General features: G+C 64.5%; 78 protein-coding genes and 3 pseudogenes (1 of these 81 only partly in view). 31 read left to right on the top strand and 50 right to left on the bottom strand.

The window, feature by feature from the left end:
- Nucleotides 1–139, top strand: a pseudogene (locus tag ACIPK7_RS11685) (IS110 family transposase); the annotation flags it as partial.
- Between the two features lie 334 nt (nt 140–473).
- Here the strand turns inward: ACIPK7_RS11685 and ACIPK7_RS11680 are convergent.
- Nucleotides 474–1181 carry a DUF3142 domain-containing protein gene (locus ACIPK7_RS11680; protein ID WP_401087803.1) on the bottom strand — a complete coding sequence of 236 codons (708 nt, stop codon included), beginning with the start codon at nt 1179–1181 and terminating at the stop codon, nt 474–476.
- A 5-nt stretch (nt 1182–1186) separates the two neighbouring features.
- Entirely contained in the window at nt 1187–3364 is a 2178-nt protein-coding gene (locus ACIPK7_RS11675; protein WP_401087801.1) for an outer membrane assembly lipoprotein YfiO, read from the bottom strand.
- Nucleotides 3365–3667: 303 nt separating this feature from the next.
- Here ACIPK7_RS11675 and nirK point away from each other — a divergent pair, with 303 nt between their 5' ends.
- From nirK to ACIPK7_RS11645, 6 genes are all read left to right on the top strand, one after another.
- The gene (gene nirK, locus ACIPK7_RS11670) at nt 3668–4759 is read left to right on the top strand and encodes a copper-containing nitrite reductase (RefSeq protein ID WP_401087823.1); all 1092 of its coding nucleotides are present in this window, start codon (nt 3668–3670) and stop codon (nt 4757–4759) included.
- Nucleotides 4760–4825: 66 nt separating this feature from the next.
- On the top strand, nt 4826–5638 hold the full coding sequence (locus ACIPK7_RS11665) for an SUMF1/EgtB/PvdO family nonheme iron enzyme (RefSeq protein WP_192435461.1): 813 nt from the start codon (nt 4826–4828) through the stop codon (nt 5636–5638).
- A gap of 65 nt (nt 5639–5703) precedes the next feature.
- Nucleotides 5704–6432 (top strand): Crp/Fnr family transcriptional regulator, encoded by a 729-nt coding sequence (locus ACIPK7_RS11660; RefSeq protein ID WP_401087799.1) that lies wholly within the window; start codon nt 5704–5706, stop codon nt 6430–6432.
- Between the two features lie 96 nt (nt 6433–6528).
- On the top strand, nt 6529–7200 hold the full coding sequence (ytfE, locus tag ACIPK7_RS11655) for an iron-sulfur cluster repair protein YtfE (RefSeq protein WP_401087797.1): 672 nt from the start codon (nt 6529–6531) through the stop codon (nt 7198–7200).
- Nucleotides 7201–7308: 108 nt separating this feature from the next.
- Nucleotides 7309–7992: a Crp/Fnr family transcriptional regulator gene (locus tag ACIPK7_RS11650; RefSeq protein ID WP_192435521.1), complete on the top strand. Its 684-nt coding sequence runs from the start codon at nt 7309–7311 to the stop codon at nt 7990–7992.
- Nucleotides 7993–7995: 3 nt separating this feature from the next.
- Nucleotides 7996–8178, top strand: a complete 183-nt coding sequence (locus ACIPK7_RS11645) for a protein DnrP (protein ID WP_401087795.1) — start codon at nt 7996–7998, stop codon at nt 8176–8178.
- 121 nt (nt 8179–8299) lie between these two features.
- Here ACIPK7_RS11645 and ACIPK7_RS11640 read toward each other — a convergent pair whose 3' ends face one another.
- The 6 genes from ACIPK7_RS11640 to ACIPK7_RS11615 all read right to left on the bottom strand — a co-directional run bounded on the left by ACIPK7_RS11640 (nt 8300) and on the right by ACIPK7_RS11615 (nt 13980).
- On the bottom strand, nt 8300–10147 hold the full coding sequence (locus ACIPK7_RS11640; RefSeq protein ID WP_401087794.1) for a nitric oxide reductase activation protein NorD: 1848 nt from the start codon (nt 10145–10147) through the stop codon (nt 8300–8302).
- Nucleotides 10148–10379: 232 nt separating this feature from the next.
- Nucleotides 10380–11804 carry a cbb3-type cytochrome c oxidase subunit I gene (locus tag ACIPK7_RS11635; protein ID WP_081519088.1) on the bottom strand — a complete coding sequence of 475 codons (1425 nt, stop codon included), beginning with the start codon at nt 11802–11804 and terminating at the stop codon, nt 10380–10382.
- Nucleotides 11805–11806: 2 nt separating this feature from the next.
- A complete protein-coding gene (locus tag ACIPK7_RS11630; RefSeq protein WP_045213987.1) occupies nt 11807–12247 on the bottom strand; it encodes a cytochrome c in 441 nt (146 codons plus the stop codon).
- 113 nt (nt 12248–12360) lie between these two features.
- Nucleotides 12361–12609 carry a cytochrome C oxidase subunit IV family protein gene (locus tag ACIPK7_RS11625; protein WP_192435465.1) on the bottom strand — a complete coding sequence of 83 codons (249 nt, stop codon included), beginning with the start codon at nt 12607–12609 and terminating at the stop codon, nt 12361–12363.
- The gene (locus ACIPK7_RS11620; protein WP_192435466.1) at nt 12606–13199 is read right to left on the bottom strand and encodes a cytochrome c oxidase subunit 3; all 594 of its coding nucleotides are present in this window, start codon (nt 13197–13199) and stop codon (nt 12606–12608) included. Before ACIPK7_RS11620 ends, ACIPK7_RS11625 begins: the two co-directional genes overlap by 4 nt.
- The gene (locus tag ACIPK7_RS11615; RefSeq protein WP_192435467.1) at nt 13183–13980 is read right to left on the bottom strand and encodes a CbbQ/NirQ/NorQ/GpvN family protein; all 798 of its coding nucleotides are present in this window, start codon (nt 13978–13980) and stop codon (nt 13183–13185) included. Before ACIPK7_RS11615 ends, ACIPK7_RS11620 begins: the two co-directional genes overlap by 17 nt.
- A gap of 197 nt (nt 13981–14177) precedes the next feature.
- Here ACIPK7_RS11615 and ACIPK7_RS11610 point away from each other — a divergent pair, with 197 nt between their 5' ends.
- Nucleotides 14178–14483, top strand: coding sequence for a c-type cytochrome (locus ACIPK7_RS11610; RefSeq protein WP_192435468.1), 306 nt, complete (start codon nt 14178–14180; stop codon nt 14481–14483).
- Nucleotides 14484–14522: 39 nt separating this feature from the next.
- Here the strand turns inward: ACIPK7_RS11610 and ACIPK7_RS11605 are convergent, their stop codons facing one another.
- The gene (locus ACIPK7_RS11605; protein WP_401087790.1) at nt 14523–17366 is read right to left on the bottom strand and encodes an EAL domain-containing protein; all 2844 of its coding nucleotides are present in this window, start codon (nt 17364–17366) and stop codon (nt 14523–14525) included.
- A gap of 176 nt (nt 17367–17542) precedes the next feature.
- Between ACIPK7_RS11605 and uvrD the strand changes: the two genes are divergently transcribed.
- Nucleotides 17543–19723 (top strand): DNA helicase II, encoded by a 2181-nt coding sequence (gene uvrD, locus ACIPK7_RS11600; protein WP_081519077.1) that lies wholly within the window; start codon nt 17543–17545, stop codon nt 19721–19723.
- A gap of 136 nt (nt 19724–19859) precedes the next feature.
- Here the strand turns inward: uvrD and ACIPK7_RS11595 are convergent, their stop codons facing one another.
- A complete protein-coding gene (locus ACIPK7_RS11595) occupies nt 19860–21752 on the bottom strand; it encodes a sulfatase (RefSeq protein ID WP_192435470.1) in 1893 nt (630 codons plus the stop codon).
- A gap of 18 nt (nt 21753–21770) precedes the next feature.
- Here ACIPK7_RS11595 and ACIPK7_RS11590 point away from each other — a divergent pair, with 18 nt between their 5' ends.
- Complete coding sequence (locus tag ACIPK7_RS11590) at nt 21771–22562, top strand: 2OG-Fe(II) oxygenase (protein WP_225615010.1); 792 nt, start codon at nt 21771–21773, stop codon at nt 22560–22562.
- 6 nt (nt 22563–22568) lie between these two features.
- Here the strand turns inward: ACIPK7_RS11590 and ACIPK7_RS11585 are convergent, their stop codons facing one another.
- Genes ACIPK7_RS11585 through ACIPK7_RS11560 form a run of 6 tightly spaced genes read right to left on the bottom strand, consistent with a single transcriptional unit; the run spans nt 22569 to nt 28241 of the window.
- Nucleotides 22569–23726 carry an acyltransferase family protein gene (locus ACIPK7_RS11585; RefSeq protein WP_401087787.1) on the bottom strand — a complete coding sequence of 386 codons (1158 nt, stop codon included), beginning with the start codon at nt 23724–23726 and terminating at the stop codon, nt 22569–22571.
- A 3-nt stretch (nt 23727–23729) separates the two neighbouring features.
- On the bottom strand, nt 23730–24485 hold the full coding sequence (locus ACIPK7_RS11580; protein ID WP_192435472.1) for a class I SAM-dependent methyltransferase: 756 nt from the start codon (nt 24483–24485) through the stop codon (nt 23730–23732).
- Complete coding sequence (locus tag ACIPK7_RS11575; RefSeq protein ID WP_401087785.1) at nt 24482–25567, bottom strand: acyltransferase family protein; 1086 nt, start codon at nt 25565–25567, stop codon at nt 24482–24484. The genes ACIPK7_RS11580 and ACIPK7_RS11575 overlap by 4 nt, the downstream gene beginning before the upstream one ends.
- A 5-nt stretch (nt 25568–25572) precedes the next feature.
- Nucleotides 25573–26568 (bottom strand): glycosyltransferase, encoded by a 996-nt coding sequence (locus tag ACIPK7_RS11570; protein ID WP_192435474.1) that lies wholly within the window; start codon nt 26566–26568, stop codon nt 25573–25575.
- Entirely contained in the window at nt 26565–27488 is a 924-nt protein-coding gene (locus tag ACIPK7_RS11565) for a glycosyltransferase (protein ID WP_401087783.1), read from the bottom strand. Before ACIPK7_RS11565 ends, ACIPK7_RS11570 begins: the two co-directional genes overlap by 4 nt.
- A 15-nt stretch (nt 27489–27503) precedes the next feature.
- On the bottom strand, nt 27504–28241 hold the full coding sequence (locus ACIPK7_RS11560; protein ID WP_225615011.1) for a sulfotransferase: 738 nt from the start codon (nt 28239–28241) through the stop codon (nt 27504–27506).
- Nucleotides 28242–28363: 122 nt separating this feature from the next.
- Between ACIPK7_RS11560 and ACIPK7_RS11555 the strand changes: the two genes are divergently transcribed.
- On the top strand, nt 28364–29119 hold the full coding sequence (locus ACIPK7_RS11555; RefSeq protein WP_192435476.1) for an ABC transporter permease: 756 nt from the start codon (nt 28364–28366) through the stop codon (nt 29117–29119).
- Nucleotides 29120–29127: 8 nt separating this feature from the next.
- A complete protein-coding gene (locus tag ACIPK7_RS11550) occupies nt 29128–29898 on the top strand; it encodes an ABC transporter ATP-binding protein (protein ID WP_192435477.1) in 771 nt (256 codons plus the stop codon).
- 12 nt (nt 29899–29910) lie between these two features.
- On the opposite strand, the gene ACIPK7_RS11545 is transcribed toward ACIPK7_RS11550, so the two are convergent.
- A complete protein-coding gene (locus ACIPK7_RS11545) occupies nt 29911–31671 on the bottom strand; it encodes a cation:proton antiporter (RefSeq protein WP_192435478.1) in 1761 nt (586 codons plus the stop codon).
- Between the two features lie 259 nt (nt 31672–31930).
- On the opposite strand from ACIPK7_RS11545, the gene ACIPK7_RS11540 reads away from it, so the two are divergent.
- The 3 genes from ACIPK7_RS11540 to ACIPK7_RS11530 all read left to right on the top strand — a co-directional run bounded on the left by ACIPK7_RS11540 (nt 31931) and on the right by ACIPK7_RS11530 (nt 33727).
- A complete protein-coding gene (locus ACIPK7_RS11540) occupies nt 31931–32815 on the top strand; it encodes a Tim44 domain-containing protein (protein ID WP_401087780.1) in 885 nt (294 codons plus the stop codon).
- Nucleotides 32816–33009: 194 nt separating this feature from the next.
- Complete coding sequence (locus tag ACIPK7_RS11535; protein ID WP_017521499.1) at nt 33010–33411, top strand: SMI1/KNR4 family protein; 402 nt, start codon at nt 33010–33012, stop codon at nt 33409–33411.
- Nucleotides 33412–33514: 103 nt separating this feature from the next.
- The gene (locus ACIPK7_RS11530; RefSeq protein WP_401087778.1) at nt 33515–33727 is read left to right on the top strand and encodes a YgdI/YgdR family lipoprotein; all 213 of its coding nucleotides are present in this window, start codon (nt 33515–33517) and stop codon (nt 33725–33727) included.
- 7 nt (nt 33728–33734) lie between these two features.
- On the opposite strand, the gene ACIPK7_RS11525 is transcribed toward ACIPK7_RS11530, so the two are convergent.
- Entirely contained in the window at nt 33735–34400 is a 666-nt protein-coding gene (locus ACIPK7_RS11525) for a GntR family transcriptional regulator (protein ID WP_192435479.1), read from the bottom strand.
- A gap of 74 nt (nt 34401–34474) precedes the next feature.
- Entirely contained in the window at nt 34475–35263 is a 789-nt protein-coding gene (locus tag ACIPK7_RS11520) for an SDR family NAD(P)-dependent oxidoreductase (protein WP_192435480.1), read from the bottom strand.
- Between the two features lie 127 nt (nt 35264–35390).
- On the opposite strand from ACIPK7_RS11520, the gene ACIPK7_RS11515 reads away from it, so the two are divergent.
- From ACIPK7_RS11515 to ACIPK7_RS11490, 6 genes are all read left to right on the top strand, one after another.
- Nucleotides 35391–36785: an aspartate aminotransferase family protein gene (locus ACIPK7_RS11515; protein WP_401087775.1), complete on the top strand. Its 1395-nt coding sequence runs from the start codon at nt 35391–35393 to the stop codon at nt 36783–36785.
- Between the two features lie 137 nt (nt 36786–36922).
- On the top strand, nt 36923–38290 hold the full coding sequence (locus ACIPK7_RS11510) for a glutamine synthetase family protein (RefSeq protein WP_401087773.1): 1368 nt from the start codon (nt 36923–36925) through the stop codon (nt 38288–38290).
- Nucleotides 38291–38582: 292 nt separating this feature from the next.
- Nucleotides 38583–39341 (top strand): SDR family NAD(P)-dependent oxidoreductase, encoded by a 759-nt coding sequence (locus ACIPK7_RS11505; protein ID WP_401087772.1) that lies wholly within the window; start codon nt 38583–38585, stop codon nt 39339–39341.
- A 202-nt stretch (nt 39342–39543) separates the two neighbouring features.
- Entirely contained in the window at nt 39544–40023 is a 480-nt protein-coding gene (locus tag ACIPK7_RS11500; protein WP_192435484.1) for an acyl-CoA thioesterase, read from the top strand.
- A 209-nt stretch (nt 40024–40232) separates the two neighbouring features.
- The gene (gene ybaL / locus ACIPK7_RS11495; RefSeq protein WP_401087771.1) at nt 40233–41936 is read left to right on the top strand and encodes a YbaL family putative K(+) efflux transporter; all 1704 of its coding nucleotides are present in this window, start codon (nt 40233–40235) and stop codon (nt 41934–41936) included.
- A 4-nt stretch (nt 41937–41940) separates the two neighbouring features.
- Nucleotides 41941–42525: a YqaA family protein gene (locus ACIPK7_RS11490; RefSeq protein ID WP_192435486.1), complete on the top strand. Its 585-nt coding sequence runs from the start codon at nt 41941–41943 to the stop codon at nt 42523–42525.
- Nucleotides 42526–42632: 107 nt separating this feature from the next.
- On the opposite strand, the gene pdxY is transcribed toward ACIPK7_RS11490, so the two are convergent.
- Nucleotides 42633–43502, bottom strand: coding sequence for a pyridoxal kinase PdxY (gene pdxY / locus ACIPK7_RS11485; protein WP_401087770.1), 870 nt, complete (start codon nt 43500–43502; stop codon nt 42633–42635).
- Between the two features lie 120 nt (nt 43503–43622).
- On the opposite strand from pdxY, the gene ACIPK7_RS11480 reads away from it, so the two are divergent.
- A complete protein-coding gene (locus ACIPK7_RS11480) occupies nt 43623–44111 on the top strand; it encodes a DUF3301 domain-containing protein (protein WP_192435488.1) in 489 nt (162 codons plus the stop codon).
- A gap of 6 nt (nt 44112–44117) precedes the next feature.
- On the opposite strand, the gene ACIPK7_RS11475 is transcribed toward ACIPK7_RS11480, so the two are convergent.
- Together ACIPK7_RS11475 and ACIPK7_RS11470 are read right to left on the bottom strand one after the other, a co-directional pair.
- Entirely contained in the window at nt 44118–44507 is a 390-nt protein-coding gene (locus ACIPK7_RS11475) for a hypothetical protein (protein ID WP_401087769.1), read from the bottom strand.
- On the bottom strand, nt 44504–45382 hold the full coding sequence (locus ACIPK7_RS11470) for an alpha/beta fold hydrolase (protein WP_401087768.1): 879 nt from the start codon (nt 45380–45382) through the stop codon (nt 44504–44506). The genes ACIPK7_RS11475 and ACIPK7_RS11470 overlap by 4 nt, the downstream gene beginning before the upstream one ends.
- A gap of 104 nt (nt 45383–45486) precedes the next feature.
- On the opposite strand from ACIPK7_RS11470, the gene ACIPK7_RS11465 reads away from it, so the two are divergent.
- Nucleotides 45487–47250, top strand: coding sequence for an ATP-binding protein (locus tag ACIPK7_RS11465; protein ID WP_081519063.1), 1764 nt, complete (start codon nt 45487–45489; stop codon nt 47248–47250).
- Nucleotides 47247–48581 carry a sigma-54-dependent transcriptional regulator gene (locus ACIPK7_RS11460; RefSeq protein WP_401087766.1) on the top strand — a complete coding sequence of 445 codons (1335 nt, stop codon included), beginning with the start codon at nt 47247–47249 and terminating at the stop codon, nt 48579–48581. Before ACIPK7_RS11465 ends, ACIPK7_RS11460 begins: the two co-directional genes overlap by 4 nt.
- Here ACIPK7_RS11460 and ACIPK7_RS11455 read toward each other — a convergent pair.
- The 15 genes from ACIPK7_RS11455 to ACIPK7_RS11385 form a co-directional block, all read right to left on the bottom strand.
- The gene (locus tag ACIPK7_RS11455; protein ID WP_192435493.1) at nt 48563–49567 is read right to left on the bottom strand and encodes a hypothetical protein; all 1005 of its coding nucleotides are present in this window, start codon (nt 49565–49567) and stop codon (nt 48563–48565) included. The two genes, ACIPK7_RS11460 and ACIPK7_RS11455, sit on opposite strands and share 19 nt — an antisense overlap.
- Nucleotides 49568–49951: 384 nt before the next feature.
- The gene (locus ACIPK7_RS11450) at nt 49952–50146 is read right to left on the bottom strand and encodes a hypothetical protein (RefSeq protein WP_045213909.1); all 195 of its coding nucleotides are present in this window, start codon (nt 50144–50146) and stop codon (nt 49952–49954) included.
- Between the two features lie 181 nt (nt 50147–50327).
- Entirely contained in the window at nt 50328–51263 is a 936-nt protein-coding gene (locus tag ACIPK7_RS11445; RefSeq protein ID WP_401087763.1) for a LysR family transcriptional regulator, read from the bottom strand.
- 456 nt (nt 51264–51719) lie between these two features.
- A complete protein-coding gene (locus ACIPK7_RS11440) occupies nt 51720–52424 on the bottom strand; it encodes an NAD(P)H-dependent oxidoreductase (protein WP_151188793.1) in 705 nt (234 codons plus the stop codon).
- 75 nt (nt 52425–52499) lie between these two features.
- Nucleotides 52500–53918 carry an aldehyde dehydrogenase family protein gene (locus ACIPK7_RS11435; RefSeq protein ID WP_401087761.1) on the bottom strand — a complete coding sequence of 473 codons (1419 nt, stop codon included), beginning with the start codon at nt 53916–53918 and terminating at the stop codon, nt 52500–52502.
- Nucleotides 53911–55101, bottom strand: coding sequence for a pyridoxal phosphate-dependent aminotransferase (locus ACIPK7_RS11430; RefSeq protein ID WP_401087759.1), 1191 nt, complete (start codon nt 55099–55101; stop codon nt 53911–53913). The genes ACIPK7_RS11435 and ACIPK7_RS11430 overlap by 8 nt, the downstream gene beginning before the upstream one ends.
- Before the next feature lie 55 nt (nt 55102–55156).
- Nucleotides 55157–56767, bottom strand: a complete 1611-nt coding sequence (locus ACIPK7_RS11425; protein ID WP_401087757.1) for a 5-guanidino-2-oxopentanoate decarboxylase — start codon at nt 56765–56767, stop codon at nt 55157–55159.
- Between the two features lie 243 nt (nt 56768–57010).
- On the bottom strand, nt 57011–59098 hold the full coding sequence (locus ACIPK7_RS11420) for an acetate--CoA ligase family protein (protein WP_401087755.1): 2088 nt from the start codon (nt 59096–59098) through the stop codon (nt 57011–57013).
- 10 nt (nt 59099–59108) lie between these two features.
- Nucleotides 59109–60269 carry an acyl-CoA dehydrogenase family protein gene (locus ACIPK7_RS11415; RefSeq protein ID WP_192435499.1) on the bottom strand — a complete coding sequence of 387 codons (1161 nt, stop codon included), beginning with the start codon at nt 60267–60269 and terminating at the stop codon, nt 59109–59111.
- A gap of 17 nt (nt 60270–60286) precedes the next feature.
- On the bottom strand, nt 60287–61075 hold the full coding sequence (locus ACIPK7_RS11410; RefSeq protein WP_192435500.1) for an enoyl-CoA hydratase/isomerase family protein: 789 nt from the start codon (nt 61073–61075) through the stop codon (nt 60287–60289).
- Nucleotides 61076–61553: 478 nt separating this feature from the next.
- Nucleotides 61554–62981: an amino acid permease gene (locus ACIPK7_RS11405; protein WP_192435501.1), complete on the bottom strand. Its 1428-nt coding sequence runs from the start codon at nt 62979–62981 to the stop codon at nt 61554–61556.
- Nucleotides 62982–63295: 314 nt separating this feature from the next.
- The gene (locus ACIPK7_RS11400) at nt 63296–65539 is read right to left on the bottom strand and encodes an ATP-binding protein (protein WP_192435502.1); all 2244 of its coding nucleotides are present in this window, start codon (nt 65537–65539) and stop codon (nt 63296–63298) included.
- Nucleotides 65536–66309, bottom strand: coding sequence for a substrate-binding periplasmic protein (locus ACIPK7_RS11395; RefSeq protein WP_401087752.1), 774 nt, complete (start codon nt 66307–66309; stop codon nt 65536–65538). Before ACIPK7_RS11395 ends, ACIPK7_RS11400 begins: the two co-directional genes overlap by 4 nt.
- 3 nt (nt 66310–66312) lie before the next feature.
- Nucleotides 66313–67062: a response regulator gene (locus ACIPK7_RS11390; RefSeq protein ID WP_401087821.1), complete on the bottom strand. Its 750-nt coding sequence runs from the start codon at nt 67060–67062 to the stop codon at nt 66313–66315.
- A gap of 110 nt (nt 67063–67172) precedes the next feature.
- On the bottom strand, nt 67173–67820 hold the full coding sequence (locus ACIPK7_RS11385) for a TetR family transcriptional regulator C-terminal domain-containing protein (protein ID WP_192435504.1): 648 nt from the start codon (nt 67818–67820) through the stop codon (nt 67173–67175).
- 157 nt (nt 67821–67977) lie between these two features.
- On the opposite strand from ACIPK7_RS11385, the gene ACIPK7_RS11380 reads away from it, so the two are divergent.
- The 4 genes from ACIPK7_RS11380 (at nt 67978) to ACIPK7_RS11365 (ending at nt 72660) form a co-directional block, all read left to right on the top strand.
- Nucleotides 67978–69081 (top strand): polyamine ABC transporter substrate-binding protein, encoded by a 1104-nt coding sequence (locus tag ACIPK7_RS11380; RefSeq protein ID WP_192435505.1) that lies wholly within the window; start codon nt 67978–67980, stop codon nt 69079–69081.
- Nucleotides 69082–69173: 92 nt separating this feature from the next.
- Nucleotides 69174–70592, top strand: coding sequence for an aminotransferase (locus ACIPK7_RS11375; RefSeq protein ID WP_192435506.1), 1419 nt, complete (start codon nt 69174–69176; stop codon nt 70590–70592).
- A 53-nt stretch (nt 70593–70645) separates the two neighbouring features.
- The gene (locus ACIPK7_RS11370; protein WP_192435507.1) at nt 70646–71515 is read left to right on the top strand and encodes a helix-turn-helix transcriptional regulator; all 870 of its coding nucleotides are present in this window, start codon (nt 70646–70648) and stop codon (nt 71513–71515) included.
- Between the two features lie 134 nt (nt 71516–71649).
- A complete protein-coding gene (locus ACIPK7_RS11365) occupies nt 71650–72660 on the top strand; it encodes an alpha/beta fold hydrolase (RefSeq protein ID WP_401087749.1) in 1011 nt (336 codons plus the stop codon).
- A 326-nt stretch (nt 72661–72986) separates the two neighbouring features.
- On the opposite strand, the gene choV is transcribed toward ACIPK7_RS11365, so the two are convergent.
- The 4 genes from choV to ACIPK7_RS11345 all read right to left on the bottom strand — a co-directional run bounded on the left by choV (nt 72987) and on the right by ACIPK7_RS11345 (nt 77186).
- Complete coding sequence (choV, locus tag ACIPK7_RS11360; RefSeq protein ID WP_045213877.1) at nt 72987–74165, bottom strand: choline ABC transporter ATP-binding protein; 1179 nt, start codon at nt 74163–74165, stop codon at nt 72987–72989.
- Nucleotides 74166–74170: 5 nt separating this feature from the next.
- The gene (gene choW, locus ACIPK7_RS11355; RefSeq protein ID WP_401087747.1) at nt 74171–75010 is read right to left on the bottom strand and encodes a choline ABC transporter permease subunit; all 840 of its coding nucleotides are present in this window, start codon (nt 75008–75010) and stop codon (nt 74171–74173) included.
- Nucleotides 75011–75052: 42 nt separating this feature from the next.
- Nucleotides 75053–75994 (bottom strand): choline ABC transporter substrate-binding protein, encoded by a 942-nt coding sequence (locus ACIPK7_RS11350; RefSeq protein WP_138213546.1) that lies wholly within the window; start codon nt 75992–75994, stop codon nt 75053–75055.
- Between the two features lie 241 nt (nt 75995–76235).
- Nucleotides 76236–77186 carry a choline ABC transporter substrate-binding protein gene (locus ACIPK7_RS11345; RefSeq protein WP_401087745.1) on the bottom strand — a complete coding sequence of 317 codons (951 nt, stop codon included), beginning with the start codon at nt 77184–77186 and terminating at the stop codon, nt 76236–76238.
- A gap of 332 nt (nt 77187–77518) precedes the next feature.
- Between ACIPK7_RS11345 and ACIPK7_RS11340 the strand changes: the two genes are divergently transcribed.
- From ACIPK7_RS11340 to ACIPK7_RS11330, 3 genes are all read left to right on the top strand, one after another.
- The gene (locus tag ACIPK7_RS11340; protein WP_192435510.1) at nt 77519–78895 is read left to right on the top strand and encodes an L-serine ammonia-lyase; all 1377 of its coding nucleotides are present in this window, start codon (nt 77519–77521) and stop codon (nt 78893–78895) included.
- A gap of 383 nt (nt 78896–79278) precedes the next feature.
- The gene (locus tag ACIPK7_RS11335; RefSeq protein ID WP_024766695.1) at nt 79279–80385 is read left to right on the top strand and encodes a GlxA family transcriptional regulator; all 1107 of its coding nucleotides are present in this window, start codon (nt 79279–79281) and stop codon (nt 80383–80385) included.
- A 165-nt stretch (nt 80386–80550) separates the two neighbouring features.
- Nucleotides 80551–82011, top strand: a complete 1461-nt coding sequence (locus ACIPK7_RS11330) for a hypothetical protein (RefSeq protein ID WP_401087743.1) — start codon at nt 80551–80553, stop codon at nt 82009–82011.
- Between the two features lie 148 nt (nt 82012–82159).
- Here ACIPK7_RS11330 and ACIPK7_RS11325 read toward each other — a convergent pair.
- From ACIPK7_RS11325 to ACIPK7_RS11285, 9 genes and pseudogenes are all read right to left on the bottom strand, one after another.
- Nucleotides 82160–82567, bottom strand: a pseudogene (locus ACIPK7_RS11325) (hypothetical protein); the annotation flags it as partial.
- A 214-nt stretch (nt 82568–82781) separates the two neighbouring features.
- Nucleotides 82782–83931: pseudogene (locus tag ACIPK7_RS11320) on the bottom strand (IS30 family transposase).
- A 575-nt stretch (nt 83932–84506) separates the two neighbouring features.
- Nucleotides 84507–84857, bottom strand: coding sequence for a hypothetical protein (locus ACIPK7_RS11315; protein ID WP_401087741.1), 351 nt, complete (start codon nt 84855–84857; stop codon nt 84507–84509).
- Nucleotides 84854–89323 carry a hemagglutinin repeat-containing protein gene (locus ACIPK7_RS11310; protein ID WP_401087739.1) on the bottom strand — a complete coding sequence of 1490 codons (4470 nt, stop codon included), beginning with the start codon at nt 89321–89323 and terminating at the stop codon, nt 84854–84856. The genes ACIPK7_RS11315 and ACIPK7_RS11310 overlap by 4 nt, the downstream gene beginning before the upstream one ends.
- Nucleotides 89324–89326: 3 nt before the next feature.
- On the bottom strand, nt 89327–89674 hold the full coding sequence (locus tag ACIPK7_RS11305) for a barstar family protein (protein ID WP_401087737.1): 348 nt from the start codon (nt 89672–89674) through the stop codon (nt 89327–89329).
- A 35-nt stretch (nt 89675–89709) separates the two neighbouring features.
- Entirely contained in the window at nt 89710–90138 is a 429-nt protein-coding gene (locus ACIPK7_RS11300; protein ID WP_401087735.1) for a ribonuclease domain-containing protein, read from the bottom strand.
- A 148-nt stretch (nt 90139–90286) separates the two neighbouring features.
- Nucleotides 90287–90799, bottom strand: a complete 513-nt coding sequence (locus ACIPK7_RS11295; RefSeq protein WP_401087733.1) for a hypothetical protein — start codon at nt 90797–90799, stop codon at nt 90287–90289.
- A 478-nt stretch (nt 90800–91277) separates the two neighbouring features.
- Nucleotides 91278–91592 carry a hypothetical protein gene (locus ACIPK7_RS11290; protein WP_401087731.1) on the bottom strand — a complete coding sequence of 105 codons (315 nt, stop codon included), beginning with the start codon at nt 91590–91592 and terminating at the stop codon, nt 91278–91280.
- A gap of 1 nt (nt 91593) precedes the next feature.
- Nucleotides 91594–94828, bottom strand: the end of a protein-coding gene (locus ACIPK7_RS11285) for a hemagglutinin repeat-containing protein (RefSeq protein WP_401087729.1). It continues 6227 nt past the right edge of the window; only the last 3235 of its 9462 coding nucleotides appear in the window; its start codon lies off the right edge, out of view; it ends in the stop codon at nt 91594–91596.

The raw sequence follows: 94828 nt of genomic DNA, 5'->3' as shown, positions 1-94828 counted from the left end.
GTTTGCTGATCGCTACCAAAAACTACGGGACAAGGGGCGGTGCCCGAAGGTCGCATTAGTGGCATGCATGCGCGTACTGATCGTGCGGATCAACGTGATGGTGAGAGACGGCACCAGTTGGAGGACAGGTGCCGTGTGAAGACAGTTGCTCCTACCGGATAGATCTGTGCTCGGATCGGCCCTCACCCTAACCCTCTCCCAGGGGGAGAGGGGACCGTTCGGTGCCGGATGAACCCACAGCGTCAGCCGGCACGATTTGCTCCCTCTCCCTGAGGGAGGGCTGGGGTGAGGGAGAAAGCACAAACACGGAACTACCAGTGAAAGACAGTTGCTCCTACCCAAAGCCCAACACCGCGTAGGAGCGGGCTCCGTTCGCGATCGGCCACGCGCGCATCCATATCACCGAATCTGCCGACCGTAGGGCGCATAACCCGGAACGGGTTATCCGCCCTGCCCAATTCCGACCTGCGCTGCTAAGGGTTCTGCAGGAACACCACATACCCCCTGAACCACCGGCTCTTCGCCAGGTAGGCCGGTGCCTGCCATTCCCCGTACTGCGCCAGCCCGATGCGGAAAGGCAGCTGCAGCCGCGCCACGCGCGGCAGGTAAGCCTGGTAGTTGGGGATGGTCTGGCGCCCCTGGTAGGTCTGCACCACCACTTCGTCCACCACGCCGGCCAGACGGTTGATGGTTTCAGGCGCAGCGTTGCTGCCCCAGTCCATGAGCCCGGTGATGCTCAGTTTGCAGTCCTTGGGGAGACGCGTGCGCAGGTCCTGCAGGAAGTCGACGTACTCGTGCAGATAGCGCGTGCGCGCATCGAAATCGATCTGCACGCCGACCACTGGATTGCCCGCAGCGCGCCAGCGGCGCAGTTGCGAGAGGAGGGTGCGGTAGATGTCTTCGCTCCAGCGCAAGGTATGGGCGCGGTAGACCACCCAGACCTCGCCCTGCTTCAGGCGCGGGATGGCGATGCCCTGGGCGATCAGTCGCGCGCGGCCATCGCTGTAGCGCGGCGCGCTGACCTGCCCCTGCAGCACATAGAGGGTGCGCGCATGGGCCAGCACGGGCTGGGGCGCAACACCGCTCCAGAGCCAGAAGGCATCGTGGTTCGCGGCGTCCACTCCGGCCGCCGGGGCGTTGCTCGCGAGCAACGCCAGCGCCAGGGCCAACACGCGCCGCACGGCGCTTACCAGTAGTACTTCAGCGATTTCGCCCAGGGCGTGGCGGAGTACTGGCCCTTGAGGGTGCGGAACCACTGCTTGCGCTGCGACGGGGCGATGTCCTGGCTTCCGCAGCCGTTGTAGCCACTGGGGGCGAAACAGTTGATGGCGCGGAACAGCGCGTAAGCGCGGTCCTCCTCCACGGCCTGCTTGTCGGCGATGACCTTGAGGTAGCCGTCCATGCGCGAGTAGGGCGTACCGGCGAACAGCGATTCGCCGCCGCCCAGCTCGCGCTCGCTGGGCTGGGTATCCAGCGGGAAGCCGTCCAGGCCGTTGCGCAGGATGAATTCCCCGAGGCAGTTCAGCGCCTTGGGCGGCTGCGGGTTCTGCAGCAGGTCACGGGCAACGTCGACGATCGCCGGGCATTCGTAGCCGCTGTCGTTCTTGCCGCCCGGCCACTGGAACAGCGACAGCGGCATGCTGCCGTAGAGGTAGCCGATGCTGGCGCCTAGCGGCTTGCCGCTGCCGTCAGTGGGCAATAGCGCGAGATCGTCGATATAGGCCTGGTACTGGCCGTGCAGCAGGTCCTTGTAGAGCAGCGCGAACAGCGCGGTATCGCGCTCCTCCACCGAGATGCTGGTGGATTTGGCTTGCTGGCGCAGCAGGTCAGGGCCGGCGACGTGGCGCAGGAGAATCTCGCGAATGATCGGCGTATGCACCGGCGAGCCTTCGGCGAAGACCTTCACCAGGCGGTCGCTGCGCTCGTAGTTGAAAGCCAGCGCCAGCTCCAGTTGATCGCGCTGCAGCGGCTGCTCGGCCAGCGGCAGCAGGCGCAGCCAGAGTTTCTCCGCGGCGATCCAGTCGTTGCCGGCCTCTAGGGCAAAACCGCGCAGGGTCTGCTGGCTGAAGGCGAGGTAGTCGAGCTTGGCCGGCAGTTCCTCGGGCAGGAATTTCAGCGCTTCGGCAGGCTTTTCCTCGACGTACAGCAGGTAGGCGGCTGTCAGGTAGTCGTGCAGGCCAGGGTACTTCGCGAACAGGTCCTTCTGCGCCGCCAGGCCGGCGGCGTCGAGGGCGCGAGGCTCGTTGGGTTCGTGGTGGCGCATCTGCATCAGGTCGAGCACCGCCAGCAGGCGTGCGTCGCGCACATCGGCCGGGTGGGCGGTGACCAGCAGCTTGTTGTCGACTTCCTGCACCAGTTGGGCGAGATCGTCGGCGTCCTCGCGGGCAAACAGCTCGGAGTACTCACCGGCCAGCCGGCTCTCATCGCTCATCAGCCAGTAAACGCGGCGCGTCAGGCCCTGGGCCGAAGCACTGTACCGACCCTGTGGATAAGCCTTGAGGTAGTCGCCCAGGGCGGTTTCGGCCTGGGCGAGGATCTTCTTGTCCACCTTGCGCAGGTCCGGGTAGCCCATCTCGTCGAAGGCGTTCTGCTGCGCCTGATTGAGCAGGGCGCGGGCGACCATGTAGCGCGAGGTTTCCTTCAACCAGGGCTGGTCGCTGTCCTGCAGGGCGCGGAAGGATTTCAGCGCGTCGCCGAAGCGCCCGCTGTAGAAGTCCGCGGCGCCCTTGAGATAGCTGCGGTAGGCCTTGGCCTGCGCGTTCTGCAGGTCACCCGGCAGCAGCACGCTGAGCTGGGTTTCGTCCCACTGGCAGGCGCCCAGCAGGGTCAGGCGCGCACGGGCCAGGCCCTGGCGTTCGCCGGCGGAAAGGCTGTCGACCAGCAGCAGCTGGCTGAGGAAGTCCTGGGCGGTGCCGGCGTTGTTGCTGCGGCAGCGGCTGCCTTCACCGCTGGCGAAGCTGTCGGCGGAGGACTGCACGGCATCCGCCGGCAGGCCGATGCGCGCGGCGAGGTCGGCCAGCGGCGCGGTGCTGGCTCCGCTGGCGCTGTCGGTCGAATCACCGGGCGCGGCGCCTTCCAGCCAGCGCGCCAGCGGGAACGGCACCTGGCCGTAGCCCAGTTGCTGCTCATCGTCGGTCAGCGCGCGGTTGGGAATGCTGGCCTGGCCCGCGTCGGCCAGCAGCAGCTGCAGGTTGACCCGGCTGTCGTTGCCCGGGCTCAGGAACGGCAGGCTGTTGCACACGTCCAGAGAATCACGCTTGAGGTTCCAGCTCGGGTAGCAGGAGTCGTCGCTGCTCGCGCGCGCTTCCTGCACGCCAAGGCAGCCGGTGATCAGGGCCAGCAGGGTCAGTCCGTACAGACGCATGAATGATCCTTGTCCGTTGGAGCCCGCACGCCGGGCCGGAAATCAGAGCAGGGAGAATCTTACCTCGCCGCGTCCACTCTTGCCCGCCCGCATGGGTACAAGACTGTAAACGCGATCTACCGCACAGCAGAGCCTGCGACACGTTGTCCAGCTGATTCCTTCTTTGTTCCGGCTCAAAGAAGGAATTTGCCGACCGGGTATTTCTGTAGCCAACGACAGTTCATCGATTACGGAGAGTTACCCATGTTTGATCAGGAAGAGATTTCGCTTTCCCGCCGCACCCTGCTGGCCGGCGCCGTAGTACTGGGCGTTACCGGCAGCATGCTCGGCAGCGGCAAGGCCTTGGCTGACGGGGAGGCCGCGCCGAAGAACATGGGTGCGGCCGCGGACCTCTCGAAGCTGGAGCACGTCCAGATCGAGCTGGTCGCTCCGCCCTTCGTCCACGCCCACGAACAGCGTGCCAAGGGCAAGCCCAAGGTCGTGCAGTTCCGCATGGTGATCGAGGAGAAGAAGCTGGTCATCGACGACGATGGCACCGAGATCCACGCCATGACCTTCAACGGCTCGGTGCCCGGCCCGATGATGGTGGTACACCAGGACGACTACCTGGAGCTCACCCTGGTCAACCCGGCGACCAACACCCTGACCCACAACATCGACTTCCATGCCTCCACCGGCGCCCTGGGCGGCGGCGCGCTGACCCTCATCCAGCCCGGCGAGGAAGTGAAGCTGCGCTTCAAGGCCACCCGTCCCGGCGTGTTCGTCTACCACTGCGCGCCGGGCGGCGCGATGATCCCCTGGCACGTGGTCTCGGGCATGAACGGCGCGATCATGGTGCTGCCGCGCGACGGCCTGAAGGACCGCGAAGGCAAGTCCCTGAAGTACGACAAGGTGGTCTACATCGGCGAGCAGGACTACTACGTCCCGCGCGACAAGGACGGCAAGTTCAAGCGCTACGGCACGCCGATGGAAAGCTACAACGACATGCAGGAAGTCATGAAGGGACTGATCCCCAGTCACATCGTGTTCAACGGCAAGGTCGGCGCCCTCACCGGCAAGAACGCGCTCAAGGCCAACGTCGGCGAGACCGTGCTGATCGTCCACTCCCAGGCCAACCGCGATACCCGCCCGCACCTCATCGGCGGCCATGGCGACCACGTCTGGGCCACCGGCAAGTTCCACAACCCGCCGGAGGAAGACCTGGAAACCTGGTTCATCCCAGGCGGCGCGGCCGGCGCTGCGCTGTACACCTTCCTGCAGCCGGGCCTGTACACCTACCTCAACCACAACCTCATCGAGGCTGTGCTGCTGGGCGCCGCGGCGCACATCCAGGTCGAAGGCCAATGGAACAACGACCTGATGAGCCAGATCCAGCCGCCGACTGCGATCAAGTAAGCCCCGAGGCCGGCCCCTCCCGGGCCGGCCCTTACCCAGTAAACGATACGGGCGACCGGGCCAACCATGCGCAAGACCCTCCTGATCGGCGTCCCCGTCGCACTGCTGCTGGGCGGGGCCTTCCTCCTGCTACGGCCGCAGTACGCACCGGAACTCGCGCCGCAAACCGTGCGGCTCGAACCCCGCGACTTCGACTTCCGCCCGGCGGGCGACTACTGGCTGGAGAAACAGGCAGTGGATGCGCCGTCGCAGCGTGAACACCTCGCCCCGCGCTTTGAAGTCATGAAATTCCAGGTCAGCCAGGGCGAATACGCCCGCTGCGTAGCCGAGGGCGATTGCCTGGCACTGGACAACAGCGCTCCCCGCGACGACCTGCCGCTGACCGGTGCCAGCCTGCTGGACGCGCAGCTGTACGCCGACTGGCTGTCGCGGCGCACCGGCCAGCAGTGGCGGCTGCCCACCGACCGCGAGTGGGCCTTCTTCGCCGGCACGCGCTGGGCCGACGATGCCCTGCGCATCGAAGACGACGATGGCAGCAACCCCGCCCGGCGCTGGCTGGCGCGCTATCGTCTGGAAGCGGAAACCCGCACCAGCGCCTCGGCGCTACCCCAAGCGCGTGGCAACCACGGGCTCAACGAGTACGGCGTGGCTGACCTGGGCGGCAACGTCTGGGAATGGACCCAGAGCTGCCACCAGCGGGTCAACCTCGACGCCCAGGGCGCCCAGACTCACCGCGCCGAGTACTGCTCGATCCGCATTGCCGAAGGGCGTCACCGCGCGGCGATCAACGATTTCGTCCGCGATGCCCGCGGCGGCGGCTGCAGCGCCGGCCAGCCACCGGATAACCTCGGCTTCCGCCTGGTCAGAGACATCCCTTGATTCCCCTCAAGTTTCGCCGCAGCGCTTAACCGTTATGCTGCGGCGAACCGACGGGAATCACTGCCGTGACCGCTGATATCTCGCTGAACCGCGCCTGGCTGGGTAGCTTGCCGCCATTTGCCAACAGCAGCCGCGAGGAACAGGACGACATCCTCCGCCAGGCCAGCATCCTGCGCCTGAGCAGTGGTGTGGCCGTGTTCGAGCAAGGCTCGCCAGCGACCAGCTTCTACCTGCTGGTGCACGGCCGGCTGAAAGCCACCCAGCTCACCGGCGACGGCCAGCGCGTGCTGGTGCGCGTGGTCAATCCGGGCGATCTGTTCGGCTTCGTCCGCGCCCTCGGCCGGCGCGACTACCCCGCGACCGCCACGGCCAGCCAGGACAGCCTGGTCCTGGCCTGGCCCACCGGCCAGTGGGAACCCCTGCTCGCCCGCCACCCCGGCTTCGCCCTGAACACCGTGCAGGCCATCGGCGAGCGCCTGCAGGAAGCCCACGTGCGCTTCTGCGAATTGGCTACCGAAGAGGTCGAACGGCGCGTCGCCCACACCGTGCTGCGCCTGGTGCAGCAGTCCGGCCGACCGGAGGCCGACGGCATCCGTATCGATTTCCCGGTCACCCGCCAGGACATCGCCGAGATGACCGGCACCACCCTGCACACCGTCTCGCGCATCCTCAGCGCCTGGGAAGACCGCGGCCTGGTGGTCGGTGGCCGGCAGAAGCTGCTGGTGTGCGACCCGCAGCAACTGATGCGGGTGGCCGGTGGCGACGAGCGGGAAGTGGCGCACGACGGCGCTTGACTGCAATCAAGGAGAGCGGCGCGCCCATTTCCCTAGACTCACCACCACCGCCACGACGACTGCGGCCGCCGTGCCCCACTCCACCCGAGGCCCGCCATGACCGACAACCTCACCGAGCGCACCCTGAGCGACCTGGCCTTCAGCCTGCCGGGCAGCTCCGCGCTGTTCCACGACTACAAGCTCGACTTCTGCTGCGCCGGCCAGCGCAGCCTGGCCGAAGCCGCCAGCGAACAGGGCCTCGACGCCCAGCGCATCGCCGCCGAACTACAGTCGCTGCCCCCCGCCAACGATCAGACCGACTGGCGCCTGAGCAGCAACGACCAGCTGATCGACCACATCCTCGAGCGCTATCACAAGGTCCACCGCGAGCAATTACCGGCGCTGATCCCGCTGGCTGAGCGGGTCGAGAAGACCCACGCCGCGCATCCGCAATGCCCCGCCGGGCTGACCGCGCACCTGAAGCAGATGCAGGAAGAACTGGAATGGCACATGTGCAAGGAGGAAAGCGTGCTGTTCCCCTGGCTGCGCCAGGGCATCCCGCTGACCCACGTGCAGGGCCCGATCGGCGTGATGCGCCATGAGCACGACGAACACTCGCAGTCCCTTGCCGCGCTGGCCGACCTGACCGACGACCTCACCGTGCCGGCGGACGGCTGCAACAGCTGGCGCCGCCTCTACATTGGCCTGGAAGAACTGCGCCGCGACCTGATGCAGCACATCCACCTGGAGAACAACCTGCTGTTCCTGGGCGCCAACCACCCGGCCTGAGTGCCGGACCGGGAGCCAGGAGGGCGACCAGTGACAGCTTGTCTCACCACGCCACCCAGCGGCATCGCGCATACTGGCGGGATCGTCCCCGCCCAGGAGCGCTCCGCCATGCTCGCGCATCGCGTCCACCACCAGATTCTGTGCGGCCACCATCTGTTCAACGTGCTCAACGAAGAACAGCTGGAACAACTGCTCGCTACCAGCACGCTGCTCAACCTGGAAAAAGGCGACAAGCTGTTCCTTCAGGGGGAGCCCGCGCATTGCTTCTACTTCGTGATTTCCGGGGCGGTGAAGATCTACCGTTTGACACCGGAGGGACAGGAAAAGGTGCTGGAGGTCGTCGGCAGCCGGCAGACCTTCGCCGAAGCCATGATGCTGATGGACACCTCCGACTACGTGGCCTCGGCCCAGGCGCTGGAACCCACGCAGGTTTACCGCTTCGCCAACCGCACCTACATGGAGTTGCTGCACAGCAACCCGCAGTTGCCCTTCTCCCTGCTCGCCACCCTCTGCGTACGCCTGCACCGGCGGATCAACGAGATCGAGACGCTGTCGCTGAAGAACTCCACCCACCGCGTGGTGCGCTACCTGATCACCCAGCTCAACCGCCATGGCAACCAGGACAGCCGCTTCGAGCTGCCGATGGCCAAGCAACTGGTGGCCGGGCACCTGTCGATCCAGCCGGAGACTTTCTCCCGCGTGCTGCGGCGTCTGATCGACGAGAAGATCATCGACCTCAATGGCCGCACGGTGCAGGTGCTCGACGTCGCGCGGCTGGAACAGTTCGAGTAAGCCATGCGCCAGTGCCTGTACTGCCAGCAAGAGAGCCCCGAGGACGCTGCGGAATGCCCGCAATGCGGGATGCCCCTGCCGGTGGATCAGGAACTGGCGAAGCAGCGCCGGCTGCGGCGCTTCGCCTGGTATTGCGCCATTCTCGCGGTGTTCTGCGGGGTGATGATGGTCTGGTTGCCGCGCTGAACTCCCTCCAATCCGCTTTTGCTTTTCGTAGGACCGACGGGAACGCCCAGTCCTCGCTCGCGAAGCAGGCCCGCTGCGGGGTTCGGTTCGCGAGCAAGCTCGCTCCTACACAAAAACGTCGTTACCCCTGCCGGCGGGTGAGCTGCCGGTAGAGCTGCGGCAACTGCACCGGCAGCTGCGCCGGATTGTTGATCAGCAGATAGCCCTGACTACCGAACAGGTGCGGCAGGTAGTCCGCGGCCTCGCGGTCGATGGTGATGCAGAACGGCACCAGCCCCGCGCGACGGGCTTCGAGCACGGCCTGGCGCGTGTCCTCGATGCCGTAGCGCCCCTCATACAGGTCCAGGTCATTGGGCTTGCCGTCGGTGAGGATCAGCAGCACCCGCTGGCGCTCCTTACGCTCCAGCAAAAGCTGCGTGGCTTGGCGGATCGCCGCGCCCATGCGCGTGTAGTAGCCCGGCCGCAGGGCGCGGATGCGCCCGCGCACCACATCGTTGTGGCGCTCGTCGAAGGTCTTCAGCTGGGTCAGGCGCACCTGCTGGCGACGCAGCGAGGAGAACCCGTACAGCGCGAAACGATCCCCCACCGCCTGCAGCGCCTCGCCGAACAGCAGCAGGCTGTCGCTGATCAGATCGATCACCCGGTGGTCATCGTCGATGTGCGCGTCGGTGGACATCGACAGGTCCGCCAGCAGCAGGCACGCGAGGTCGCGGCGGGTCTGCCGGCGCTCGAGGAACAGCCCGGGCTCACTGCAGGCGCCGAGGCGCCGCTCGACGCTGAAGTCCAGCCAGGCTTCCAGGTCCAGCTCCGCGCCCTGGGGTTGCCGGCGCAGCCACTGTGGTTGCTGGCGCAGGCTCTCGAACTGACGGCGCAAGCGCCGCGCTATCGGCGCCAGGGAGTCGGGCAGCGGCGCAGGTTCCGCGTCGCGCGGCAGCATCAACTGCAGGCAGACGTGCTCGTCGATCAGTTGCTGGCGGCGGTAGTCCCATTCCGGCAGGCGAATACCCTCGCCCAGCGGCACGTCGTCGTAGTCGGCGGCCGGCAAGTCGAGGTCAAGCTTCAGCCCTCCGCCCTTCTTCTGCCGTTGTCGGGACATGCTCAGGTGATCGAGGTCGTCGGCAACCTTCGCTGCGTCCAGGTCCTCGCTGTCGTCGCCGGCGCGATCCAGTTCGATGTGCTCGGACCAGCTGAACAGGTTTTCCAGGCGGAACAGCAGCAGACCTCCGCGGCCGGGGTCCTGCTCGACCCGCTCGGCGCGCTTGCGTGCCAGGCCCTTGGCTTCGCTGTGGGCGGAGCGGGCGTGCTCGTCGCCATCGATCAGGTCGGTGTGCTGCGGCGCCGCCAGGCGTTGCGGCGGGTAGAGCCACAGCGGCACTGGCCAGGGTGCTTTTTCACTGCGTGGCAGGCGCTCGACGCTGCCCGGATCGCGCAGCGCTCGTTGCAGCGCCCGCTCCAGCTGCGCCTCGGCAGGCGGCAGGTCACCGGTATCGGGCCGCAGGCTCAGCAGCGCTTCCACCAGTCGACGGTAGCGCGGGCGCAGCAGCGGGTAGCGCTCCAGCACGGCGCAGGTCCAGGCCTGGTTGTCGCGCGCCCAGTGGCACATCGGCTGGCTATGGGCCGCGAGCAGCGCCAGCCAGCGGTAGAGTTCGCGGTTCAGTTCGGCGTCGGGGTACACCGTCAGTTGCGCGGGCAGGCGCAGGGAATCGGCGTCGAACCAGGCCACCGGCAATTGCTGGCAAGTGCCGGCCACCTGCTGCAGCAGGCTGCGGCGCACCAGCAGTTCGCGGGCGCTGGCCGCTTCCACGCCGACCCCGGCCTCGCCGCCGGTGCCGCGGAACAGCAGCAGCAGACTGCGCCGCACGTCCTCCAGGCTGACGGCTGCCTCTTCGAACTCCGGGCTGGCGCGGCGCGTGATGAAGCGGTGCCAGACGCGACCGAAGCTTTCTTCGATTTCGAGGTGGATGGTCATGGCTGGGCTCCGCGATTGAGATATGCCGTAGCACGGACGGTCCCCTCTCCCTGTGGGAGAGGGTTAGGGTGAGGGTGCTACCGGCCTCTCCAGCGCTGGGCGCTACCCTCACCCCCGCCCTCTCCCAAAGGGAGAGGGAGTAGATCGTGCCAATGGACGATCAAGAGTCATCCTGAAACTTGCGCAAAAAAGGCCCGCCGCAAAGCGGACGGGCCCGGGTGGACGGTATCGATCAGCTCACCTGAGCCGCGCCGGAAGCAACGGCCACGCGGCCGCGCTGGCGGAAGCTCAGCAGGTAGCAGATCAGCCCGATGAAGAAACCAACACCGGAGTACAGGCGCAGCCAGAAGAAGATCTTCAGCTGGTCGACAGTGGCCATGAACGGCATCGCGGCGCCATCGGCGGGCATGCGCTGCAGCCAGACCTGGACGATGCCGGCGGCGGTGAGCATCAGGGTGATCAGCAGCATGGAGATGGTCATCAGCCAGAAGCCCCAGATCTCCAGGCTCTGTGCACGGGCGTCAGGCGCTTCGCCGATGCCCCGCAGGCGCGGCATGGCGTAGCTGATCATGGTCATGACGATCATCGCGTAGGCGCCGTAGAAGGCCAGGTGGCCGTGGGCGGCGGTGAGCTGCGAGCCGTGGGTGTAGTAGTTCACCGGAGCCAGGGTGTGCAGGAAGCCCCACACGCCGGCGCCAAGGAAGGCGGTCACGGTGGTGCCCAGCGCCCACAGCGCGGCGGCCTTGTTCGGGTGCTCGCGGCGACGACGGTTCACCATGTTGAAGGCGAACAGCACCATGGCGAAGAACGGCAGCGGCTCCAGCGCGGAGAAGATCGAACCCAGCCACAGCCAGACCTGCGGCGCGCCGATCCAGAAGAAGTGGTGGCCGGTGCCGATGATGCCGGTGATCAGGGCCATGGCGATGATCACGTAGAGCCATTTCTCCACGACCTCGCGGTCGACGCCGGTGATCTTGATCAGCACGAAGGCCAGCATCGCGCCCATGATCAGTTCCCACACGCCTTCCACCCACAGGTGCACGACCCACCACCAGTAGTACTTGTCGCGGGACAGGTTTTCCGGGTTGTAGAAGGAGAACAGGAAGAACACCGCCAGGCCTACAAGGCCGGTCATCATCACCACGCTGACGGCGGTCTTGCGGCCTTTCAACATGGTCATGCCGATGTTGAAGAGGAAGCCCAGCGCCACCACCACGATGCCCATCTTGGTGATCGTCGGCTGCTCGAGGAACTCCCGGCCCATGGTCGGCAGCAGCTCGTTGTGGGTCAGCTTCGCCAGGCCCGCGTAGGGCACCAACAGGTAGCCCAGGATGGTCAGCACGCCGGCGATGGCGAACACCCAGAACAGCACGATGGCCAGTTTCGGGCTGTACAGCTCGCGGTCGGCCTCTTCGGGGATCAGGTAGTAGGCCGCGCCCATGAAGGCGAACAGCAGCCAGACGATCAGCAGGTTGGTGTGCACCATCCGCGCGACGTTGAAGGGGATCGCCGGGAACAGGAAGTCACCGACCACGTACTGCATGCCCATGATCAGCCCGAAGACGATCTGTCCGACGAAGAGCATCAGGGCGAACACGAAGTACGGCTTGGCCACCGACTGCGAGGCGAATTTCAGATAGGGATTGCCCGGGTTCATGTTCAACCCTCCTTGTTCGGCGGCCATTTGTTGGTGTCGATCTTCGATGTCCACAGCAGGAACGCCGCGAGGTCAGTGACCTCCTGGTCGCTCAGGTGGAACTGCGGCATCTGCCGGCGACCGGGCACGCCCAGCGGCTGCATCTTCATCCAGGCCGCGAGGAAGCTGCCGAAGGCCGCGTCACCGCCACGGCGGACCGCTACGTTGCCCAGCTCCGGCGCGAAGTAGGCACCTTCGCCGAGGATCGAATGGCAACCCACACAGTTGTTCTGCTCCCACACCAGCTTGCCGCGAACCACCGATTCGGTGAGCTCACTCTGGTTGGTGCGCTTGGGGAAGGTGGTTTCGGTGTGATAGGTCAGCGCGAGGAACACCAGGAAGAAGAAAACGCCTCCTCCCAGGTAGATGTTCCTCGCCATCCCTTTGGTAAATGTCTCTGACATGGGGCCCTCCTAGGTCACGGTCGGCGCCATTGTAGGAAGCGACCCAGGACCTCTCGCTTGATGGCAATCAAGAAAGACCAATGCTTCCAGTCAGGTATTTTTTCGAAGAAAAATCAGGGAGTTGCGTGTAGTGCCAGAACCACTCCGGTGACCACCAGCGGCCAGCCGAGCAGCAGCGCTTGCCACAGGCGCGGGGCGCGGTTCAGCTCCATGAAACGCAGCGCGATGATCCAGGCCTTGCCCAGGCCCAGCAGCAGGATCGCCGCCACCGGCAGCAGCAAGTCGGATGCATGGTGACCGAGCCAGACCGAGGCGACGGACATCGGCAGCGTCAGCAGCCACGCAAGCAGCAACGTCTTCATGAACCAGGCGCCAGCACGTAGACCAGCGGGAACAGCACGACCCAGACCAGGTCGACCATGTGCCAATACAACGCGCCGGACTCCAGCCCGCCCAGGGCGTCGCTGCGGTAGGCGCCGCGCAGGCAACGCAGGGTCATCCAGCCGAGGATCACCAACCCCAGCAGCACGTGCAGGAAGTGGAAGCCGGTGATCAGCCAGAACAGGGTGAAGAAGGTGCTGTACTCCAGGTCCAGCCCACGCGCAGCAAGGTGATGGTATTCACCGGACTTCAGCACCACATGGGCCAGCCCCAGCAACACGGCGAAACTCAATAGGGCAGCCGCACGGCGCTGCCGGCCGTGGCGCACCTGCTCCACCGCCATCGCCGCGCAGAAGCCGGCGGTAAGCAGGGTCAGGGTCAGCGCCAGGGCGGTGGACAGGTCCAGCTGCGCGCGCCCGGCGCGAAAGCCTTCGACGTCCAGATGCTGGGTCACGGCGAAGACGATGATGAGGATGGCGAAGACGGTCAGCTCGGCGAGAATGAAGAACCACATCGCCAGGTCGCCCGGCAGGTGCCGGGCGCTGAGCGTCGCCTCAGGCGAAGTGGACATCGACCAGGTCCATCAGCGCGGCGACCGTGGCCTCGTCGTCCGACAGCGGCTCGGCGAGCCCGGCGCGGCAGGCATCACGCGGCGCCACGCCGGCCTGCAGTAGGCGCGCGGTGAGTACCAGCAGGCGCGTCGAGCAGACCTCTTCCAGCTCTTGCCGGCCCAGGCGACGCAGGGCCACGCCCAGTTGCGCCAGGCGCTGCGCCAGCTCGGAAGAAGCACCGGCCTCGCGGGCGATGATGCCGGCTTCCACGTCCGGCGTCGGGTAATCGAAGCGCAGGGCGACGAAGCGCTGGCGCGTACTGGGTTTCATGCCCTTCAGCAGGTTCTGATAGCCGGGGTTGTAGGACACCACCAGCATGAAGCCCGGCGGCGCCACCAGGGATTCACCGGTGCGCTCGATGAACAGCTCGCGGCGATCGTCAGCCAGCGGGTGCAGCACCACGACGGTGTCCTGCCGCGCTTCCACCACCTCGTCCAGGTAGCAGATGCCGCCCTCGCGCACCGCGCGGGTCAGCGGGCCGTCCTGCCACCAGGTGCCATCGCTGCCGATCAGGTGGCGGCCGACCAGGTCCGCCGCCGACAGGTCGTCGTGGCAGGCCACGGTGTACAGCGGCAGATTCAGCCGCTGCGCCATGTGCTGGACAAAGCGCGTCTTGCCGCAGCCGGTCGGGCCCTTGATCAGCACTGGCATGCCCTGGGCAGAGGCGTGGGTGAACAGCGCCACCTCGTTGCCGGTCGCCTGGTAGAAGAGCGGCTCGATGTTCTGGGCGGGGGCGTTCATGGCGAGATATCTCTGCGGGAAGTCTTGCCAGGCAAACTAATCAGCCAGCCCCCCTCCCTCAAGCGCGGCGAGAGGAGTTCTTGATTGCCATCAAGCCAGGGCCGCTCGGGCCGCTCCTAGAATCGCCGCAGAAGCCGGGCGGGAAGCCGGCGAAAACGATCGGCGCCTCGAGGCGCCAAGCCTGAGGAGAGACGTTCATGAACAAAGCCCTGGTTGCCCTGCTGTTCGGCGGCTTGCTGGTGCAGACCACCGCGATGGCCAGTACCGGCGAGGAGCTGTTCAAGGCCAAGGCCTGCGTAGCCTGTCACGCCGTCAACAAGTCGGTGGTCGGCCCGGCCTTCAAGGAAGTCGCGGCGAAGTACGGTGCCGATGGCGTGGCGCACATCAGCAACAGCATCAAGACCGGCAGCAAGGGCGTCTGGGGGCCTATCCCGATGCCGGCGAACGCCGTCAGCCCGGACGAGGCCAAGACCCTCGCCGAGTGGATCGTCACTCTCAAGTAATCCATTGCGGGCGATTCACGCCCCGCGCGACCGGCACCTTCAGAGCCGGTCGCTTCTCTCCAGCATCGCCAGGCAGGCATCCGCCGGCACCGGCTGGCTGATCAGGTAGCCCTGGATCTCGTCGCAACCGTGGGCACGCAGGAAGCGCAGCTGTTCGGCGTGCTCGACACCCTCCGCCACCACCTTCAGCTCCAGGCTGTGCGCCATGGCGATGATCGCGCGGGTGATCGCCGCGTCCTCGCCGCGTTCGGACAGGTCGCGGATGAAGGTCTGGTCGATCTTCACGTAGTCCACCGGGAAGCGCTTGAGGTAGCTGAGCGAGGAATAGCCGGTGCCGAAGTCGTCGATAGCCAGCTTCACCCCCATTTCGCGTAGTTGGCGGAAGGTCGTGGTGACGCTCTCGACGTTGTCCAGCAGTTGGCTTTCGGTGAGCTCCAGCTCCAGCAGGTGCGACGGCAGGCCGGTGTCCTCCAGCACGGTCCGCACCAGGTCGACCAGGTTGCCGGTGCGCAACTGGTGCACCGAGAGGTTGACCGACACCCGCAGCTCGCGGCCCTGAAGCTGCCAGGCGCGTGCCTGCTTGCAGGCGCGGCGCAGGACGAACTCGCCGATAGCGCCGATCAGCCCGGTTTCCTCGGCCAGGCCGATGAAATCGCCGGGCGGCACCATGCCCATCTCCGGGTGCCGCCAGCGCACCAGCGCCTCGGCGCTGTCCAGGCGCTCGTTGGCAAGGTTCAGCTTGGGCTGGTAGTGCACGTCCAGCTGGCCTTCGTCGATGGCCTTGCGCAGGCGGGTTTCCAGCTGCAGACGCTCCAGGGTGCAGGCCTGCAGGTTGTCGGTGAAGAATTGGAAGGTGTTGCCGCCCAGGTGCTTGGCATGCTGCATGGCCATGTTCGCCTGGCTCATCAGCGCGGAGATTTCCCAGGCGTTGTCCGGCAACAGACTGATGCCGACCGAGGCGCTGATTACCAGCTCGTGGCCGCCGACGGTCATCGGCGTGCGCAGCTTGGCCAGCAGACGGCTGGACAGCCGCGCCAAGGCGGCGAGGCTGGCGTAGGAGTCGATCAGTACGGCGAATTCGTCGCCGGACAGCCGGGCGATGGTGTCGGCCTCGGGCACGGTCTGGGTCATGCGCCGCGACATCTGCCGCAGCAACTGGTCGGCGACTTCGTGGCCGAGGCTGTCGTTGAGCAGCTTGAAGCGGTCCAGGTCGATCAGCAGCAATGCCGCCGTGCGACCTTCCTGGCGCGCGCGCTGGCTGGCCTCATGCAGGCGTTCCTTGAACAGCGTACGGTTGGCCAGCCCGGTGAGTTCGTCGTAGTGCGACAGGTAGCGCAGGCGCTCCTCGGCGTCGCGGCGAGCGGTGAGGTCGGCGAAGAAGCCGACCACGTGGGCGACCTGCCCGCGTCCGTCACGCACCACATTCAGTTGCAGCCATTGCGGGTACAACTCGCCGTTCTTTCGCGTTTCGATCAGCTCGCCCTGCCAGGTGCCCAGGCGCTCCAGATCGGCACGGATCGACTGGTAACGGCGCAGGGCCTCCGCCGACCCCATCAGCCGAGCGACGTTGTGCCCCAGCACTTCCTCGCGGCGATAGCCGGTAAGACGGGTGAAGGCCTCATTGAGGGCGATCAACCGGTAATCCGGGTCGAGGATGATGATGCCTTCGCTGGCGGCCTCGAACACCGTGGCCGCCAGGCGCTGTTCTTCCTCGCGCAGCTTGCGCGGGGAGATATCGGCGCGGGTGCCAACCATCCGCGTGACCTGTCCGCGGTCGTCGCGCTCCATCACCCGGCCACGGTCTTCCACCCAGACCCAGTGGCCGGCGGCGTGGCGCACGCGGTATTCGATGCGGTAGCCGTCGGTGCGGCCCTTGAGATGCTCGACCAGTGCGCGGCGCAGCAGCGGCAGGTCATCGGGGTGCAGGCGCGGACGCAGGTCGTTGCGCACGCTCTTCACCGCGTCCTGGGTAATCCCGAAGATTTCTTCCAGGTGTGAGTGGTGCACTTCGTCAGTCAGCAGGTTCCAGTCCCACAGGCCCAGTTCGCTGGCTTCCAGCGCCAGGGCCAGGCGTGCCTCGGTGTGGCTCAGTTGGGCGCTGCCCGCCTCGACCCGCTCCTGCAGGGCATCGCGGGCGCGGCAGAGTTCGCGTTCGGCGCGACGGCGCTGCTCGACTTCGCGTTCCAGATCCTGGTTCAGCGCCTCGGTCTGCGCCTTGGCGCGCTCCAGGTGCGCCACCAGCGCCTGGGCCTGGAAACGTCGCAGCAGGCCGACATGCACCACCCGATGAATCTGCCACGCCACCACCAGCAGCGCGGCCAGCAGGATCACCCCGAGCACGCCCCAGCCTTGCTGCAGCGGGTTATCGCTGATCAATAAATAGGCAATGGACGGAAAAAGGCAGGGCAAGGCGAAGGTCAGGAAGGCCGGCAGGCTGACCGCGTAGGCAACACTGGCGGAGAGGATCGCCGCGGCGATCAGGCCGAATACCAGAGATTGCTGGAGGAAGGCGTCCGGCGGCACCAGGGCTATGGCGGCGAAAGCGAGAGTCAGCCCCGAGGCGCCGGCGCCGAACAGGAAGGTACGCTGCCAGTGCGGGCTGGCCTGGCGTTCGGCAGGAGCGGCGTTGAAGGCAGACACCTGGATCAGCCGCAGCACGGCCAACAGCACGAGCGAAACCAGCCAGCCGGCTAGCAACCCCGGTTTCACGTAATCCCACAGCAATCCGGCGCAGGCCAGGCCGTTGAGCAGCATGAGCAAGGTCGGCACCCGCGAGCCCTGATAGAGCAGGCGCGTGCGTTCGACGGCAATTTCGTGAGCGTACTGCTGGCGGATCTCGGCATGGCTCACCGGGATCGCCGAAGGCTCTACATAAGCGGTCATAGGCGTTTTTCTTGTAGGTGTCAGGCCTAGGCGTCGGCGGAGCATACCCGAGGAGGTAGCCCCGCCCAAGCAGGATGATGGCAATTGGCTGCGTACCCGCCCAACTTTCGTCGGGAAGACGCCGGACGGCGGGCGGGTTTGCCGGGGAAAACCGCCCGTCGGTAGAATGCCGCCCCATGAACGATGACATCTCCTACCTGCTCAACTCCCTCAATGACCCGCAGCGCCAGGCCGTGGCCGCGCCGCTGGGGCGCCAGCGCGTGCTCGCTGGCGCCGGGTCCGGCAAGACCCGCGTGCTGGTGCACCGTATCGCCTGGCTGATCCAGGTCGAGAACGCCTCGCCGCACAGCATCCTGGCCGTGACCTTCACCAACAAGGCCGCCGCCGAGATGCGCGCGCGGATCGAGCAGCTGCTGGGGATCAACCCGGCCGGCATGTGGGTCGGCACCTTCCATGGCCTGGCGCACCGCCTGCTGCGCGCGCACTGGCAGGAAGCCGGGTTGCCGGAGAACTTCCAGATCCTCGACAGCGACGACCAGCTGCGCCTGGTCAAGCGCGTGGTGCGCGAACTGGGCCTCGACGAGCAGCGCTGGCCCCCGCGGCAGGCGCAGTGGTTCATCAACGGCCAGAAGGACGAGGGCAACCGCCCGCAGAACATCCAGGCCGGCGGCGACCTGTACCTGGCGACCATGGTCAGCGTCTACCAGGCCTACGAAGAGGCCTGCGCCCGCGCCGGTGTCGTCGACTTCGCCGAGCTGCTGCTGCGCTCGCTGGACCTCTGGCGCGACCGTCCGAGCCTGCTGGAGCACTACCAGCGGCGCTTCCGCCACATCCTGGTGGACGAGTTCCAGGACACCAACGCCGTCCAGTACGCCTGGCTGCGCTTCCTCGGCAAGGGCGGCGAGAGCCTGATGGTGGTAGGCGACGACGACCAGTCGATCTACGGCTGGCGCGGCGCGAAGATCGAGAACATCCAGCAGTTCGGCGATGACTTCGCCGGCACCGAGGACATCCGTCTGGAGCAGAACTACCGCTCCACTGGCACCATCCTCAAGGCTGCCAACGCGCTGATCGCCAACAACAGCGGGCGCCTGGGCAAGGAACTGTGGACCGACGGCGTCGACGGCGACCCGATCACCCTGTACTCGGGCTTCAACGAGCACGACGAGGCGCGCTACATCGTCGAGACCATCGAGGACGCCCTGCGCAAGGACGGCCTCAAGCGCAGCGACATCGCCATTCTCTACCGCTCCAACGCCCAGTCCCGCGTGCTCGAAGAGGCGCTGCTGCGCGAGAAGATTCCCTACCGCATCTACGGCGGCCAGCGCTTCTTCGAGCGTGCCGAGATCAAGAACGCCCTGGCCTACCTGCGCCTGATCCGCCTGCGCGACGACGACGCCGCGCTGGAGCGGGTGATCAACGTGCCGCCGCGCGGCATCGGCGAGAAGACCGTCGAGGCGATCCGCAACGCCGCACGCCACAACGGCACCTCGATGTGGCGCGCGATCAACGACGTGATCGCCGCCAAGGCCGTGGCCGGCCGCGCCGCCAGTGCGCTCAATGTGTTCCTGGAAACCGTCGACCTGTTGGCGGTGAAGGTCGAGGGCCTGCCGCTGCACCAGATGACCCAGATCGTCATCGAGCAGTCCGGCCTGATCACCTACCACAAGGAAGAGAAGGGCGAGAAAGGCCAGGCCCGGGTAGAAAACCTGGAAGAACTGGTCAGCGCCGCCCGCGCCTTCGAAACCCCGGACGACGAGGACACTCCGCCGCTGGTGGCCTTCCTCGACCACACCGCGCTGGAGTCCGGCGACACCCAGGCCGATGCCTTCGAGGACAGCGTGCAGCTGATGACGCTGCACAGCGCCAAGGGCCTGGAATTCCCGCTGGTGTTCCTCGCCGGCGTGGAAGAAGGCCTGTTCCCGCACAAGATGAGCCTGGAGGAGCCCGGCCGCCTGGAAGAAGAACGCCGCCTGGCCTACGTAGGCATCACCCGCGCCATGCACCGTCTGGTCATGACCTACGCGGAAACTCGCCGCCTGTACGGCAGCGAGACCTACAACAAGGTCTCGCGCTTCGTCCGCGAAATCCCGCCGAGCCTGATCCAGGAAGTGCGCCTGTCCAACTCGGTGAGCCGTCCGCTGTCGGGCAACCAGCGCAGCGGCAACCTGTTCAGCGGCGCCAGCGTACCGGACACCCCGTTCAGCCTCGGCCAGTCCGTGCGCCACCCGCTGTTCGGCGACGGCGTGATCCTCAACTTCGAAGGCTCCGGCGCCCAGGCACGGGTGCAGGTGAACTTCGACAGCGAGGGCAGCAAGTGGCTGATGATGGGGTATGCGAAGCTGGAGGCGATCTGATCCCACCTCACGCCGCACTCAACCTGTAGGCGAACTCCATCGACTTGAATCGCGGCATGACCCGCCCCTGCGGCGGAGCCGGGCCGGGCCATGCCCGCCGCCTTCTGTTCCGACCGGAGGGCTCGCTCCGAATCGATCACCGTCCCGGGCAGATGGCCTGGTCCATGTCGCCAAGGGCGTAGCCATCCTGTTGCGGCATGAGGAACTTGCCGACCAGCAACGGCCGGCCGATCCTTCCGGCATAGCGATCCATCCCGGAGCTCGATGCACCGACGTAGGTCGGCTGCGTCATCGCTTCGACCGTTGCCACGCGCGGCATGGGCTGGTCGGCGGTCAAAGCCGTCTTGCCGTTGACGTAGATCACCAGCTTGCCTTCCTCCTTGCCCGGGAAGGGGAAAGTCGAGACCGGCTTGATGTTGAAAGTGGTCACTACGGCGTTACAACCTTCCCGCCAGTTCACCGGGCTACCCTCGAAGCGGCTGCCGCCGTGAGTCACCACCAGACGGCCCCGCTCCAGGACGAGGCTCCAGAGGCCAGGCTGTTCCACAAGTACCTGGCGCCCCATGCCGACACTGCGGATAGCTCCCAGACCGAGGCTATAGCCGCCGAACACGGGCGAACGCTGATAGTCCCGTCCGCTCAGATAAGCCGGTGCCGCGCCTTCGGCAGGGTGCCACTCTAGGGGAACCGGGCGCGCGTGGCGCTCCCAACGGCGGATCAGATCGGAGGCCTCTTCCTTGCTGAAGGGCTTCAGCGTCGACAGGACGGTCTTCGCACCATCCACAGGGCCGGAAACCGAACGGCTCTCCAACTGCGAGAACAGGTTGCGATAGAACAGCCCTCGCCCCGGAATATGCCCGCCGTAAGTCATGCCCCATCTCATCACATCTGCCGCCCAGTACAGCTCGTCGACCTCGGGCAAGGGCGCGCCGGATTCAAGCTGCGGGGAAAGGTCGCGCCCGCTCAGTCCCGCAGGCGCCTTGCCGCCGACCATTCCGATCAGCGTCGGATAAAGATCGGTGATCCGCGAAATGCCGATCACGTCCCGGTCATTGGTGTGCCCCGGCCAGATCATCATCAGCGGAGCCCGCACGCCGCCCTCGAAATAAGTGGCCTTGGTGCCGGTCAGCGGATAATTACTGTCGCGCGCAATGTTCGGACTGCCGTTATCGCTGGTAAACACGATCAGGGTGTTGTCCAACTGTCCGCTGGCCTTGAGCGCGTCGAGCAATCGGGCAACGTTATGGTCGAGTTGCTTGAGTACAGCGAGGTAGCGCCCCGCCTCGGTATCGGGAAACTGCTGGCGATAGGTTTGCGAAGGCTCGAAAGGATGGTGGGGCGATAGCAGCCAGAGATTGATGAACCAGGGCTTGCCCGCTACCTGCCCCTGGTCGATCAGCGAGATGGCCTGGTCGGTCAGCAGGTCGTCAAGGTGCCCCTTGTACTGGATCGGCGGGCCGTCGTCGCGCTCCAGCCACGGATCATTGAAGGTGGGCTTGCGCCGGATCAGTTGCCCCTGAGCATCCGGGCCCTGCAGAACGAAATGGTTGAGCATGCCGAACCAGTCATCGAAACCCTGGTGGTTCGGACGAATCTGCAGATACTCCAGCCCTTCTCCGACATGCCACTTGCCAAGATGGTGAGTGCTGTAACCCAGCGCACGCAGTGACTTGGGGAGGGTTTCCAGATCGGGTGAAAGCCCCAGGCCATCGGGCTCGAAGCCGATCCCAACCGGGTCCCGACCGGTCATCAGCGCGGCGCGGCTGACCGAGCAGGTGCTATCGGTATAGTGCTGCCGGAAACGCAGCGACTGGCGGCTGAGCTGGTCCAGAGTAGGCGTCGGTGCCTGACCGTCTCCCCAGGAGGCGATGTCGTTGTTACCCAGGTCGTCGGCGAGGATGAAGAGAATATTGGGTTTCTCGGCTTGATCCTGAGCATTGCTCACAGGGACCATGGCAAGCAGAATCAGCCAGGCAATGACAAGTCGGGTCGTGAGCGCAGACGCCGCTCGCGTGGAAAAGAACAACATTCAGTGAATCCCCGAAAAATGCTTAAGAATCTTTTCGCGCCAAAGAGCAACGGCAATATCAGCGCCCCATCCCATGGACTGCTGCTGGATTATCGCGCGCTGATGGCCGGGGTTGCCGACCAGGCACCGCACTATGCGGGCAATGCCCCCTTCCCGCATATCGTCATCGACAACTTTCTCCCGCCCGCCACCTTCTCCAGGCTGCTCGAAGAGTACCCGCACGACCAGGCCGATCCGCTGTGGAACAATGCGACCCACACCGACAAGGCCAGCGGCGAGTACGTGCAGAAGGACAAGCGCAATATCCGCGATCCCCTGCGCATGCCGCCGACCTATCGTCAGCTGTTCTGGGAGCTCAACTCCCACGGTTTCCTCGACTACTTGTCGCAGCTCAGTGGCATCGCCAACCTGATCCCTGACCCGAACCTGCGTGGTGCCGGGATTCACCAGATCGCCCGCGGCGGATTCCTCAAGGTGCACACCGACTTCGCCACTCACCGGGATTTCGGCCTGGACCGCCGACTGAACGTGCTGATCTACCTGAACGAAGAGTGGCCCGACAGCTATGGCGGCCACCTCGAGCTCTGGGACACGGAGATGGCCGGCCCCCCTCGGCGTGTGCTGCCGATCGCCAACCGCTGTGTGGTATTCAGCACGACCGCCAGCTCGTTCCATGGGCACCCACATCCCCTCACCTGCCCGGAGGACGTCTATCGCCGCTCCCTGGCACTGTACTACTACACCAACGGCCGCCCCGAAGGCGAAGCTCAACCCGGCTTCGCCACCCACTGGCGTGATGTTCCCGCCTGACTGCAATCAGGCGTCAGCGGCACGACGCGCCCAGGGGGCGCGTCCAGAATAGGTCGCCAGGTGCGACTTCAGACGCAGGAAGGGCATCTCTACCAGTCGATAGCTCAGCCATGCCAGGGCCCAGGACAACACCAGGCTCAAGGCAATGCGCATCAGGTAGACGTCGGCATTCGCGTCCAGCGTCAAGCCGGTAGCTTTCAATGGATACAGGCAATAGAACTGCACCGGCACATGGATCAGGTAGAGCGAGTAGGAAATCCGTCCAAAATGATCGGCCAGCGGATTGACCAGCATCGCCTTGATCCGCCAGCTCAGCGCCAGCAACCCGAGCATCACGCCGCCCCAGAGCAACGACTCGATGTTGTGGTACATCGGCAAGGCTTGCAGGGCATTGCGCTCTCCGCTCAGGGAAAACCACAACCACAGGCGCACCAGCCCCAGCAGGCAGGCCGTCAGCAGGCCGAAGGCCACGAAGGAGCGACGGCTCAACCAGGCGTATCCCGCGCTCAGGCTGAATCCGGCACAGAGCGCTCCCACCAGGAAAGCACCCGCGCGACCGAACAAGGAGTTCTCCCAGGGATTGGACGGCGACAGCCAGCCCGGCGAATGGAACAGGTAGACGTGGGCCGCGGCCCAGGCCAGCAGCGCGCCTCCCACCAGCCAGCGCCCGGCGCGAAAGCGCACTAACCACATGACCCAGGGCAGCAACAGGTAAAACTGGATCTCGGTACACAGCGACCACCAGGGCACGCTGAAGGGGAAGGCCTGGAAACCTATCGGGATGAACAGCAGAGCCTTGAGCGCGACCACCTTCTGCGTCATGAACCAGGCCAGCAGCACTGCCGCGTAATAAAGCGGCACGATGCGGAAGAAACGTGCCGAGTAGAAGCGCCGGATGCTCACCTGCTGTCCGTTTCGCAACCCCTGCAGAAACGGCCGCGCCAACAGGAACCCGCTGAGCACGAAGAACAGGGTGACGCCGGTATTTCCGCCCCCCAGCAGGGTAACCCAGGCAGGGTTGTCCGGGCGCCCTGCCAGGCCGAGGATTCCAAAGTAGTGGAAGCCCACCACCAGGAGAATCGCCCAGCCCCGCAGCGACTCCAGCTCTGGCAGGTAGCTGCCCGGCTGGCGCAGGCCGGCAGGAGAGTCGGAGCGCTCGCTCATGCCTCAGTTCGCCGGCTGCTGCTGGCCCTGGGTGAGGCGCTTGAGTTTGCGGGTGTTCTCCAGATGCTTGCTGGCATGCACGTAGAAAGCACGCAAACCGGCCCCCTCATCGGCCTTGGCGTCCTTGAACAGAAGCTTGATCAGCGAGTGGTCATTGCTGCGATCGCCGCCGGGCTTGCGCAGCACGCCCAGGCCGAAGCCGTGGTTGAAGGTGAAGGTCTCGTGCTGGTCGCGGGTCTCGTCCCAGAACTTCCAGGCGCCGAAGTCCTGTACGCGGGCCATGACATCGTGGAACAGGATGATGCCGCCCGGTTTCACCTTGGGATACCAGTTGGCGAAGTCGGCGCTGACCGCCTCGTAGGTGTGGAAACCATCGATGTGCAGCAACTCGATGGTGTCGTCGTCGAAGTGCTTGAGGGCATCCTCGAAGAACATCCGCATCAGGTAGGAGAAGCCGTGGTAGTTCTGGCGGTTATGGTTGTTCACCGCATTGAATACCGATTCGTCGTACTTGTCGGTGTGGGCATCGCCCTCGAAGGTGTCGACGGCGTAGCAGACGCCATCGATCTCGTTCTCCTTCATGGCCTGGCAGAAGGTGAAGTAGGACAGGCCCTTGTGCGTGCCCAGTTCCACCAGCAGCCTGGGTCGCAGCGCAGCCACTATGTCGTAGCCGAACGGCAGGTGGTCAATCCAAGTGCTGAAGACCATGTGCAGCGGCTCGAAGTGGCGCACCGATGGCGGCATATAAACAGAAGTCATACCGGCAAAGCCTCCGAATATTTAGTTTTAGAAGAGTACCGATTCTTCAGTGAGAGGACTGGTTTTTCGATCAGGCAGTAACTCAGGTGGGCCAGCGCAAGCGCCAGCGCCAGGCCCAGAAGCAGCCTTGGCCAGACCGGTGCGCCGGCAGCATTGCCATATGACAGGCAAGCCACCAGCACCGGCTGGTGAATCAGGTAGAGCGAATAGGAAATCCGCCCGAGATAGCGCAATGGTCGGCCGGGCAGACCACCGCCAAGGCCTGGCGTCGATAGCATCACCCAGGCTACGGCGCCCCAGAGCAGGCTTTCCGGAAGCACGATCCAAGGCTGCCGCCAGGAGAACTCGACGACACCGTGCTCTACGGTGATCTGCAGGAAGATGGCCAGCACAACGACAAGCAGGAGCAACACACTTGCTCCTGAAGCGGTACTCAGCGTTGGCAGTCGTTGTTTGGTCAGTAGCCAGCCGATTCCCATGCCCAGCAGGAACACCGGCAGCTTCCCTGCCAGGGACAGGGCCCAGTAGATGTTGCCCAGCAGTCCGAAGGAAACCCAGCGCAAGGTGACAGCAATGAACAGCGCGAGCCAGATCAGCAGTGCGCCCGCGGCCAGCCGGCGATCAAATCCTAGTACCAGAAAGAACAGCGGCAGGAACAGGTAGAACTGGACCTCCGTGGCGAGGCTCCACCAGACATTGCTGAATACGCCAACGTCATAGCCCCAGGCGAGGAACACCATCGCAGCGGGCAGCTGCTCGTAACGCCCGGTGACCAGCACGGCCACCAGCACCGCCAGATAATACGGCGGAAGAATCCTCAGGGCCCGCTGCAAGGCGTAACGCTTCAGGTTCATTGTCCGGCGTTCGCTTAACGCCAGGAAAAAAGGGCGCGACACCAGAATTCCGCTGAGCAGGAAGAACAGGCTGACACCACTGTTCCCTGCATAGACGTAGGCCAGCCAGTAGCTGCCACCGGCAGGCGGGACGAAACCAAAGGCTGCGGTCACCCCGTGGTAGAGCACCACAAGCAGTATGGCGACACCGCGCAGGTCGTCGAGCACCGCAATCCTTGCGTCGGCCATGACAGTCAGCGCCTGGCCTCGGCGCTCTTCTGCAGATCATCCTGGAAGGGATGCTCACCGCGCGCCGCAAAGCGTCCGAATCGATCCTGCGCCCGCTCCGCCGAGCGTTGCAGATAGCGCTGTGCCGGCGCCTTCACCTTGCCCAGCAGAATCGGCTCGACCGTCGGCGAGCGGAAGGGCTCACCGAGCAGCTCGCACAGCTGCTCCTTCTGCAACTCCAGAATCCTATCGCGCCCGGTCACCTCCGACGTGGTCACGCCACCGTGCAACTGATGGAACGAGCCCTCACCCGCCAGCATGAACAGCTGGGTTCGCGGATGCACGGCCAGAGCGCGATAGATGAACAGATTGAGGGCCCCTCCTCCGGGCATGTCGAAGCGTTCGTCTGCATTGCCGACTTCGGCCAGCCTCTGGGCGGAAACGAACAGGCAATTGCACTCCATGAATGGCTGGAAGAATCCGTTGGGATTCGCGCCACTCCAGCAGGAAATCTCGAACAGCCGATAACCCTGGTTGCGCCAGTCGATCTTCTCCAGCAGCGCCCGCTCGGCATCCTCGCTGTAACCACGGCTGAGATGGAACTGCTGCTCATCCTCGCCAAGGTGGTAGCCCGGCACTACGACCAAGGCATCCTCATTCATGCGCAGGGCCATCAATGCATAGTGGAGCACTCCGGGAGTCACCATCCGCGCGCCGTCGATCATCAGGCCGATGAAACTTCCCCGCGCCTGCGCAATACCGAAATTAATCGAGGGTGCCGGCGATACGCCCTGTTCATCGCGCAGGTAGTAGCGGAAGTTGCCGGGCAGACGCGCGATGGCCTCGGCATCCATGTTCCGCTGTGAGCGGTTCTCCACCAGAATCACTTCGTAGTCGTCGGAATCGACGCCCTGCTGGTAGTCCGGTGCCAGGCTGAGCAAGGTATTGAACGCCTGGCGCGGCATGTCGTAGGCGATGACGATGATCGACAGCAGCGGACGCCGCTCATGTAACAGGCTCATATCGCCTGTACCCGGCTCAGCGAATGGTTGAGGAAGCGGAAGATGTGCGGGTGTGCCGAGCCCAGCAGGATCGGCTGCACGCTAGGCGGATTGCGGTTCTCGCCGCGGATCTGCTTGTCCTGCTCGTCAAGCAGCTTGTAGATGCGCTCGCGCTCCTCGCGCAGCGTGCCGGTGGTCACTCCGCCATGGAACTGGTGGAACGAGCCCTCGCTGTAGAGCAGATAGAACGGCGTCTTCGGGTATTCCAGCAGACGCTTGTAGAGGTCCAGGTTGGCATTGCCGCCGCCGAAGTCGTTGTAGCGCGGATTCACCCCGCCCAGCGCCTTCCATTTGCGCATCGACATGCCGATAAAGTTGCTTTCGTAGTTGGCCTGGAAGAAGCCGCCCTGGCACGAGCCACTGAGCACTGCGATGTCGAAGAGGCGGTAACCGTTGCTGGGCCACTCGATGCTCTGCAGCAGCACCTGTTCGGCATCTTCGTTGTAGCCCTCGTTCACCGCGACCTGCTGAAGTTTGTGGCCGATGTGGTAGCCAGGCACGGAGACCGCCGCCTCCGCATCGAGACGGAAAGCGTCCAAGGCATGACGCAGCACACCGGGCGAGAGCATGCGCGCGCCGTCGATCATGATCGCGACGTGACTGCCGCGGGCCTGAGCCGCGCCGAAGTTGATCGCGTGCACCGGCGTACGCTCGGTTTCGTTGCGATGGAAATAGCGCACGTTGCCTGCGTGCCGGGTGGCACGCTCGCGCCCCAGCAGCCGGTCGGAATGGTTCTCGACGACTATGACTTCATAGTCACGCTCGTTCACACCATGCTGGTAGGCAGGGCTGAGCGACTGCAGCGTCTTCTCGGCCTGATCTGGCATCTTGTAGACAATGACCACGACGCTCAGACGCGGCGCGCGACGAAAGATGGGCATGACACAACCCCCGGATCAGTGAGCGATGGCTTTGAGAGCCCGGTACATGGCATCCAGCTCGGGCGCGAGTGCCTCGTCGCCGTGCCGATGATGTTTGAGTTCGGAACTGAAGAAGCGCTCCGTGGCTGGCGGCTGCAGGCCAAAGCCACGCAGCACCTCGTCCAGCTGGCGGTGCAGGCTTTCCTCGTCCTGGTCGAAGCACAGCACCGGGAATTTCACCCGTGCGTGCAGTTCGAGCAGACGGGCGTTGTAGGCCTTCCACAGGCCCAGGGCCTGTTCACGCGGCATGCCGCCACGGGCCTGGAGGGAGTCGGCGACCGCCGAAGGGTGGCGGAAGATGCCGACAAAACGCAGCTGCGGGATGAGCTCCAGCCAGCCTTCGACGGCCAGGAGTGCGCGCGGGTCCTTGAACCCCCAGCGTTTCACACCGTCATAACCGTCGATCAGCTCGCGGGCAGCGACGTATTCGGCCTCGGTCCAGATCGGCGCCACGCTGGGCGGATTGTCCCAGGCATGGCCACGGGCGGCGAGCAACGCATCGTGGAACGCGACAATATCGCCGTTCTCGCGGTTGCCCTTCAGATTGTGGGGATTCCAGGTGCTGTGCTTGCCCAGCTCCAGGCCGGACTCCTGCAGGGAGCCAGTGAGGAAGCTGGTGCCGCTGCGGTGCATGCCAACCACCATCAGCACTAGGTCTTCAGCGGGCTGGGGAGCTTTGCGGGAGGAACCGAACAAGACATCAAATAGGCGCATACCAGCTCTTTTTTCTTATGTTTGGGCGATGATCCGCACAGATTGCGCCGCAATCGGCACGCAGGCTTGCTGCGACGCATTGTGTTTAAATACCCCACCCTTTTCAATCCAACAAGAAAGACATGAAGCACAGGGACATCATTCTATTCGGCGTCTACAGCGACCTGCGCACCGAAGTGGCGCGGCGTTTCCTCGGATTCCTCTGGTGGATCCTCGAGCCCGTGATGTACATGGGCGCCTTCTACATTGTCTTCGGCCTGGCCCTGGGCCACAGCCGTCCCGGCTATGTCCCGCTGCTGCTCAGCGGCATGGTCGCCTGGAAATGGTTCGATGGCTCGGTGCGCCAGGCCAGCAACGCCATCCAGGCGAACGCCGGCCTGATCCAGCAGATCCACGTGCCCAAATACGTGTTCGCGCTGATCCCGGTGCTGAGCAACACGTTCAAGTTTCTGATCATCCTCACCCTGCTGATCCTCTCGCTGCTGCTCGCCGGCTACCGCCCATCGGTGGAGTGGCTGGCTCTGCCGGTGCTGATCCTCAACCAGCTGCTGTTCATCATAGGCTTCGGCTTCCTGCTCGCCTCGGTATTGCCCTTCGTGCCGGACCTGCGCCAGGTGGTGGACAACTTCCTGATGCTGATGATGTTCATGTCCGGGGTGTTCTTCAGCATCCACGAGATCCCCGCCTCCATGGCACCACTGCTGAATCTCAATCCGATGACGGTGATGATCACCGCCTTCCGCGACGTGCTGCTGCACAACCAGTGGCCGACCTGGGGCGAACAACTCTACGTGCTGTCGGTCGCTGTCCCGTTCCTGTCCTTGGCGCTGTGGGTCCTGCACCGCAACGAGCGCAAGTACCCCAAGCTTCTGTTCTGAGGTGATGCATGTCCGGTGACCTGATTCTCCAGGCCGAGCACGTCGGCCTGTCCTACCGGCAGCGGGTCGGGATGCTGCGCTACGAATCGTTCTGGGCCCTGCAGGACGTCAGTTTCGAACTCTACGAAGGCGAAACCCTCGGGGTGATCGGCAACAATGGTGCGGGCAAGAGCACGCTGCTGCGCATGATCGCCGGCATAGTCGAACCCGACCGCGGCACCCTGCAGCGCAGCAAACCTCTCAATGCCAGCCTGCTGGCGCTGAACGTCGGCTTCAAGCCCGAGCTGTCCGGGCGCGACAACGTGGTCATCAGCGGCCTGCTGCTGGGCATGAAGCTCGCCGACATCCGCCGGCAGATGGATGACATCCGTGAATTCAGCGACCTGGGTGACTTCTTCGAACGGCCGGTGGGCACCTACTCGACGGGAATGCGCGCCCGCCTGGGCTTCGCCGTGGCGATCCACGCCAACCCGGATATCCTGCTGATCGACGAGGTGCTTGGTGTTGGCGACCAGGCCTTCCGCGAGAAATCCCACGCAGCCATGAAGACCAAGATCAAGGAAGGCAAGACCGTGATTCTGGTTTCGCACAGCATGGAGGCAATCAAGGAGCTCTGCCACCGGGCACTCTGGATCGAACGGGGACGGTCGGTACTCTGCGGCGAGGCTAGTGAAGTCGTGGGCCAATACCATGAGGCCGTCCGGATTGCGGTTCGCGACATGCAGAAGCTTGAACGCGAGCAGTCAGCCAAAAAGCAGGATCTCGAGCCCGTCCAATGAAAGCCGGCGGGCTCAGTGATGCCCGCCGCCGCTCTGCTCGAAGGTCTCGATCAGCGCCACCTGCATCCGCGAATGCACGCGGATGAACCAGCGCCAGAACACCGCGATCACCAAGGCGGCGATCAGCGCCACCACCACCAGCAGTTCGCCCGGCGGCAGGATGCTCGAACTGAGCGCCGCCAGCAGCAGCATCATGCCGCCCAGCGACAGCAGCGGGATCAGCTCGGAAATCACCCGGCGTACGCGGGCCGTATGGCGCCCGGCGCTCTCCGCCTTCACGCCCATCTCCGCCAGCAGCATCGCCAGCGCCTTGAGCTTGCGGTAGGCGGCGATCAGGAACGGCAGTGACAGCAGCAACGCGGCGCCCCAGATCAGCGCCTTGTGCAGCGCCTCGTGCTCGACGAACTGCGCCAGCCACTGCGACAGGCGGTCGGCGAAGAACGCCAGGCCGAAGAAGATCGCGATCACCAGCGTCAGGTTGACCCCGACCTGCAGCAGGATGCGCCGGATCATCCCGGCAAGTATCGCCTTGTCGCCGCGCGGCTTGATACTGCGCAGCCATTCGCCGTACAGGCTGAACACCCGCACCATGGGCGATGGCAGGCTGCGGCCCAGGTACAGCGCCAGCGGGTCGGCCGAACGGATCAGGTAGGGCGTCAGCAGTGTGGTGATAGCCGACACGCCGACCACCACCGGATAAAGGAAGTCGCTGGTCACGCCCAGGCTCATGCCCAGCGCGGCGATGATGAAGGAGAACTCGCCGATCTGCGAAAGGCCCATGCCGACGCGCATCGAGGTGCGCCCGTCGTTGCCGGCGATGAATGCGCCAGCACCGCAGGACACCAGCTTGCCGGCGACCACCACCAGGGTGATTACCAGGATCGGCGCGGCGTAGTCCACCAGCACCTTGGGATCGATGGTCAGGCCGATGGCGACGAAGAAGATCGCGCTGAACATGTCACGCACCGGCTCCATCAGGCGTTCGATCTGGATCAGCTGGCGCGACTCGGCCATGATCGCGCCGATCAGGAAGGCGCCCAGGATCATGCTGTATTCGAGCTTCACCACCAGCAGGCAGAAGCCGAAGCACAGGCCCAGCACCGTCACCAGCAGCATCTCGTTGCTTTCGAATTTCGCCACGTAGGCCAGCAGGCGCGGCACCAGCAGGATGCCGACGACCAGCGCGACGACCATGAACAGGCTGAGCTTGCCGACCGTGGAGAACACCTGGTCGGCCTCCACCGTGCCGCTCACGGCGATGCCGGAGAACAGGGCGATGATGCCGATGCCGAGGATGTCCTCGATGATCAGCACGCCGAAAATCAACTGGGCGAAACGTTCGTTCTTCATCTTCAGGTCGCCCAGGACCTTGATGATGATGGTGGTCGAGGACATCGCCAGGATCGCGCCGAGGAACAGCGAATCCATGGTGCTCCAGTCGAACAGGCGGCCGATCTCGAAGCCGGCCCAGATCATCAGGGTGATTTCCAGGAACGCGGCGATGAACGCCGTGGCGCCGACCTGGAACAGCTTGCGCAGGGAAAACTCCAGCCCCAGGCAGAACATCAGGAAGATCACCCCCAGCTCGGCGAGGGTCTTGATCGTTTCCTCGTCGTGCACCAGGGCGAACGGCGGGGTGTGCGGACCGATGATCACCCCGGCGATGATGTAGCCCAGCACCACCGGCTGCTTGAAGCGGTGGCAGAGGATGGTGACGAAACCGGCGATCAGCATGATCACCGCGAGGTCCTGGATGAAGTCGATGGCATGCATGGTCGGCGGTCCTCGCGGCGGGCTGGTCAGGGGGATCGCGCGGCTGACGGCCTCGCTCAGCGAAGCCTACCATCCGAGTCCTCCGACAGGCGGTTCTGAAAGAATCAGTAACAGACTGATTTGGAAAGGGATTCATCCGCCCCCATATCAGAGGTCCGCCCGATACAGGGCAACAGCACGAAACAAAATCCGGCTGGCCCTCATCGGCACCCACCGGCAACATGACGTGCGTCGTATACCAACCAAGAGAATGACAACCATGAAGCGCTTTCTCAGCCTTGCCATGGCTTTCTGTGTCGCCGTGACGCTCAGCCTCGACGTCAACGCCGCCAAGCGTTTCGGTGGTGGCAAGAGCATGGGCTCGGCGCCAAGCCACCAGACCCGCCAGGCGCAACCCAATGCCGCCCCGAACTCCCCGACCGCTGCCGGCCCGGCCGCAACCGGTGCCGCCGCAGGCGCTGCCGGCGCCGCTGCCAAGAGCGGCGCTTCGCGCTGGCTCGGACCGCTGGCCGGCCTCGCCGCCGGTGGCCTGCTTGCCTCCATGTTCATGGGCGACGGCTTCCAGGGCATGCAGTTCCTCGACATCCTGATCATCGCGCTGATCGCGTTCATCGCCTTCCGCTTCATCGCCTCCCGTCGTCGCCAGCAGCAGGGCAACCAGCCTGCCATGGCCGGTGGGCATGCGCCGATGCAGCGCGAAATGCCGGCCGCCCCGCCGTCGATCTTCGGTGGCGCGCCCCGTCCGGTGATGGACAGCCGCCCGGTGATCAACGCACCGAGCTGGTTCGACGAGACCCGTTTCGTCGCCGCCGCCCGCGAGCACTTCATGTCCCTGCAGCAGCACTGGGACGCCAACGAGATGGACAAGATCGCCGAGTTCGTCACTCCGCAGATGCTGCAGTTCCTCAAGCAGGAGCGCGCTGACCTGGGCGAGGGCTACCAGTCCACCTACATCGACAACCTCGACGTGCAGCTCGAGGGCGTGGACGACCAGGCCGAGAAGACCATCGCCACCCTGACCTTCAGCGGCGTGTCGAAGTCCTCGCGCTTCGACCAGGGCGAGCCCTTCAGCGAAAGCTGGCGCATGGAGCGCCCGCAGGGCGAGAACCAGCCCTGGCTGGTGGCAGGCATCCGTCAGAACTGATCCTGCGCGCGACACAGAAAAAGCCCGGCGATTGCCGGGCTTTTTCGTTTCTGCAGCCATCGGGGAATAGCAGCACAGCCGTGGCCGCGGGTCCGCCGCTCGTCCGGACGGCACCGGCACAGTGGTCTTGCGCGAATGGCCGGCTACTACTGTATAAAGCGCGCCATTCGTCGAATTTCAGAGAGGCCCCGCCTGTGGAAGATGTGATCGAGAAACTGCGTGAAGCGAACGAGCCGGTTCCGGTACCGCTGGAACTGCCCGACGAAGAACTGCTGGTGGAAATCGAAGAAGCGTTGCTGATCGGCATTCCGTCGGAATTCCGCGAGTTCCTTCTGCTGGTCAGCGACGTCGTCTATGGGCGACTGGAGCCGGTCACCGTGGCCGATCCGCAGTCCCACACTTACCTGCCGGAGGTGGCCGCCGTGGCCTGGGCCAGCGGCCTGCCGCGCGAGCTGATTCCGCTCTGCGCCGATGGTGACGACTACTACGCGGTCGCCGAGGACGGCGAGGTAATCCTCTGGGCCGACGGCGAGCTCACCGAGGAAACCTGGGACTCGGTGTGGACTTGGGCGCGCGACGTATGGCTCGATACTTGAGGGGGGGTATCGGAATTTCCTGAAACTTCCATGGTCACACAGGCAACCCAGCGTACCTCCAGCCCTTGCTGCCCGGGCGGGTACGATGCCCCGTGGAGAAACTATGAAGTTGAAAGCCTTGTACACCTGCCTGTTGCTGCTCGGCCTCGCCGGATGCGCCGACAAGGCCGTGGTGACGCTGCAGGACGGCAGCGAAATCCTGGTGAAGGATCACTCCGACTACGACAAATACAATGACTACTACGAATTCGAACAGCTCAACGGCGAGACGATCCTGATCAAGAAGGACAACGTCCGCTTCATCAAGACCCCGTAAGGGCGCCCTAGCGCGCCCCGAGCCTTCCTCCGCATTCAAGCTCCAGCAGGTTGAGCAGGTACTGGCCGCAGTAGCCCAGGTCCTGTTCGATGGCTTTGCGCGCGCCAGCGCCATCGCCACGCTCCAGCGCCTGCAGGGTGTCTTCGTGAAAATCGTTCAGGCGCAGCGACAGGTCGGCCTCGGTGAACAACCGGTTGAAGAAAGGCCCGACCTGCAGCCACAGCGCCTCGATCATGCGCAGCAGCGTAGGGTTGCCGCAGGCGCGGTAGAGCGTCAGGTGGAACAGGCTATTGGCTTCCAGGTAGCCGTGGACGTCGCGGGCATTCAGCGCAATTTCCATGCGCTCGGTGCAATTGCGCAGCAACGCCATGTCGGCAGGCTTCAGGTGCCTGGCCGCGTCCTCCACCGCCAGCCCCTCCAGGGATTGCCGCACCTGCAGGATCTGCAGGTAGCGCTCACGGGTCATCACCGGCACCCGTAGCGAGCGCTGCGGCTCGCCCTCCAGCGCGCCCTCGGCCACCAGCCGTTGCAGGGCGGCGCGAACCGGCATCGGGCTGGTGCCCCACTCATCGGCCAGGTCGCGGATCTTGAGCCGCTCGCCGGGCTGGAAGCGCCCGCTCAGCAGGGCCTGGCGAAGGTTCTGGTACAGCTGTTCCTGAAGGTTGTCGGCCATCGTGATTCACTCCCGGCCGGCCGGCGGCGCCGGCAGTTGGGCGAAGGTCAGGCTGCAGTCGTGCTTCATCTTGCTTATCCCTTGTTCTCGATCAGACAGTTGCCGCCATCCACCACCAGCACTTCGCCGGTGATGTAGCTGGCTTCAGGCGAGGCCAGGAAGGCGATGGCGGCCGCCACCTCCTCCGGTCGCCCGGAACGGCCGAGCGGCGTGCGCCGTCCGGCCTGGATTTCTTCCTCGCTGCTGGAGCCGGTGGCGATCCAGCCCGGCGCCACGCTGTTCACCGTCACCCCGTGGCGCGCCACTTCCAGTGCCAGCCCCATGCTCATGCCGAGCATCCCGGCCTTGGCTGCGCTGTAAGCCGACTCGCCCGGATTGCTGGCGCGCACGCCGGTGGTGGAGCTGACATTGACGATGCGCCCGTAAGCGCGTTCCAGCATCCCCGGCAGCAGCGCGCGGGTGAGCAGGAAAGCGCTGGTCAGGTTGCGCGCCAGCGACAGGTTCCAGCTTGCCAGGTCCATGGCCGCCAGTTCGGCGAAGGGTTCCGGGCTGCCCTGCATGGCCATGCCGGCGTTGTTCACCAGCACGTCTACCCTTCCCCATTGCGCCTGCGCCCACTCGGCCAGGGCGCGGACGTCGTCCTCGCAGGTCAGGTCGGCGGGCAGCGCTCGGGCTTCGAAGCCTTCGGCGCACAGCTCCTGCGCCCGCAGCAGGACGCGCTCGCTACTGGCGGTGAGCAGCAGCTTCACGCCGTTGCGGGCCAGCCGGCGGGCACTGGCGAAGCCAATGCCGGACTCGCTGCCAGCGCCGCTGACCAGGGCGACCTGACCGGCCCAGGCGGGCTCATTCGTGACATCGCTCATGGATATCTTCTTTATCTGTGATCACAGAATTCGTTACAGGGCAGATTATCAGGCAGTCGACGCGCTGTATTGACATTTTTGTGATCACAAATGGAAGATGTGCGAAATAACAAACGAGGTGTGCAACATGACCGCCAGCGGAATCGCCCAACCGGCCGTGGATCTCTTCACCGCCCGCGAGCGCCAGCGCTTCCTGGAACAGAATCCCAAGTCCGTCGCCCTTGCCGAGCGTGCGCACAAGTCGCTGTACGCCGGTGTGCCGATGCACTGGATGGCCGACTGGTCCACGCCCTGCCCGCTGTTCGTCGAACGCGCCCAGGGCGCCCGCTTCTACGACGTGGACGGCCATGACTACGTGGACTTCTGCCTGGGCGATACCGGCAGCATGTTCGGCCATTCGCCGGCACCGATCGCCCGCGCGCTCGCCGAGCAAGGCGCACGCGGCCTGACCACCATGCTGCCTGGCGAAGACGCCGTAGTCTGCGGCGAGCTGCTCGCCGCGCGCTTCGGCTTGCCTTACTGGCAGGTGACCGCCACCGCCACCGATTCCAACCGCTACGTGCTGCGCTGGGCCCGCGCGGTAACCAAGCGCAAGACCCTGCTGGTATTCGACGGCTGCTACCACGGCACCGTCGACGACGTGATGGTGCGCTACCGCGACGGCGAGACCGTGCACCGTTGCGGCCTGGTCGGCCAGGCCTACGACCTGACCCAGCACAGCCGCTCCATTCCCTTCAACGACGTCGAGGCGCTGGAAGCCGCGCTGGCCCAGGGCGACGTCTGCGCCCTGCTGTGCGAACCGGCGATGACCAATATCGGCATGGTCCTGCCCGATCCTGGCTTCATGCAGAAGTGTCGCGAGCTGACCCGAAAGTACGGATCGCTGCTGATCATCGACGAAACCCACACCATCTCCACCAACATCGGTGGCTGCACGAAGCTGTGGAACCTCGACCCGGACTTCTTCGTCGTCGGCAAGCCGATCGCCGGTGGCGTGCCCTGCGGCATCTTCGGCTGCAGCGCGGAAATGGCCGAACGCATGGCCGCCTCGCGCAAGGCAGCCCAGGAAGACAGCCATGGCCACGGCCATAGCGGCATGGGCACCACGCTTTCGGCCAATGCCCTGGCCATGCACTGCATGCGTGCCAACCTGGAACAGGTGATGACTCAGGCGGCCTACGACCACATGCTGCCGCTGGCCAAGCGCCTCGCTGACGGTTTCCGCCGCCTGATCGCCAAGCACGACCTTAAGTGGTCGGTGACCGAGCTGGGCGCGCGCAGCGAGTTCCAGTTCTGCCCCGTCTCCCCGCGCACCGGCGCCGAGGCCGAAGCGGCCTTCCACGACGAGCTGCAGATGGCCCTGCACCTGTACCTGATCAACCGCGGCATCCTGATCACGCCGTTCCACAACATGACCCTGTGCTGCCCGGACACCACCGCCGCCGGCGTGGATCGCCTGATCGAGACCCTCGATGCCGGCATCACCGAGCTGCTGGCGATTCCCGGCGCGCGCGAGGCCTGATCCTGTAGGAGCGAACTTGCTCGCAAACGCACACCTGCGGGCCCGCAGCGGGGGCGGGTTCGCGAGCAAGAACTAGGCGTCCCCCTCGCTCCTACGAAGAGCAAATACCCCGGCGCACCGCGCCACCGAGGACCACCATGCAATTCGCCGATCGTCAGGAAGCCGAAGCCTTCCTCGCCGCCCATCCGGACGTGCGCAGCATCGAACTCTTCATCATCGACTCCAACGGCATCCCGCGCGGCAAGCTGCTGCACCGCGACGAGCTGCTGGCGATCTACGACAACGGCCGCCCGCTGCCCAGCTCGATACTCGCGCTGACCGTGCAGGGCGAAGACGTCGAAGGCACCGGGCTGGTCTGGGAAGTGGCCGACGCCGACTGCTGGACCTACCCCCTGCCCGGCAGCCTGACCCTGCAACCCTGGCGCACCAGCCCCACCGGCCAATTGCAGGTGAGCATGCACCCGACCCAGGGCCTGCCTGCCACCCCGGCCGACCCGCGCCAGGCGCTGTCCCGCGTGGTCGACCGGCTGAAGGCCGACGGTTTGCACCCGGTGATGGCGGTGGAGCTGGAGTTCTACCTGCTGGACAAGCAGCGCGACGCTCATGGCCGCCCACAGCCGGCGGTGCAGATGAACGGCATCCGCCCGGAAGCGCCGCAGGTCTATGGCGTCTACGAGCTGGAGCAGCTGCAGCCATTCCTGGACGACCTCTACGCCGCCTGCGAAGTCCAGGGCCTGCCGGTGCGCACGGCGATCTCCGAGTACGCTCCGGGCCAGGTCGAGCTGACCCTGGAACATCGTTTCGACGTCATGCAGGCCATCGACGAAGGCGTGCGCTACAAGCGCCTGGTAAAGGGCGTGGCGAACAAGCACGGGCTGCAGGCCTGCTTCATGGCCAAGCCGTTCGGCGACCGCGCCGGCTCCGGCATGCACCTGCATGTCAGCCTGGCCGACGAGCAGGGCAACAACCTCTACGCCAGCGAAGACATTCACGGCACTCCACTGCTGCGCCACTCCATCGGCGGCATGATGGCGCGCCTGCTGGATTCCCTGGCGATCTTCTGCCCCAACGCCAACTCCTTCCGCCGCTTCCAGGCCAACAGCTATGCGCCGCTGGCCAAGAGCTGGGGAGTGAACAACCGCACCGTGTCGTTCCGCGTACCTGGCGGTCCGGCGAAAAGCCGGCACATCGAGCACCGCATCTGCGGCGCCGACGCCAACCCGTACCTGGCGGCAGCGGCGATCCTCGCGGCGATCCACGAAGGTATCCGCGAGCAGATCGATCCGGGCGCGCCCATCGTCGGCAACGGCTACGAGCAGGCCACCGAGTTCCTACCCACCGACTGGCTTACCGCACTGCGCGCTCTGGAGGCTTCGACCTGGGCCCGCGAGGCGCTGGGCGAGGAATTCCTCAAGGTGTTCCTGGCGATCAAGTGGGAGGAGTACCGCCAGTTCATGGGCGAAGTCGGCGAGCAGGACTGGCGCTGGTATCTGCATCACGCGTGATTCGTGCGGCAATACGGCGGATAACCGCGAGCGGTTATTCGCCCTACGGTTGTGGATAACTGCCCGTAGGGCGAATAACGCGAAGCGTTATCCGCCGCCACCCCTCCCACGGTTCGCAGCCCCCACTGACACACGACAGCCTTACGAAAAATTTACCCTGTCAGACTGAAGAATCTGGTCTTTTCTTGGTCTGTAATTGCACGGGGCGCAGACGCGCCTCGTGGTCAAAGCGGCGCCGCCGGTACTGCCTGCCGGCCGCCGTCCTCTCTCAGGCAGGGAGAATCCGTAGACAATGAGCACTCCCGTCGTACTGATCACCGGCGCTGCCGGTGGCCTCGGAAAAGCCATCGCCAAACGTTTCGCCCAAAGCCACTGGCGCATCGCCGCAACCGACGTGGACAAAGCCGGCCTGCATGCGCTCAACGCCCAGGTACCGCTGGACGCCACTGCCGTAGGCGACCTGCGACGCGCCGACAACTGCCACAGCCTGATGTCCGACATCCTCGCCCGCACGGGCCGCCTCGACGCCCTGGTGAACGCTGCCGGCGTCTGGCGCGAAGGCCCGGTGGAGGACTTCAACGAAGACGACTTCGATCTGGTGATGGGCGTGAACCTCAAGGCCGCGTTCTACATGTGCCAGGCGGCGACGCCTTACCTCAAGGAGAACCGCGGCTGCATCGTCAACATCTCCAGCGACTCCGGCCGCCAGGCCTATCGCGGCTCCGCAGCCTACTGCGCGAGCAAGGCGGCGCTGACCATGCTCACCCGAACCCTGGCGCTGGAACTGGCCGAGTCCGGCGTGCGGGTCAACGCCATCTCGCCTGCCGACATCGCCACGCCGATGCTCGACTACCAGGCCGAACGCTATGGCCAGGGTAATCCGGCGGCCTACAAACTCGAACTGCTGAAGGACTATCCACAGGGCAAGGTGGCGCGCTTCATCCGCCCGGAAGAAGTCGCCGAGCTGGTCTGGTACCTGTGCAAGCCGGAATCCGAAGCCATCACCGGCGCAGACCTGGCAATCGACTTCGGCCTCTCCGCCGGGCGCTGAGCCGGCAGGCGAATGGACGGGCGGCCTTGGGTCGCCCATTTTCATTTCGGGCGTTGATCGGACGACGGAAATACCATTGGTAAATGGCCCACTAGTGCCTGGCGCCAATCGGCGGTATAGAAAAAACTGTGTCGCCTGCCGCACTTTGGTTGTCCAGAGTTAGGCCCTTTCCTTTTCCCAAGACAATTCCGAAGAGAATTCCATGGAACCTGGCAACCACCAGCTCAGCATGACCGTCCTGATGACCCCCGACATGGCCAACTTCTCCGGCAATGTCCACGGTGGCACCCTGCTCAAGTACCTCGACGAAGTCGCCTACGCCTGCGCCAGCCGCTACGCCGGCTACTACGTGGTAACCCTGTCGGTGGACCAGGTGATCTTCCGCGAACCGATCCATGTCGGCGAACTGGTCACCTTCCTCGCCTCGGTGAACTACACCGGCCGCACCTCCATGGAGATCGGCGTGAAAGTGGTCACCGAGAACATCCGCGAAAAGTCGGTGCGTCACACCAACAGTTGCTTCTTCACCATGGTGGCGCTGGATGACGAGCGCAAACCGATCGTCGTGCCGCAGCTCGATCCACAAACCAAGGACGAGAAACGCCGCTTCGCACAGGCACGACAGCGTCGGCAGATTCGCCAGGAGCTGGAACAGCGCTACAAAGAGCTTCGCGACGAATGACGGACGTTCGCGACATTTCCTGAAAAGAAATGTCGCGTGCCGTGGAAATTCCTTAATGCGTCAACAGGTTACCCTTGCGTGAAAGCAAGGTAGGAATTGATTACTACGCCTAAACTTTTCACACGCGGGTTTGCCCCCGTGACCCACCGTCGAGCGACCCGGTGCTGATGCGCAGTCCGGTCGCTCCCTGAGTGCCCGGAGCCCAGACCATGCATCACACCCCGCTACTGACCACCCTAGCCGTAGGCTTCGTACTGGCCTTCGTCCTTGGCGCCCTGGCCAACCGCCTTCGCATCTCGCCGCTGGTGGGCTACCTGCTCGCCGGCGTGCTGGCCGGCCCCTTCACTCCCGGCTATGTCGCCGACCAGGCGCTGTCCGTGGAGATCGCCGAACTGGGCGTGATCCTGCTGATGTTCGGCGTCGGCCTGCACTTCTCGCTGAAAGACCTGCTGTCGGTCAAAGCCATCGCCATCCCCGGCGCGGTGGTGCAGATCGGCGTTGCCACCCTGCTCGGGCTTGGTCTCGCCTGGATGATGGGCTGGAACTTCGGCGGCGGCCTGGTCTTCGGCCTCGCGCTGTCAGTGGCCAGTACCGTGGTACTGCTGCGCGCGCTGGAGCAGCGCCAGCTGATCGACACCAAGCGCGGACGCATCGCCATCGGCTGGCTGATCGTCGAAGACCTCGCCATGGTCCTCACACTCGTGCTACTGCCGGCGCTGGCCGGCTCGCTGGGCGGCACCTCAGACGGTGGCGACGGCGGCCTGCTGATGCCGATCCTGCTGACCCTGGGCAAGGTCGCCGCCTTCGTCGCGGTGATGATCCTTGGGGGCCGCCGCTTTGTCCCCTGGGTACTGGAGCGCGTGGCCAAGACCGGCTCGCGCGAACTGTTCACCCTGGCCGTGCTGGCCATCGCCCTGGGCATCGCCTACGGCTCGGCGGTGATCTTCGGCGTGTCCTTCGCCCTCGGCGCCTTCTTCGCCGGGATGATCCTCAACGAGTCCGAGCTCAGCCACGAGGCCGCCGAGAACTCGCTGCCGCTGCGCGACGCCTTCGCCGTCCTGTTCTTCGTCTCCGTCGGCATGCTGTTCAACCCGGCCATCCTGATCCACGAGCCGCTGCCGGTGCTGGCGACCTTCCTGGTGATCGTCTTCGGCAAGTCGGTCGCGGCCTATGTCATCGTGCGGATGTTCGGCCACCCCAACAGCACCGCGCTGACCATCGCCGCAAGCCTGGCGCAGATCGGCGAGTTCTCCTTCATCCTGGTCGGCCTGGGCGTGACCCTGAACCTGCTGCCCGAAGCCGGTCGTGACCTGGTACTGGCCGGCGCGATCCTGTCGATCCTGGTCAACCCGCTGCTGTTCATCGCCATCGACCGTCTGCAGGCGCGCCAGGCGCAGAAGGCCGAAGCCGAGCCCGGTGTCGTTCAGGTAGAAGCGCCAGACCTGCCGCCACCGGTGCTGGAGCAGAACCATGCGATCCTCATCGGCCACGGCCGCGTCGGCGCGCTGGTCAGCGAGCGCCTGCGCAAGGACAAGGTTCCGGTGGTGGTCATCGAGGACAAGCGCGAGAAGGCCGCCGAGCTGCGCGAGCACGGTCTCTGCGTAGTGGTCGGTAACGCCGCCAATCCCGAGGTGCTGAACCAGGCCAATATCACCTCGGCGCGCTGGCTGCTGATCGCCATCCCCAACGGCTTCGAGGCCGGGACGATTTCCAGCCACGCGCGGGCGATCAACCCGAACCTGGACATCATCGCTCGCGCCCACTTCGACGCCGAGGTGGATTACCTGGAGCAGAACGGTGCCAACCTGGTGATCATGGGCGAGCGGGAAATCGCCCGCGGCATGGTCGAGCGGGTCGAACGCGAGGAGACCAGCGCGGCACCTGGCGACGACCACCTGCCGCAGTCGGCCTGACGCTGTGCTGCGCCGGCTCTACGACTGGACCATGCGCCTGGCGGGGCATCCGCGGGCGGAGCTGGCGCTGGGCGGGGTGACCTTCGCCGAGAGTTCGTTCTTCCCCATCCCGCCGGACGCGCTGCTGGTGCCCATGGTCCTGGCCAACCGGGCCAAAGCCTGGCGCTATGCGGCGATCTGCATCGTCAGTTCGGTGCTCGGCGGCATCGCCGGCTACTTCATCGGCCTGCTGCTGTTCGAGACGGTGGGCCAGGCGATCCTGGCCTTCTACGGCCTGCAGGAAAACTTCGCCGAGGTCGCCGACCGCTACAACGAACTGGGCTGGCTGATGGTGCTGCTGGGCGGCGGCTTCACACCGCTGCCTTACAAACTGATCACCCTGACCAGCGGGGTGACCCAACTGGACCTGGTGCTGTTCATCGCGCTAAGCGTGGTGGCGCGCACCCTGCGCTTCGCGGCCACCTGCGCCCTGCTGTTCTGGGCAGGGCCCGCACTGCGCGAGGCCATCGAGAAACGCCTGGGCCTGGCGTTCGGCCTGCTCACGGCGATGGTGGTCGGTGGGTTGCTGCTGGGCAAGTACATGCTCTGAGGCAGGGCTCTTTGTAGGAGCGAGCTTGCTCGCGAACCGCCCAGCGCCAGAGCTGGCGGATAATCGGTTCGCGAGCAAGCTCGCTCCTACAGTTCAGCCCTCTCGAATCAGCCCAGCTTCACTGCCTCGAACTTCACCCGCGGGTGGGCGATGCGATCCTGGGCGCGCACCAGTTCCAACTCGTAGCTGCCGCAGGCCTGGGTTTCCAGCAGCACCTCATGCACGGCGGCGGCGCAGAATTCAAAGGCTGTGCGCAGGTCATCGCCCAGCAGCAGACGGGCGAGGAACAACCCGGAAGTCAGATCGCCCACGCCCACCGGCTGGCGCGGGAAGGCCAGCAGCGGGCGGCGCAGGTGCCAGGTCTCATCGAGAGTCACCAGCAGCATCTCGAAGGCGTCCGCCGGCTTGCCCGGGTAGTTCAGGTGCTTCACCAGAATCGCCTTCGGGCCTCGCACCAGCAGGCCGCGGGCCATCGCCGCGCAGTCTTCCAGGGAAGTCGGCTGGCGGTCGCAGAAGCTGTCCAGCTCCAGTTGGTTCGGGCACAGGTAGTCGGCCACGGCGGCCGCTTCGTGGAGGAGGAATTCGCTGACTTCCGGAGCAACGATGCAGCCTTTCTCCGGATGGCCCATCACCGGGTCGCACAGGTACACCGCTCGCGGGTTAACCTCGCGGATACGCTTCACCACTTCGAGGATCGAGCGGCCCTGCGCCGCGCTGCCCAGGTAGCCCGAGAGCACCGCGTCGCAGTTGCCCAGCTCGCCGATGGCGGCGATGCCGTCCACCAGTGCGGGAATCTGCTCCGGCGGCAGCACCTGGCCCGTCCAGTGGCCATACTGGGTATGGTTGGAGAACTGCACGGTGTTCAACGGCCAGACGTTCACCCCGACGCGTCGCATGGGGAACTCGGCGGCACTGTTGCCGGCGTGGCCGAAGACGACGTGGGACTGGATGGCGAGAACGTGGGGAGTGCGCGGCATAACGGTGTCCTGCTACAGAATGGGGCAGTATGGGGCGCAATTCACAGGCTGTGAACATCCGGCTCTCGCCGCCCGACGGCGGAGTGAGTAAGCTGGTGCGCCGATTCCGAGGAAGCTGAAGTGGACCTGGGCAATCTTTTCATCTTCATGCTGGTTGTCGCGGGCGCCGCCTGGTGGTGGCGTGCCCATGGCATCCGCGAACGTGCGCTGGTCCTGGCCAAGCAGCACTGCGCGCGAGAGGGCGTGGAGCTGCTCGATGACGCCATGGCGCTGCAGCGCTTCCGCTTCCAACGCGACGGCCGCGGCAACCTGCGCCTGGCCCGCGAATACGCTTTCGAGTTCACCGCCACCGGGCAGGAGCGCTACGCCGGCAGCATCGCCATGTTCGGCCAGCACCTGGGCCGCGTCGAGCTGGCACCGTTCCGCATGGAGCCCGAGCAGCGCGCACCGGCGTCCCCGGTCGCCACCTTCCACCCCGCCGCCGCTCCGGTGGACGAGGAGATCATCGACGCGGTGTTCGACGACACGCCACCGCCGCGCCCCCGTGGCGAAGTGGTGCGCCTGGACGAATGGCGCCGCGCGCATCAGGGCAAGAAAGTCGGCGACTGAGCGCAATCAGCTCGGTTCGTCTTCGGTCCGTTCACGTAGTTCGACGACTCGCGCCAGCACCTGGCGCAGCTGCGCATTCATCAGTGTGCCGACGGTCCGACCGAGGAACCAGCAACGCCAGCGATAAAGGAAGAATGCTCGACGCTGCTGATTGCGCCGGCACTTCTCGAACAGCCAGTCGGCATCGAAGCCGGTCCACTCTCCCGCGGTCGCCAGGGCATTCGGGTAGACCACCGGGACCACCTCCAGGCGATAGATGGCTTCCAGTTCGCCCAGGGGGAAATCGCTGACCGCCAGTGTGCGGGCGATGTAGTTGATGTCTGCCTCGGTCGTCTCGGTGTCCAGCCACAGCTCGGACAACGCCAGCCAGACGGACTCGCGGGCCGGGTCGTTCATTCGTGGCCCAGCAGGAAGCGCGACACGCGCGCGGCGCTGTCCTCGGGGAATTCCTGCATGAAGCAGTGGCCGCCATCGACGCACTGGCCGCTCACCACCTTGTTCACTGCACACCAGCGCGCCACCGACTTGGGCACGAACGGATAGGTGCGCTCGCCGAACAGCACCTGGGTCGGCGTCGCCACCTTGGCCAGTGACGGCCACAGGCGCTTGGGGAAGGAGCTGAAGATTTCCGCCTCGCGGCTGGGCCGGCATTTCAGCTCGACGCCCGCCTCGGTGCGCTTCAGCGCGTTCTCCACATAGGCCCATAGCGCTTCGTCGGTCCAGCCCTTGAAGATGCCGCGGCCGTGCAGGCCGGTGTAGGCCGCCTCGCGGTCCGGCCACTGGCTGCGCCGCGAGCGCGCCTTCTGCACCATGGTGCGGCGCTTGTGCAAGCCGAGCACTTCAGAGAGCGCCATCACGCCGATCATCGCCGGGGTGAACAACACCGGATCGAGCAGCACCGCGCGGCGGAACAGCTCGGGATGACGACCGAGGATCAGGCTGGTGAGCACGCCGCCAAAGCTGTGCCCGGCCGCGTAATGCGGCACGTCGCCGAACACTTTGCCGCCGGTTTGGAAGGCCTCCACCGCCATCTCGGCGTTGCGGTTCCAGCCGTGGAAGCGTCCGCCGTGGTCACTGTCGCCATGGCCCTGCACGTCGCAAAGCCAGAGGTCGAAATCCTGCGCCAGGACTTTCAGCATCGGCTCGTAGGCGCGGCCGCAGAAGCCGTTGCCATGCAGGAAGTGCAACAGCGGCTTGCCGCTGGGCTCGCTGCGCCAGCCGCGCAGGGTGAAACCGGCGGACCCTTCGTGGGTCCAGGGCGACAACTGCATCGAAGCTCTCCATCGGGATGCCGGCAGTGTAGCGAGGCGGCGGGGCGCCGGACCAGCTCGCGGCCGTGCTATTGTCGCCAGCCGTTGGTCGAACCCCGTCGAACATGTCGCCTACCCGCCCCTTACGCCTGCTGCTGATCTGCCTGCTCCTGCTGGCCGGGCTGGTGCTGTCGGTGTTCTGGGCCGGCGAAAAGGCGCGGCACCGCGCGCTGCTCGCCGAAGCGGAAGCCGCCCATGAGCAACTCGGCCTCTACGCCAACTCCCTGCACACCCTGATCGAGCGCTTCCGCAGCATTCCCGCCGTGCTCGCGCTGGACCCGGAGCTGCGCGCGGCTATGCGCGGCCCGGTGACCGGCGAGCTGCAGCACCGGCTCAACCTCAAGCTGCAGGAAATCAACGGCGCGGCGCGCTCCTCCACTTTGGAGCTGCTGGACCACACCGGCCTTGCCGTGGCTGCCAGCAACTGGAACCTGCCGGTCAGCTACGTCGGCCACAACTACGGCTTCCGCCCCTACTTCCGCCAGACCATCGCCCAGGGCGCGGGGCGCTTCTATGCGGTCGGCGTGACCAGCGGGATTCCCGGCTACTTCCTGTCCAATGCCCTGCGCGACGACGACGGCACCTTCCTCGGCGCCATTGTGGTCAAGCTGGAATTCCCCGACCTGGAGCGGCAGTGGAGCCAGACCCCGGACGTGGTGCTGGTGAGCGACAGCAAGGGCGTGGTGTTCCTCGCCAACCACCCGCGCTGGCGCTACCGCGAGCTGATGCCGCTGGACGCCGTGGCCCGCGCCGAGATGGCCGACACCCGCCAGTACCACAAGCAGCCGCTCAGCGCGCTGCCGCACCGGACGCTGGAAACCCTCGGCGAGCACGCGCGCATGGTTCGCGTCGACGGCCAGGACATCAGCGGCGACTACCTCTGGCAATCGGTCGGCCTGCCGGAAGACGAGTGGACCCTGCACCTGCTGCGCAATCCCCATGGCGTGCAGTCCGACGTCACCAGCGCGCGGCTGGCCGCCGCCGGCGTCTGGCTGGCGCTGGTGTTCCTCGTGCTCTGGTTGCAACAGCGCCGCCGCCTGGCGCGCCTGCGCCAGCGCAACCAGGAAGAGCTGGAGCGCCTGGTCGAGCAGCGCACCGCCGCCCTGCGCACCGCCCAGGACGGCCTGGTGCAGGCCGCCAAGCTGGCCGCGCTGGGGCAGATGTCCGCCGCGCTGGCCCACGAGATCAACCAGCCGCTCACCGCCCAGCGCATGCAGTTGGCCAGCGTGCGCCTGCTGCTCGACGCCGGCCGCCAGGACGACGCCCGCGCCGCGCTGGTACGGGTCGATGAGCTGCTCGAGCGCATGGCCGCACTCACCGGCCACCTGAAGACCTTCGCCCGCAAGACGCCCGGCGGCCTGCGCGAGCGCATCGAACTGGGCCACGTGATCGAGCAGGCCTTGCAGCTGCTGGCCGTGCGCATCCGCAGCGAAGGCGTGGAGATCAGCCAGGACCTCGACCTGCCCGCCTGGGTGCTGGGCGATGCGATCCGCCTGGAGCAGGTGCTGGTCAACCTGATCCGCAACGCCCTCGATGCGGTGGCCAATACCGCCCCGCCGCAGATCCGCCTGACCCTGCGCCGCGACGGCGAGCACTGGTGCCTGGAAGTCGCCGACAACGGTCCCGGCATCGACGAAGCCCATCTGGCCAGCGTCTTCGACCCCTTCTTCACCACCAAGCCGGTGGGCGAAGGACTGGGCCTGGGGCTGGCGGTATCCTATGGCATCGTCCACGAACTTGGCGGGCGCCTCGACGCCGCCAACCAGCCCACCGGCGGCGCGCTGTTCCGCCTGAGCCTGCCGGCCGCCAGCGAAGAAAGAAGACCATGAGCGAGACCATCCTCTTCGTCGACGACGAAGCCGCCATCCGCGACGCCGTGCAGCAGTGGCTGCAACTTTCCGGCTTCGAAGTGCGCCTGTGCAGCAGCGCCGACGAGTGCCTGAGAAGCGTCTCCCGCGAGCTGCCCGGCGTGGTCATCAGCGATGTGCGCATGCCCGGTACCGACGGCCTGGCCCTGCTCGAGCGCCTGCAGCAGATCGACCGCGACCTGCCGGTGATCATGGTCACCGGCCACGGCGACGTGCCCATGGCGGTGCAGGCGATGCGTCAGGGCGCCTACGACTTCATCGAGAAGCCCTTCACCCCCGAACGCCTGCTCGACAGCCTGCGCCGCGCCCTTGAGAAACGCCGGCTGGTGCAGGAGAACCGCCAGCTGCGCGAACAGGCGGCGCTCAAGGACCAGATCGAATCGCGCCTGCTCGGCGTCTCGCGGCCCATGGAAACCCTGCGCCGACAGATCATGGCGCTGGCCGGTACGCCGGTGAATGTGCTGATCCGCGGCGACACCGGCAGCGGCAAGGAACTGGTCGCGCGCTGCCTGCACGACTTCGGCCCACGCGCCGGCAAGCCCTTCGTCGCGCTGAACTGCGCGGCGATTCCCGAGCAGTTGTTCGAGACCGAACTGTTCGGCCACGAAAGCGGCGCCTTCACTGGCGCCCAGGGAAAACGCATCGGCAAGCTGGAGCACTCCAACGGCGGCAGCCTGTTCCTCGACGAGATCGAGAGCATGCCGCTGGCCCAGCAGGTGAAGCTGCTGCGCGTGCTGCAGGAACAGCAACTGGAGCGCCTGGGCTCGAACCAGAGCATCAAGGTGGACCTGCGGGTGATCGCCGCGACCAAGCCTGACCTGCTCGAGGAAGCCCGCGCCGGGCGTTTCCGCGAGGACCTCGTGTACCGCCTGAACGTCGCCGAGCTGCGCCTGCCGCCGCTGCGCGAACGCCGCGAGGATATCCCGCTGCTGTTCGAGCACTACGCCCTGCTGGCCAGCGAGAAATTCGGCCGCGAAGCCGCGCCGCTCTCCGCCAGCGAACTGGCGCGCCTGCTCGCCCACGACTGGCCGGGCAACGTGCGCGAACTGGCCAACGCCGCCGAGCGCCATGTGCTCGGCCTGGACCGCGCCGAGCTGCCGATCGAGCCCGCCGGCAACGGCCTGTTCGAACGCATGGAAGCCTATGAGGCAGAGTGCATCCGCCAGGCACTGGGCCAGTGCAAGGGCGACATCAAGGCGGTGATGGAGCTGCTCGGCCTGCCGCGCCGCACCCTCAACGAGAAGATGCAGCGCCACGGGCTAAGCCGCGGGGATTACCTGAGCGAGGACTGAGCCAGTTCTTCGGCGAAGAACCAGCCGGTGCACCAGCGCGCCAGCGGCCAGAGCAGCGCCAGCAGCAGGATCGCCGGCGGCAGCAGGTAGAGCGGCAGGCTGCTGGAGTTCAGCGAGCTGTAGGCGGCGAAGGCCACGAGGATCGAGACCAGAGCGATCGCGACCACCCACAGCACCAGCAGCACCAGCGCACAGCCCAGCACCCGACCGGCCGCGAAGCGCACGACCTGCGCTGGCAGACGCGTGTGCACCGCCGCCATGACAATGGCGAAGGGCAGCACACCGCCCGCCAGCAGGAACACCGATTGCCAGCCGTCCGCGCCGCTGTAAAGGTAAAGCACCCCATAGCTGAGCGCGGCCAGCGCCTTGTAGATCAGCGCGCTGAAGCAAAGCGCCACCCCCAGCGATACCTGCCAGGACGGCAGCGCAAAGGTCTCGCCGGGCGCCAGCTGCTGGGAGCGTGAACGCGCCAGTGACAGCACCCCCCAGAGCGGTAACAGGCAACCCAGAACTAGATTGATCAGCGAATTGGCCTGGCCGTAGAGGACCATCCAGAGGGTCCGGGCATCCTGCTCGAACGCCCATTGATAAAAAGACACGCTCAGATAGGACGCGACCGTGCTGACGACCATGGTGGCAATCAGATAGGCCACGCCGAAGCCTACCAGCAATCCGGCCAGCGGCTGGAAGCGGGCGATGCCATGGCGTTCGCGCAGGTGATGCACCATCAGCAGGACCGCCGCCGCATAGAAGACCAGCCCGCCCAGCCAGTTCGCCAGCATCGTGGGCAGGTACTGCGGAAGGCGCTCACGGTAGCTGCCCAGGTCGCCGATCCACTGCACGGCATTGCTGCCGAAGAACGCCACCGCCGCTGCCACGATCATCGCGGCGACGAACTGCAGGGGCTGGTTGCTGGCGGACGGCGCAGCAGCAATTGATGCGCTGAGTGGCGCATGGGGTGTCGCGAAGGGGTTATCGGTGGTCATCTCGGCATCCTTGTCGAATCCGGCTCGTAGCGCGGAGTGCGCCCAGCCTAACAGTCCACCGCCGCTTTTCCACCGGCAAAAAAAAGGCCGCTGAAAGCAGCGGCCTTGAGACGGACATCGATCTGGAGCAATCAAGAATCGACGTCGGGAAGCTTGCCGGCGGTGAGGCCGGTAACGGCGCTGCTCGAATGCCGCGTCGTTGGGTCAAGTATATTGACCGATTGGCCAGGAATACAGATCACCGGCGGCGAAAGACTGTTACAGCTTCTGTAATAGTCATCCTGATGCCGGAAGCGCAGGCAAAAAAAACGCCGCATGTCTTATGCGGCGCAAGGTGTTGAGAAGCCCGGCTCACGCTCCGGGCCTCCCGGGGGAAGCGGCCGATCAGGAATCGGCGTTACTGCCAGCGGCGGCCTTGGCGGTCTGCTCGGCGGACTGGGCCTGCTGCTGGGCAATCACTGCTTCGTTGGCCTTGACCATCTTGTCGGTCATCAGGCGCGATTCTTCGGCGAAGCTCAACTGAGTGAAGGACAGCGAGCAGACGGACAGCAGGGCAGCAACATAAAGCGAACGGGACATGACGGTGATCCTTTCTGAACACCCGATTGGTCGGGGTTGATGAAAGGTTACGGCGCAACAGTCCCTCGAAAAATAGCTAGCTAACCAACAAAGCATTGCCTAAAAAGCAACAATCCGCGCCGATCGTCCGAGAATAGCGATATAGAGCGGCTGCGACGATCCGCCACGCTAGCCCTTTGCCTTATGCCCAGTTGACGGGATCGTTGAGCGCTGCTTCGTCTTCCTCGAATACCCGCGGCAGCTCCGCCTTGAGGAATTCCACCCAGGTGCGGATCTTCGCGTCGAGGAAGCGCCGCGACGGGTACAGCGCATAGATCTGCCGCACGTGCAGGCTGTGTCGGGGCAGCACGCGCACCAGCGAACGGCGTCGCAGCGCGGGCGCGGCGACGTAGCTGGGAAGCAGACAGATGCCCATGCCGGCGGCGGCGGCGCCGGTCAGCGCCTCGGCGACGTTGACCATGAAGGTGTCGCGCGGGCGGATCACACTTTCCTCGTTGCCCTCCTCGAACGCCCAGCCTTCGGGGAAGGTCGGGTCCTGCAGACGCAGGCACTGGTGCTGGTGCAGCTCGGCGACGCTGGTCGGGGTGCCGCGCCGCTTGAGGTACTCGGGGCTGGCACAGAGCACGCTGTAGATGGTGCCCAGGGTCTGGGCGACGAACTCGGAGTCGGGCAGCTCGCGGTCGCGGGTGATCACCACGTCCTGGCCTTCCTCGAGGATGTCCGGTTGGCGCTGGGCCAGGGTCAGCTCGATGTAGACCTCGGGGAAGGACCCGCAGTAGCGCGAGATCAGCGGGATCAGGTGCTGCTGGCCCAGCCCGGTGAGCGAGTGCACACGCAGGCGACCGCGCGGGTTCAGATGCGCGCCACTGGCTTCGGCCTGGGCTTCATCGACATCGGCGAGGATTTCCCGGCAGCGCAGCAGGTAGCGCTCACCGGTTTCGGTCAGCGCCAGGCGTCTTGTCGTGCGGTGCAGCAGGCGCGCTTCCAGCTGGGCTTCGAGGTCGGAGACCACGCGCGAGACCTGGGCTGTGGATAACCCCAGGGCGTTGGCGGCGGCGGTGAAACTGCCGGCATCCACCACCCGGACGAATGCCCGCATCGCGTGAAGTACGTCCATGCTTCCCCCTGCCTGTTGATCTTGTCGTAGGCGCCTGTAGGAAACGACAACCATTGTTGTCCGCGCCGCAAAACTGAATCGCAGTATAGGGTCGTTTTTTGCCGATTGTTACCACGTATAGTGCCGGACAAGTCGCTGCAGCAACGTTGGGCATACCAGGCTCATCGTACGGCCGCCGATACACCAATCGACGGCCCTCTCCCCCGCGCATACCTGGCTGCAGCGACTGACTTTTTCTCCAGGGGCGGTCATCTTCGGATGACCGCCCTTTTTCGTTTCTGCCGGGTGACATTCGGCGCGAGGGCTGTCCCCTCACCCCAGCCCTCTCCCCTAGGAGAGGGGGCAGTTCGTGCCGGCTGACACCACTGCATCATCCTTCGCCTATCAGTCCCCTCTCCCCCTGGGAGAGGGTTAGGGTGAGGGCTAGGCGCCCCCTCGCTTCTACAGAAGAGCCGATCAGCGCGGCAGCGGGTACAGACGCTCGTCGAACTGCTCCAGGCGCACGAACTCCAGCGGCTGGTCGTTCTCCAGGTTCTGCAGGCGATCCTGGTACTGGCGCAGGAAGTCCTGGCGCGCCTCGTTGCTGATGTAGGGCACGTGCCAGGCCACGAAGGGCGGCAGCACGCTCATGCCGGTGTAGGCCAGGGTGCCGCGCAGGATCGGCCGCAGCATGTCTTCCAGCGGGCCGTGGATGGCGCCGTCGCCGAACATGTGGTCGCGCCCGCCGAGGGTCACGCTCACCAGCGCCTTCTTGCCGGCCAGGCCGCCCTGGTCGTAGAAGCGCTTGCCGCCGTAGCAGATGCCCGAGACCAGCACGCGGTCGAACCAGCCCTTGAGGATGGCCGGCGCGGAGAACCAGTAGATCGGGAAGTTGAAGATCACCAGATCGGCCCAGAGCAGCTTGTCCAGCTCGGCCTGGATGTCGGCGGCGATGGTCCTGGCCTTGGCGCCTTCACGCTGCTCCAACGCATAGACCAGATATTCGGGGTTGGCGCGGGCGCCGAAGTCGGCGGCGCTGGCCACCGGGTTCCAGTTCATCGCGTACAGGTCGGAGACCTGCACCTCGTGGCCCTGGCCGCGCAGGGTTTCCTCGGCGAGTTGGTACAGCGCGGTGCTGAAGGATTGTGGTTCGTTGTGGGCGTGGACGATCAGTACGTTCATGTGGATTCCTGGAAACTCAGTGAGAGGCTGCCCTCACCCCAACCCCTCTCCCGGAGGGAGAGGGAGCTGAAAACATTAGAGTTGGATGGCCTTGAGCTCGACGAACTCGTGCAAGCCCTGCTCGCCCCATTCGCGGCCATTGCCGGACTGCTTGTAGCCACCGAACGGCACCCGGTAGTTGAAGGCACCGCCGTTGACGAAACATTGGCCGGCGCGCATCTGCCGGGCGAGTCGTAGGCCATCTTCGCGGTCGCCCGCCCAGACGGCACTGGACAGGCCGAACGGCGAGTCGTTGGCGATAGCGATGGCCTCGGCCTCGTCGGCGTAGGGAATCAGGCACAGCACCGGACCGAAGATTTCCTCGCGGGCGATGCGCATCTGGTTGTTCACGCCGGCGAAGATCGTCGGCTGCACATAATGCCCGCGCTCCAGATTAGCCGGGCGCTCGGCGCCGCCGCAGACCAGCTGCGCGCCCTCTTCCTGGCCGACGCAAACGTAATCGAGCACGGTGCGGCGCTGGCCGCCCGAGCACATCGGGCCGAGGAAGCTGTCGGCGTCCAACGGGTCGCCCATCTTCAGTGCAAGGGTTTCGGCGCGGGCGATTTCCACAGCTTCGGCATAGCGATGGGCCGGCAGCAGCATGCGCGTCAGCGCGGTGCAGGTCTGCCCGGAGTTGATCATCACGTCCTGCACGCCGTGGCGCACGGCGGTGGCCAGGTCCGCATCGGCGGTGATCAGGAAGGGCGACTTGCCGCCCAGCTCAAGGCACACGCGCTTGACCGTCGGCGCTGCCGCTTCGGAGACCTTGACGCCCGCACCGGTGGAGCCGGTGAAGGACACCATGTCCACGTCCGGGTGCCGCGCCAGGGCTTCGCCGACCTTGGAGCCGGGGCCGCTGACCAGGTTGAACACGCCGGCCGGCAGGCCGATGGCGTGGATCATGTCGGCCAGCAGGAAGGCGTGCAGCGGGGTGTCCTGACTCGGCTTGACCACCACGGTGCAGCCGGCGGCGAGCGCCGGAGCGAGCTTGCCGATCAACTGGTGCAGCGGGTAGTTCCAGGGGTTGATGAAGGCGCAGACGCCCACCGCCTCCTTCACCACCAGCGAGTTGCCGACCTCGCGCACTTCGTCCATGTGCGCGGCCATCGCGGCGTAGCTTTCCAGACCCTCGATGGGCCCGTCGACCTGCACCATGCGGCACCACTGGATGGGCATGCCCAGCTCGGCGGTGATCAACGCGGCCATCTCGTCGGCCCGGTTCTTCAGTTGCTCGGCCAGCGCGCGGATATAGCCCGCGCGCACCTGGTACGGGGTCTGCGACCACGCCGGGAAGGCGCGGCGGGCAGCGTCCACCGCGCGGTTCACGTCGCCTTCGCTACCCAGCGGCACGCGGCCGACAGTTTCCTCGGTGGCCGGGTTCTGCACCTCGGCCATGCCCTGCCCCTGCGGCGCCACCCAGGCGCCGTCGATGTAGAGCTGTGTACGCTCACGCATAGCGTTTTTCCTTCAGCAGTTCGGCGGCGCACAGGGCAATTCGGCGGCAGGCTTCGCGCAGCGGTTCGGCGCCGAGTACCAGGCCGAGGCGGATGTGCCCGGCGGCGCTGGGGCCGAAGGCTTCGCCGGCCAGCACGGAGACGCCGTGGCGGTCCAGCAGCAGATCGGAGAAGTCCTGGGCGGAGAGCCCGGTGGCGCGGATATCGACCATCACGAACATGCCGCCGTCCGGGCGCAGGGCACGCACGCCGACGCAATCGGCGAGGCAGTCGAGTACCAGGTCGCGACGCTGGCGGTAGGCCTCGCGCATAGCTTCCAGTTCCGGCAGCCTGGCTTCCAGCGCGGTGCAGGCGGCGTCCTGGATGAAATCCGGCGAGCCGTAGAGCATGCACAGGGCGAGGTTTTCCAGGTGCGCGCAGAGCTCCTGCGGGCCGACCACCCAGCCCACGCGCCAGCCGGTCATGGCGTGGGATTTCGACAGGCTGTTCAAGGTCGCGGTGCGCTCGGCCATGCCCGGCAGGCTCGCGGGGCTGACGTGCTCGCCGTCAAACAGCAGCTCGCTATAGACCTCGTCGGAAATCATCCACAGGTCATTTTTCACGCACAGTTCGGCCAGTTTTTCCCAGGTGGCGCGCGGCAGGCTGGCGCCGGACGGGTTGTGCGGGCTGTTGATGGCCAACGCGCGGGTACGCGGGGTAATCAGCGCGGCGACATCCTCGGCCTGCACGCGGAAGCCGTGCTCGGAGCGCACCGACACCGGGATGACCTTGGCGCCGCAGGCACCGAACACCGCTTCGTAGGTGACGTACATCGGCTCGGCGACGATCACCTCGTCGCCCGGATTGAGCACGCACTGCGCCATGGCATACAGCGCGCACTGGGCGCCGGCCAGCACGACCACGTCATCACTGGTGACGGCCTGGCCGCTGCGCTGGCTGTGGCGGCGGGCGATGGCTTCGCGCAGCGAGCGCTTGCCGCGCACGTCGGCGTAGTGGGTGTTGCCGGCCAGCAGGCTGTCGATGGCCGACTGCACGATGGGCACCGGGGTGTCGAAGTCCGGGTCGCCCACCGACAGCAGCAGGATGTCGTCGCCCTGCTCCATGCGCGCCAGGGCGCGGTAGTGGATGTCCCAGGCGGCGGCGCCGTCGCCGGCGATGCGTTGGGTGAAGTTCGAGTAGCGCATGCTGTGCTTCCTTCAAGGTACCGGAGCCTGTGGGCTCCGGCGGGTGCAACGGGTCCTACTGGGCGCAGGCGTGTTTCAGCTCGATCAGGGTGACGCCCGGATGGGCGAAGCCGGTGCGCAGGTCGCGCTCCAGTTCGTCCAGGCTCTGCGGCTGGCGCATCTCGCAACCGTAGGCGCGGCCGAGCAGGGCGAAGTCCGGGTTGCGTGGCAGGACGCCGATGGGCTCGATGTCCAGGCCGATCATGTCGTCGCGGATCTGCCCCAGCGCATCGTTGTTCCACAGCAGCACCACCAGCGGGCTGTCCAGCTCCTCGGTGGCGGTGGCCAGTTCCTGCGCGGTGTAGAGGAAGCCGCCGTCGCCGACCAGCACCAGGCCGGGACGCTCAGGCGCGCCGAACTTGGCGCCGATACCGGCAGGCACGCCGTAGCCGAGGGTGCCGTAGCCGGTGGGGTGCAGCCAGCCGCGGGGTGCCTTGCTCGGGTAGAGGTAGTTGGCGGTGTAGGCCAGCTGGGTCATGTCGCTGGCGATGAAGGCGTTGTCCGGCAGGACCTTGGCGATGCGTTCCAGGATCGACTTGTGGATAAGTTGCAGCGGCGCGTGGCCGCCGTCGATCTGCGCACGCAGTTCGGCAATGCGCGACTGCGCTTTCGCCGCATCCCGACTCGCGCTCGGCAGCGCGGCGAGCAGCGCCTCGGCGGTGGCCTTCGAATCGCCCAGCAGCGCCACGGCGCTCGGGTAGAAGTCGTTGAACTTGCGCGAGTCGACGTCGACGCGGATCACCTCGCCGGTGACCGGCAGGCGGTCGCGCCAGAAGTCGGTGTCGGCCATTTCGGTGCCGATGGCCAGGACCACGTCGGCCTCAGCGATCATGTCCCAACCGGCCGGGGTGCACAGGGTGGCGCCCGCGGCGAGCGGCGCTTCCGGCGCCAGCAGGCCCTTGCCGGCGACGCTGGTGAACAGCGGCGCGGCCAGACGCTCGCTGAGCGCGGCCAGGGCATCGGCGGCGTGCAGCGCGCCGCCGCCAGCGATGATCATCGGCCGCTTGGCGGCCTGGAGTTTATCCACAGCCTGCTTGAGCGCTTCGCGGCTGGGCTGGCCGCGGCCGGCGCGGCGCACCACTTCGTGGGTCCAGTCGCGGGCGACCGGGTTGGCCAGCACGTCCAGCGGCACGGAAATGTGCACCGGGCGCGGGCGCTCGCTGTCGAACACGGCGTAGGCGCGGGCGATCAGCTCGGGCAGGTCTTCGGCGCTCAGGGCGACGGCGGAAAAAGCGGTGATCGGCGCGGTCATGGCGCGCTGGTCCTGGGTCTCGTGCAGGCAACCCCAGCCCTTGCCCAGGCTGGCGGTGTGGTTGACGCTGGAAATCACCAGCATCGGGATTGAGTCGGCGTAGGCCTGGCCGATGGCGGTGGCGGCGTTGGTCACCCCCGGGCCGGTGATGATGAAGGCCACGCCCGGCTTGCCGCTGACGCGTGCATAGCCGTCGGCCATGAATCCCGCGCCCTGCTCGTGGCGGGTCAGCACGTGGCGGATGCCACTGCCGGGCAGGCCGCGGTACAGCTCCAGGGTGTGCACACCGGGAATGCCGAACACGGTGTCGACGCCGTAGTTGGCCAGCAGGCGTACCAGGGCCTGGCCGCCGGTGAGGGTCTTGTCGTTTTGCATGAACGATCTCCCGAATGGTTCTTCGGCGAATAACCGCGAACGGTTATTCGCCCTACTCGTTTTGGGGCCGACGCCGAATGTCCGGCGTGCGCCGCTTGTTCTCCCTCTCCCTTCAGGGAGAGGGCTGGGGAGAGGGGCTCTATCGATGGCACCGAGTCCCGGCCCACCACCCTCTCCCCCAGCCCCTCTCCCGCAAGTGGGAGAGGGGAGCGTTCGTGTTCTTCCTTCAGGTCCTGCTGCCGATCACTCAGCGGTGCGGATCAGCGCATCCACCGCCACGGCGCCATCGGCGTCCGCCAGCAGCGGGTTCACGTCCAGCTCCAGCAAGGTGTCCACGTGCTCGCAGGCGTAATCGGCGACAGCGCGGATGGCCTCCACCAGCGCCTCCAGGTTCACCGCCGGGCGCCCGCGGAAGCCGGTGAGCAGCGGCGCGCTGCGCAAGCCCAGCAGGGCATCGCGGATCGCCGCGTCGGTGGTCGGCAGCAGCAGGCTGCGGCTGTCCTTGAGCAGCTCCACGAGGATGCCGCCGGCGCCCAGCACCAGCGCCAGGCCGAAGCCGTTCTCGCGTTTGATGCCGACGATCAGCTCGGCCAGCGGCGGATTGGCCATGCGCTCCAGCAGCACCTGGTCGAAGGGCACGCCGGGGGCGTGGCGCGAGATGTTCTCGCGCATGTCGAACAGCGCGGCTTCCAGCGCCGCCTCGTTGCGCAGGTTGAGCGCTACGCCGCCGGCTTCGGTCTTGTGCGGCAGCTGCGCGCTGACCACTTTCAAGGCCAGCGGGAAGCCGACATCGGTGGCCGCTTCGCGGGCCTGGGTCGGCGTGCTCAGGGCGGCGCGCGGCAGCGGCAGGCCGAAGGGCTTCAATGCCTGCTTGGATTGCCACTCGTCCAGCAGTCGGCCTTCACTGTCCAGCGCCTGCGGGCAGAGCGGCACCAGTGCGGCTTCGCCACGGGCCAGCAGCGCGTCGCGACGCTGGTGGTAATGGGCAATGCGGCCCCAGGCTGCGAGGCCGTCTTCCACCCCTTGCAGCGCGGCGACGCCGTGGGCGTGCAGCAGTTCTCGGGCGTGCTTGGGCAGCAACTCCGGCAGCGCGGAGGCGATGAAGCCAACCTTGCCGTGGCGCTCCAGCGCGGCGCAGTAAAGCTCCAGCAGCAGGTCGCACTGCGGGCGCTCACCGGTTTCCTCGCCGGGGTAGTCCAGCACCAGCAACGCTGCATCGGCTTCGGTCTGCAGGGCGCTGTCGAGCATGCGCTCCAGCGCCGGGCCGTCGCCCCAGATGGCGGTGGTGAAATCCAGCGGGTTGGCGATGTTGGCATAGTCCGGCAGTACCTGGGCCAGTTCGGCGCGCTGCGCGTCGACCAGCTTGGGCAGGCTCAGGCCGTTGCGTTCGGCGTAGTCGGCGATCAGCCCGGCGTCGCCACCGGAGCAGGCCAGCGCGGCAAGGCTGGGGCCAGCCGGCAAGTTGCCGCAGGCGGCCGCCTTGAGGGTTTCGATGAAGCTCACCGGGCCGCTGACGCGGATCACCCCGAGGCGATCGAATAGCGCGTCGTACAGCGCGTCGGAGCCGGCCAGGGAGCTGGTGTGGCTGAGCGCGAGCTCGGCACCGATCTCGGAAACGCCGGTCTTCAGGGCGATCACCGGGATGCCTTTCTGCAGCGCCTTGAAGGCGGCGCGAGCGAAGCCGGGGACGTTCTTCAGGCCTTCCAGGTGCAGGCCAATGGCGGTGACGCGCGGCTCGTCGAGCAGCACGTCCATCAGTTCGGCCACGCCCAGCTGTGCCTGGTTGCCCACCGAGGCCATGTAGGCGATCGGCAGCGAGCGGTCGCTCATGGACAGGTTGTAGGCGAAGTTGCCGCTCTGGGTCAGCACCGCCACGCCCTTCTCCACCAGGTGCCCGCCGTGCGCCACCGGCCACAGCGCGGAGCCGTGCAGGTAGTCGAGCAGGCCGTAGCAGTTGGGGCCGAGCAGGGCCATGTCGCCGGCGCTGGCGAGCAGGCGGCGCTGCAGGGCTTCACCCTCGGCGCCGGTCTCGGCGAAACCGGAGGCGTAGCAGATGGCGCCGCCGGCATCCCTGGCGGCCAGCTCGGCGACGGCCTGCAGGGTCAGGTCGCGGTTGGTGGCGACGAACACCGCATCGGGCCCTTCGGGCAGTTCGGCGATACTGCGGACGCAGGGCACGCCTTCGAGTTCGTCATATTGCGGGTTGACCAGCCACATCGCACCAGGGAAGCCGCCTTCGGCGCAGCGCTTGAGGGCGCGCGCCATGCTGCGGCCGCCGATGAAGGCCAGGTGCCGGGGCGCCAGCAGGCGCTGGAGGTTTTCGCGTTTCATCGCCAGTACCTCAGCGCAGCAGCGGCCGCAGCAGTTCGCGGGAAATGATGTGGCGCTGGATTTCCGAGGTGCCTTCCCAGATGCGCTCGATGCGCGCGTTGCGCCAGATGCGTTCCACCGGACCTTCGTCCATCAGGCCCATGCCGCCGAAGATCTGCACGGTCTCGTCGGCGACCTTGCCCAGCACTTCGCTGGCGAACAGCTTGGCCATGCCGGCCTCGCCGTCGGTCATGCTGCCGCGGTCCATCTTCCAGGCGGTGTGCAGGGTCATCAGTTCGGCGGCGCGAATTTGCGTGGCCATGTCGGCGAGCTTGAAGGAGATGCCCTGGTAGCTTCCGATAGCGGCGCCGAACTGCTTGCGGTCGGCGGACCATTGCAGCGCCAGGTCCAGCGCGCGCTGAGCCTGGCCGACGCAGTTGGCGGCGACCATCACGCGGCCGGCGGTGAGCCAGGCGTTGGCCACTTCCCAGCCCTTGTCGACTTCGCCGAGGACCTTGGAAGCCGGCACGCGGCAGTCGTCGAAGAAGATTTCGTAGGTGTGGTAACCCTTGTTGCTCACGCATTTCGGGCCACGGCGCACGGTCATGCCGGCGGTGCCCTTGTCCACCAGGAAGGCGGTCACGGCGTTGCGCTTCTTGCCGTTGCGCTCGAAGGTGTCGGTGACCGCGAAGACGATGGCGAAGTCGGCGTGGCCGGCGTGGCTGATGAAGTGCTTGGAGCCGTTTATCACGAAGTCCTCGCCATCACGCACGGCGCGGGTCTTGATCGAGTTGGCGTCGGAGCCGGCGCCCGGTTCGGTGAGGGCGAAGCAGTCGATCTTCTCGCCCTGCACCACCGGCAGCAGGTAGTCCTGGATCTGCTCGCCCTTGCAGGCCATGAGGATCTTCGAGGGGCGCGCAACGAACACGTGCAGCGCCCAGGAAACCTTGGACAGCTCACGCTCGACCAGCGCCTGGGACAGGTAGTCCAGGCCGCCGCCGCCCACTTCCTCGGGCATGTTGAAGGCATAGAAGCCGGCCGCCAGGGCCTTGCCGCGGATCTGCGCGGCCAGCTCCGGGGACACCGCGTCGGCGCGGTCCACTTCTTCCTCGTAGGGCAGCAGCTCTTTCTCGACGAAAGCCTTGACCGCCTCGACGAGCATTTCCTGTTCCTGGGTCAGTTGGAAGTCCATCACATCACCTGCAGCCGTCAGCGGCCTTTGAATTGGGGGGAACGTTTCTCGGCCACGGCGCGCAGCGCCTCGGCGGCATCATCACTGCGGCCGCAGAGCAGCCCGGCGGCCTGTTCGGCCTCCAGTTGCTGGGCCAGGGTGCGGGCGGCACCGTCGCGCATCAGGCGCTTGGTCTGGGCGAAGGCGAAGGTCGGGCCGGCAGCCAGGCGCGCGGCGAATTCGCCGACCTGGGCCTGCAGCTGATCGTCGGCGACCACTTCGCCGACCAGGCCGGCCTGCAGCGCGCGCTCGGCGTTCCACAGTTCGTCGAGGAACAGCAGGCGCTTGGCCGCTTCGCTGCCGATCAGGCGCGGCAGGTGCCAGCTGGCGCCGGCGTCCGGGCAGTAGGCCATGCCGGTGTAGCCGGCCTTGAAGCGCGCGGAGGCCCCGGCGATGCGGAAGTCGCAGCACAGGGTCAGGTCCATCCCGGCGCCGACGGCGGTGCCGTTGACGGCGGCGATGGTCGGCTTGTCCAGGCCATGCAGGCGGCGCATCAGGGCGTGAGCGGTTTCGGTCCAGCCGTAGGTTTCCAGTTCGCCACGGGCTTCGGCCTCGGCCCATTCGGCGAGATCAGCGCCGGCGCAGAAGCTGCGGCCTTCGGCGCTGAGCACGATGACGCGTACGGCCTCATCGACTTCATAGGCGTCGAGCAGGGCCAGCAGGTTCTTGAGCGTGGGGATGTCGAGCGCGTTGCGCTGCTCGGGGCGGTTCAGGGTGATCCAGGCGATACCGTCCTGGACCCGGCTGAGCGGGGATGGCTGAGTCATGCTGCCCTCGTTCTTGTAGTCGTTTGCTGAGGCGGATGAAGCGTTGGAGTCAATACTAAACAAGTGTTCAGTAAGACGGCAATCCACCCGAAAGGGTGGCTTGTAACGCCCTGCCAATCGACGGGAAGGCCGCGCGGCGCGGGGGCTGAGGGGTTTTGCGGGGAAGTCGCTGCGGGTTTGTTACAACTTCGAACAATCGTTCAGCAAGACACGGGCTGGTGGAATACCTGTAGGACCGAGGGGGCGCCCAGCCCTTGTTCGCGAAAGGATTAGCCGGCGGCTCTGGAGCTGGGCGGGTTCGCGAGCAAGCTCGCTCCTGCGAAGAACCGCGAAGCCAAAGCAAAAGCCCCGCAGTTCGTAGGGCGCATAACCTGGGACAAGTTTTCCGCCGGCCCTGCGGCGGATAACGCTGGCGCGTTATCCGCCCTACAAAAAGCCAAAAGCCCCGCGATGCGGGGCTTCTGCGGAGCGTAAAGGCTCAACCGAGGCTCGGTACCGCCTCGTCGGTCAGTACCTGCCCACGTTTGCGCTTGAGCAGGTAGTAGGCGAGGTAGCAGGCCGCCATGAAGCCGAAGCCCCAGTACAGCGACGGACGCTGGGTCGGGTCCATGGCGAGGAACACGAACAGCGAGCAGCAGATCGCGATGCACGCCAGCGGGATCAGTGGGAAAAGCGGTGCGGCGTACTTCAAGTCGGCCACGGTGCCGCCCTTGGCCATGTGCTCGCGGCGGAAGCGATACTGGGCGTAGGCGATGACGATCCAGGTCACGGTGCCGGCCATCCCGCTCACCGCCATCAGCACCATGAACAGGGTGTCGGCGGCGACCACGCTGGTGAGCAGCGAGAGCAGGGCGAAAGCCAGGCTGATCAGCAGCGCATAGAGCGGCACACCACGGGCGCTGAGTTTGGACAGCTTGCGCGGCGCCATGCCGGTCTTGGACATGGCCCAGAGGATGCGCGTGGACGCGTAAAGGCCGGAGTTACCCACAGACAGGATCGCCGTGAGGATCACGAAGTTCATGATGTCGGCGGCGTAGGGGATACCGACCATGTCGAACACCTGCACGAAGGGGCTTTCCATCAGCCCGGCCTGCTTCCACGGCACGATGCAGGACAGCACGGCAATCGCCAGCACGTAGAAGATCAGCACGCGGAACACCACGTTGCGCACGGCGCGGGGGATGCTCTTCTCCGGCTGGTCGGTCTCGCCGGCGGCGACGCCCATGATCTCGCAGCCCTGGAAGGCGTAGACCACCGTCATCATCACCGCGAACACCGCGGACAGGCCGTTGGGGAACAGGCCGTCGCTGACCAGGTTGGACAGCCCCGGCGCGGCCGCGCCGTCGTTCAGCGGGATGGCGCCGAAGATCACCAGCAGGCCGACGACGATGAAGCCGAGGATGGCCGCGACCTTGATCCCGGAGAACCAGTATTCGGCCTCGCCGAAGGCGCGGGTGGCCAGGGCGTTGAGGGAGAACAGCACGACTACGAAGAAGCCCGACCAGAGCCAGATCGGCACCTCGGGGAACCAGCGGGTCATCAGCATGCCGGCGGCGGTGAACTCCAGGCCGACGGTGGAGGCCCAGCTCATCCAGTAGACCCAGCCGATCATGAACCCGGTGGCCGGGCCAATGAAGCGCGTGGCGTGGGCCTGGAAGGAGCCGGAGACGGGCATCTGCACCGACAGCTCGCCCAGACAGACCATCACCAGGTACATCAGCAGGCCCGCGACCAGGTAGGCGAGGATGGCGCCCATTGGGCCGCCGGAACTGATGGTGACGCCCGAGCCCATGAACAGGCCGGTGCCGATGACGCCGCCCAGGGACAGCATGAAAATGTGGCGGCTCTTGAGCGCGCGGGTGAGCTGGATCTTCTCGCCGCTGCCGGCGTGATGGGACTCAGACATGGCGCACCTCCAGGGAACGGGGGGCGCGGCTGAGCGGAACTCTACGTTGGATCATTATTGTTATCTCCAATCAATCAGAGGCCGTGGCTCGGGCACGGATGCCACCGGATTATTGGAAGGCGATGTAAGGCGGGGTTGTTCGCCAGGATCGAAGTTGTAGAAAGATGTAAGAATTTTGTGCAGGCCGCGTGGGGCGGGGCCTCAGCGCTCCTACAATGTTTGGCGCTCCCTGCTACTCGAGTTCGTAGGGCGCATAACGCGCCAGCGTTATCCGCCGCGGCAGATGGCGGATAACCTGTTCCAGGTTATGCGCCCTACGCCTGAGAACTCCTCAGGAGTTCTGCGGCAACCGCCCTCTCCCGCTCCAACCGCGCCACCCAATCACCGGATAGCGCACCTGTCAGCGCCGCCGCTTCCAGCTCACCCAGGCAATCTCCCAACCCGCGCAAACCCATGGACCGGCAACTGCCCGCCAACCGGTGGGCAAGGCTAGCGGCCTCTACCACATCGTGCTGGCGCAACGCCTCCAGCAGCAGCGGCCATTGCTCGTCGAGCAGCTTCCACAGGCTGGCGAGCAGCTCGTTCAGCTTGTGCTCGCCCAGCAGGCGACGATGGGTATCCAGAACCTGGCGATCCAGTGGGCCGTTATCCACAGCCGCGGGCAGCAGTTCCCAGGCGACACCGGACAGTGCGCGGCGCAGGTCATCCACGCGCAACGGCTTGCCGAGCACGCCCTGCATGCCGGCCTCGAAATAGCGGCGGACCATGCCCGGCTGCACGCTGGCGGTGAAGGCATGGATCGGCGTGGTCGCGTTGAGTCCGCCAGTCTGCGCGCGGATCGCCCGACACAGGTCGAGGCCGGTCATCCCAGGTAGATGCATGTCCAGCAGGATCAGATCGAAGCGCCGCGCGGCGGTGAGCGCCAGCGCGGGTTGCGCATCGTCGGCGAGCTGCACGCGGTGGCCGTCGCGCTCCAGTAAAGCCTGGGCGACTTCGCGGTTGAGGGCGACGTCTTCCACCACCAGCACCTCCAGCGCAGGGACCGGTTCGGCGGCCACGCTGGAGCGCGGTACCACGCCCGGCGCCAGCTCGATTTCGAACCAGAAGGTGCTGCCCTCGCCCTCCAGGCTTTCCACGCCGATCTCTCCACCCATGGCCTCGACCAGCCGCTTGCTGATCGCCAGTCCCAATCCGGTGCCGCCGTAACGCCGCGCCACCTCGTCGCTGGCCTGGGTAAAGCGCTGGAAGATCTTTTCCTGCTGCTCGGCGGAGATGCCGATACCGTCGTCGGTCACGCTGAAACGCAGGCGCTGTCCGGCTCCGTTGTTCTGCAGCACGGCGACCTCCAGCAGCACCTCGCCCTCTTCGGTGAACTTCACTGCGTTTGCCAGCAAGTTGCTCAGCACCTGACGGAGGAACTGCTCGGCGCCTCGGCAGCCGTCCTGCACCTGCGGTTCGACGCGCAGGCGCACGCAGGTGCCGTTGTCCTCGGCGCGCGGCTCCAGCAGGGTAACCACGTCATCGAGCAAGCGGCGCAGGGAGAAGTCCACCGGCTCCGGCTGGCTGGCGCCGTCTTCCAGCTTGGCGAAGTGCAGCACCTCGTTGAGGATCGCCAGCAGCCCTTCGCCAGCGGTGGACAGCGCCTGCAGTCGGCGCTGGTCCTGCTCGCCCAGAGGCGCAGCGCGCAGCAGCTCGGCCATGCCGAGAATGCCGTTGAGCGGCGTGCGGATTTCGTGGCTCATGGTGGCGAGGAAGCGGCTCTTGGCGCGGTTGGCGGCCTCGGCCTCCTCCTTGGCGCGGCGCAGGCTGGCGGTGCGCCGCTCGACCCGACGCTGCAGCTCGTCGCGCTTGCTCTGCAGCGCTTCGCGGTCGGCTTCGCGCCGGCGCAGTTCGGCGCGCAGGGCACGACGCAAACCGTCGAGGGCATCGGCGACGGTGTCGATCTCGTCCTCTTCACCTGAGCGTTTCTTGGCCAGCGCCAGCTCGGTACCCAAATCGCCGCCGGTGAGCCCCCGGACGAAGTCGGCCATTGCGCGCAGGTGGCGGGTGACCAGGCTGTGGAACAGCCAGCTCAGCGCCACCGCCAGGCCACAGAGGAACACGCCCATCCACAGCAGACTGGTCAGCCCGCCGTGGAGCAGGCGCAGGTAGACGGCGCCCAGGTCGATGCTGATCTCCAGCTCGCCCAGGTCACGGCGCTCGCCGTCCGGCGGCTGGAAGGCCAGGGCGTAGTGCTCGACACGGAATGGCCCGCGCTTCTCATCGGCGTCCTGCACCAAGTTGAAGTCGGCGCTGCGCAGGCGCACCTGGGCGATGTCGGGGAAGTCGGCCAGGCCGTGCAACTGTACGTTGAGCTGCTCCTGGTTGAGGTCCCACAGGCTGCGTTCGAAGCTGGCCAGATAGCCGACGCGGATCAGCTCCAGCCGGGTGTCGATGTCGCGCATCTCGCGGCGGTATTCGAAGTACAGCTGCACCGTGCTGGCCAGTACGGTGAAGCACAGGCTGAACAGCAGCACCCGCAGCAGCAGGCGCCGGGCCAGGCCGCCGGGCAGCCTCAACGCGGCACCCCGTCACCGGCAAGCATGGCGCGGTAGTCGCGCTCGCTCTGCTGTAACCAGCGGGCGACGCTGCCGTCGTCTACGCGCTTCTTCAGCAGCGCGTCGATTTCGTCCATCCGCGCCGCCAGCGGCGAATGGCGGGAGACGGCGATGCGCAGGTAATCCACGGTGAGCGGCCGGGGCAGCGCGGCGATGTCCTGGCCGCCGGCCAACTGTTCGACGAACAGGGTGCCGGTGCGCCGCTCATGAGCGATGAAGTCGATGCGCTGACGGATCAGCTTGCCGAAGTTCTGGCGGCTGTCGGAGACCCATTCGACATTGCCGTGCTCGGCGACGAAACGGTCGAACTCCGGCCCGTAGCTCTCGCCGAACAGCAGCCCGCCACGGTACTTGGCGAAGTCGCCGAGCTGGTCGAAACGCACTGGCTTGCGGCGGTTGTAGAAGATCGCGACTTCCTCACGCAGCACCGGCACGCGGGAGAACAGCAGGCCATCGTCGCGCTGCGGGGTCTGGTAGGCGAGCACCACATCGACGCGGCCTTCGGCGGCGTCCAGCAGACAGCGCTTCCAGTTGCCCAGCACCACAGTCTGCACTTCGTAGCCCAGCCCGCCAAGCACACTGCGCACGGTCTGCGGCGCCAGCCCGCGCACTTCGAGGCCGTCGCTCCAGGAAATGGGCGGGTAGACGGGATAGTCGCAGTAGCGGATGGGCTGGGCGGCACAGGCGACGCTGCCGAACAGCACCAGGCACAGCACGGCCAGCCAGCGCATGGCTCAGGCGTCGGCGGGCGGGGCGGTGAACAGGTAGCCGGCGCCGTGGATGGTGATGATCAGTTCGGGCTCGGCCGGGTCGTCGCGCAGTTTGCGGCGCAGGCGGCCAACCAGCACGTCGATGGAGCGGTCGTTGGGCAGCCATTCGCGGTTGCGGATCTGGTCCATCAACTGGTCGCGGCTCAGGGTGTGGCCGGTGTTGCGCAGGAACACGCAGAGCAACTGGAACTCGCCGTGGGTCAGCGGGGTTTCGCTGCCACCGGCGTCGATCAGGCGACGGCGGTCCGGGTCCAGCGTCCAGTGGGCGAAGCGCTTGTGGTTCTGTCGGCTGCCGCCCTGGACAGGCGCGGCGGCGGGCTGCCGGGCGTGGCGCACCCGACGGATCAGGTTCTTCGCGCGGGACACCAGTTCGCGGGGGTTCAGCGGCTTGATCACATAATCATCGGCGCCGCATTCCAGGCCGACGATGCGGTCGATGTCGTCGTTGCGCCCGGTGATCAGGATGATGCCGACCTCCGAGCGCACCCGCAGCTCGCGGGTCAGGGTCAGGCCATCCTTGCCGGGCAGGCGGATATCGAGCATCACCAGGTCGATGGGCTGCTCGGCCTGCTCGGCTTCGGCGAGGCTCGCCTCGGCCTGTTCGGCGGTGCCGGCGCAAAGCACGTCATAGCCTTCCTCGCCGAGATAGGCCTGGAGGAGCTCGCGAATCACCGGATCGTCGTCGACGATCAGTACACGGGAAGTCATCGCAATACCCTGCTGAGGCCGCCGCTCGTGACGGGGCCGTTCTTGTTATGCGTGGAGGTAGAGCTGTAGGAACTGTCCTGCAGATGGCGGCAGGTTACCGCCCGCTGAACAATCGATCAACAGGCTCCCGACGCCCGACAGAAGCGCTGCCGGCCACCGTACTGGAGGCCATCTACCCAGGCTTCGCAGATCTGCACGCCCTGCTCCGGGGTGAAGGTATTGGGGTTCAGACCGGACTCCAGCCACAACCCATCGAGCAAGGCGCTGAGGGCAATCGCGGCCAGTTCCGCGTCGAAATCGGCCCAGTCCTGCTCCTTCGCCAGTTCATTCAGTGCCTGCGTCAGCAGCGCGCGGTACTCACCGTAGGAATGATCGTGCGCCTTGTTGATTTCCTCAGCCGTCTTCACCGCGCCCCAGAACGCCAGCCAGGCATCCAGCAGCTGCGGGTCGAGCAGCTCGGCGGAAAACGACGCACGGAAGAATGCCGACAGCCGCGCGCGGGCATCCGGCGCCGCCTCGGCGATGGCCTCGCGCAGCAGCTGCATGACCCGCCCGGTAACGGTCAGGTAGGCCTCGGCCACCAACTCGTCCTTGCCCGAATAGTGGTGGTTGATCAGCCCCACCGAAACCCCGGCCTCGGCGCAGATCTTGCGTATGGAGGCTCCCTGGAAGCCATGGCGTTTCAGGCACGCGAGGGTGGCCTCGATCAGCAGCGCCTTGCGCTGCTCCGGCTCCAGTCGGGTAAAGCGGACTTCCTCGTTCATGCCTGGCTCCTAAGGTTTCAGGTGGCCAATCTGAACGATTGTTCGATTAGGCGCCAGTACCTACCCGTTCGGGGAATGGCCGGGGAACTGGCCCTGGTCGAGAGTGGCTTCATCCGCGATATCTCCAATCCATAACAAAATCAAAGGTGGGACTGACATGCAGAAAACGCTCGCAGCAGTACTCAGCGCGGCGCTGGCGACCTTGCCGGCACTGGGTCACGGGGAGGATGCCGAAGGCGCGAAGACGCTGCGGCTGTATAACTGGACCGACTACATCGGCGAACACACCATCGCCGACTTCGAGAAGGAAACCGGGATCAAGGTGGTCTACGACACCTTCGATTCCTACGAAACCGTGCAGGGCAAACTGCTGCCCGGCCGCTCGGGCTACGACCTGGTGGTGCTCAACGCCGCCCTGGTGCCGCCGCTGCTCAAGGCGGGCGTGTTCCAGCCGCTGGACAAGTCCAAGCTGCCCAGCTGGAACAACCTCGATGCGGACGTGCTCAAGCACCTGGACCACTACGATCCGGGCGTGAAGTACTCGGCGCCCTACACCTGGGGCAGCAACGGCATCACCTACAACATCGACAAGATCAAGCAGCGCATGCCGGACGCGCCGATCGGCTCGCTGGCGATGCTGTTCGATCCGAAGATCGTGTCGAAATTCGCCGATTGCGGGGTCACCATCATCGACTCCCCCACCGACGTGATCCCGCTGGCCCTGGCCTACCTCAAGCGCGACCCCAACAGCGCGCTGCCCGAGGACCTCAAGGCCGCCCAGGACCTGCTGCAATCGATCCGCCCGTACATCCGCAAGTTCGACTCCACCAGCTACCTGAACGGCCTGGCCAACGGCGACCAGTGCATGGCGATGACCTGGTCCGGCGACTACGCCACCGCCCAGGCCCGCGCCGACGAAGCCGGCGCCAAGGTCAAGCTGGGCTACTTCGTACCCAAGGAAGGCTCGCTGATCTGGTTCGACGACTTCTACATCCCGGCCGACGCGCCGCACGTGGCGAATGCCCACAAGTTCATCGAATACATGCTGCAGCCCAGGGTGGCTGCCGGCGTCGCCGACTACATCCGCTACGCCTCCAGCAACGCCGCCGCCACCCCGCTGCTGGCCGCCGAAGTGCGCAACGACCCGGCGATCTACCCCGACGCCGAGACCCGCGCCCGGCTGTTCACCCAGAAAGTGCAGACCCCCAAGGCGACCCGCCTGATCACCCGCACCTGGAACGCGGTGAAGACCGGGACCTGATGGATCGCCAACCAAACGCCCCGGCCTGAGCGCCGGGGCACGGGGAGAAGGCTCTCCCCCACACGAATAATCGAAACACCGAGGTAAAGCAGATGACCACTCCAACCCCAGCCTTCTTCGCCCAGTTCAACGACGAGCAGCTGGTCGCCGCCGACAAAGCCCACTACATGCACGGCTATCACGTGTTCGACGATCACCGGGTCAACGGTGCGCTGAACATCGCCGCCGGCGAGGGCGCCTACATCTACGACACCAAGGGCAATCGCTACCTGGACGCAGTGGGCGGCATGTGGTGCACGAACATCGGCCTGGGCCGCGCGGAAATGGCCGATGCCATCGCCGAGCAGGTACGCAAACTGGCCTACTCCAACCCCTTCTGCGACATGGCCAACGTCACCGCCATCCAGCTCTGCGAGAAACTCGCCGAACTGGCGCCGGGCGACCTCGACCACGTGTTCCTCACCACTGGCGGCTCCACCGCCGTGGACACCGCCTACCGCCTGATCCAGTACTACCAGAACTGCCGCGGCAAGCATGAGAAGAAGCACATCATCAGCCGCGTCAACGCCTACCACGGCTCGACCTTCCTCACCATGTCGCTGGGTGGCAAGGTCGCCGACCACCCGGCCGAGTTCGACTTCCTCAAGGACGTCATTCACCACATCTCCTGCCCCAACCCCTACCGCGCACCGGAAGGGATGACCGAAACCGACTTCCTCGAATTCCTGGTCAAGGAATTCGAGGACAAGATCCTCGAACTGGGCCAGGACAAGGTGGCCGCCTTCTTTGCCGAGCCGATCATGGGCTCGGGTGGCGTGATCATCCCGCCCAAGGGCTACCACCAGCGTATGTGGCAGGTCTGCCAGCAGTACGACGTGCTCTACGTCGCCGACGAGGTGGTGACCTCCTTCGGCCGCCTCGGCGCCTTCTTCGCCTCCGAGGACGTGTTCGGCATGCAGCCGGACATCATCACCACCGCCAAGGGCCTGACCTCCGGCTACCTGCCGCTGGGCGCGTGCATCTTCTCCGACCGCATCTGGAAGGTGATCGGCGAGGCCGACAAGGGCCGCTGCTTCGCCCACGGCTTCACCTACAGCGGGCACCCGGTGAGCTGCATCTCGGCACTGAAGAACATCGAGATCATCGAGCGCGAGAATCTTCTGGAGCACGTGAAGGACGTCGGCGGCTACCTGGAGCAGCGCCTGCAGGAACTGGCCGACCTGCCGCTGGTGGGCAGCGTGCGTTGCCAGAAGCTGATGGCGTGCGTCGAGTTCGTTGCCGACAAGCGCAGCAAGGTGCTCTTCCCCGAGGAGCTGAACATCGGCGAGAAGATCCACCTGCGCGCCCAGGCCAAGGGCCTGCTGGTGCGGCCGATCGTGCACCTGAACGTGATGTCGCCGCCGTTGACCATCACCCGCGAGCAGGTCGACGAGATCGTCGACACCCTGCGCGAGTCGATCCTCGAAGCCGCCGAAGACCTCAAGCGCAGCGGTGATTACGCGGGGCACTGATGATCGATCCGAGGATTTTGCCTACACCCCGGCAGCCCTTTAGACTGCCGGACATGAGCGAATCCCAGGCGCTGAGCGAAACCTCCGACGCACCCGCCCTGCATGCCTGGCATGCGGGACTGGCGCGCGCACTGGCCAGCGTCGGCGAAGTCGCCTTCGTCGAACGCCTGGCCGACGCCCTGGGCTGCCTGGTGCCGGTGGAGTCGGTGATGCTCGGCCTGGAACAGCGCGGTCAGCCGCCGCAACCGCTGTACCAGCGCGGCGTCCACCCGGACCACCACGAGGCCCTGGTCGACCGCTACTACGCCCGCGGCTACCTGCTCGACCCCTTCTGCCTGGCCATGGAAGACGGCCTCACCGAAGGCTTCTACCCGCTGGCCGACATAGCCCCGGACGATTTCTTCGCCAGCGAGTACTACAAGACCTACTACCTCAAGTTCGGCTGCACCGAGGACTGTCACTTCATCATCGACCTGGGCGAGACGCGCAAGGTCTCGCTGTGCCTGTACCAGGGCGAGAGCGGCGCACGCTTCAGCGAGACCCAGCTGGACCTGCTGGCCACCGCCCTGCCGCTGGTGCGCGAGCTGTTCCGCCAGTTCGAGCGTAATGGCGGGCTGGACCTGCTGCTGGCCGGGCGCGGCGTGAAAGTCAGCGCGCCGGACGCCCAGGCGCCGCTGAACCGGCATATCCGCGCGGCCTTCATGAACTTCGGCGCCGACCTGCTCACCGAGCGCGAACGGGAAATCGCCCACCTGCTGTTGCGCGGCCACTCGGTGAAATCCAGCGCGCGGGTGCTGGATATCTCGCCGGAAACCGTGCGCATGCACCGCAAGCACCTCTACACCAAGCTGGCGATCAACTCCCAGGCGGAGCTGTTCTCGCTGTTCATTGACTGGCTGACCGGAGGCGTGAGCGCGGCCTGACACCCGCTGCTCCCGCACAGCGCACGACGGTAGGGTTTTCGATACCAACCGATGCGGCGAAGCGCCCGGAAATCTGCCAACCTATGGCCTTTCCCGCTGTCTGACCCGTGCCCCACCCCCAGGAGAGCTTCCCGATGCCCCGCCGCTGGCTACCCGCCTTGCTGTTGGCCGCCGCCCTGCCGCTGCACGCCGCCGAATCCAAACCCACCTACGGCCCGGAACTGGAGCGCTTCAACTACTCCTACCCGGTCGGTCACTACAGCTTCGCGTCCCAAGGCCACCACATGCACATGGCCTACATCGACGTGAAGCCCAAGAAGCAGCCCAACGGCCGTACCGTGGTGCTGCTGCACGGCAAGAACTTCTGCGCTGGCACCTGGGAAACCACCATCGCCGCCCTGAGCGACGCCGGTTACCGCGTGGTCGCGCCGGACCAGATCGGCTTCTGTAAGTCCACCAAGCCCGAGCGCTACCAGTACAGCTTCCAGCAGCTGGCGGCCAACACCCACGCGCTGCTCGAGCACCTGAAGATCGGCAAAGTCACCCTGCTGGGCCACTCCACCGGCGGCATGCTCGCCACCCGCTACGCGCTGATGTACCCGCAGCAGGTCGAGCAACTGGCCATGGTCAACCCCATCGGCCTGGAAGACTGGAAGGCCCTGGGCGTGCCCTACCGCACCCCGGACCAGTGGTACGAGCGCGAACTGAAGACGAGTGCCGAAGGCATTCGCCAGTACGAGCAGGCGACCTACTACGCCGGCCAATGGAAACCCGAGTACGACAAGTGGGTGAACATGCTCGCCGGTCTGTTCAACGGCGCCGGTCACGAGCGCGTGGCGTGGAACTCGGCGCTGCTCTACGACATGATCTTCACCCAGCCGGTGGTCTATGAATTCGGCCAGCTGAAGATGCCGACGCTGCTGCTGATCGGCACCAGGGACAACACCGCCATCGGCAAGGACCTGGCCCCGGACGATCTGAAAGCCAAGCTGGGCAACTACGCCGAGCTGGGCAAGGCGACCGCCAAAGCTATCCCCAACGCCACCCTGGTGGAGTTCGACGACATGGGCCACGCGCCGCAGATCCAGGACCCGAAGCGCTTCCACGAGGCGCTGCTCAAGGGTTTGGCGGAGCTCAAGCGCTGATCTGTGCCCAGGGTTGAGCGATCGCGGACGGAGTCCGCTCCTACGTTTCCTTGCAACATCGGTGCAGGGGCTCCCCTCACCCCAGCCCTCTCCCGGAGGGAGAGGGAGCCGTTCGGAGTGACGGGGTTGTGACGAATGCAGCCGGCGAACTCAAAGCTTTCCAAGCGCAGAGGGCGGTCCCCTCTCCCCCTGGGAGAGGGCTAGGGTGAGGGCCAGCCGTGGCACCATGCCAAATCTGCAGGCGTCCTCCTCGCTCCTACAAAAGAGCCCCAACAAAAACGCCGGCCCCCTTCCCAGGGAGCCGGCGTTTTTGTTCAGGCGGGCAATCAGCCCAGGTTCTTGCCCAGCAGCGCGTGGTACAGCTCACTGTCGCCGAGCACGCCGACGACGCGGCTCTGCTCCTGCAACACCAGCTTGTGACCGGTCTGGTAGCGAATCTGCAGCGCGTCGCGCATGCGGATGTTGACGTCCACCAGGGTTGGCTCGTGCTTGAGCTTTTCCACCGGGTCTCCCGGACGCCATTGCTGCAGGTCGATGATGTTGCTGCCCTGGCGAGCGGTCTTGATCTGGTTCGACTCGGTCAGGCCCAGCCAGCAGTCGCGGCCCTGGTCGAAGCACACCTCGTCGGCCTGGCGGCGGCACTGGTCCAGGCCACGCATCAGGCTGGAGCCGCACAGCACGTTGAGCGGGTTGGTGTGGGCGACGAAGGTGCGCACGTAGTCGTCCGCCGGGCTGAGCACGATTTCCTCGGGCTTGCCGTGCTGGATGATGCGGCCGTCCTTCATGATGGCGATGCGCGTACCGATCTTCAGCGCCTCGTCCAGGTCGTGGCTGACGAAGACGATGGTCTTGTGCAGCTGCCGTTGCAGCACCAGCAGTTCATCCTGCAGTTGCTGGCGGATCAGCGGGTCCAGCGCAGAGAAGGGTTCGTCCATCAGCAGGATGTCGCCGTCCATTGCCAGCGCGCGGGCCAGGCCGACGCGCTGCTGCATGCCGCCGGAGAGCGAATCCGGGCGCTTATCGCGCCATTGCGACAGGCCGACCAGTTCGAGCTTCTCGTCGATCACCTTCTTGCGTTCGTTGGCCGGGCGACCCTGCATCTCCAGGCCGAAGCCGATGTTCTCGGCCACGGTCAGCCAAGGCATCAGTGCGAACTTCTGGAACACCATGGCGATGCGCTTGGTGCGCATGGTCTTGAGCGCCGCCGGCGAGCAGTTGGCGATATCCACCTGCTGGCCCTCGTGCTCGATCAGCAGCTTGCCGCGGCTGACCCGGTTGAGGCCGTTGATGCAGCGCAGCAGGCTGGACTTGCCCGAGCCCGACAGGCCCATCATCACGCAGATTTCGCCGCGCTCGACATCCAGGCAGGCATCCTCCACACCCAGCACCTGCCCGGTGCGCTTGAGGATTTCCTCGCGGCCCAGGCCCTGATCCAGCAGCTTGAGCGCCTCCTTGGTGTGGGTGCCGAAAATCACATCCACGTGTTCGAATCGAATCGCCGACATAGTACTTACCTCCCCCGCAGCGAACGTTGCTTGCACACCCGGTCGAGCAGGATGGCGAGCAGGACGATGGCCAGACCGGCCTCGAAGCCGAGGGAAATGTCCGCGGTGTTGAGCGCATTGACCACCGGCTTGCCGAGGCCATCAGCACCCACCAGCGCGGCGATAACCACCATCGACAGCGACAACATGATGCATTGGGTGATCCCCGCGCCGATGCTCGGCATGGCGTGCGGCAGCTCGATGCGCGTCAGCAGTTGCCAGCGCGAGCAACCGAAGGCCTTGCCGGCGTCCATCAGCTCCGCCGGCACGTCCTGGATACCCAGGCACGTGAGGCGAATGGGCGCGGCGATGGCGAAGATCACCGTGGAGATCAGACCCGGAACCACACCCAGGCCAAACAGGGTCAGGGTGGGGATCAGGTACACGAAGGTGGGCACCGTCTGCATCAGGTCCAGCAGCGGCCTCAGCCCGGTGTAGAACCAGGGCTTGTGCGCCGCCAGGATGCCCAGCGGCACCCCGACGGCAATACACACCACCGTGGCGAAGATCACCTGCGCCAGGGTCTCCATGGTTTCCTGCCAGTACCCCAGATTGAGGATCAGCAACAGCGAAGCCAGGGCGAAAGCAGCTAGCCCCCAACTGCGCTGGATGTAGAACACCAGGAAGACCATCAGCGCGATCAGCGCCAGCGGGTTGAACCAGAGCAGGCTGTTGGTGACGCCATGGATGAGGAACTCAAGGGTGTCGGAAATCTTGTCGAACACCGAAGCGCCGTGTTGCGTGAGCCAGTCGACGAAGGCGGCGATATGCTCGCCCAGCGGTAGCTTGTGGTCAGTCAGAAACATAATGCGGGCCCATCAGAAGCTAAGGGAATCGGCCAACGGCAACTACTTTGCGAATGCCACCTTGGCTGCCGCCAAGGCCGGTTTGCCGTCACGGGTGGTCACGCCGGCGAGCCAGGCGTCGAGCAGTTCCGGATGGTCCTTCAACCAGGCTTTGGCCGCCTCTTCGGGCTTCTTGCCCCCGTTGAGCACGGCGTCCATGAGTTTGTTTTCCATGTCCAGGGTGAAGGTCAGGTTGGTCAGCAGCTTGCCGACGTTCGAGCATTCCTGGACGTAGCCCTTGCGCACGTTGGTGTAGATGGTCGCGCCGCCGTAGTTGGGACCGAACACGTCGTCCCCGCCTTCGAGGTACTTCATCTTGAAGCGGGTGTTCATCGGATGCGGTTCCCAGCCCAGGAACACGATCCACTGGTTGCGGCGGTCGGCGCGCCCGACCTGCGAGAGCATGCCCGCCTCACTGGACTCCACCAGCTTGAACTTGCCCAGGTCGAACTGGTTCTTGTCCAGCATGCCCTGGACCAGGCGGTTGCCGTCGTTGCCCGGCTCGATGCCGTAGATCTTGTTGCCCAGCTTGTCGGCGTACTTGCTGATATCCGCGAAGGACTTCAGCCCGCCGTCGTAAGCGGCCTGGGTGACGGCCAGGGTGTACTTGGCGCCCTCGAGGTTGGCTTTCACCGTCTCTACCGAGCCATTGTCGGCGTAGGGCTTGATGTCGTTGGCCATGCTCGGCATCCAGTTGCCGAGGAAGACGTCGAGATCCTTGTTTGCCAGCGACTTGTAGGTCACCGGCACCGACAACATGGTCACCTTGGTGGTGTAGCCAAGCGACTCGAGCACCTGACGGGTAGTAGCGGTGGTCACGGTGATGTCGGTCCAGCCGACATCGGAGAAGCGAACCGTGCCGCACGACTCAGGTTCAGCGGCCTGAACCGCCAGCGGTGCGCAAACGGACACAGCAGCCAGCAGCAAAGACTTGCAACCTTTCATGAGCGTACTCCTCTGCGGGGTGGGGCGCCGGCGCTGCCCACAATGGGGCGCGGCGGTCAGAATTATGAGTGGGACCTCGGGGCGCAGGTCCTTTTGTTGTCATTTCGTAAACGATCATGGAACAGGAAATTTTCGTCGCCTACCGGGTGGGTCGCATCCAGTGCAGGCGAAGTCGTATTCAGCACCAGCCATGTCGCATCCAGTGGAAAGGCCCGGTTCCAGCGTCTTCCAGAGGCCTGGATCAATCCATGGCGGCGGTTTTCTGGCCCCCTGGCGCCGCTCCCCATGTACTCGGAGCGACACCCTGCAACCAGCCGTCGAGCACCTGCGGGTTGGCCTTGAGCCAACTCTTGGCGGCCTGGCGAGGGTTGCGTCGCTCGTTGAGCACCGCATCCATCAGCTGGTTCTCCATCGCCAGGTCGAATTTCAGGTTCTTCAGCAGCCGCGCGACATTGGGGCACTCCTGAAGATAGCCTGCTCTGACGTTGGTGAAGACCGTCGCACCGCCAAAGTTCGGGCCAAAGTAGGAATCCCCTCCCTCGAGATAGTTCATCTGGATGCGGGTATTCATCGGGTGCGGCTCCCAGCCCAGGAACACGATGGGCTGCTTCAAGGCCCCGGCTCGCTTGACGTAGGCCAGCATGTCGGCCTCGCTGGACTCCACCAATTTGAAGTCGCCCAGGCCGAAGGCCTTCTCCTTGATCATCTTCTGGATCAGCTGGTTGCCGTCGTTGCCGGGCTCGATGCCGTAGAGGCGTCCGCCCAGCTGCTCCTTGAATTTTGCGATATCGGCAAAAGTCTTCAGGCCCGCCTCATAGGCGTAGCGCGGCACCGCAAGGGTGTACTTGGCGCCTTCGAGGTTGGCGCCCACGGTTTCCACCTGGCCCTTGTCGGCGAAAGGCTTGAGGTCGTTCGCCATGCTCGGCATCCAGTTGCCGAGGAACACGTCGATCTTCTTCTCCGACATCGCCTTGTAGGTATCCGGCACCGACAGCCGCACCACCTGCGTGCGGTAGCCCTGGTGGCTGAGCACCAGGCGGGTCACCGCAGTGGTCACGGTGATGTCGGTCCAGCCGACATCGGCGAAGCGCACCACGGCGCAGGATTCGGGTTCGGCGGCGCGCGCAGCGCCCGGAAGCACTACGGATAAGGTCACGGATAACGCCAACAGCGACGACACAAGACTCTTCATGAGACCAGCCTCTGACTGCGGAGAATGGGGGTGGATACGGGCGAACGCGGCCGTTCGTCGGTGGCGGATCATGGAACAGCGAAGCCGCCCACGCCTATCGACCGGTCGTGGTTCATGGCGCTCGCGTCGTAAAGAGGCAAGCTTTCGTCGGCCCCGGAACAGGTGGCTGCACGCCCCGCATCGACAGGGTGCGCGGCGGCGTTATTGGATACGGCCGCGTCGTCGATGGACGCAGCCGGCGCCGGACTTGGGTCGATCATGGCCGGGCATCGCGGGCACAGGGACGTGCCTCTCCCCTCCTTCAAGGACGTGCAGCTCGCCCGGAGTCCGGCATGGCAATCAGTGTGTTCGACCTGTTCAAGATCGGTATCGGCCCTTCCAGTTCGCACACGGTCGGCCCCATGCGCGCCGCCGCGCTGTTCGTCGGCGCCCTGCGCGAGCGGCAGATGCTCGAACGCACCAGCCGCGTGGAAGTGCGCCTGTACGGCTCACTTTCCGCCACCGGCGTCGGCCACGGTACCGACCGCGCCGTGATCATGGGCCTGATGGGCGAATGGCCCGACCGCATCGACCCCAGCCAGATCGAACCGCGCATGGCGCAGCTGCGCAGCAGCGGCGAACTGCTGCTGGCCGGCAGCCGGGCGATCCCCTTCGACTGGGTCCGCGACATGCGCCTGCTCGAAGAAAACCTGCCCTACCACCCCAACGCCATGCGCCTGACTGCCATCGAAGGCGACCACGTGCTGCACAGCGACACCTACTACTCCATCGGCGGCGGCTTCGTGGTCGACGAGGAACAGGCCGCCTCCGGCAGCCTCGACACCGACAACACCGTGCTGCCCTATGACTTCGCCAGCGCCGCCGAACTGCTCATGCTCTGCCGCCGCCACAACCTGCGCGTGTCCGAGCTGATGATGGCCAACGAGCGCATGTGGCGCAGCGAAACCGACATCCGCGAAGGCCTCAAGACCATCTGGCAGGCCATGCGCGACTGCGTCGACAACGGCCTGCGCCACGAAGGCATCCTTCCCGGCGGGCTCAACGTGCAGCGCCGCGCCGCGCGCCTGCACCGCAACCTGCAGGAAATCGGCAAGCCCAACGTCATCGGCTCGACCCTCTCCGCCATGGAGTGGGTCAACCTCTTCGCCCTCGCGGTGAACGAGGAAAACGCCGCCGGCGGGCGCATGGTCACCGCGCCCACCAACGGCGCAGCCGGCATCATCCCCGCAGTGCTGCACTACTACATGCGCTTCAACCCCGACGCCAGCGACGACGACGTCACCAACTACCTCCTGGCGGCCGCTGCCGTCGGCATCCTGTGCAAGAAGAACGCCTCCATCTCCGGCGCCGAAGTCGGCTGCCAGGGCGAAGTCGGCTCCGCCTGCGCCATGGCCGCGGCGGGCCTCGCCGAAGTGCTCGGCGCCTCCCCCGAACAGGTGGAGAACGCCGCCGAGATCGGCCTGGAACACAACCTGGGCCTCACCTGCGACCCGGTCGGCGGCCTCGTCCAGGTGCCCTGCATCGAGCGCAACGCCATCGCCGCGGTGAAGGCCATCAACGCCGCGCAGATGGCCCTGCGCGGCGATGGCCAGCACTTCATCAGCCTTGACCAGGTGATCCGCACCATGCGCAACACCGGCGCCGACATGCACGACAAGTACAAGGAAACCTCGCGCGGCGGACTGGCCGTCAGCATCATCGAATGCTGACCCCCAATCGACCACGCCAGCCCCGGCGCGCCCCCTGATGGCGCAAACGGTACGCCCGTCCCGACAGCACAAGGGGCGTTACCGTTCCGCGCAGGGCACCGCCGGTCGCGTGACCGGTGAGTGCTACCAAAAACCCCAGGCCCCGATCCATGCGTATTTGCGACCTGCGAGGCGTCGCAATCCAGGCCTGCAAAAGCGGCATTCCCATGCCGCTTTCTTTTTTAATTGAACGGCCATTCAACCTAGGCACGGCATTTGCCTTGCTAATAGACAGAGAGAACAGAGGAACAGCCCGGGCTCAGCCCGAGGTGGACTCCCGAACAGAACAACAAGCATAAAAAACGCCTCCCGTGAGGCGACTGTGACTAGCGTGAGGTGATCGAATGAACGCGTTCAACCCCGGAGTTCCCCCGCAAAACCGAGCTCCGCAGTCCATCGGCTTCCTGCTGCTGGACAACTTCACCCTGATCTCCCTGGCCTCGGCGGTGGAACCGCTGCGCATGGCCAACCAGCTCTCCGGACGCGAACTCTACCGCTGGCACACCCTGAGCCTTGATGGCCGCCAGGTCTGGGCCAGCGACGGCCTGCAGATCACCCCCGACGCCGCCTGCGACAGCGCCCCGCAGATGGACACGCTGATCGTGGTCGGCGGCGTCGGCATCCAGCGCAGCGTCACCCGCGAACACACCACCTTCCTCCAGGCCCAGGCGCGCCTGGGTCGCAAGCTCGGCGCCGTATGCACCGGCAGCTGGGCCCTGGCCCGCGCCGGCCTGCTCGACGGCTACGACTGCTCGGTGCACTGGGAATGCCTGGCCGCCATGCAGGAAGCCTTCCCCCGCGTGGCCATGAGCACCCGGTTGTTCTCCATCGACCGTAACCGCTTCACCTCCTCCGGCGGCACCGCGCCGATGGACATGATGCTGCACCTGATCGGCCGCGAGCACGGTCGCGAACTCTCCGCGGCGATCTCCGAGATGTTCATCTACGAGCGCATCCGCAACGAACAGGACCACCAGCGCGTGCCGCTCAAGCACATGCTCGGCACCAACCAGCCCAAGCTGCAGGAAATCGTCGCGCTGATGGAAGCCAACCTCGAGGAGCCCATCGACCTCGACGAACTGGCCGTCTACGTCAACGTCTCGCGCCGCCAACTCGAGCGCCTGTTCCAGAAGTACCTGCACTGCTCGCCGTCGCGCTACTACCTCAAGCTGCGCCTGATCCGCGCGCGCCAGTTGCTCAAGCAGACCTCGATGTCGATCATCGAAGTCGCCTCGGTCTGCGGCTTCGTCTCCACCCCCCACTTCTCCAAGTGCTACCGCGAATACTTCGGCATCCCGCCGCGCGACGAGCGCCAGGGCCAGCCCATCGGCCAGCCGGTCATGGTCATGCCCATCCCACAGGATCTGGCCCTCATGCCAAACTCCTCGGCCATCTCGGCCCTCAGCCAGGCCCAGGGCGAATCCACCTTCGCCAGCGTGCGGGTGCTCTGACGCCCCTCTGGAGCAACACAAAGGGGAGGCCACCGGCCTCCCCTTTTTTATTACTGTGACGCATGACTCCCCATCATTCAGATTCGTCTGAATCGCAAAGCGCCGAGAATCTCGCAGTCTCCGAACGGTCGGCCCAAGCCGGCAAGCTTCGGAGCCACGAGACACATGGATACCGCCCTCGAATATCTGGCGCGGCGAACGCGGGAGCTGTACCGCACGGCCATCGAACTGAACCGCTCGACGCTGACCGGCATCCAGCTGCTGCGCCAACTCGAACGCCTGCGCCCGGAAATCTTCGACGTCAGCCGCCAGCTCGGCGACCTCCTCGGCGAGCAGACCGACGCGCTCGCCCAGGCCCGGGCCGACAAGGCGCAAATGCTCATCCTCGCCCTCCACCGCCGGCTGCTCAGCGGCTACTGGCACCTGCTGCGCACCCGCCGCGCCGAGCGCAAGACCGCTGCCCTGCTGATGCAACGCATAGTGCGCAGCCTCCAGGAAGTCCACTTCAACTGCCTGCAGAACCGGCACCCGGCACCGCCCGGCCTGTGGCACCTGCTGCACCAGCTGTACGGGCGCGCCCTGGGGCTGGAAGTCCAGCACCTACCCATCAGCGACGGCGAAGCCTTCGAACCGCGCAGCCAGACCATCGCGGGTGGCTACCTGCATTGCCTGCTCATCGCCGGCTCCCGGCCGCTGGAAATCCCCGCAGAGAGCCTGCCGGCGCTGATCGAATCCACCCAGGTATTCGCCTCTATCGTGCACATCCGGCCGGAACAGCCGGGCGACGCCTGGCGGCTCGAGCGCGAGAGCGACCGCCCCTTCCTTGACCCGGACGCCGCGAGCAGTAGCGGCCTCGCCCTGAAGCTCGATGAACTACTGGATATGCTCAAGCGCTTCGTTGCGGCCAGCAACGGCGACGCGGGTTTCGATCTCAACGCCCATCTGCTCGCCTGCTGGAGCACGGCAGAGGCGGCCCCGGGTCCCTGGCAGGTCTGCCGCGGCTTCCCGGCCCTGCTCGCCCACCTCGGCGTCGTCGAGGACACCGGCCTAGATGCCCGCCACTTCCAGCGCCAGCAACACCAGAGCGACGTCTGGTCCCACCACTCAAGCGGCCGCGGTGGGCTGGACGAGCTAGTCGCGCACCAGGGCGACATCGAGTTCAGTTCACCCTCGCCCAAGCCCAGCGCACCTGCCACCCTGCAGCTGGAGCAACCTCGCACCACCGGGCAGCACTTCAGTGGGCACTGGGAAGACTCGCCGCCACCGGCCGTGGGCGAACTGCTGGGCCTCCTCCTGTCTCCCGGCGGCGCCTGGCAACTGGCACAGGTGGAAAGCCTCCGCCTGCTCGGCGGCGACCGCTATGAACTGCGCGGCGCGTGGCTGTCCGCACAACCACGCCCGTGCCGCCTCAGCCTGCGCAGCAAATTCCAGGAAAGCGCTCCCCACCACGCCCTGCTGCTCCCCGACGCGAACCCACTCCGCGTGCTCTGCCCGACACTCCCGCTGGAGGCAGGCCGAAAGGTCACGGTGGAAGATAAGGGCCGACACTACATGGCCTTGCTGGAAGAACCGACCGGCAACACCTTCCCGCTCACACCACTGGAAGTGGCCGCCGACCCGCCCTGATACCTGAGCCCGAGACACACCCTCGCCCGCCGGAGAGGGTGCTGCTGCAGGAGTGGCAGCCCTACCAACGAGTGCCGAAACAGGTGGAATGGTCGAAGCCTGGGACGGGTTACTGCGCGGTTTCTATCTGAGCGGGTAGCCTGAGTCGGCGAAGCGCGGAAAAGTGACAAGTGTCCACGGAACAGACGTACCCCGCGCTGTCGGCGAGGCTGGCGGTCCAGGTGCGGTTGGCGTTCTGCGCGCTGTCGATGCGGGTGACGCTGCGTTCGTTGATCACATCGCCGGTGAGCGCGGTGAGACTGATGTCACGCCCGGCGATGATGCCGCCGGCGGCGTTGCGGATGCTGTTGTCGGCGAGCAGGTCGAGGCGGTTGCCGGCACTGGCGCTGAGGTTGTTGCTGGCGCGCAGGGTGCCGGCGTTGTTGAGCGCGCCGCCGCTGATGAGAATGACGTCCTGGCCCTGGATCAGTGCGCCGGTAGGCCCGAGACGGTTTTCGGCCTGGGCGAGGTAGAGCACCGGGACGAGGACCTTTTCGCCATTCACCTCGGCTTCTTTGTATTTAACTGGAACAAGTAGTCCGCTAGACATTACTCCCACCCCTTATGTTGGGCTATGCGCCCTGCTGCGATAGTCATCCATCCATCTTGGGTTTTTATATAAATGTTATTAACCGCTCCTTCGCCAACTATATTAGAAGCGGGAGAACCAGACTTAAAGTAATCTAACATTTTGATCATAAAAAGCAAAAGGGGACCTTGGCCTCAAATGGTCAACGCAACAGCTCGGATAATTTTTCCGCTGGTGACTGAAATTCTAACGTCTTGCGTGGCCTTTGATTCAGCTCAGTGGCCACCTTATCCATCTCTACTTGAGTTATCTGAAACAGATTCATCTTCTTTGGAAAGTACTGCCTCAGTAATCGATTAGTGTTCTCATTACTACCTAGCTGCCAAGGACTATGTTGGTCACAGATGTATACCGGCATGTCCGTAGCCATCGTGAATGCCTTGAGCAGCAATCTCGCCGCCTCTGTCCCAAGTCAGACTTTGTCTGAGGAGGACTGGAAGGTTTCGCATCTGCCGTGACAGGGCGGAAACCACGCTCAGGGTATCTTTCCCTTCCAGTTTCACCAGCATGACAAAGCGAGTTTGCCGCTCAACCAATGTAGCCATATGACTGTTGCCAGGGCCGCTGATCAGGCCACCTTCCCAGTGTCCTGGAACCGCTCTGTCTTCGACTTCAGCGGGGCGCTCAGAGATAGAAATACCCTCCACAATCTGTCCCCGTGTTGAAGATTTTGTCGTGTAAGTCCGGGCGTGACGAAACTTGCGGCGACGGCGTAGGAAGTCGCTCAGTTCCTGTCGCAGCGCTCCCAGAGCCTGTATGTAGAGGCTTTTGTAGATAGTCTCGTGCGACACCTGCATTTGCTCGTCCTCCGGAAAAGATCGGCGCAGCCAACCGGCAATCTGTGCCGGAGACCAGCGTTGCTCCAGTTTGTCAGAGACGATGCGAGATAAATCTGGATTTTTCACCAGCAAACAAACCTTGGGCCGCAAGGCTTTAGCCCACGCGGCGCTATCCGCAACGGTGGCACGATAGCTACGTTGCCCACCATTACATTTAACTTCTCGGCTAATAGTCGAAGGACTTCTGCCTAGACCGGAAGCAATCGCTCGCAGAGAAAGACCGCTAGCCAATCCACGAGAGATTTCTTCCCGCTCACTGATAGATAAAGCAATGGCCCGCCGGCGACGACGAGTAGGTGGTATGCCGCCGTGGCGTTTGAGGAGGACGAAAATCTGTGAAGGCCTCTGGTCAAGCTGTCTGCCAATGGCACTCATCGACTGACCTGCTCGCCACGCCGTCCATAGCTGCTCTTGTTCGCATTGGCTCATTGCCGCACCTGTCATTGCTTTCACCCTCTTCATCAGTAGCTGAATCGAGAGCTGTTGCACTGACCAGTTGAATCCGCCGTCCCCTTTTTCAAATTTTTACTACTGTGGACGTCGGTACTCGTACTTCTTGATCGGCCCTGCAGGACCAAGGAGCGTTAACGTTTGACCACAGTCGCCGAGCAGTGCCGAGTTCACATACTCTCTCTCGTTGTGAGTTTTTAGCGTTTTGCCATCGAGCAACCACCTGCTTTCATACACAAACTGAATTCCCCTTTCACCCGACACCCGCAGTACCTTGTTTGTCTGAATGAATGAGCCACCAGGCTGTATCTGCAGCGTAGACACCATGGTTCCATTCGAAAGCTTGTAGCTGTTAGTCCAAGTACCTGTCACATCCCACTTGCAGCCCATCGTGAGAAATACCGACAGCAGGACTCCAATTGTAAGGATATTGCTTCTCACTGCCCTTATATCCTTAGAGAAAAAGGGGGATAGATTTAGCAAAAAGGAGAAGGATTTATTTTTCAAACTGTAACCCCGACTCGCCAGCCAGTTTTAGAGTAGAAAAACAACCCTCCTTCGCCGTTCCTAATTTAGCGCTATTTCTTTTTGTAATTATAACTATCAGGAATCTGATACCCCTCTGGAACATTCGGCAAAGCCCCCTCTTTAGACCAACCAACTCTCTCTATATCTTCAAAAATATCCAAAAACAAATTTGACAAATTAAGTGAATATAACCTCATCATAACCAAAGCACACTTTGCGGTAATCAAGTCATTCTCACCTACCGCTTTACTTAGCAATTCAAGCTCAATCTTAAAGTTAGCAAGATACTTACTAAGCTCCTCATCTATATTTACATCACCATTAATACTCCACTCACCTGAAACACCTTGTGAATCGGCCAAAGAGCTCACCAAGCCCTTTACTTCATTCAGAGCCATCATTTCAACTTCCTCCCAACTGCCGCATCTGTTTTAGCCTTATTGATAGTCCCATCCAAATTCAGCACAGCTCTGAAATTACCACGTTTATCAAATACTTCAAGATGGTTTTTATGCTGCCCATCGAGATAAAACTGGTCACCTTTCTTTATGAACTCACCAACATCTGAACTAGCTTTATATACACTTTGCCCCTGGTACTGCTGTGAAGTTTTCTGTGAGTCGTTTTTTAACTGACTTCCAAAGCCTGACTGCCTCAGAAACTCATTCATATTTCCAACTGCTCCTTGGTTCGGCTGATATTTTCCGTCGGTAGCAGCCATCCCTTGCTTGACAGCCAACCCACCAATGACCGCACTCATCCCTCCACGGCCACCGGCACCAGAAGCAGATTGCGCTATCGCCTCGGAGAAGTCATTTAGGAACGCATCAGTACTGTCCCCACCTTGGATTATTAATTCTCGACCAAGCGCAAAACGGGATTCTTCATTGCCTTGGATATCTCCCCACATTAAGAGAGCATTGGCCGCTTTTTCCTTCCTGACTTCGCGGTTGTAGTCCCACGCAGCTTGTGATTCGTCAGCCAGTTGTTGCTTGATCGCTGCACAACGAGTCGGATCGCTAGTGCATAGGGAAGAAACTTCCTGATCTCGCTCCCGAGAAAGATCGCGATATTCATCTCGAATCTGCTTACGCTCTTCGTCTGTCTCGGCAGCAGCTAAGCGGCGCTCACGCTCCTTCATTTCACCGAGATAAAGGTAGTTATTCTCAACCGCCGTCTTACCCGCCCCAGCCGCCGCCACAACCCCAGCGCTATCCCCCGAGGCCAAACCACCCGCCATCCCCGCTGCGAGGGTGGAGAGGGCCGAGACGATCTGCCGTTCACTCTCCGTCAGGTCTTCGGGTTTCTTGTTGGGGTATACCGTGGTAGCAATCAGCTCACCCGTCGCAGCACCCGCTGCACCAGCCACGCCGGAGTTGCCTTGGGCGCTGGCCACGATGGCACCAAGCACCGCGTGGGCCATGATGCGAGCGGTGTCGTTATCGCCGGTCTGCTGTTTGATTAGCGTTGCCACATAGGGCGCTGAGGCACCGGCCACGGCGCCGCCGATGTCGCCGCCGGCCAGGTATTGCAGGGCGGCGGTGACGGCCTGGGCGGCTTTCTGGTATTCGCTGCCAATGCCGTATTGGCGCATCACATCCTGATAAGCGGCGGTCGCTTCCAGTTGTTTCTGCGTGGGGTTGTCGATGCCCTGTTCTTTCAGTTCCTTGCGCCCGGCGTCCTTGGCGTTGATCTCGCCCTGCGTGCGGATGATGTCCATCGCCTGAGTGCCAATCTCGGCAATCAACTGCACTTCCTTCAGCCGGCGCTGTTCTTTCTCCTTGTCAAAGATCGGGCTGATGCTGCCGTTGGCGTGTTCGACGTCGCGGCTCAGGCTGGCCACGTCTTGCTGTTGGTTGGCACTGTCTCGAATGTCGATGGTGCCAGCGCTGATGGCCGAGCCGGTGGTGCCGCTGGCGCTGTCGCCGTGGTTGTAGGCGACGATCATGCCGCTGGGCATGTTGCTGATGAATTGGCCGCTGCCGTCGCTGGCGCTGCTGACGCTGACGCTCTGTTGCTGGCTCTTGTAGTCGGCCTTGTTCTCCAGGCTGCTCCAGCCCAGGGTGCCGGTGCTCAGGCGGTTCTTGTCGGCGTCGGCGGTGCTGGCGATGACGCTGCCGTCCAGTTGCGTGTGGTTGCCCACGGTGATCTGGAAGCCATCCTTGCCCGCGTATAGGCCGGTTTGCTCCTGCACGCTTTTGTAGTTGGAGTCGATCTTGCTCTGGCTGGCGCTGACGTTGGCGCTGCCGCCGCTACCGATGATGGCGACGCTGCCGCCGCCGCTGACGTTCTTCTGCTTGGCGTCGTAGTAGTCGCTGTCTTGCAGGCTTTTCAGGGTCAGGTCGCGGCCGACGTTGGCGATGATCTGCTCGCCGTTGGCCTGGGCGCCAATCAGGGAGGTATCGCGCCCGCTGACCAGCGAGACTTTGTTGCCGGCGTCGAGGGTGGTTTCGGTCCAGGTGGTGCCGGTGCCGATTTCCTTGCCAGAGCCTTGGTTGGCATTGGCGAAGATGCTCAGGCCTACGCCGTTGTCCGCGCTGTAGCCCAGGCTGATGCCCACTGCGCCGCCGCTGCTCTTGTTCTTGCCGTCGAGCTTCTGGGTGTTGGCGGCGGCTTCCAGGGTGATGTCGCGGTTGGCCGCCAGCAGCATGTCGTTGCCAGCCTTGAGCTGGCTGCCCTGGATGCGGATGTCGCCATCCTGCCCCACTGCGCCGCTGCCGGTGGCGAGGATGTTGAGGTTGTTGCCGGCGCTCAGGCTGCTGCCCTGGCTGACGCTCTGCTGCTGGGTCTGCTGCGAGCTGGACTTCTGCGAGCCGAGCGAGGCGCTGATGCCGAAGAACTGGCTGGCGCCGCCTTCTGCTGTGCCTTGCTGGGCTGCCTGCCAGGCTTGCACGCCGGTCAGGCCAGCCTTGATGCCTTGCAGGGCGGAGACGCGAGAGTCGTCTTCGTGCCTGGCTTCCTTCGCGGTCTGGTAGCCCGCGTCCATCGCGCTGCCGACGCTGCCGGACAGGGCCAAGGTCAGGCCGCTGCTCTTGCTCTTGTAGGTCTGCTCACTGTGGTTTTCGTTCTGCGCCGCCAGGATGCTGACGTTCTGCCCGATAAGGTTGATGTCCTTGCCGGCGATGACGTCGGAGCCACGGATGGTGAGATCTTTGCCGGCCTGGATGTCGACGTTGCCGAGCACGCTGCCGATGGTGCTGCCGCGGGTTTGCTCGGTGTGGTTGGTGTCGGTGGCCTTGCTGCTGGCCGAGCCGAGGGTGAAGCCGATGCCGCCGCTGCTCATCACGCCGGATTTCTTTTTCGATTCGGCGTGACGGGTGTCGGTGCTTTCGGTGGCGCCGTCGATCAGGACGTTGCGCCCGGCGAGCAGGCTGGTGCCGTTGGTGGAGGCGACGTCGCTGCCACTGACGCCGATGTCCTGGCCGGCGCGAATGGCGATCTTGTCGGCGCTGACCAGCGAGCCAGCCTGGGTGGTGTAAAGGCTGCTGCCTTCGGTTTTCTTCTCTGAGCTGGAAAGCAGCCCACTGCTGCGCTTGGTCTTGCTGAGCGAGTGGCTGTCCGTTTCGGCTGCCGACTGCAGATTCACGTCACGGGCCGCGTAGAGGTAAGCCTCGTTGCTGGCACTGATGGTGCTGGCGGTGAGGTTAAGGTCCTGCCCCGCCATCGCCAGCAGATCGCCACCGGAAACAAGTTCAGCGCTGGTTTGCCGGGTTTGCCCTGTCTGCTCCTGGGTTCGGCTGTTGCTTGTCTTGCTGCGGACCTCGACGTTGGCGCTGTCTTCGACGGAGCGCAGGTTGATGTCACGGCTGGCGCTGGCGGTCAGGTCGCCCTTGGCGCTGGCCTTGCTGCCAATCACGTTCAGGTCACGCCCGGCATCAAGGGTCAGGCTGCCGCCCGCACTCAGGCTGGAGCCGTGGTTCTGTTCGATGGTGGTAGTGGTGACGTGGTGGCCGCCTTTCTGCACGTCGCGCAGGCGGCTAGCGTCGGTGACGGCTTCGAGGTTGATGTCGCGGCCAGCGCTGACGTAGGCGTCGCCGCCGCTGCTGAGGGCGCCGCGGTTGGTGATGTCGCGGGCCGCGTCCAGGCTCAGGTCGCTGCGGGCGGTGATGCTGGCGCCGGCGTCGAGGAAGCTCTTGTATTCGCTGCCGCCGATGCTGGCTGTGACGGCGGTGCGGTCGTTGACGATGTCGCCGCGCAGGGCGGTGAGGTCGATCTGGCCGCCGCGTATCTGCCCGGCAAGGGCGTTGCGGATGCTGTCGCCGGCCAAGAGGCTGACGCGCTCGCCAGCCTCGACCAGGCCGCCCTGGAGGATGCTGCCACCGGCCACGGCGTTGAGGTCGTGGCTGGCGCGCAGGGTGCCGACGTTGAGCAGGTCGCCACCGGCCATGAGGTTGAGGTCGCGACCCTGAATGAGGCTGTTGCCGCGCAGGTTGCGCTCGTCGGTCTGGGCCAGGTAGACCACCGGGACGAGGACTTGCTGGCCATCGATGACGCGGCTTTCCATCCAGACGATGTCGTGGGTGAGCGCGGCCACCTGTTCGGCTGAGAGGCCGACGCCCACGCTGAGCTTGAGCGCGTCCTTGGCGGCCAGGGCGTTGTCCATCAGGTACTGGAACTGGTCGTAATCGCTGGCCAGGCCGTCGTCGGAGGTCTGCTCGCTTGTGTTGCCGGCCTTGCTAGCGGTGTTGATCGCCACCATGTTGCCGGATTTGCTGATGCCCCATTTGCTGCGCTGCTTCTCGGTGTACGAGGAGCTGCTATCGATGCCGGCAACGATGTTGATGTCGGCCGCGGCGTCGAGCTTGCCGGCCTTCGCGATATCCCGCTGGCGATGCTGCTTTTTCGGTTGTTGCTGCCCCGTTTGCAACAACTAGCTAGCTAAAATACTTTCCACTCTACATTGATCGCTTTTTCGAAAGAAAACTTCTAACTCATGAGCTTCACTTTCTGACCAACTGGCAACTGCATCACGTAAAACTTCCAAGTAAATCTTCAAATCTTCGTCTGCAAAATCTGGAAGGCGCTCATGTACAACAACAATTTTTCGGTAGGGAATCCACTCAAGATCACTCAAACAATCATACAGGGCATCCCAATTAAACCCAAAATACCCTGGAAACCACAATAAATAATACAGAGCCTTCAATAGCTCGTCCGGACCAGATATACCAGGATCAACCCTCACATAAAACACTTCCGCAGCACTATATGATGGCATCGACTCATAATACTCTATCGACAATGAGTTAACCCTCAATTATTGATCGAAATAAATGTCTTATAGTGATCTGCAGTGTAGTACATCTCACCTCCCTTGCCGACAACTATACGCTGAGCTCCAAGCCCTGTGACTCCTGGGGTAGGGTGTACATACTCCGTGTAGTAGCCAGCGGGCTTAACCGGCAAATCTCCTGCACGATTTTGGAATATAGAACCATCGTTTTTGTGAGGGTAGGATCCACCTGATTTTATCCGATCTAGAGTTGGGCCAAAATCAACAGTACCTTGGAGGACGTTACCGGTTTTCTTATCAACAACCGTAACTCCATCAATGAAGCGGGTTGGCTCCTTACCAGCCGCAATACTTTTTTCCGCCTCAACCAGCCCCGCTAAATTTCCTCCCGCCTTGGATTGTAGTCCATTGCCTGTTTCCAGGTACAGTTTTCCATCTGCTGCCAGCACTTCCGTGTTGCAGGTCTTGATATTGATTACCCTGCAATAACCATCCGGTAGACCTGCAGTCTCTGCAAATCCAGAACCTGCCGACGATCCTTCGCGATATCCCGCTGGTAATGCTGCTCTTTCGGCTGTTGCTACACCTTTTGGACCACTAAATCAGACCAAGCTCTCGCAACTGCCTTTCACGCGCAAACTTTAACCCACCAACCTCAACCCTAGAACCATCCGAATAGTAGGCGTATCCACACACTTTGCACTGGCAAGCCAATAATCCATTACGCCTACCTACGAAAATTCGCATCCCTTCCGATCCGCACTTCGGGCATTGCTGGTCAACTTCAATAGCCACCAGTTCCTCAACCGTGTCACGCAAAAATCTTGCAATAGCCTCAACATCTCTAGCCTCACGCCTCTGAACAATACTCTTAAAATTTATTAGATCACTCTCCTTAAATGATGAATACTCAACCGGCATGGCCTCTTCATCTATTTTCGCAATTTCATCAAACCCATAGATAGAAAACGGCTCATCAGCAAGATACTTGCCATTTACTCTAATCCAGAACAGCACTACCTCAAGAACTTTCCTCAAAGGTGCCTCATCACTCAAAGCAGCTACTGCGAACTGGAATTGCTGCCATATTTTCGTAGGAAGAGCGCGCATCAATTGCCTGCCTTAACCGGGAAAGCTGTTATCAAGTTCCCCGCTTTATCAGTGAACACCCTTATTGCCGAGGTGGGAGCACCACCATCCTTCAGCGTAGTAGTGCCAATAGCCCGACCTACATCAACCGTCCTCACAAATTGACCATCTGGCAGAGCTGTAACAGGAGACTTCACGACAGATCTGCTCTGATGAATTCCTTTTAGCTCATCCGGGGCGATGGTAAACACAGAGCGCGAGTTGGAAATTTCTCTGTTGAGCACAAAAAAGGGGACAAAAAAGGACCAAAAAAGGGGACAGATTTATTTTCCGTACTCTAACTCTGACTCCGCGTTCAGCTTTAGAGTAGAAAAATAAATCTGTCCCCTTTTCTTCTTTTCTTTCGTCCCCTTTTCTTTCCCTTTTCTTTCTAAAAAGCACTTAAGGCTTTTCAAGACGAACACTTACAGCAGCATTTCTTATAGAGACAACCGGACACTCACAGAAACATTTCAATATCCTCCATCGCACTTTCAACTTGCCCAGAAATATCTTTATCTGCCCGGAGGGCACTCAGCTTCTTTATTACTTTCCCCTTCTCCAATACCCCATGAATCCTAGCTAAGTGACCTAGACAGGTTGCTGATACTCCTCTAATGCTCTCTGATGGACTGGATAAAAAATCAAGAAGCTTATTTTGAACCCACTTCCAATCAGGATCATTAAATGTCATCAACAAAATTGCATCACATATTATTTTTTCATCCCCATTAGCAAAAGTATCTTCAACGGAACATCTAGAATAAGAATTCATATCAATTATTTCCGATCAATATTTTCCCTTTACGATCCACTAACCCGGCACTCTGTAACGCCCTTTGCATATCAGGATGAAGGTCTTTCCAAGATCTTACATGTCCGTGATACGTGGTATCTATCGTCTTGTCAAAAACAACAAACTCACCAGCAGCGTAGTCAATTCCTACCCTTCGAGGCGAAGTTGGCTTCACCTGAATAGATCCATCTAGCGCTGCTTGTCCATTAGCAGGAGCTTTACTTTTAACGGCATTGTCATTTTTCCCATGGTACGGAGCCGCCTCATAATCTAACGGCGACTCACTATACATATTCCCCGGCGCCGGCAACTCACTCACCGGGAAGCCAGTATTGCCGCTCTCAACCTGCGGAGTCTGATTCCCCCCCGTATGCGTGGGAAGCTCGATCTTCCCACCGGCCCCATACCCTGCGTTCGCCGGTACGCTGTCCAGGTCCGCCACCGGGAAGATGAACTTACCGATATCGCCTTTGTGAATCGGGAAGCCTTCAGTCCCCAGCAGCCCCGTCAGGTTCTCGAGATTGCGCTTCTGAGCATCGGGCAGTGAAGCTAGCGCATCGGTCAGCTTTTGCTGGTACTCGGGGTTAGTGGAGATCACCACTCCGCCCGCGGCCAGTACGACCAGCGCTACTGCTCCTATCTCAAGAGCCACTATGTTCTGACTGCCGGGAGGCATGTGCGTGTTCTGCAGTTGCTGAATCAGGTTCAGCGCTTCTTTGGCGGCTGCCGGGTCTTGTCGGGCCAAATCGGCAAGGCGATCAGATAGTGCTTGCCCCGCTGCCGTATCGGCATCGTTGCCGACCTGATACTGGAAAAGTTTACGGGCGGCGTCGCTGCGTTCATCCGGCGTGCCGGATGCCAGTTCCTTCTCCGCATAGGAACGCTGCATGCCCTTGGCTACATGGGGAGCGTATTCCGCAACGTAGTCGACAGCCCCTTGCACCTTCTCCACCGAGTTGGTGCTGACATACAGCTCCTCGCCCTTGTGCTCATCCTTCAGCAGTTCCTGCGCCTTGTCCGTATCGCGATTAAGGCCTGAAAGGTCCTGCCCCGGGTTGTCGCGCACGAAGATCTCACCGGCGCCCACCGTGGCACGGTTGACCTGTTCGGCGTTGCGGATGTCGTAGCTGCCGGCAATGAACTTGTTGGGGACCTGGGCCTGGTCGTTGGTGGTCTTGCCGTCCTTTTCGTTTTCCTTGCTGTTGTAGGCCATGCCCGAGGTGATGTCGGTGCTCTTGTAGCGGTCCTTGTCGTAGAGGTCGCTGTGGCCGAAGGTGCCGGTGTTGATGACCAGGTTGCCGGTGTTACTGGCGATGACCGCGCCATCGAGCTGGGTGTGGCCTTCGGTGTAGATGTCGACGCTGTCGCGGCCCTGGATGCGGGTCTGTTCGCCCACCCAATTGGTCTTGCCGTCGGTCTTGCTGACGGAGATCGCGCCGCTGCCGCCACCAAAGCCCCCCGAGCCGCTGTGACTCTGGCCGTTGCCTTCGATGCGGTCCTGGTCGCGCACGGAGGCGACGGTGAGGTCGCGGCCGACGTCGATCTTCACGCCGCTACCTTCCACCGTGGCGCCGGCGATCAGGGTGTCGCGGCCGCTGCGCAGGTCGATATCGCCACCGGCGTTGAGGTGGGCGTTGTTCTGCCGCGAGCCGTTCTGCTCCTGGTTGTTCCAGGCCACGGAGCCTGCGCCGTAGATGCCGCTGTTGGAGGTGTTGGCGCCGGAGCTGTTCGAGCCAACATTGCTGGAGCCTCGCTGGCTGGCAACGTTGTAGTTGCCGATGCCAATCCCCACCGAGCCGCTGACACTGTCGCTACGGTCCTTGCTGCGGTAGTTGCTCTGGCTGCTCTGGATGCTCAGGTCGCGCCCGGCATCAAGCACGATGTTGCGTCCGGCGTCGGCCTGAGTGCCCTGCAAGGTGATGTCGCGGCCGGCCTGGGCAATGATGTCGCGGCCGGCATTGAGGGTGGAGTTGCGCGCGTCGTACTGCTGCGCCTGGTGGTTGCTCTGCTCCTGGGCGGCACCGATGTAGATGCTCGCGGAGGCGCCTGCGTCGCTGGTGCCGTCGATGGTCTTCAGCACACTGGAGACCTTGCCGAAGACAGTCTCGCCATCCCCCAGGTGACCGAAGTTCTGAATACCGGTGCTGATGCTCTGGCTGCCCTGCACGCCGATGCTGGCGCGCTGGTGCCGCTTGACCCGCTCCTGTTCGCTGGTGTCCTGCCCGGCGTCTGAGACGATGTCACGGCCGGCGACCAGGCGAATGTCACGGCCGGCGTCGAGGTCACTACCCTGCTGGCGGATATCGCGCCCGGCACGAATGTCGAGGTCCTCGCCGGCACGGATCTGGCTGCCCGCCGCGGCGGTGTCGACCTGCTTGCCATGCTCGGCATTCCAGTCGATGCCCAGGTAGGCGACGCCGGTGGTTTCCTCGGCTTTCCAGCCCAGGCCGGTCTGGCGCTTCTTGTCCCAGTCCTTGGCGCTGGAGGTGCTTTCACCGGACAGGATGTTGACGTCGCGATCAGCCTGCATGCCCACCGTGCGCTCGGCTGCGATGTTGCTGCCTACGACGTTGATGTCACGCGCGGAGGTCATGCGCACATCACGCCCCGCCGCAATTTCACTCGGTGCGTTGAAGGTCTGCTCGCTGGTGTTGCCGGCCTTGCTGGCGGTGTTGATGGACACCATGTTGCCGGAGTTGCTGAGGCCCCATTTGCTGCGCTGCTTCTCGGTGTACGAGGAGCTGCTGTTGGTGCCGGCAACGATGTTGATATCGCCCGTGGCGTCGAGCTTGCCGGCGTGCAGTTCCACGTCGCGGCCTGCACCAATGCGGCTGGCTCCGACGTCGATGTCACGCCCCGCAACGACGACGGTATCGTTGCCACCTTGAAGGATGGAGCCGACTTGCTCAGTGGAGGCGTTATTGCTGGTCGACTTCGTCTTGGAGACACCGAAGGTGCTGGATTTGCTCTTGCCGCTGGCGCTCGCCTGGTCCTGTTCCGTGGCCAGGATCGAAACGTCTCGGGTCGCCCCCAGCATCAGGTCGTTTCCAGCTTGCAGTTGACTGCCAGCGACCACCACATCACGACCACCGTTCAGGCGGATGCCACCGTCCTCGGACTTGCTGATGTTGACGGTGAGGTCCTTGCCGGCCTGAATGACCGAGTCGACGTTAGCCTCGGCATGCCCTTGCGACATTTCGGACTTGCTTTTGCCC

It is taken from the genome of Pseudomonas sp. NPDC086581 (genome assembly GCF_044746165.1).
GTDB lineage: Bacteria > Pseudomonadota > Gammaproteobacteria > Pseudomonadales > Pseudomonadaceae > Pseudomonas.
The sequence above is the reverse complement of the archived record's forward strand: the minus strand, read 5'-3'. Positions and strand labels throughout refer to the sequence as shown.

What these genes read in the sequence shown, in the direction of transcription:
- ACIPK7_RS11565 (WP_401087783.1), bottom strand. Translation starts at nt 27,488, where the DNA reads ATGCCCATCTTTCGTCGCGCGCCGCGTCTGAGCGTCGTGGTCATTGTC.
- ACIPK7_RS11570 (WP_192435474.1), bottom strand. Translation starts at nt 26,568, where the DNA reads ATGAGCCTGTTACATGAGCGGCGTCCGCTGCTGTCGATCATCGTCATC.
- ytfE (WP_401087797.1), top strand. Translation starts at nt 6,529, where the DNA reads ATGACCGACAACCTCACCGAGCGCACCCTGAGCGACCTGGCCTTCAGC.
- choV (WP_045213877.1), bottom strand. Translation starts at nt 74,165, where the DNA reads ATGTCGGCGATTCGATTCGAACACGTGGATGTGATTTTCGGCACCCAC.
- ACIPK7_RS11330 (WP_401087743.1), top strand. Translation starts at nt 80,551, where the DNA reads ATGGATACCGCCCTCGAATATCTGGCGCGGCGAACGCGGGAGCTGTAC.
- ACIPK7_RS11415 (WP_192435499.1), bottom strand. Translation starts at nt 60,269, where the DNA reads ATGGACTTCCAACTGACCCAGGAACAGGAAATGCTCGTCGAGGCGGTC.
- ACIPK7_RS11430 (WP_401087759.1), bottom strand. Translation starts at nt 55,101, where the DNA reads ATGCGCTACTCGAACTTCACCCAACGCATCGCCGGCGACGGCGCCGCC.
- ACIPK7_RS11410 (WP_192435500.1), bottom strand. Translation starts at nt 61,075, where the DNA reads ATGACTCAGCCATCCCCGCTCAGCCGGGTCCAGGACGGTATCGCCTGG.
- uvrD (WP_081519077.1), top strand. Translation starts at nt 17,543, where the DNA reads ATGAACGATGACATCTCCTACCTGCTCAACTCCCTCAATGACCCGCAG.
- ACIPK7_RS11340 (WP_192435510.1), top strand. Translation starts at nt 77,519, where the DNA reads ATGGCAATCAGTGTGTTCGACCTGTTCAAGATCGGTATCGGCCCTTCC.
- ACIPK7_RS11505 (WP_401087772.1), top strand. Translation starts at nt 38,583, where the DNA reads ATGAGCACTCCCGTCGTACTGATCACCGGCGCTGCCGGTGGCCTCGGA.
- ACIPK7_RS11520 (WP_192435480.1), bottom strand. Translation starts at nt 35,263, where the DNA reads ATGAGCGATGTCACGAATGAGCCCGCCTGGGCCGGTCAGGTCGCCCTG.
- ACIPK7_RS11440 (WP_151188793.1), bottom strand. Translation starts at nt 52,424, where the DNA reads ATGAACGTACTGATCGTCCACGCCCACAACGAACCACAATCCTTCAGC.
- ACIPK7_RS11375 (WP_192435506.1), top strand. Translation starts at nt 69,174, where the DNA reads ATGACCACTCCAACCCCAGCCTTCTTCGCCCAGTTCAACGACGAGCAG.
- ACIPK7_RS11595 (WP_192435470.1), bottom strand. Translation starts at nt 21,752, where the DNA reads ATGTTGTTCTTTTCCACGCGAGCGGCGTCTGCGCTCACGACCCGACTT.
- ACIPK7_RS11515 (WP_401087775.1), top strand. Translation starts at nt 35,391, where the DNA reads ATGACCGCCAGCGGAATCGCCCAACCGGCCGTGGATCTCTTCACCGCC.
- ACIPK7_RS11455 (WP_192435493.1), bottom strand. Translation starts at nt 49,567, where the DNA reads ATGACCACCGATAACCCCTTCGCGACACCCCATGCGCCACTCAGCGCA.
- ACIPK7_RS11605 (WP_401087790.1), bottom strand. Translation starts at nt 17,366, where the DNA reads ATGACCGCTTATGTAGAGCCTTCGGCGATCCCGGTGAGCCATGCCGAG.
- ACIPK7_RS11580 (WP_192435472.1), bottom strand. Translation starts at nt 24,485, where the DNA reads ATGACTTCTGTTTATATGCCGCCATCGGTGCGCCACTTCGAGCCGCTG.
- ACIPK7_RS11575 (WP_401087785.1), bottom strand. Translation starts at nt 25,567, where the DNA reads ATGGCCGACGCAAGGATTGCGGTGCTCGACGACCTGCGCGGTGTCGCC.
- ACIPK7_RS11545 (WP_192435478.1), bottom strand. Translation starts at nt 31,671, where the DNA reads ATGCATGCCATCGACTTCATCCAGGACCTCGCGGTGATCATGCTGATC.
- ACIPK7_RS11500 (WP_192435484.1), top strand. Translation starts at nt 39,544, where the DNA reads ATGGAACCTGGCAACCACCAGCTCAGCATGACCGTCCTGATGACCCCC.
- ACIPK7_RS11385 (WP_192435504.1), bottom strand. Translation starts at nt 67,820, where the DNA reads ATGAACGAGGAAGTCCGCTTTACCCGACTGGAGCCGGAGCAGCGCAAG.
- ACIPK7_RS11295 (WP_401087733.1), bottom strand. Translation starts at nt 90,799, where the DNA reads ATGCGCGCTCTTCCTACGAAAATATGGCAGCAATTCCAGTTCGCAGTA.
- ACIPK7_RS11350 (WP_138213546.1), bottom strand. Translation starts at nt 75,994, where the DNA reads ATGAAAGGTTGCAAGTCTTTGCTGCTGGCTGCTGTGTCCGTTTGCGCA.
- ACIPK7_RS11625 (WP_192435465.1), bottom strand. Translation starts at nt 12,609, where the DNA reads ATGAAGACGTTGCTGCTTGCGTGGCTGCTGACGCTGCCGATGTCCGTC.
- ACIPK7_RS11370 (WP_192435507.1), top strand. Translation starts at nt 70,646, where the DNA reads ATGAGCGAATCCCAGGCGCTGAGCGAAACCTCCGACGCACCCGCCCTG.
- ACIPK7_RS11530 (WP_401087778.1), top strand. Translation starts at nt 33,515, where the DNA reads ATGAAGTTGAAAGCCTTGTACACCTGCCTGTTGCTGCTCGGCCTCGCC.
- ACIPK7_RS11465 (WP_081519063.1), top strand. Translation starts at nt 45,487, where the DNA reads ATGTCGCCTACCCGCCCCTTACGCCTGCTGCTGATCTGCCTGCTCCTG.
- ACIPK7_RS11630 (WP_045213987.1), bottom strand. Translation starts at nt 12,247, where the DNA reads ATGTCAGAGACATTTACCAAAGGGATGGCGAGGAACATCTACCTGGGA.
- ACIPK7_RS11640 (WP_401087794.1), bottom strand. Translation starts at nt 10,147, where the DNA reads ATGACCATCCACCTCGAAATCGAAGAAAGCTTCGGTCGCGTCTGGCAC.
- ACIPK7_RS11525 (WP_192435479.1), bottom strand. Translation starts at nt 34,400, where the DNA reads ATGGCCGACAACCTTCAGGAACAGCTGTACCAGAACCTTCGCCAGGCC.
- ACIPK7_RS11450 (WP_045213909.1), bottom strand. Translation starts at nt 50,146, where the DNA reads ATGTCCCGTTCGCTTTATGTTGCTGCCCTGCTGTCCGTCTGCTCGCTG.
- ACIPK7_RS11540 (WP_401087780.1), top strand. Translation starts at nt 31,931, where the DNA reads ATGAAGCGCTTTCTCAGCCTTGCCATGGCTTTCTGTGTCGCCGTGACG.
- ACIPK7_RS11620 (WP_192435466.1), bottom strand. Translation starts at nt 13,199, where the DNA reads ATGTCCACTTCGCCTGAGGCGACGCTCAGCGCCCGGCACCTGCCGGGC.
- ACIPK7_RS11460 (WP_401087766.1), top strand. Translation starts at nt 47,247, where the DNA reads ATGAGCGAGACCATCCTCTTCGTCGACGACGAAGCCGCCATCCGCGAC.
- ACIPK7_RS11425 (WP_401087757.1), bottom strand. Translation starts at nt 56,767, where the DNA reads ATGCAAAACGACAAGACCCTCACCGGCGGCCAGGCCCTGGTACGCCTG.
- ACIPK7_RS11305 (WP_401087737.1), bottom strand. Translation starts at nt 89,674, where the DNA reads ATGCCATCATATAGTGCTGCGGAAGTGTTTTATGTGAGGGTTGATCCT.
- ACIPK7_RS11315 (WP_401087741.1), bottom strand. Translation starts at nt 84,857, where the DNA reads ATGATGGCTCTGAATGAAGTAAAGGGCTTGGTGAGCTCTTTGGCCGAT.
- ACIPK7_RS11435 (WP_401087761.1), bottom strand. Translation starts at nt 53,918, where the DNA reads ATGCGTGAGCGTACACAGCTCTACATCGACGGCGCCTGGGTGGCGCCG.
- ACIPK7_RS11665 (WP_192435461.1), top strand. Translation starts at nt 4,826, where the DNA reads ATGCGCAAGACCCTCCTGATCGGCGTCCCCGTCGCACTGCTGCTGGGC.
- ACIPK7_RS11615 (WP_192435467.1), bottom strand. Translation starts at nt 13,980, where the DNA reads ATGAACGCCCCCGCCCAGAACATCGAGCCGCTCTTCTACCAGGCGACC.
- ybaL (WP_401087771.1), top strand. Translation starts at nt 40,233, where the DNA reads ATGCATCACACCCCGCTACTGACCACCCTAGCCGTAGGCTTCGTACTG.
- ACIPK7_RS11420 (WP_401087755.1), bottom strand. Translation starts at nt 59,098, where the DNA reads ATGAAACGCGAAAACCTCCAGCGCCTGCTGGCGCCCCGGCACCTGGCC.
- ACIPK7_RS11290 (WP_401087731.1), bottom strand. Translation starts at nt 91,592, where the DNA reads ATGAATTCTTATTCTAGATGTTCCGTTGAAGATACTTTTGCTAATGGG.
- ACIPK7_RS11585 (WP_401087787.1), bottom strand. Translation starts at nt 23,726, where the DNA reads ATGAGCGAGCGCTCCGACTCTCCTGCCGGCCTGCGCCAGCCGGGCAGC.
- choW (WP_401087747.1), bottom strand. Translation starts at nt 75,010, where the DNA reads ATGTTTCTGACTGACCACAAGCTACCGCTGGGCGAGCATATCGCCGCC.
- ACIPK7_RS11365 (WP_401087749.1), top strand. Translation starts at nt 71,650, where the DNA reads ATGCCCCGCCGCTGGCTACCCGCCTTGCTGTTGGCCGCCGCCCTGCCG.
- ACIPK7_RS11560 (WP_225615011.1), bottom strand. Translation starts at nt 28,241, where the DNA reads ATGCGCCTATTTGATGTCTTGTTCGGTTCCTCCCGCAAAGCTCCCCAG.
- ACIPK7_RS11645 (WP_401087795.1), top strand. Translation starts at nt 7,996, where the DNA reads ATGCGCCAGTGCCTGTACTGCCAGCAAGAGAGCCCCGAGGACGCTGCG.
- pdxY (WP_401087770.1), bottom strand. Translation starts at nt 43,502, where the DNA reads ATGCCGCGCACTCCCCACGTTCTCGCCATCCAGTCCCACGTCGTCTTC.
- ACIPK7_RS11610 (WP_192435468.1), top strand. Translation starts at nt 14,178, where the DNA reads ATGAACAAAGCCCTGGTTGCCCTGCTGTTCGGCGGCTTGCTGGTGCAG.
- ACIPK7_RS11395 (WP_401087752.1), bottom strand. Translation starts at nt 66,309, where the DNA reads ATGCGCTGGCTGGCCGTGCTGTGCCTGGTGCTGTTCGGCAGCGTCGCC.
- ACIPK7_RS11510 (WP_401087773.1), top strand. Translation starts at nt 36,923, where the DNA reads ATGCAATTCGCCGATCGTCAGGAAGCCGAAGCCTTCCTCGCCGCCCAT.
- ACIPK7_RS11590 (WP_225615010.1), top strand. Translation starts at nt 21,771, where the DNA reads ATGCTTAAGAATCTTTTCGCGCCAAAGAGCAACGGCAATATCAGCGCC.
- ACIPK7_RS11380 (WP_192435505.1), top strand. Translation starts at nt 67,978, where the DNA reads ATGCAGAAAACGCTCGCAGCAGTACTCAGCGCGGCGCTGGCGACCTTG.
- ACIPK7_RS11675 (WP_401087801.1), bottom strand. Translation starts at nt 3,364, where the DNA reads ATGCGTCTGTACGGACTGACCCTGCTGGCCCTGATCACCGGCTGCCTT.
- ACIPK7_RS11405 (WP_192435501.1), bottom strand. Translation starts at nt 62,981, where the DNA reads ATGTCTGAGTCCCATCACGCCGGCAGCGGCGAGAAGATCCAGCTCACC.
- ACIPK7_RS11550 (WP_192435477.1), top strand. Translation starts at nt 29,128, where the DNA reads ATGTCCGGTGACCTGATTCTCCAGGCCGAGCACGTCGGCCTGTCCTAC.
- ACIPK7_RS11475 (WP_401087769.1), bottom strand. Translation starts at nt 44,507, where the DNA reads ATGAACGACCCGGCCCGCGAGTCCGTCTGGCTGGCGTTGTCCGAGCTG.
- ACIPK7_RS11345 (WP_401087745.1), bottom strand. Translation starts at nt 77,186, where the DNA reads ATGAAGAGTCTTGTGTCGTCGCTGTTGGCGTTATCCGTGACCTTATCC.
- ACIPK7_RS11445 (WP_401087763.1), bottom strand. Translation starts at nt 51,263, where the DNA reads ATGGACGTACTTCACGCGATGCGGGCATTCGTCCGGGTGGTGGATGCC.
- ACIPK7_RS11335 (WP_024766695.1), top strand. Translation starts at nt 79,279, where the DNA reads ATGAACGCGTTCAACCCCGGAGTTCCCCCGCAAAACCGAGCTCCGCAG.
- ACIPK7_RS11635 (WP_081519088.1), bottom strand. Translation starts at nt 11,804, where the DNA reads ATGAACCCGGGCAATCCCTATCTGAAATTCGCCTCGCAGTCGGTGGCC.
- ACIPK7_RS11650 (WP_192435521.1), top strand. Translation starts at nt 7,309, where the DNA reads ATGCTCGCGCATCGCGTCCACCACCAGATTCTGTGCGGCCACCATCTG.
- ACIPK7_RS11555 (WP_192435476.1), top strand. Translation starts at nt 28,364, where the DNA reads ATGAAGCACAGGGACATCATTCTATTCGGCGTCTACAGCGACCTGCGC.
- ACIPK7_RS11470 (WP_401087768.1), bottom strand. Translation starts at nt 45,382, where the DNA reads ATGCAGTTGTCGCCCTGGACCCACGAAGGGTCCGCCGGTTTCACCCTG.